Origin of the sequence: Roseateles koreensis, from assembly GCF_028595305.1 — a bacterium.
GTDB lineage: Bacteria > Pseudomonadota > Gammaproteobacteria > Burkholderiales > Burkholderiaceae_C > Paucibacter_A > Paucibacter_A koreensis.
In genome coordinates, this window is record NZ_JAQQXS010000008.1 from 1 (window position 1) to 115,343 (window position 115,343).

At 62.6% G+C, this 115,343-nt stretch carries 88 protein-coding genes and 3 pseudogenes (1 of these 91 running past the window's edge); 54 read left to right on the top strand and 37 right to left on the bottom strand.

The window, feature by feature from the left end:
* Positions 1 to 267: 267 nt before the first annotated feature.
* The 4 genes from queE to PRZ01_RS10095 all read right to left on the bottom strand — a co-directional run bounded on the left by queE (position 268) and on the right by PRZ01_RS10095 (position 5,485).
* Positions 268 to 903: a 7-carboxy-7-deazaguanine synthase gene (gene queE, locus PRZ01_RS10080; RefSeq protein ID WP_273596661.1), complete on the bottom strand. Its 636-nt coding sequence runs from the start codon at positions 901 to 903 to the stop codon at positions 268 to 270.
* Complete coding sequence (locus PRZ01_RS10085; RefSeq protein WP_273596662.1) at positions 900 to 2,015, bottom strand: 6-carboxytetrahydropterin synthase; 1,116 nt, start codon at positions 2,013 to 2,015, stop codon at positions 900 to 902. The genes queE and PRZ01_RS10085 overlap by 4 nt, the downstream gene beginning before the upstream one ends.
* A gap of 441 nt (positions 2,016 to 2,456) precedes the next feature.
* Positions 2,457 to 3,143 carry a class I SAM-dependent methyltransferase gene (locus PRZ01_RS10090; RefSeq protein WP_273596663.1) on the bottom strand — a complete coding sequence of 229 codons (687 nt, stop codon included), beginning with the start codon at positions 3,141 to 3,143 and terminating at the stop codon, positions 2,457 to 2,459.
* Positions 3,144 to 3,202: 59 nt separating this feature from the next.
* Positions 3,203 to 5,485, bottom strand: a complete 2,283-nt coding sequence (locus PRZ01_RS10095; protein ID WP_273596664.1) for a helicase-related protein — start codon at positions 5,483 to 5,485, stop codon at positions 3,203 to 3,205.
* 80 nt (positions 5,486 to 5,565) lie between these two features.
* On the opposite strand from PRZ01_RS10095, the gene PRZ01_RS10100 reads away from it, so the two are divergent.
* Positions 5,566 to 5,937, top strand: a complete 372-nt coding sequence (locus PRZ01_RS10100; protein WP_273596665.1) for a VOC family protein — start codon at positions 5,566 to 5,568, stop codon at positions 5,935 to 5,937.
* Between the two features lie 12 nt (positions 5,938 to 5,949).
* On the opposite strand, the gene PRZ01_RS10105 is transcribed toward PRZ01_RS10100, so the two are convergent.
* A complete protein-coding gene (locus tag PRZ01_RS10105; RefSeq protein WP_273596666.1) occupies positions 5,950 to 6,525 on the bottom strand; it encodes a DUF2242 domain-containing protein in 576 nt (191 codons plus the stop codon).
* Positions 6,526 to 6,741: 216 nt separating this feature from the next.
* Between PRZ01_RS10105 and PRZ01_RS10110 the strand changes: the two genes are divergently transcribed.
* From PRZ01_RS10110 to PRZ01_RS10135, 6 genes are all read left to right on the top strand, one after another.
* Positions 6,742 to 7,902: an ABC transporter substrate-binding protein gene (locus tag PRZ01_RS10110; RefSeq protein WP_273596848.1), complete on the top strand. Its 1,161-nt coding sequence runs from the start codon at positions 6,742 to 6,744 to the stop codon at positions 7,900 to 7,902.
* Between the two features lie 79 nt (positions 7,903 to 7,981).
* Positions 7,982 to 9,391, top strand: a complete 1,410-nt coding sequence (locus PRZ01_RS10115) for a cache domain-containing protein (protein WP_273596667.1) — start codon at positions 7,982 to 7,984, stop codon at positions 9,389 to 9,391.
* Positions 9,392 to 9,401: 10 nt separating this feature from the next.
* Positions 9,402 to 10,082 carry a response regulator transcription factor gene (locus PRZ01_RS10120; protein ID WP_273596668.1) on the top strand — a complete coding sequence of 227 codons (681 nt, stop codon included), beginning with the start codon at positions 9,402 to 9,404 and terminating at the stop codon, positions 10,080 to 10,082.
* Between the two features lie 187 nt (positions 10,083 to 10,269).
* Positions 10,270 to 10,914: a PEP-CTERM sorting domain-containing protein gene (locus PRZ01_RS10125; RefSeq protein ID WP_273596669.1), complete on the top strand. Its 645-nt coding sequence runs from the start codon at positions 10,270 to 10,272 to the stop codon at positions 10,912 to 10,914.
* A gap of 295 nt (positions 10,915 to 11,209) precedes the next feature.
* Positions 11,210 to 13,282, top strand: a complete 2,073-nt coding sequence (locus PRZ01_RS10130; protein WP_273596670.1) for a carbon starvation CstA family protein — start codon at positions 11,210 to 11,212, stop codon at positions 13,280 to 13,282.
* Position 13,283: 1 nt separating this feature from the next.
* Positions 13,284 to 13,490 (top strand): YbdD/YjiX family protein, encoded by a 207-nt coding sequence (locus tag PRZ01_RS10135; protein ID WP_409993835.1) that lies wholly within the window; start codon positions 13,284 to 13,286, stop codon positions 13,488 to 13,490.
* 73 nt (positions 13,491 to 13,563) lie between these two features.
* On the opposite strand, the gene PRZ01_RS10140 is transcribed toward PRZ01_RS10135, so the two are convergent.
* Both PRZ01_RS10140 and PRZ01_RS10145 read right to left on the bottom strand, forming a co-directional pair.
* The gene (locus PRZ01_RS10140) at positions 13,564 to 13,980 is read right to left on the bottom strand and encodes a pilin (RefSeq protein ID WP_273596671.1); all 417 of its coding nucleotides are present in this window, start codon (positions 13,978 to 13,980) and stop codon (positions 13,564 to 13,566) included.
* A gap of 303 nt (positions 13,981 to 14,283) precedes the next feature.
* Positions 14,284 to 15,069: an MBL fold metallo-hydrolase gene (locus PRZ01_RS10145; RefSeq protein WP_273596672.1), complete on the bottom strand. Its 786-nt coding sequence runs from the start codon at positions 15,067 to 15,069 to the stop codon at positions 14,284 to 14,286.
* Between the two features lie 261 nt (positions 15,070 to 15,330).
* On the opposite strand from PRZ01_RS10145, the gene PRZ01_RS10150 reads away from it, so the two are divergent.
* Positions 15,331 to 19,764 carry a DEAD/DEAH box helicase gene (locus tag PRZ01_RS10150; protein WP_273596673.1) on the top strand — a complete coding sequence of 1,478 codons (4,434 nt, stop codon included), beginning with the start codon at positions 15,331 to 15,333 and terminating at the stop codon, positions 19,762 to 19,764.
* Positions 19,765 to 19,790: 26 nt separating this feature from the next.
* On the opposite strand, the gene PRZ01_RS10155 is transcribed toward PRZ01_RS10150, so the two are convergent.
* The 4 genes from PRZ01_RS10155 to trhO all read right to left on the bottom strand — a co-directional run bounded on the left by PRZ01_RS10155 (position 19,791) and on the right by trhO (position 24,078).
* Entirely contained in the window at positions 19,791 to 20,741 is a 951-nt protein-coding gene (locus tag PRZ01_RS10155; protein ID WP_273596674.1) for a pseudouridine synthase, read from the bottom strand.
* 77 nt (positions 20,742 to 20,818) lie between these two features.
* Positions 20,819 to 21,829, bottom strand: a complete 1,011-nt coding sequence (locus tag PRZ01_RS10160) for a hypothetical protein (protein ID WP_273596675.1) — start codon at positions 21,827 to 21,829, stop codon at positions 20,819 to 20,821.
* Between the two features lie 3 nt (positions 21,830 to 21,832).
* Positions 21,833 to 23,134 (bottom strand): UDP-N-acetylglucosamine 1-carboxyvinyltransferase, encoded by a 1,302-nt coding sequence (locus tag PRZ01_RS10165; RefSeq protein ID WP_273596676.1) that lies wholly within the window; start codon positions 23,132 to 23,134, stop codon positions 21,833 to 21,835.
* Positions 23,135 to 23,244: 110 nt separating this feature from the next.
* Positions 23,245 to 24,078 (bottom strand): oxygen-dependent tRNA uridine(34) hydroxylase TrhO, encoded by an 834-nt coding sequence (gene trhO, locus PRZ01_RS10170; protein WP_273596677.1) that lies wholly within the window; start codon positions 24,076 to 24,078, stop codon positions 23,245 to 23,247.
* 214 nt (positions 24,079 to 24,292) lie between these two features.
* Between trhO and asd the strand changes: the two genes are divergently transcribed.
* On the top strand, positions 24,293 to 25,135 hold the full coding sequence (asd, locus tag PRZ01_RS10175; protein WP_273596850.1) for an archaetidylserine decarboxylase: 843 nt from the start codon (positions 24,293 to 24,295) through the stop codon (positions 25,133 to 25,135).
* 282 nt (positions 25,136 to 25,417) lie between these two features.
* Here asd and PRZ01_RS10180 read toward each other — a convergent pair.
* Positions 25,418 to 25,894: pseudogene (locus PRZ01_RS10180) on the bottom strand (T6SS effector amidase Tae4 family protein); the annotation flags it as partial.
* 79 nt (positions 25,895 to 25,973) lie between these two features.
* A complete protein-coding gene (locus PRZ01_RS10185; RefSeq protein ID WP_273596678.1) occupies positions 25,974 to 26,270 on the bottom strand; it encodes a PAAR domain-containing protein in 297 nt (98 codons plus the stop codon).
* 162 nt (positions 26,271 to 26,432) lie between these two features.
* On the opposite strand from PRZ01_RS10185, the gene PRZ01_RS10190 reads away from it, so the two are divergent.
* Positions 26,433 to 26,753 carry an aldo/keto reductase gene (locus tag PRZ01_RS10190; RefSeq protein ID WP_273596679.1) on the top strand — a complete coding sequence of 107 codons (321 nt, stop codon included), beginning with the start codon at positions 26,433 to 26,435 and terminating at the stop codon, positions 26,751 to 26,753.
* Here the strand turns inward: PRZ01_RS10190 and PRZ01_RS10195 are convergent.
* Complete coding sequence (locus PRZ01_RS10195) at positions 26,645 to 28,957, bottom strand: putative bifunctional diguanylate cyclase/phosphodiesterase (RefSeq protein WP_273596680.1); 2,313 nt, start codon at positions 28,955 to 28,957, stop codon at positions 26,645 to 26,647. The genes PRZ01_RS10190 and PRZ01_RS10195 overlap by 109 nt on opposite strands.
* Positions 28,958 to 29,100: 143 nt before the next feature.
* On the opposite strand from PRZ01_RS10195, the gene PRZ01_RS10200 reads away from it, so the two are divergent.
* Both PRZ01_RS10200 and PRZ01_RS10205 read left to right on the top strand, forming a co-directional pair.
* Complete coding sequence (locus tag PRZ01_RS10200; protein ID WP_273596681.1) at positions 29,101 to 30,414, top strand: tryptophan--tRNA ligase; 1,314 nt, start codon at positions 29,101 to 29,103, stop codon at positions 30,412 to 30,414.
* A 185-nt stretch (positions 30,415 to 30,599) separates the two neighbouring features.
* Positions 30,600 to 32,294: an AMP-binding protein gene (locus tag PRZ01_RS10205; protein WP_273596682.1), complete on the top strand. Its 1,695-nt coding sequence runs from the start codon at positions 30,600 to 30,602 to the stop codon at positions 32,292 to 32,294.
* Here the strand turns inward: PRZ01_RS10205 and PRZ01_RS10210 are convergent.
* Positions 32,284 to 34,122, bottom strand: a complete 1,839-nt coding sequence (locus PRZ01_RS10210) for a sensor domain-containing diguanylate cyclase (protein ID WP_273596683.1) — start codon at positions 34,120 to 34,122, stop codon at positions 32,284 to 32,286. The two genes, PRZ01_RS10205 and PRZ01_RS10210, sit on opposite strands and share 11 nt — an antisense overlap.
* A complete protein-coding gene (locus tag PRZ01_RS10215) occupies positions 34,119 to 35,150 on the bottom strand; it encodes an ABC transporter substrate-binding protein (protein ID WP_273596684.1) in 1,032 nt (343 codons plus the stop codon). The genes PRZ01_RS10210 and PRZ01_RS10215 overlap by 4 nt, the downstream gene beginning before the upstream one ends.
* A gap of 425 nt (positions 35,151 to 35,575) precedes the next feature.
* On the opposite strand from PRZ01_RS10215, the gene PRZ01_RS10220 reads away from it, so the two are divergent.
* Positions 35,576 to 36,685, top strand: a complete 1,110-nt coding sequence (locus PRZ01_RS10220) for a patatin-like phospholipase family protein (protein WP_273596685.1) — start codon at positions 35,576 to 35,578, stop codon at positions 36,683 to 36,685.
* Positions 36,686 to 36,712: 27 nt separating this feature from the next.
* Here the strand turns inward: PRZ01_RS10220 and PRZ01_RS10225 are convergent, their stop codons facing one another.
* The gene (locus PRZ01_RS10225; protein WP_273596686.1) at positions 36,713 to 39,772 is read right to left on the bottom strand and encodes an HD domain-containing phosphohydrolase; all 3,060 of its coding nucleotides are present in this window, start codon (positions 39,770 to 39,772) and stop codon (positions 36,713 to 36,715) included.
* Between the two features lie 294 nt (positions 39,773 to 40,066).
* On the opposite strand from PRZ01_RS10225, the gene PRZ01_RS10230 reads away from it, so the two are divergent.
* The 9 genes from PRZ01_RS10230 to PRZ01_RS10270 all read left to right on the top strand — a co-directional run bounded on the left by PRZ01_RS10230 (position 40,067) and on the right by PRZ01_RS10270 (position 48,491).
* Positions 40,067 to 40,438: a response regulator gene (locus tag PRZ01_RS10230; RefSeq protein ID WP_273596687.1), complete on the top strand. Its 372-nt coding sequence runs from the start codon at positions 40,067 to 40,069 to the stop codon at positions 40,436 to 40,438.
* Between the two features lie 54 nt (positions 40,439 to 40,492).
* The gene (locus tag PRZ01_RS10235; protein ID WP_273596688.1) at positions 40,493 to 40,834 is read left to right on the top strand and encodes an STAS domain-containing protein; all 342 of its coding nucleotides are present in this window, start codon (positions 40,493 to 40,495) and stop codon (positions 40,832 to 40,834) included.
* Complete coding sequence (locus tag PRZ01_RS19240) at positions 40,831 to 43,035, top strand: chemotaxis protein CheA (protein WP_273596689.1); 2,205 nt, start codon at positions 40,831 to 40,833, stop codon at positions 43,033 to 43,035. The genes PRZ01_RS10235 and PRZ01_RS19240 overlap by 4 nt, the downstream gene beginning before the upstream one ends.
* Positions 43,032 to 44,729 carry a methyl-accepting chemotaxis protein gene (locus PRZ01_RS10245; protein WP_273596690.1) on the top strand — a complete coding sequence of 566 codons (1,698 nt, stop codon included), beginning with the start codon at positions 43,032 to 43,034 and terminating at the stop codon, positions 44,727 to 44,729. The genes PRZ01_RS19240 and PRZ01_RS10245 overlap by 4 nt, the downstream gene beginning before the upstream one ends.
* 9 nt (positions 44,730 to 44,738) lie before the next feature.
* Complete coding sequence (locus PRZ01_RS10250) at positions 44,739 to 45,296, top strand: chemotaxis protein CheW (protein ID WP_273596691.1); 558 nt, start codon at positions 44,739 to 44,741, stop codon at positions 45,294 to 45,296.
* 1 nt (position 45,297) lies between these two features.
* On the top strand, positions 45,298 to 46,164 hold the full coding sequence (locus PRZ01_RS10255; RefSeq protein WP_273596692.1) for a CheR family methyltransferase: 867 nt from the start codon (positions 45,298 to 45,300) through the stop codon (positions 46,162 to 46,164).
* The gene (locus PRZ01_RS10260) at positions 46,161 to 47,417 is read left to right on the top strand and encodes an EAL domain-containing response regulator (protein ID WP_273596693.1); all 1,257 of its coding nucleotides are present in this window, start codon (positions 46,161 to 46,163) and stop codon (positions 47,415 to 47,417) included. Before PRZ01_RS10255 ends, PRZ01_RS10260 begins: the two co-directional genes overlap by 4 nt.
* 97 nt (positions 47,418 to 47,514) lie before the next feature.
* Entirely contained in the window at positions 47,515 to 47,868 is a 354-nt protein-coding gene (locus tag PRZ01_RS10265; RefSeq protein ID WP_273596694.1) for a hypothetical protein, read from the top strand.
* Between the two features lie 110 nt (positions 47,869 to 47,978).
* The gene (locus PRZ01_RS10270) at positions 47,979 to 48,491 is read left to right on the top strand and encodes a DUF2939 domain-containing protein (RefSeq protein WP_273596695.1); all 513 of its coding nucleotides are present in this window, start codon (positions 47,979 to 47,981) and stop codon (positions 48,489 to 48,491) included.
* A gap of 16 nt (positions 48,492 to 48,507) precedes the next feature.
* Here PRZ01_RS10270 and gshA read toward each other — a convergent pair whose 3' ends face one another.
* Entirely contained in the window at positions 48,508 to 50,040 is a 1,533-nt protein-coding gene (gshA, locus tag PRZ01_RS10275) for a glutamate--cysteine ligase (RefSeq protein ID WP_273596696.1), read from the bottom strand.
* Between the two features lie 206 nt (positions 50,041 to 50,246).
* On the opposite strand from gshA, the gene PRZ01_RS10280 reads away from it, so the two are divergent.
* The 3 genes from PRZ01_RS10280 (at position 50,247) to PRZ01_RS10290 (ending at position 52,415) form a co-directional block, all read left to right on the top strand.
* On the top strand, positions 50,247 to 51,509 hold the full coding sequence (locus PRZ01_RS10280) for an acyl-CoA dehydrogenase family protein (RefSeq protein ID WP_273596697.1): 1,263 nt from the start codon (positions 50,247 to 50,249) through the stop codon (positions 51,507 to 51,509).
* A gap of 66 nt (positions 51,510 to 51,575) precedes the next feature.
* On the top strand, positions 51,576 to 52,118 hold the full coding sequence (locus PRZ01_RS10285; RefSeq protein ID WP_273596698.1) for an adenine phosphoribosyltransferase: 543 nt from the start codon (positions 51,576 to 51,578) through the stop codon (positions 52,116 to 52,118).
* 63 nt (positions 52,119 to 52,181) lie between these two features.
* Positions 52,182 to 52,415: a DUF2805 domain-containing protein gene (locus PRZ01_RS10290; protein ID WP_273596699.1), complete on the top strand. Its 234-nt coding sequence runs from the start codon at positions 52,182 to 52,184 to the stop codon at positions 52,413 to 52,415.
* A gap of 28 nt (positions 52,416 to 52,443) precedes the next feature.
* Here PRZ01_RS10290 and PRZ01_RS10295 read toward each other — a convergent pair whose 3' ends face one another.
* Complete coding sequence (locus PRZ01_RS10295; RefSeq protein ID WP_273596700.1) at positions 52,444 to 53,859, bottom strand: aminotransferase-like domain-containing protein; 1,416 nt, start codon at positions 53,857 to 53,859, stop codon at positions 52,444 to 52,446.
* A gap of 142 nt (positions 53,860 to 54,001) precedes the next feature.
* On the opposite strand from PRZ01_RS10295, the gene gabT reads away from it, so the two are divergent.
* From gabT to PRZ01_RS10310, 3 genes and pseudogenes are all read left to right on the top strand, one after another.
* Positions 54,002 to 55,327: a 4-aminobutyrate--2-oxoglutarate transaminase gene (gabT, locus tag PRZ01_RS10300; RefSeq protein WP_273596701.1), complete on the top strand. Its 1,326-nt coding sequence runs from the start codon at positions 54,002 to 54,004 to the stop codon at positions 55,325 to 55,327.
* Between the two features lie 14 nt (positions 55,328 to 55,341).
* Entirely contained in the window at positions 55,342 to 56,814 is a 1,473-nt protein-coding gene (locus PRZ01_RS10305) for an NAD-dependent succinate-semialdehyde dehydrogenase (protein ID WP_273596702.1), read from the top strand.
* A 193-nt stretch (positions 56,815 to 57,007) separates the two neighbouring features.
* A pseudogene (locus PRZ01_RS10310) lies at positions 57,008 to 57,115 on the top strand (4-oxalocrotonate tautomerase); the annotation flags it as partial.
* Positions 57,116 to 57,159: 44 nt separating this feature from the next.
* Here PRZ01_RS10310 and mnmE read toward each other — a convergent pair.
* On the bottom strand, positions 57,160 to 58,551 hold the full coding sequence (gene mnmE, locus PRZ01_RS10315; RefSeq protein ID WP_273596703.1) for a tRNA uridine-5-carboxymethylaminomethyl(34) synthesis GTPase MnmE: 1,392 nt from the start codon (positions 58,549 to 58,551) through the stop codon (positions 57,160 to 57,162).
* A 373-nt stretch (positions 58,552 to 58,924) separates the two neighbouring features.
* Here mnmE and PRZ01_RS10320 point away from each other — a divergent pair, with 373 nt between their 5' ends.
* The 3 genes from PRZ01_RS10320 to PRZ01_RS10330 all read left to right on the top strand — a co-directional run bounded on the left by PRZ01_RS10320 (position 58,925) and on the right by PRZ01_RS10330 (position 63,482).
* A complete protein-coding gene (locus PRZ01_RS10320; protein WP_273596704.1) occupies positions 58,925 to 59,443 on the top strand; it encodes an ECF-type sigma factor in 519 nt (172 codons plus the stop codon).
* Positions 59,440 to 62,133 (top strand): serine/threonine-protein kinase, encoded by a 2,694-nt coding sequence (locus PRZ01_RS10325; protein WP_273596705.1) that lies wholly within the window; start codon positions 59,440 to 59,442, stop codon positions 62,131 to 62,133. Before PRZ01_RS10320 ends, PRZ01_RS10325 begins: the two co-directional genes overlap by 4 nt.
* 419 nt (positions 62,134 to 62,552) lie before the next feature.
* Positions 62,553 to 63,482, top strand: a complete 930-nt coding sequence (locus tag PRZ01_RS10330) for a hypothetical protein (protein ID WP_273596706.1) — start codon at positions 62,553 to 62,555, stop codon at positions 63,480 to 63,482.
* Positions 63,483 to 63,568: 86 nt separating this feature from the next.
* Here the strand turns inward: PRZ01_RS10330 and yidC are convergent, their stop codons facing one another.
* Genes yidC through rpmH form a run of 4 tightly spaced genes read right to left on the bottom strand, consistent with a single transcriptional unit; the run spans position 63,569 to position 66,257 of the window.
* Positions 63,569 to 65,296 carry a membrane protein insertase YidC gene (yidC, locus tag PRZ01_RS10335; RefSeq protein ID WP_273596707.1) on the bottom strand — a complete coding sequence of 576 codons (1,728 nt, stop codon included), beginning with the start codon at positions 65,294 to 65,296 and terminating at the stop codon, positions 63,569 to 63,571.
* Positions 65,289 to 65,621, bottom strand: a complete 333-nt coding sequence (gene yidD / locus PRZ01_RS10340) for a membrane protein insertion efficiency factor YidD (protein WP_273596708.1) — start codon at positions 65,619 to 65,621, stop codon at positions 65,289 to 65,291. The genes yidC and yidD overlap by 8 nt, the downstream gene beginning before the upstream one ends.
* Positions 65,622 to 65,640: 19 nt before the next feature.
* The gene (locus tag PRZ01_RS10345) at positions 65,641 to 66,105 is read right to left on the bottom strand and encodes a ribonuclease P protein component (protein ID WP_273596709.1); all 465 of its coding nucleotides are present in this window, start codon (positions 66,103 to 66,105) and stop codon (positions 65,641 to 65,643) included.
* A gap of 17 nt (positions 66,106 to 66,122) precedes the next feature.
* Complete coding sequence (rpmH, locus tag PRZ01_RS10350) at positions 66,123 to 66,257, bottom strand: 50S ribosomal protein L34 (RefSeq protein WP_054021782.1); 135 nt, start codon at positions 66,255 to 66,257, stop codon at positions 66,123 to 66,125.
* Positions 66,258 to 66,915: 658 nt separating this feature from the next.
* On the opposite strand from rpmH, the gene dnaA reads away from it, so the two are divergent.
* From dnaA to PRZ01_RS10375, 4 genes and pseudogenes are all read left to right on the top strand, one after another.
* Entirely contained in the window at positions 66,916 to 68,406 is a 1,491-nt protein-coding gene (dnaA, locus tag PRZ01_RS10355; RefSeq protein ID WP_409993836.1) for a chromosomal replication initiator protein DnaA, read from the top strand.
* 138 nt (positions 68,407 to 68,544) lie between these two features.
* Complete coding sequence (gene dnaN / locus PRZ01_RS10360) at positions 68,545 to 69,666, top strand: DNA polymerase III subunit beta (RefSeq protein WP_273596710.1); 1,122 nt, start codon at positions 68,545 to 68,547, stop codon at positions 69,664 to 69,666.
* A gap of 121 nt (positions 69,667 to 69,787) precedes the next feature.
* Positions 69,788 to 72,349, top strand: a complete 2,562-nt coding sequence (gene gyrB / locus PRZ01_RS10365; protein WP_273596711.1) for a DNA topoisomerase (ATP-hydrolyzing) subunit B — start codon at positions 69,788 to 69,790, stop codon at positions 72,347 to 72,349.
* Between the two features lie 497 nt (positions 72,350 to 72,846).
* Positions 72,847 to 73,026 (top strand): annotated as a pseudogene (locus PRZ01_RS10375) (polyketide cyclase); the annotation flags it as partial.
* Between the two features lie 386 nt (positions 73,027 to 73,412).
* On the opposite strand, the gene PRZ01_RS10380 reads toward PRZ01_RS10375, so the two are convergent.
* From PRZ01_RS10380 to PRZ01_RS10395, 4 genes are all read right to left on the bottom strand, one after another.
* Complete coding sequence (locus PRZ01_RS10380; protein ID WP_273596712.1) at positions 73,413 to 74,240, bottom strand: esterase/lipase family protein; 828 nt, start codon at positions 74,238 to 74,240, stop codon at positions 73,413 to 73,415.
* Between the two features lie 192 nt (positions 74,241 to 74,432).
* Complete coding sequence (locus tag PRZ01_RS10385; RefSeq protein ID WP_338111463.1) at positions 74,433 to 76,283, bottom strand: ABC transporter substrate-binding protein; 1,851 nt, start codon at positions 76,281 to 76,283, stop codon at positions 74,433 to 74,435.
* Positions 76,284 to 76,357: 74 nt separating this feature from the next.
* The gene (locus PRZ01_RS10390; protein ID WP_273596714.1) at positions 76,358 to 78,184 is read right to left on the bottom strand and encodes an ABC transporter substrate-binding protein; all 1,827 of its coding nucleotides are present in this window, start codon (positions 78,182 to 78,184) and stop codon (positions 76,358 to 76,360) included.
* On the bottom strand, positions 78,181 to 80,076 hold the full coding sequence (locus PRZ01_RS10395) for an ABC transporter substrate-binding protein (RefSeq protein ID WP_273596715.1): 1,896 nt from the start codon (positions 80,074 to 80,076) through the stop codon (positions 78,181 to 78,183). Before PRZ01_RS10395 ends, PRZ01_RS10390 begins: the two co-directional genes overlap by 4 nt.
* 283 nt (positions 80,077 to 80,359) lie before the next feature.
* On the opposite strand from PRZ01_RS10395, the gene PRZ01_RS10400 reads away from it, so the two are divergent.
* The 6 genes from PRZ01_RS10400 to PRZ01_RS10425 all read left to right on the top strand — a co-directional run bounded on the left by PRZ01_RS10400 (position 80,360) and on the right by PRZ01_RS10425 (position 90,208).
* Positions 80,360 to 81,298, top strand: coding sequence for an ABC transporter permease (locus tag PRZ01_RS10400; protein ID WP_273596716.1), 939 nt, complete (start codon positions 80,360 to 80,362; stop codon positions 81,296 to 81,298).
* Between the two features lie 8 nt (positions 81,299 to 81,306).
* Complete coding sequence (locus tag PRZ01_RS10405) at positions 81,307 to 82,350, top strand: ABC transporter permease (protein WP_273596717.1); 1,044 nt, start codon at positions 81,307 to 81,309, stop codon at positions 82,348 to 82,350.
* Positions 82,351 to 82,354: 4 nt separating this feature from the next.
* Positions 82,355 to 84,052 (top strand): ABC transporter ATP-binding protein, encoded by a 1,698-nt coding sequence (locus tag PRZ01_RS10410; RefSeq protein WP_273596718.1) that lies wholly within the window; start codon positions 82,355 to 82,357, stop codon positions 84,050 to 84,052.
* A 356-nt stretch (positions 84,053 to 84,408) separates the two neighbouring features.
* Positions 84,409 to 86,394: a GGDEF domain-containing protein gene (locus tag PRZ01_RS19245; protein WP_273596719.1), complete on the top strand. Its 1,986-nt coding sequence runs from the start codon at positions 84,409 to 84,411 to the stop codon at positions 86,392 to 86,394.
* Positions 86,391 to 88,460 (top strand): GGDEF domain-containing protein, encoded by a 2,070-nt coding sequence (locus tag PRZ01_RS10420; protein ID WP_273596720.1) that lies wholly within the window; start codon positions 86,391 to 86,393, stop codon positions 88,458 to 88,460. The genes PRZ01_RS19245 and PRZ01_RS10420 overlap by 4 nt, the downstream gene beginning before the upstream one ends.
* 59 nt (positions 88,461 to 88,519) lie before the next feature.
* Positions 88,520 to 90,208 carry a SulP family inorganic anion transporter gene (locus PRZ01_RS10425; protein ID WP_273596721.1) on the top strand — a complete coding sequence of 563 codons (1,689 nt, stop codon included), beginning with the start codon at positions 88,520 to 88,522 and terminating at the stop codon, positions 90,206 to 90,208.
* A gap of 411 nt (positions 90,209 to 90,619) precedes the next feature.
* Here the strand turns inward: PRZ01_RS10425 and PRZ01_RS10430 are convergent, their stop codons facing one another.
* The 3 genes from PRZ01_RS10430 to PRZ01_RS10440 all read right to left on the bottom strand — a co-directional run bounded on the left by PRZ01_RS10430 (position 90,620) and on the right by PRZ01_RS10440 (position 95,328).
* Complete coding sequence (locus tag PRZ01_RS10430; protein ID WP_273596722.1) at positions 90,620 to 92,617, bottom strand: cation:proton antiporter domain-containing protein; 1,998 nt, start codon at positions 92,615 to 92,617, stop codon at positions 90,620 to 90,622.
* Positions 92,618 to 92,749: 132 nt separating this feature from the next.
* Entirely contained in the window at positions 92,750 to 93,298 is a 549-nt protein-coding gene (locus tag PRZ01_RS10435) for a GNAT family N-acetyltransferase (RefSeq protein ID WP_273596723.1), read from the bottom strand.
* A gap of 38 nt (positions 93,299 to 93,336) precedes the next feature.
* On the bottom strand, positions 93,337 to 95,328 hold the full coding sequence (locus PRZ01_RS10440) for an AI-2E family transporter (protein WP_273596724.1): 1,992 nt from the start codon (positions 95,326 to 95,328) through the stop codon (positions 93,337 to 93,339).
* Between the two features lie 232 nt (positions 95,329 to 95,560).
* On the opposite strand from PRZ01_RS10440, the gene PRZ01_RS10445 reads away from it, so the two are divergent.
* Positions 95,561 to 96,832 carry a Glu/Leu/Phe/Val family dehydrogenase gene (locus PRZ01_RS10445; protein WP_273596725.1) on the top strand — a complete coding sequence of 424 codons (1,272 nt, stop codon included), beginning with the start codon at positions 95,561 to 95,563 and terminating at the stop codon, positions 96,830 to 96,832.
* Between the two features lie 3 nt (positions 96,833 to 96,835).
* Here PRZ01_RS10445 and PRZ01_RS10450 read toward each other — a convergent pair whose 3' ends face one another.
* Positions 96,836 to 97,210, bottom strand: a complete 375-nt coding sequence (locus PRZ01_RS10450; protein ID WP_273596726.1) for a ribbon-helix-helix domain-containing protein — start codon at positions 97,208 to 97,210, stop codon at positions 96,836 to 96,838.
* 71 nt (positions 97,211 to 97,281) lie between these two features.
* Complete coding sequence (locus tag PRZ01_RS10455) at positions 97,282 to 97,848, bottom strand: DJ-1/PfpI family protein (protein WP_273596727.1); 567 nt, start codon at positions 97,846 to 97,848, stop codon at positions 97,282 to 97,284.
* Positions 97,849 to 98,006: 158 nt separating this feature from the next.
* Here PRZ01_RS10455 and PRZ01_RS10460 point away from each other — a divergent pair, with 158 nt between their 5' ends.
* The 5 genes from PRZ01_RS10460 (at position 98,007) to PRZ01_RS10480 (ending at position 103,708) form a co-directional block, all read left to right on the top strand.
* A complete protein-coding gene (locus tag PRZ01_RS10460) occupies positions 98,007 to 98,996 on the top strand; it encodes a KpsF/GutQ family sugar-phosphate isomerase (RefSeq protein ID WP_273596728.1) in 990 nt (329 codons plus the stop codon).
* Positions 98,997 to 99,001: 5 nt separating this feature from the next.
* Entirely contained in the window at positions 99,002 to 99,589 is a 588-nt protein-coding gene (locus PRZ01_RS10465) for a KdsC family phosphatase (RefSeq protein WP_273596852.1), read from the top strand.
* Positions 99,589 to 100,323 (top strand): LPS export ABC transporter periplasmic protein LptC, encoded by a 735-nt coding sequence (lptC, locus tag PRZ01_RS10470; RefSeq protein WP_273596729.1) that lies wholly within the window; start codon positions 99,589 to 99,591, stop codon positions 100,321 to 100,323. Before PRZ01_RS10465 ends, lptC begins: the two co-directional genes overlap by 1 nt.
* Positions 100,320 to 101,126, top strand: a complete 807-nt coding sequence (locus PRZ01_RS10475) for an SDR family oxidoreductase (protein ID WP_273596730.1) — start codon at positions 100,320 to 100,322, stop codon at positions 101,124 to 101,126. Before lptC ends, PRZ01_RS10475 begins: the two co-directional genes overlap by 4 nt.
* Before the next feature lie 242 nt (positions 101,127 to 101,368).
* Positions 101,369 to 103,708 carry a carbohydrate binding family 9 domain-containing protein gene (locus tag PRZ01_RS10480; RefSeq protein ID WP_273596731.1) on the top strand — a complete coding sequence of 780 codons (2,340 nt, stop codon included), beginning with the start codon at positions 101,369 to 101,371 and terminating at the stop codon, positions 103,706 to 103,708.
* Positions 103,709 to 103,867: 159 nt separating this feature from the next.
* On the opposite strand, the gene PRZ01_RS10485 is transcribed toward PRZ01_RS10480, so the two are convergent.
* The gene (locus PRZ01_RS10485; RefSeq protein WP_273596732.1) at positions 103,868 to 104,353 is read right to left on the bottom strand and encodes an RNA recognition motif domain-containing protein; all 486 of its coding nucleotides are present in this window, start codon (positions 104,351 to 104,353) and stop codon (positions 103,868 to 103,870) included.
* A gap of 274 nt (positions 104,354 to 104,627) precedes the next feature.
* On the opposite strand from PRZ01_RS10485, the gene PRZ01_RS10490 reads away from it, so the two are divergent.
* The 4 genes from PRZ01_RS10490 to PRZ01_RS10505 all read left to right on the top strand — a co-directional run bounded on the left by PRZ01_RS10490 (position 104,628) and on the right by PRZ01_RS10505 (position 108,837).
* Positions 104,628 to 105,575: a hypothetical protein gene (locus PRZ01_RS10490; RefSeq protein WP_273596733.1), complete on the top strand. Its 948-nt coding sequence runs from the start codon at positions 104,628 to 104,630 to the stop codon at positions 105,573 to 105,575.
* A gap of 38 nt (positions 105,576 to 105,613) precedes the next feature.
* Positions 105,614 to 106,387 (top strand): helical backbone metal receptor, encoded by a 774-nt coding sequence (locus tag PRZ01_RS10495; RefSeq protein WP_273596734.1) that lies wholly within the window; start codon positions 105,614 to 105,616, stop codon positions 106,385 to 106,387.
* A 70-nt stretch (positions 106,388 to 106,457) separates the two neighbouring features.
* Positions 106,458 to 107,099 (top strand): MarC family protein, encoded by a 642-nt coding sequence (locus PRZ01_RS10500; RefSeq protein ID WP_273596735.1) that lies wholly within the window; start codon positions 106,458 to 106,460, stop codon positions 107,097 to 107,099.
* An 82-nt stretch (positions 107,100 to 107,181) separates the two neighbouring features.
* Positions 107,182 to 108,837, top strand: coding sequence for a GMC family oxidoreductase (locus PRZ01_RS10505; protein WP_273596736.1), 1,656 nt, complete (start codon positions 107,182 to 107,184; stop codon positions 108,835 to 108,837).
* A gap of 59 nt (positions 108,838 to 108,896) precedes the next feature.
* Here PRZ01_RS10505 and PRZ01_RS10510 read toward each other — a convergent pair whose 3' ends face one another.
* Together PRZ01_RS10510 and PRZ01_RS10515 are read right to left on the bottom strand one after the other, a co-directional pair.
* The gene (locus PRZ01_RS10510; protein WP_273596737.1) at positions 108,897 to 110,288 is read right to left on the bottom strand and encodes a leucyl aminopeptidase family protein; all 1,392 of its coding nucleotides are present in this window, start codon (positions 110,286 to 110,288) and stop codon (positions 108,897 to 108,899) included.
* 100 nt (positions 110,289 to 110,388) lie between these two features.
* Entirely contained in the window at positions 110,389 to 110,769 is a 381-nt protein-coding gene (locus tag PRZ01_RS10515) for a thioredoxin family protein (RefSeq protein WP_273596738.1), read from the bottom strand.
* 176 nt (positions 110,770 to 110,945) lie between these two features.
* On the opposite strand from PRZ01_RS10515, the gene PRZ01_RS10520 reads away from it, so the two are divergent.
* Positions 110,946 to 111,113, top strand: a complete 168-nt coding sequence (locus tag PRZ01_RS10520; RefSeq protein ID WP_273596739.1) for a hypothetical protein — start codon at positions 110,946 to 110,948, stop codon at positions 111,111 to 111,113.
* 30 nt (positions 111,114 to 111,143) lie between these two features.
* Here PRZ01_RS10520 and PRZ01_RS10525 read toward each other — a convergent pair whose 3' ends face one another.
* Entirely contained in the window at positions 111,144 to 113,990 is a 2,847-nt protein-coding gene (locus PRZ01_RS10525; protein WP_273596740.1) for a DEAD/DEAH box helicase, read from the bottom strand.
* 46 nt (positions 113,991 to 114,036) lie between these two features.
* Here PRZ01_RS10525 and PRZ01_RS10530 point away from each other — a divergent pair, with 46 nt between their 5' ends.
* A complete protein-coding gene (locus PRZ01_RS10530; RefSeq protein ID WP_273596741.1) occupies positions 114,037 to 115,311 on the top strand; it encodes a hypothetical protein in 1,275 nt (424 codons plus the stop codon).
* Positions 115,299 to 115,343, top strand: partial view of a tRNA-uridine aminocarboxypropyltransferase gene (locus PRZ01_RS10535; protein WP_273596742.1) — the beginning only. Its footprint extends 591 nt past the window's final position; only the first 45 of its 636 coding nucleotides appear in the window; its start codon is at positions 115,299 to 115,301; its stop codon lies beyond the right edge, outside the window. The genes PRZ01_RS10530 and PRZ01_RS10535 overlap by 13 nt, the downstream gene beginning before the upstream one ends.

The window sequence follows — 115,343 nt, forward strand, 5'->3', positions numbered from 1 at the left end:
ATGCTCAACGGCGCCATGGCCCACCAGAATGTCCGTCGCATTCAACTCGCTCCCTAACGGCGCAGACAGAGACGACCTCGTTCAGCCACACGCTGGGAAAAACGAATTTTGCAGGTCCGACGACGTAAAGCCACCGTCGGCTGAGACAGTGCTGCTCTTGCTGGGGTCAAGGGACATAAATCCAGCGGGGGGCACGATTAATGCCCCATCCTTGATGCAAGGGGCAGGCGTTGTGGATGACCGTTGGGTACGATCTAGCGCCAAAGACTATTCGATGCCAATCACCTTGTGCATCTGCACCGACAAACGCCATTGCGGGTGACTCATGCAATAAGCCACCGCCTCCCGGGTGTGCTGGCATTTCAGCACCGAATCCATCGGCTGCAGAAAAAAGTGCTGAAAGTCCAGGGCTTCAAACTGCTCGGGCCGGGCCAGAGGCTGCGGAAACACCAGTTTGAGCTCATCACCCCGGGTCAGGACAAGTGCGGCATCGGCCTTGGGGCTGACACAAATCCAGTCCAACCCTTGCGGCGCGGCCTGCGTGCCATTGGTCTCGACGGCAATCTCAAAGCCTTTGGCGTGAAAAGCCTCGATCAAAGCCTCATCCAGCTGCAGCAGGGGCTCCCCCCCTGTGCACACCACATACGGCTTGCCTGAGGTCGCTTGAGGCCATTGGCGGGCCACAGCTTCGGCCAAGTCAAGGGCGGTGCTGAACTTGCCACCGTTCTGCCCGTCAGTGCCGATGAAATCGGTGTCGCAGAAACTGCAGACCGCGCTGGTGCGGTCCTGCTCGCGGCCTGTCCACAGATTGCAACCTGCAAATCGGCAGAACACGGCGGCACGACCGGCCTGGGCGCCCTCGCCTTGCAAGGTGTAGAAAATTTCTTTGACGGCGTATGTCATACCGGAATCAAGGTGTCGTCGCGGCTGGCGCTGACGATGGCGCCACAGCCGCGGGTTTCGTACATGTCGATTCGATCGATCTGCGGCAGCACGGCGCGGCCCTTGTCCAGCACCCAGGCGGCCAGGCTGGCCGTATCGCCATCGGGCAGGTCGGCAATTTCGAACAAGGGGCGGTGGTCAATGGCTTTGAAAATGGGATCGAACAAGGTCTTCACATCGCCAAAGTCCACGGTCCAGCCCATTACTTCATCCAAGGCCGCACTCAGGTGCAAGCGCAAAGTGTAGGTGTGGCCATGAATGCCGCGCAAAGGACTGTCAGTGGGCGCTCGCTTCAACTGAATGGCGCTGTCCAAGGTCAGCTCTTTCCAAATGCGGTAATTGCTGCCGTCGAAATTGGCGCCACAGGAGCCGGTTTCATACACGGTGATCCACGACAGTTCGGGCAATAAGGGCTTGATTCTTTCCCACAGCCAGGCCGAAATAACCTCGCTTGTGGGGTTGGACAAGCCATCGATCTGGTTCAGGCATTGATAGTTCAACAGCATGTGGAAAGGCGCCCAAACCTCGTCCAGATGGTCGTAATCGATGCTGATGGCTCGGCCCGTTGCACCAGCCAAGTCTTGGTTGGCATGCATGATGACTTCAAAACCGTGGCCGTGCATGCGGCCGCATTTGTGTCCGGCAGGCACATTGGGCAGCTGATGCGCGGCCTGAAAACGGTAGCGGCGCCAGACATGGGCCATGCCCTGCACATCGAGATCAACACCCGCGTGCTGCATGCTTTGAATGCCGACTTGCTGGATGCCAGGCACGTGAAATTCGGTTTCAAGGCGCTCCCGAATCCACCGGGCGATGTTTTCGTCGGTCGGCTCTTCAATGCAACGGTTCAGCAGCGCGTGGTCCAGGGGTTGCACACAGGCTTCCAAGCGCTGGCGGAGTTCTTCAACCTCGCCGCCGGGAAAAGGCGCCCAGCCCGCTGGCAGATCGGCACGCACCGTTGCGAAATAGCTGTGACCATGCAAGCCATGGCTCCGATGCCCCATGGGCAAAGTGGTGAGCTGGCAGGCGGATTCGAAGCCGCTGGAAGCGGAATAAAGCGTCAGGGTTTTCATCGGGGTCGCAAGTGTGACATGTTGAGCGCGTCTTGCACAAAGCCGGCGAAAGAATCCTTCAAAAAACGCAGTCGCGCTGGTTTCAACCTTCAGATGTTCTTCAATAACAGTATTGAATATCTTATTGGTAGTCTTAGTAGGTGTTGGCCCAACTTGTGGACAAAGCCATTTTTCCAAGCACTGACAAAGACTTGCTTCACCTCAAACCTTGTGGGCCAGTGCACCTGAACTTTGTGTCGAGGTGATAACAACTTTTAAATGTCGGGTCGGGCTGTGGACAAGCCGGGACTTGTTCCACCGGGATCAACAAGCTTGTGCACAAGGTAAAGCTGGGTTTTTGAGCACTTCAGCATTTCAGCTTGGCCCAGACCACCGCATCGGCAATCTTCATTTGCCCACTTTTGTCGATGAACTGCAGGCGCAAGCCGTCGTTTGTGCCCCTCAGTCGCGTTGGTAGCGCAGCAACCGGCCTTTGTAGAGCTCGGTGCCTGGCAGCGAATGAAGCTTTACTTCTTCCAATTGAAACCCCATCGAGTGCATGCGTTTGCTGAAGGCTGAGCGATTGCCTCGATTGGGGTCGACGATGATTACCTCGCAATGGGGCAAGGCGTGTAGCTCGATGAAGCGCGGCAAAGCACCGTTGCCGTCCCGCTCATACAGCACATCGCTGCCCATGATCAGGTCAAAACGGCCCTGCACTTGCGGAACCCGCAGGCGGCTTGGCGCGTGATCCCCGGGGGGGTTCCAGTTGCCATGGCAATAGCGCAGGGGCGGTAGGTTATTGAGCCGCAGGTTTTCCAGCATGAAGCTGCCGGCCAAGGGGTGGCAATCGCTGGCCGTCACCAGGGCGCCACGCCGGTGTGCCACCAGGCTGGCCAAGCCCAGCCCGCAGCCGATCTCCAAAATGCTCTCGTTGCTCCCGAGCTGGCGCTGACCGATGGCCTCCGCGAGGTGCAGGCCCGAGGGCCATAAGAGACCGAACAAGGGCCAAAAGGCCGATGAAATACCCAAGGCTTGCGCCTCACCCTCGGGATCAGAAAACTGCTGGCGGTCCAGCAAGGAGCGGATCTGCAGGGACTCCACACCGGCGATCTGTATGCATTCTTGCTTGAAGAGATAGCCGGGCATGGTCGCAATCTGTAGGGGAGAGGGGTGTAGCGACTGGCAGAAGCTGCGTTCGGCTGTTGTCAGTTGCGGGGGCGCTGGCCGCCGGGCCGGCCGCCGCGTGTTTGCCACAGCGGCTTTTTGCCCTTGAGATGACGTTCAATCCCATCATTGAGTCGGCTGCGCAAGTCCACCACGGCCTCAACGTGTCCGTAGATGCCTGGAAAACGCAGGTCCAGCCACAGCCACAGCGTGCAGGCCCGCAGGGCGGTTTCCATGCGATCGAGCCGGCTGTGTTCATCCACATCGTCCAGGAACCAGGGTGAACCCGCCGCCCCGGTCAGGGCATGGCGATGCGTCCATTCCAGAAATTCCTGAACTTGTGACTCTGTGCGTGTATCCACCGGGGCCTGGGCGTAGATGAAGCGCGACTTCAAGGGCAAGCTGCCCGCGGTTTGGTCCAGTTGCCCGGCCAAATCCAGCATCTGCTCCAGTTCAGCCACCTGAAAATGCGCGTCGTCCAGGCGCAACTGCGCCATGAAGACGTCCAGCACGGCGCGCAATTGGTTCAAATCCAGACGCGACGCGATGGTGCTGATGTGCCACCAGTTGGGTGCAACTGAGGCCTTGAAGTCGCGCGGTGCGCGGGGAGACTTGGGCAGCAACTCCTTGAGGGTTCGTGCGGCACTGTTTTCAGCCTCACGCAAGACACCGCAAAAGCCTTCATCGTGCATGCCATAACGTCCAGCTCGACCTGCAATCTGATGGACTTCAGAAACAGTCAAGGCGCGGTCGCCCTGGCCGTCAAACTTGCTCATCGTGCTGAACAGCACGCGGCGGATCGGCAGATTCAGGCCCATGCCAATGGCATCGGTGGCCACCAGAATGTGGGTGGCGCCTTGTGCAAAGCGTTCAGCCTCGCGCCGGCGTACCTCGGGTGGCAGCGCACCGTAGATCACAGACACCGGGTGGCCGGACGCCGCAATCTGGTCGCGCAGCATCAGCACCTCGCGGCGGCTGAACGCCACCACGGCGTCGCCCTTTTTCAAGGCCGCGATGGGAACCGCTGCCGGGAGCAATTGCACCTCTTGCTTGCGCTCGAAATGCCGCACTGTGCAGCGCTCGCCGCACAGGCCCAGCAGATTTTCAATGGCCGGCACTGCGTAGGCCGAGCAGATGATGATCAACTCATTGGCTGGCACCGCGGCGATGGCCTGCGTCCAGGCCCAACCGCGGTAGGTGTCGAAAAGCATTTGGGCTTCGTCGATCACCGCGACATCGATGGCTTGGCTGGTATTCACCATTTCGATGGTGCTGGACACCACGCGGGCATTTTCGGCCGGCATGTTTTCTTCGCCCGTCAGCAGTGAGCAGGGCACGCCCCGCGCCACCAGGCGGTCCCGGCCTTCAAGCGCCAAGAGACGCAGGGGCGCCAGATAGGCGCCCCGGTGGGCCTGTGCCAGGCGCTCGAACGCTGCGTGTGTCTTGCCGCTATTGGGTGGCCCGACAAACAGCGTGACCGAGCGTTGCAAACGCCGAGCTGCCTCAAAGGTGTCGGGGTAGCCCTGAAACGCCAGTTCATTGTTCAAATGCGCCAGCGTAGTGAGTTCAGCCACCCGACGCTCCCACCGATCCTGAGCTCGGGTGCAGGCCGCTTTCAACTGCGGCAAGGCCTGAGGCGTGCCGCATTCGGCCTGCAGCCGTGGCAGCAGCGAGTCGAGGTGCTCGGCCGAGCCTGACTGGCTGCGCGCCAGCAGGGCCTCCAGGTGGGCCTGGAGTTCGGCACTGCCTTCAAAGGCAGGGGCATCGCCCAGGGCGTTCTGCAGGGCTTGAAGATCGCCCTCGCGGTAAAAGTCCCAGATGGGCGAGGTCTCGGGTAAATTGATCCGGTAAACCACCGGAATGCGCCAGCCCGGTTCGCTGAGCGTCAGCGTCGTGCTGCATAGGCGGGTCCAGCTGGAGGGCGTATCTTTGGAAACGTGCCGGCTCAGCCCCAATTTGTCGAGTGCCAAGGTGCGTTGCTGCATCAGCGCGCGCACGGTGGGCGCGGTGCCGACAATGTCCAGGTGCCGCAGTGCTCCATGAATCAACTCCGGGGCGATCCAGCGGCTGGGGCGAGCACCCGCTACAGCCTTTTGCAGCAGAATCAGACCGGCTTGGTCCAGCAGTTCTTCACTGGCAGGGTCGGCGTCAAGGTCGGCCGGCGCAACAACCTGGGGCAATTGGTAGGCGGCCTGCCGAAGGCGTTGAAGGTCGTCCGGTGTGATGTCGGGCGGCAGGCGTTTGACGTGTCGGGCGTGGGGCAGTTTGAATGCCGGGGCGAGCGCTTTGGCGCCAGGGGATTGGGGTTCTTGAATATCTTGCACCCCGGCAGTTGAACACAGCTGGTGGGAACCCTCTCAGATTTGCATAATCAGCTTTCCCAGAAACGAACTTGGAGATTGTTGTGAACAACAACGTGGTGTGGGTGGACATTCCGGTGACTGACTTGGACCGGGCGATGGTGTTTTACAGTGCCGTGCTGGGCCGGGAGGTTACCAAGGCGGGCGGGCCAGGCTTTGTCTTTGGCCTGCTGGCGCATGAGGACATGGAGGTGGGTGGATGCCTCGCCGAGATGAGCGATAACGCACCGTCCCAACAGGGGCCGTTGATCTATTTGAACGCCAATGGGCGCATGCGTCTGGCGGTCGAAGCGGCCCAGGCCAAGGGCGGCCGGGTGCTGAATGATGTCCATCAAATCGGACCTCACGGTTACCGCGCGGTCCTGCTGGACAGCGAAGGCAACCGCGTCGCGCTTCACGCCATGGCCTTGGATTGAATCCCAGCCCTACTACTTGTCGCCCGCGCGCTCCACCGCCATCTTTTGCATCAGACTGAAGAAGCGGTCGTAGAACTCCCCGGCCGGGATGGTCTCCGACGCAACCTTCACCAGCGAGTCATCGGACGCTGACAATGGGACCGAGATCGAGCCCAGCGCGCTGACACCCAGGCTGGCTGAGTTGGGACTTTTCTTCAAGGCGTAGCGGTCTTGTTGGGCCGATACATAGGCGGTGGTGATCTTGTCGTTGCGGCCGTCTGGTACGCAAACCACATTGAAATTAATCTCCACATGCACCTCGCCGTCAGGCTGGAAGCGCTTCAGCCCATTGACGCTGCCGCCCGGCGCATTGGTGATCACATAGCCCTGGCTCAGCAAGGTGCGGCGTGCCGCTTCGCAAGTGTCATCCACCGACGCATCAAACAAACGCGAGAACGTCTCGTCGGATTGAAAGCGTTCATTTTGATAGACCGAACCACGCGGCGCCGCGGGTGATTTGCTGCCCCAACTGCCGCACCCTGAACAAAGGAAGGCAATGCTGGCGCCGCACAGCGCGCGGGTCATGAATTTCGTGGGGCGAATGAACATGGGGGCATTATCTCGCGACCGCAAAGCTGACCCGAGTCGGCTGCTCCACGACCTGTTGTACGCAGGTCTCTTCGTATCAGACTGGATGGTCATGGCGGCTGAGAAGGCTCATACTTGGGGCGGAGATGTGGAGGCTCGCCAAGGGGTTTGGTGTCCGCCGTGTTTGCGCGTTAGAGCGCGTCAGAACAAGGGTCAAAAATGGTGTTGGACAGGGTGATGTCCGTCTTGCCAGAACTATCTCGGCGCCACTTGCTGTCCTTGGCATCTTGGCTGTCGCTGATATCGGCAACTCGGGTGGCTGGGGCCGCCGGGGATATCGCGGCGACAGAACCTTCGAAGCACGAGATTCACATCGGTAGTTCGGCCGCGCTCAGTGGCCCTGCCGCAGTGCTGGGCCAGCGTTTTCATAGAGGTGCGCGAGCTTGTCTGAAGCAGGTGAACGACAGTGGTGGTGTTGGCGGCATGTCTGTGGTGATGACCGCACTCGACGACGCCTATGAGCCTGGCCGTACGGAGGTTAATACCCGCCAATTGGTTGAAGATGCGCGTATTGTGGTCTTGTTCGGCTATGTGGGCACACCCACCAGCTATGCGGCTATGGCCTATGTGAAGCGCTGGAAAATACCGTTCGTGGCGCCCTTCACCGGGGCTGATGAGTTGCGCGAATTCAATCCGCTGATTTACAACGTTCGGACCAGCTACCGTGTTGAAGCGAAAGCCTTGGTCACAGCCATGAAGTCTGCAGGTGTGCGCCGTTTGGGCATCTTGTATCAAGCCGATCTGTTTGGACGCACGGGCATGGAGGTGATGCGCAATGCGTGTGCAGCACAAGGCATAACCATCGGCGCAACGGCCCAGGTCCAGCGCAACAGCATGCCCACGCCGGCCAGCGTTTCAGCATTTTTTGAGGCGCCAAATTCCGATAGGCCGGATGCCATTTTTCTCGTCAGCACCTATGCCAGCAGCGCAGCATTCATCAAGAAGGCGCGGGACAGGGGGTTTCAAGGCCATTTTTACAGCCTTTCATTTATCGGTTTGGAGCCTTTGCGCGAGGCCCTGAACAATGATTTTCGCAAGCTCACGGTCGCCCAGGTGGTGCCTGACCCGGATGACGCTTCAGTCGCGGTGGTTGCTGCCTATCAAAAAGCCATGCGCGCCGCCGGGCACCGGCAATTTGATTCCATCAGCCTGGAGGGTTATATCGCCGCACGGGTGCTGGTGGAAGGCCTACGCCGGACCCAAAAGCCCTTCACTCGGGATTCAATTGCAGCGAGTTTGAACAGCCTGGGACAGTTGGATCTGGGCGGCTTTCAGGTGAACTACACGCAGCAACTGCATCAAAGCTCCACCTTTGTGAGCTTGCGGAGCGACAAGTAGCTGGGGGTGTGTTGATGTGTGTTGCCTCGGAGTTGCCGCGCTTTCCTTGAGCGGCTCGCCAGCGCCGACAATGCGGCCCATGCGACTTCGAACCAAGATCATTTTGCTCGCAGTTCTGCCTTTGGTGGCCTCTCTGGCCCTGCTGGCGGTGGCCGTTCGCATGCAAGAAAGCCGTTTGGCCCGTCGCGAGCACGATTTGGTGGAGCGTGCGTATATGGAGGCCCGTCGCACCGAGTTGCGCAACTACGTGGCCTTAGCCATCAGCACTGTGCAGCCCTTGTACGACCAGCATGGCACTGAAAAGTACGCCGGGCCTGACGACGAATTAAACCGGCAACATGCGCTGAAATTGCTGGCTTCGCTGGACTACGGCCCCGACGGTTACTTTTTCGTCTACGACTTGAAGGGCAATGTGCTGATGCATTCGCGCCAGCCTGAGCTGTTGGGCCGCAACCTATGGGAATTGCGTGATGCGCAGGGGCGGCCGACGATTCAGCAATTGATCGCGCGGGCTCGCGCCGGTGGTGGCTATGTGGACTACTCGTGGCGCAAACCGAGTAGCGGGCAAGCCGCCGCCAAGCTGGGTTATGTGGTGGCGCTTGAGCGCTGGCAATGGATGGTAGGCACCGGCTTGTACCTGGACGACATCCAGTCGACCATGGCTCAGCTGGACCGTGACGCCAGTGCCAATATCGGCATCACCTTGCTGTGGATCGTGGGCATTGCAGTGTTCGGCGTCGCCTTGATCAGCGTAACCGGCATGGCACTGAACTTCAGCGAATACCGCCTGGCCGAGACCAAGCTGCGGCGCCTGGCCCATCAAGTAGTGCAGTCGCAGGAAGATGAGCGCGCCCATCTTGCGCGTGAATTGCACGACGGCGTCAGCCAAACCCTGGTGTCGACCAAGCTGCTGGTTGAGGCCGCGATAGAAAACCCGGTGCGTGGCGCCATGCTGGCCTCGCTCAACAAGGCGCTGTCGCGTTTGAATGGTTGCTTGACCGAGGTACGGCGCATCTCTCACCGCCTGAGACCCGCGCTCTTGGATACCCTGGGTTTGCCCGCTGCGCTGCAGCATCTGGGGCATGAGTTTGACGAAGCCGGCCCGACGCGCGCCGTGGTGCACACCGACGGGGCGCCACAGGATTTGCCCGAGGTGGTGAAGACGGTGCTATTTCGCGTGGCGCAGGAAAGCCTGACCAATGTTGCCAAGCACGCGGGCGCCACGCAGCTGGTGTTGAACCTCGGTCTCCTCGATGACGGCACACTGTGCATGGCCATCAGCGACGATGGCCGGGGCTTTGACTCCACGGCCATGCAGGTGAATCCGGAGTTAGGCATTGGCCTGCGCAATATGCGTGAACGCATGGCCTCGATTGACGGCACGCTGCAGGTGACGGCCGTGCTAGGGCATGGCACCCTCATTGAAGCGCGGCTGCCGGCCGCAGTACTGGCCCGGTGGACAGCGGGAACAACCGGCATGGCGAAGTAAGCTTGCGCACATGGGCATGGAATTGATACGAATTTTGTTGGTTGACGATCACCCGATGGTGCGTGAAGGCCTGCGCTCGCGCCTGGACAGCGTGCCCCATCTGCAGGTGGTGGGTGAAGCCGGCGATGCATCCGAAGCCATGGCCCAACTGGCCCGCGCTACGCCAGCGGTGGTGTTGATGGATGTCGGCCTGAAGGCCTTGCAACCCCTGGTTGCAGGCGTCAATGGCAATGTCAACGCCACGGTCAACGCAAGCAATGGCATCGAGCTCACCCAAGCCATGCTGGCGTTGAACCCCGGCTTGCGCGTGCTGATGTTCAGCATGTATGACAACCCCGAATATGTGCAACGCGCCCTGCAGGCAGGTGCTCGGGGCTATGTGCTTAAAGACGCGCCTGCCAGCGAAATTGTGGCCGCCATCGACGCTGTGGCGGCAGGCGGCATGTATCTGAGCGAGGCCTTGTCCAAGCGTTTGTTTCGCAATCAGCAGCCGCGCCCCGTGCTGTCGCCCCGTGAGAGTGAAATTCTCTCCGCCTTGGCGCGAGGAGAGTCCAGCAAGCAAATCGCCCGCAGCCTGGACCTGAGTGTGCGCACCGTTGAAACGCACCGCCAGAGCATCAAGCGCAAACTCGGCCTGGCCGGGCAGGCCGAGCTCATCAAATACGCGGTGGAGCATGCGCGCACCGGTTGAGCCGCCGCTGGCGTGCACAAGCGCTGGGGTCGACTGAATGGGCGAGGTCGAGTTGTCGGAAAATTTTACAAACTAAACCTCAATGAATGAGTGACTTAAATATGTCATTGATTTGTAACGAATTTTTCATATGGCCCCGTTTTTGCTTCATGGCTGTCAATCTTCAATTTTTGAAAAACAGCCAACAATGAACACTCACACTTTTGCCAAGATGACCCGTACCGCCGTTGCTGCCGCAGCGATTGCGGTCTCGGCCTTGCCTTTGTCCGCATCGGCTGGCATCGTGTTTCAATCGGTGAGCGATCTCTCCGATACGAGCCAATTCACATTGGCTTGGTGCTCAAGTTGCAGCAATCAGTACCGCATCTTTGATCAATTCACGCTGAGCAGCGCAGCGACCATCACCGGGTTCAGCGTCGATTTGTACAGCCTGTACGGGTACTGGGGTTCGGGTCTGAACTTCTCGATCTGGAGTCTCAATGGCAATCTGCCGGGCACCCAGTTGTTCAGCCAAAACTTGGCTAATGCCGATTTCAGCACCACCACACTGAGCAGCAATGCGCTGTTGGCCAGCACCAACAACGTCAGCGGATTGACGCTGGCAGCGGGCACTTACGAGGTCAGCTTTTACAACAAAAACCTGGCTGTTTGGGGATATACCGGCGGTGGCGGCAATCTCTACCAACAGGGCAACCAGTTTCACACCGGCACCAGCGCAGCTTTCACGCTGACCGGCGCTGAAAGCACCTCGGTGCCTGAGCCCACGGCGCTGGCCCTGACCGCCCTGGCACTGGTTTGCGCAGCTGGCGCCCTGCGCCGTCGCGGAGCCTGATTGCCTGACCTGCTATGGCAGGTCATAAAGCAGCCTGGGCTAGAAAACTTGGGTCAACACAAAGCGTCGGGCTGCCCGACGCTTTTTTTTGGGGTGATGAGCTCTGCAAGGGCCTTACCACTGGCGGCGCCGATATTTCGGGTTTTCACCTAAGTATTGCCGCGCGGCCTGACCGCGCAGCCTGACGGATGCGCGCCGGGCGCGGGATACCGACACTGGCGCTCCAAGCTGGCGCGTCATTGCAAGTCATTCGTCTTGTGCCTGATGCCGTTGGCAAATTCAGGAGACAAGTTTCATGCAAATCGATATTCGCCGCCACCTGGTGTGGCTGGGCGTGGCTGTGCTGGGCGCCTTTGCGCTCGCCACCGTGGCCCTCGGGCGCGGTGAGTCCGTCAGTGCCTTGTGGGTGGTGATTGCCGCCCTTTGCGTTTACCTCATCGCCTACCGTTACTACAGCCTCTTTCTTGCCACCCGGGTGCTGGAGTTGGACCCCCGGCGCATGACGCCGGCCTGGCGCCACAATGACGGGCTGGACTATGTGCCCACCCACAAGGGCGTGCTCTTTGGCCATCACTTTGCGGCCATTGCCGGTGCGGGCCCGCTGGTTGGGCCGGTGCTGGCGGCGCAGATGGGCTATTTGCCGGGCCTGCTGTGGATTTTGGCTGGCGTGGTGTTTGCGGGGGCGGTGCAGGACTTCATCGTGTTGTTCATCAGCACCCGGCGCGATGGCCGCTCGCTGGGCGACCTCATCAAGCAGGAGATGGGCTTGGTGCCCGGCGTGATCGCGCTGTTCGGCGCCTTCATGATCATGATCATCATCCTGGCCGTGCTGGCGCTGATTGTGGTGAAGGCGCTGGCGCATTCGCCCTGGGGCACCTTCACCGTGGCGGCGACGATTCCGGTGGCCCTGTTCATGGGCATCTACACCCGCTTCATTCGTCCGGGCCGCATCGGCGAGGTTTCGCTCATTGGCTTTGTGCTGTTGATGGCGGCCATCGTGGGTGGCCAGTGGGTGCATGAAAGCACTGCACTCGCGCCGTTGTTTGACTTCGACGGCAAAGCGCTCACGTGGATGCTGATCGGCTACGGCTTTGTGGCCGCCTGCATCCCCGTGTGGCTGTTGCTGGCGCCGCGCGACTATCTCTCCACCTTCTTGAAGATCGGCACCATCATGGCGTTGGCCGTGGGCATCGTGGTCGTCGGGCCCGAACTGCGTATGCCGGCGTTCACGCAGTTTGCGGCAGGCAACGGGCCGGTCTGGTCGGGCAGCCTGTTCCCCTTCTTGTTCATCACCATCGCTTGTGGTGCGGTGTCGGGCTTTCACGCGCTGATTTCGTCGGGCACCACGCCCAAGATGCTGGACAACGAGGTGAACGCCCGGTTCATCGGTTACGGCGGCATGCTGGCTGAATCGTTCGTCGCCGTAATGGCCCTGGTGGCCGCCTCCTGCATCGAGCCAGGGGTCTACTTCGCCATGAACAGCCCGGCCGCCTTGGTGGGCAGCGACGTGAACGCGGTGGCGCAGACCCTGTCAACCTGGGGCTTTGTCGTCACGCCCGAGATGCTGACGCAAACTGCCAAAGACGTGGGTGAAAGCACCATCCTGGCGCGCGCCGGTGGCGCCCCCACCTTGGCGGTGGGTATGGCGCACATCCTGCACCAAGTGGTGGGTGGCAAGGCCATGATGGCCTTCTGGTACCACTTTGCCATTCTCTTCGAGGCGCTGTTCATCCTCACGGCGGTGGATGCTGGCACCCGCGCCGGTCGCTTCATGCTGCAAGACCTGCTGGGTACTTTTGTGCCCGCCTTGAAGAAGACCGAGTCACTGCCCGCCAATCTCATTGCCACCGGCCTGTGCGTGGCGGCTTGGGGTTACTTCCTGTACCAGGGCGTGGTGGACCCGCTGGGTGGCATCAATACCTTGTGGCCGCTGTTTGGCATCTCCAACCAAATGTTGGCAGCCGTGGCGCTGATGCTGGGCACCGTGGTCTTGTTCAAGATGAAAAAGGGCCGCTACGCCTGGACCACCATGGCACCTGCAGCCTGGCTACTGGCCTGCACGCTGACCGCTGGCGGGCTGAAGATCTTTTCGGCCGACCCCAAGGTTGGATTTTTGGCGCATGCCGACAAATACGCCAACGCAGTGGCCGAGGGCAAGGTACTCGCTCCCGCCAAGTCCCTGGAAGCCATGCAGCGCGTGGTCTTCAACGACCGCTTGGATGCAGCGTTATGCGCGCTGTTCATCTTCGTCGTGCTGAGCGTGCTGGCCTACAGCGTCAAGGCCGTGATGGCCGCCCGTGAATCTCGCAAACCCACGGTGCAGGAGACACCCTATCAGCCCCTGCCCGCCGGAGCTGTCGGTGGTTAAGTTGGCCGATCTGGCCGCCGACGTCGGCTCAGCCGGTCGCGGCCTCGCCCAAAGCCTGCGCCTGATGGTGGGCTTGCCCGACTACGGCGGCTACCTCAAGCACTTTCAAGCCAATCACCCCGACCAAACCCCGATGAGTTTTGAGGCCTTCTTCAGGGAAAGGCAGCAGGCCAGGTATGGGTCGGGGCGGGGGAAGATGTGTTGTTGAGGGTGCGTGGGCTGATGTTGTAGGGACGAAAAAATAGCGGCCGAGGCCGCTATTTTTCAAATTGAATCAGCGATTACTTGCAAAGATTTGCGGCGACGCAGGTGCCACCCGTCGTCCAAGCCACCTTGCCGGCGGTCAAAACGGGGGTGAGAGTGTAGGTCTCACTACTCAAACCATTGGTTTTGATGGCCGTGGCAGTGATGACACCATCTTTGGTGGCCAATGTTTCCAGATTTCCGGAAGCAGTTGCGATGTCAGCAGGAATGCCATTGCTACCACCGGTGCAGCCTGTGATGGTATCCAAATCCTGAGCGCAAAGTTCCACTGCCACCTTGGCGGCCGAAGTGCTCAAAACAACCTCAGTGAACTTCGCCTTCTTCGTGTAATTCTGGTAAGCCGGCAAGGCCACGGCAGCCAAGATACCAATGATCGCCACGACGATCATCAATTCGATCAGGGTGAAACCTTGTTGGACGCGCTTCATGTTCATGGTGGGACTCCTGGGGGTGTTCAGCAAAAAAGCTGTTGAGGGGTGGGGGACACCCCCCTTGAATGCAGGGGTCGTGCCAGCTTGATTTTGTTGAAATTTTGTGCGTTTTTGCACGTCCTGGCGCGAAGAGGCCGCCAATATGACAATTTTTGTCAGTCGACCCCCTGCATTTTTCTGTCGACTCGCCGTCAGGAGTGACAATTTTTGGCAGCCAGCGCCTGGAAATAAAACTGGGGTCAGAGTCGATTTAAATTAAATCGACTCTGACCCCAATTAAAGAGAGGTGGTTTGTTTCGCTCGGCGTCAAAGCACCATCACTTGCCCCGCTTGCAGTGCGCTCAGGCGGTGGCGGGTGTCCAGGGCGCTGATTTCGGTCATCACGGCGTCGATCTCGCCGGGTTTGATGTGGGTGATGTGCACTTGAACCTCACCTTGCAGATGGGTCAGCTCTTGGGCCAGAGCGGCGGGGCACAGGTGTTGGCTGACGGCGGCGAGTTCGTGTTCTTCGTCGCTGAAGGCGGTTTCGATCACGAGGTGCGAGACCTTGATTTCGGCCAAGCGTTGCCACAGCGCGGGGTTGGGGCCGGTGTCGCCAGTGAACACCCAGTGGGTGTGGCCGCCGGCCGGCCCTGCGTCCACCGCAAAGCCGACGGCGGGCACGGTGTGGGCGGCGCTCAAGACTTCGATCTGGCGCTCACCCAGTTGCAGGCGGTCGCCGATGTTGAAGGGGTGCAGGCTCAGTACCGGATGCGCGGCATTGGGCAAGCGGGTGAAGTCGGGCCAGATCACGCCGTTGAAGATGTGCTGGCGCAGCGCGGCCAGCGTCTGCGGCAGGGCGTGAACCTGGATGGGTGGGCGTTTTGCGGCGGCGCGCAGGCGCAACACCGCGTCTGCCAGCAAGGGAATGGACAGAATGTGGTCCAGGTGCGAGTGGCTGACCAAAATATGGTCGATGCGCGCCAGTGCTGCCAGCGGTAGGTCGCCCACGCCAGTGCCGGCGTCGATCAACACATCGTCGTCCAGCAGGAACGCGGTGGTCTTGAATCCGGCAGAGATGGCGCCAGAACAACCGAGAACGCGAATATTCATGAAAAAGGGCTTGCAAGCGGGGGAGGTGGGCCTGTTGCCGCCTGTGTTGAGTCTTTGTTCAATGAAGCTTCAACCTGGCGGCGTTCAAGTGTGTGAATGTACGCAGCCCAGCGCAACTCACAAGTGCGCATTACCGCCTTTTCACGTGTCCGGCGTCGCCCCGCCCACCCTCTCGTCCGGAGCGTGATTTCATGCACAGCTTGCGGCCGGGCCCCGTTGCCGCCAGGGCTTGGCATACTTCGTCTTTGACCCCGCGCCGCCATGAGTAACAACGACAGCAACCAAGACAAGAAGTCCAGCCGTCCCCAAGACGCCGACAAGCGCACCGGCCTGAGCTTCACCACGCCGGGTGGCAAGGTGAGTTTGACGCTGGAGCAATTGCTGGAGCAGGCGCGTGCACTCAAAGCCTCGGGCGAGTTGGCCCGCCTAACGGCCTCCCTGCGCGGAGCTGCACAGCCCATGCAGGATGAAGCGGGCACATCAGCGCACGCTGCAGAAGACGTTGAAGGTGACGCTACGCTGAGCAGCGAGCCCTCCGCCGAAGAACAAGCCGTGTTGGACGCCTTGCTGCTGATGGGCGGTAGCCGGGGTGCCGAAGGCTTGCGGCTGTGGCTGCTGGCCGCTGATGCGCGGCGCGCCCCTTCAGGCCGCCCTTTTGCGCCTGCCGATATCAGCAAATGTTTGAAGTCCTTGCACCGCAGGGGCTGGGTGCGGCTGCAGGCCGGGCAAGGCTACGCGGCGGATCTGTTTGAACATCAGCCGCGGCTGCAAGCCCTGCTCCTGCGCCCCGAGGCACGCGACTACTGGCGTTGGATGGCGTGGGTGCTGAATGGCGGACAAGGTGATGTGCAGCGCCCCAGTCCGTGGCTGATGTTTCGCAGCGGCGAAGAAGGCGTCAGGCTCCTGCGCTTGTTGGTGTTTGCGGGCCTGTCACAGGCCGATTTCGAGAGCCGCCTGGTGTATTGGCATGAATTGCAGGACCTGGAGATGCTGGCCAACGTGCTGGCCAGGCCGCTGATGCCCGCTGCGCTGGACACCATCGCTGCCGACTTGCAAGACAACCTGCTCACCCAAATCTTCAACGCCCTGCCCGCCGACGATGTGCGGGTACATCAGTTGCAGCAGTGCTTGCAGGCCCGCTTCAGGGCGACGCCCTCCCAGGTGCCGCCGGGTCAGCGCATACGCTTGGCTGAAGTGCAGGGGCTGGCGCTCAACTTCGACGGCATGCGTGAAATTCTGGCGGGCCTGCCCACCGGCGGCTCATCCAGCTTTGAAGGGCTGGAAGCCGCGGCCCAAGGCCAGTGGCTGCAAGCTGCCCAGGTGTTTGAGGGCGCTTTGAAAGACCTCCGCAAGACGCTCAAACAGCGGCGCGGCGTGGTTAGCGATGCTTTGTCACGCATCTATGTGTGCAGTTTGCTGGCGCTGGATGACCCGCGGCAATGGGACGCGGCACGCAAATACTGCGTGGCGGAGTCGGGTTCCCGCAGCCCCTCGCCGCATGAGATGTGGGGGCGCTGGGCGCACGTCATTGGCGCGCGGCTGGGTGAGTTGGCCTTTGACCCCGCCAGCCTGCAATACCTGCCAGCGCTGGAAGAACGGGAGCACGGCCTGACTCAGGCCGCCGACCGCCTGCTGCTGGCCGCCTGGTTGGGCAAGCAGGCGCCGGGGTGGACCCCAGCGGCAGTGCAGCGGCTGTTGCACAAGCTGCATGCCGCGGGCCAAACTTGGATGGCGGCCTGGGTGTTTCAAGCGGCGCCGCGCCTGCACCTGGACGCCGTGACCCTGCCGGATGAACTCAGGGGGCGCACCCTACCGCCCCTCTTCATCGGCGCCCCCCGCGAGGCGTGGCGCGATGCACTGGCGGCCATCACCGCCCTGGCGGGTGAGCCCGACGGCAAGGCCGCCACCGACACCAGTGATCTGGCCTGGGCTTTGACCCTGGACGAGCAAGGCCGCGTGCTGAATCTCGAACCCCTGGAGCGCAGCGTGAGTGCCCGGGGGGTCGAGAAGCTCAAGCCCGTGACGCTCGCCAAGCTCAAGAAAAGCGCCTCGATCCATGTGCGTGACAACGCTGTGCTGCGCCATATTGAGCGCATTCCCTACGGCGGCGCCAACAGCTTCCAGTTGGACGTCAGCCAGGCCACGGTGGCCTTGCTGGGTCACCCCGCCGTGATGTTGACTGAAGCCCCCGGGCAGTGGCTGGAATTGGTTGAAGCCCTGCCCGAGTTGGAGGTGCTGAAAAAGCGCGCCCCGGACGTATCCGCCGCCGAGCATTTTGAATTTCACATCCACCCCGACCTGAGTGCGCGTGTCCCCGTTCGACTGGGCGTTTGGGCGGGTGCGAATGTTGAGCTTGAAGCCGCCAAGCGTGAGGCATTGCGCGTGGTGCGCGACGGCCCGCAGCGCGCCCGCCTGATCCGCATCAACCCGGCGCAGCGCCGCGTGGCTGAATTGGTGGCGCAAGGCTGGACCGTGCCGGTCACCGCCAATGCGGAGTTAGGTGCCGCGCTGCAAGTGCTCAGCGCTCACTTTCAGCTGCACAGCGATGCGGCTGCCGGTCAGTCGGTGCCGGGCGACAGTCGCCTGCATGCGCAGCTCAAGCCCCTGGGTGACGGGTTGCAGCTGCAGTTGGTGGCACAGCCCTTTGGCCACTTCGGCCCCGCGGTGACACCGGGCCAGGGCCGGGCGCGACTGATGTGCATGCACGAGGGCGTGAGCCTGGCGACCGAGCGCGATCTCGCGGCAGAAGAAGCCGCCCGCCAGCAGGTGCTTGAAGCCCTGCCCTTTCTCGACCCCGCGCTGGAGCCGGCCTCTCCCTGGCTGCTGGCCGACGCGGAAGAAGCCCTGCGCGCCGTGGAGGTGCTGCCCAGCTTGGCCGGCATTGCGGCCCTGGACTGGCCCAAGGGCAAGCCCTTGCGCGTCAGCCCCTTGGCCAGCGCGGCCTTGACGGTGCAAGTCAACAGCGGGCGAGACTGGCTGGGCCTGCAAGGCGAGGCGAAGCTGGATGAACAGCGCGTGCTCAGCCTGCAAGAGTTGATGGCGCTGGCGCGCGCTTCGCGCAGCCGCTTTGTACGCCTGGCCGAGGGCGACTACCTCGCCTTGAGCGAGCAACTGCGCCAACAGCTGCGCGATCTTGACGCGCTGGGTCAGGCGAAGAAAGACCAGCTTCAACTGCCGCAGGCCAGCGCCTCGTGGCTGGAAGAAACTTTGGCTGACATGCAGGTCGAGGGCGACGCCCGCTGGCAGACCCGCATGGACGCGCTGGCCGATGCCGCCGCCCTGCAACCCCGCCTGCCGCCTGGGCTGTGCGCTGAGTTGCGAAGTTATCAACAGGAGGGCTTTACCTGGATGGTGCGGTTGGCGCAGGCGGGCCTGGGCGCTTGTCTGGCCGATGACATGGGGCTGGGCAAAACGGTGCAGACCCTGGCCCTGCTCCTGACGCGGGCAGATCAAGGCCCGGCGCTGGTGCTGGCGCCCACCTCGGTGTGCGGCAATTGGCTGAGCGAAACGCTCAGTTTTGCGCCGGGCCTCAGTTGCAAGATCTACGGTGATGATGCCGACCGTGCGGCCGTCATTGCCAATGCTGGCCCAGGCGACGTGCTTGTGGCCTCTTATGCGCTGGCGCAGATCGATGGCGATTTGTTTGCCGACAAAGCCTGGGCCACCTTGGTGATGGACGAAGCGCAGGCGCTGAAAAACGCCGCCACCAAACGCGCCCGCTCCGTGGCGGAATTCAAGGCCGACTTCCGGCTGGCCTTGTCGGGCACGCCGGTGGAGAACCGCCTGTCTGACCTGTGGTCCATCATGAACCTCATCAACCCGGGCTTGCTGGGCTCGGCGGCGCAATTTTCCGAGCGCTTTGCCACGCCCATTGAAAAGCATCAAGACCCGGCCGTGCGGCAGCGCCTGCGGCGGCTGGTGTCGCCCTTTTTGCTGCGGCGAACCAAGTCGCAGGTGCTGCAAGACCTGCCGCCCCGTACCGAGATTGTTCATCTTGTGCAGCCCGGCAGCGAAGAGCGCAGTTTTCTCGAAGCCCTGCGGCGCAATGCCCAAGAGGCTGTGGCCGCAAGTGCCGCCGCCACCCAGCAAGGCCAAGCTGCGCCCATGCAGGTGCTGGCCGAGCTGATGCGGCTGCGGCGCGCGGCCTGTGACCCGCGGCTGGTGGCGCCTGAGTTGGGGCTGGTCGGCGCCAAAATGACGGAGTTCGAGCGCGTGGTGCGCGAACTGGTGGATGGCTCGCACAAGGCTTTGGTGTTCAGCCAATTCACCGACTATCTGAAGCTCCTGGCCGAGCGGCTTGAGCAGATGGGCGTCAGTTACCAATACCTTGACGGCAGCACGCCGTCGGCGGAGCGTACGCGACGCGTGGCGGCCTTCCAGCGCGGTGAGGGCGAGGTGTTTTTGATCAGCCTGAAGGCGGGCGGCTTCGGCCTGAACCTGACCATGGCCGACTACGTGTTGATCGTCGACCCCTGGTGGAACCCCGCCGCCGAAGACCAAGCCACCGGCCGCGCCCACCGCATGGGCCAAAAGCGCCCCGTGACGGTCTACCGCCTGGTGACTGCCGGTTCGGTGGAAGAGCGCATCATCGACCTGCATCGCGACAAGCGTGGCCTGGCCGATGGCATCCTGGAAGGGCAAGACGACGCGGCGGTGCTGGATGCCAAGGCGCTGGCGGCGCTGCTGCGCGGATGAATTCTGGCGTGCGGTCCAGTCCGTGCTCAGGTCGGTAGCTTTGAATGCAAGCGCAGTTCGCTTCGAAAGAATCGCGCAGTGCCGGTGATGGGGTCGGTGAAGCGCAGCTCGCGTGCCAGCAGTTGCAAGGGGTTGCTGAAGTCCGGTGTCACTTGCTCCGGCAACAGGCGTGGGTAGATGCGGTCGCCCAGAATGGGCAGGCCCAGGGCGTTCATGTGGGCGCGCAACTGGTGCTTCTGGCCCGTGCTGGGGTGCAATTCATAACGGGCCATTCCAGCATACTCCGGGGCGTCGCCGGCAGGTGATGGCAGGCGCTCAAGTAAACGGATTTCGGTTTCCGCGTTCACCGCACCGGCCACTTCTTCCATTTGCATGAAAGCATCCGCCCGTTCTGCCAGGCGGCTACGGTGCCAACGGGGCAGCGACAGCGTGGGCTTGAAGGGTGCGATCGCCTCGTAGACTTTGCTGACTGCCCGGTCGCGAAACAGGTTTTGATAGGCGCTGCGCGTCTGTGGCTGGATGCTGAACAGCACCAGGCCGGCCGTTTCACGGTCAATGCGGTGTGCCGGCGTCAGGGTGGCCAGGCCCGTGGCTTGGCGCAGTCGGGTCAGCAGGGTTTGCTGCACATAACGGCCTGCGGGCACGACCGGCAAAAAGTGCGGCTTGTCGGCCACCAGCAGCCATTCGTCTTGAAACAGAATGCTCGCCTCGAAAGGAATCTCTGGTTCGTGCGCCAACTGGCGCCAGTAATACACGCGGCTGGCGCCTCGGTAGGGCGCATCGGGCGTCAGCGACTGCCCTTCAGCGTTCAGGACATCGCCCGCCTGCAGCCGTCCTTGCCAGCTGGCGCGGCTGACCAGCGGCAGGCGCTCACAAAGAAAATCAAGCACGGTGGACCAGGGGCCGGCCGGGCAAGCCAGGGCGCTGGCGGCCACACCCGCGCGCAGCGGCAGTTCGAGCTTGGGGGGGCGGCTCACGGTGGGTGTTTCAGGGTGGGGATGGCTTCAAGGACGATTCACGGGCCCGCCAGATCGGTGCGTTGGCGGGCCGGTGATCATTCGATCTGTGGTCCGCTCCGGGCGCGTTCATCCATATAGCGCTTGATGTTGGCGCGGTCTTGCTCGTCCAGATGGGGGCCACGCCAGGCGCGTATCCAGACGTCCCTCTGAGGGTCTTGAGCCAGCTTGCGAACAGCGGCATCAATTGCCGAGATGGCCTTGAGTCCCTCAGGCGAGCGAGTACAGCTTGCGGTGGCGATGGCGGTGCTGCGGCCTTCGGAAATCGGCAACGGCACGAGCTCTGCCCCGGCCTCGTCGTTTTTTACGAACTCATCCACCACCGAGGGATATTCGAGTGTGTAGTCCATGCGCTGTGCCCGCAGCATGGCCAGCAGGTGGTTGCCGCGCCCCGTGGGTAGTGCCTTGGGCGCCAGATCGCTCTGCGCCAATAGCAGGGCATCGATCTTGGGCCCGAAAGAGCGGCCTTTTGGCACCAGGCCCACCAGATCGGTGCGGTGCAGGATGTCGGTCAGGCTGAGCATTTGGTCCGGTGCATTCAGCTGGGCGAACTGCGCCAGTTTGTCGCGCCGCACGATGACATGGATCTGGCGCGAAAACTGGGCCGGATACAGATAGGTGAAATAGAGCCAGCTCAGGCGCTCAGGCGTGCGCAGGTAGAGCATTGAGCACAGGGGCTTGCCCTGGCGGGCCAGCGCCTCGAAGCGCGGAAAACTGCCATCCACAAAGTCATGCCGGGACTGCGGCATGCGCTCGATCAGCAGGCGCAAAAAGCCGTCAATCTCACCGTGACCGAGGTCTTTGACAGACTGCGGCGGCTTGCCGGTCACGTAGCTGAAGTGCGGCGGAATGTCCTGGACGAACCAATGCAGGGTGTCTGTATTTGTCGCATTTGCAGCCTTCTCGCTGTCCGCGGCGGCAGCAGGGGGCGCCAAGCTCAAGCCGAGCAGCAGACCTGCCACCCCAAGTGCCCTCAACGCCGCTTGCCCGCTGAGGTGCAGGCTGCGGGCATACCCAGTGCGCAGTACAAGTGCGGGCAGGCGGCTCAAGATTCAATCACCTTCGACCCACTCGATGCGTGCGCCCAGGCCGCAAATATTCTCGACAAAATGCGGGTGCGCACGCCGTATGGGCGTGGCGTTACGGATGACGGAGCGGCCGGGAATGCTGGCGGCCACCATCAGCAGCGCAATGGCCACGCGGATGATGTAGGGGCTCTCCACCTCCGCCGCGTGCAAGGGCTTGCCGCCAAAGGTGACCATGCGGTGCGGGTCCGACAAAAAGGCGTGCGCGCCAAATTTGGAGAGCTCTGACGTCCAGCCCATGGCACCGTCGTAAATTTTGTTCCAGAACATCACGCTGCCTTCTGCCTTGACGCCCAGCGCCACGAAGATGGGCAGCAGGTCCACCGGCAGATAGGGCCAGGGTGCCGCCTCGACCTTTTGCAGGATGTTGCGGGTGAAGGGTTCTTTGACCTTCAGCGGGCCATCGGTCACCGCGCGGGACCAGCCGTTCTCGTGCACGATCTGCACGCCGAACTTGGCAAAGGTGCGGTCGATCAGCGGAAATTGTTCAGGCGTGGAATTGCGCACCTCAACCTTGCCGCCGGTGATGGCACCCAAGGCCAAAAAGGTGACGATCTCGTGGAAGTCTTCGGCAAAACTGAACTCGCCGCCTTGCAGCTGATCCACCCCGGTGATACTCAGGCGCGAGGTGCCCAGGCCATCGATGTGGGCGCCGATCTTCTGCAGAAAACAGCAAAACTCCTGCACATGCGGCTCCGACGCTGCATTCATCAAGGTGGAGCGGCCTTGCGCCAGCGCGGCGCACAGCACGAAGTTTTCGGTCGTGGTGACCGAGGCGTAGTCGGTCCAATGGTCGTTGGCTTGTAGGCGGCCGTTCACATGCAGCACCAATCCGTCTGACTGGCGGGTTACGTCAGCGCCAAAACGCTGGAACACCTCGACATGGGGATCGATCTCACGCACGCCCAGGGTGCAGCCTGTCACATCGTCTTCAATGCGTGCCGCGCCAAAGCGGGCCATCAAGCCGGGCACCAGCATGATGGAGCTGCGCATTTCTTCGGGCAGGCGGTCAACGGCCGGATCGAAGTGGGTGTCCCGGTGATGCACGTCCAGCACGCCGGTCGCGTAGTCCATGGACACCACGCTGCCCAAGCTGCGGAAGACGTCCAGAATCTTCTTGACGTCGGTGATCTCCGGCACGCCCCGCAGGCGCACAGGCTCGCGCGTCAGCAGGGTGGCGCAAAGGATCGGCAGCACGGCATTCTTGTTGGCCGAAGGAATGATGCGGCCCGCCAGAGGGGTGCCGCCGTGGACGATCAGATTGGACATGGACAAAAAGAGGCGTGAAGTGAGAGATGCGAAGACTTTGCAGCATCGCGCGGTGCGAACCAGCGTCAGCAGGTGTTCACGCGCGCCCGGGGATTATCAGCGTTGCGCGCTCACCCGGCCGGATCCAGCCGCTTTGCCCTTGCCAAACGCCACGCTTCATCGGGCAAGCCGGCATACACATCTTCTGCGGTGGTAGGGGTTTCTTGAAGGTGGGTGTCGATGGCGATGCGCTTGTCGAACACAAACAACTCGCCCTCCCAGTCACGTTGGGCGTCGGGCATGGTTTCAAAGTAGTTGACGACACCGCCGTCGAGTTGGTAGACCGTCAAGCCCTGGTCCTGCATCCAGGCGCTGGTTTTTTCGCAGCGGATGCCGCCAGTGCAGTACATGGCGATGCGCTTGCCCTGCGTCTTCCAGGCCTCGGCGTGCTCCGCCACATAGGCCGGAAAGTCACGAAAATGCGCCACCTCGGGGTCGATGGCGTTGGCAAAACGGCCTAGGCGAAACTCGAAACTGTTGCGGTTGTCCAGCACCACCACATCGGGCTCATGAATCAGTTCGCGCCAGCGTTCAGGCGGCACATGGGTGTCCGGCTTGGCGGGATCGGCGTGCTCTCGCAGGCCACTGACTCCAGGCACGCCAAAGGCCACGATTTCGGGTTTGGTGTGCACCTTGATCAAGGTGAACGGCCGGGTGGTGCAGGCGCTGTGCTTGAACCACATGCCCTGAAAGGCGCCGTCAAAGGCGGGGTCCTGCTGCAAGGCTTGCTCAAAGTCGGCCAAGGCCAGGGCAGGCCCGGCGATGGCGGCGCTGATGCCCTCCGGTGCAACCAAGATGTTGCCGCCCAAGGCCGTGCTGATCTCGCGCAGGCGCTGCGCCACGCGCTCAGGCTCGGGCAAGGTGACAAAGCGGTAGAAAGAACTGTGGGTATGAGCTTCAGACATGGCAGCCAAGGGAGGACGAGAACATCGGGACAGGAAGCCTGAATTAGACCGGACATTGCGGGGCAGCGTAGCCGAGCGCCCCCTAGGGTAAGCGGGGAGGCCGTCGTCGCGCTTGCCTGGCGCCTCGAATCTACAATCGCCCACCTTTGAAAACTCAGCGCCCAACGTGACCACAGCCTCCAAAGACCGCCTTGCCGTCTTGCCCCAGTACCTCATGCCCAAGCAGGCGATGACCTGGCTGGCGGGCAAGATTGCCTCGGCCCACATGGGCGGGCTGACCACAGCCCTCATCCGCGACTTTGTGGCGCGCTATGAGGTGAATATGGCGGAGGCGGCGCAGGGCGACCCTGCCACCTATGCGAGTTTCAACGAATTTTTCACACGTGCGCTCAAACCAGGCGCCAGGCCTTTGGCCGCTGCACCTTTGATCTGTCCGGTGGACGGGCGCATCAGCCAGTTCGGGGTGATTGAAGGCGAGAACATTTTTCAAGCCAAAGGGCACACCTTTTCCACCACCGCGCTGCTGGGCGGCGATGCGCAGTTGGCTGCGCAGTTTCAGGACGGCTTGTTCGCCAATCTGTACTTGAGCCCTAAGGACTATCACCGCATCCACATGCCATGCGAAGGGCGCTTGCTGCGCATGATCCATGTACCGGGTGCGCTGTTTTCGGTCAACCCCGTGACCGCGCGCGGCGTGCCGGGCCTGTTTGCCCGCAACGAGCGGGTGGTCTGTGTGTTCGATGGACCACACGGCCCCTGGGTGATCGTGCTGGTGGGCGCCACCATCGTGGGCAGCATGGCCACGGTGTGGCATGGGGTGGTGAATCCGCCGCGCCCGGGGCATGTGCGGGATTGGCGTTATGACGACCAGCGCATCGTGCTGCAGCAAGGGGATGAGTTGGGCCGCTTTTTGTTGGGCTCCACCGTCGTGATGCTGTTCCCCAAGGCTTGGCGGGCGCAAATGGCTTTCAATCCGGCGTGGCAGGCGGCGGGCCCGGTGCGGCTGGGGGAGGCGATGGCCTTGCCGGTGCCGTTGACGTCAGCAGCGCCGGGCTGATTGGCTGCGGGTGTTCAAGCCTTGATAACTAGGTCGATCCAAGATGTCCAATCACCTCACTTCTTTTTCGATGAAGTGTGACCAACATAGCCGCCAATCACGGCGCCCACAACTGAGATGGACAGCCAAGATAAGAAAAAGGTGTTGGCAGCAGTTGGGTTAGCGTCGAACAAGCTGCCGTTTCCTTGAAGAACGAGTGCCCCGAAAAGTACAGACCTCCCCATGAACAAACGGTCATGGCTATTGCGCCTAAAACAGCGCAGGTGGATATGCGCTGAGTGTTCATTTGATCGGGAAAAACAGAATTGTTTTTGGATTTACGAAAATCGGACCAGATGCCAGGTATGACAATGTTCCAGCCGACTCTAAGTCCGGTGCCTAAGCCAGTTACTTTTCTCCGTTCCACAAGTCGATATGGCCACCGCTGGCGTTCGCGGCGGTCTGGCCTTCGTGCGTCCAGTAAGCATGAAACATGATGATTCCGGTAAGCCCCTTGACCTTCGACACCCAATCCTTGCCGGTGATATTCTCGGGCTGCATTGGCAAGCCACAGAACGGCTGTAACTTGAGCCATTCGCCAAGCTCGTAGGCGCGCACAGCCGCGGGCAGACCGCCAATCATGGCCCGCCCTAGCGCCTGCGCTCCTGGCATTGGTTTGACGGTCTTTTGCGAGAAGGATTTCATCTGAATACCCACCTTGTGAAGGGTCGCGCTCATGCGCAAGGCGCACTGGTTGCTGTAGTCCCCTTTGTCGTCAGGCGCCGGCTTATCACAAAGCCCAAATGGCTGTCCGCGCTGAGGTTGTGCGCCGCAGCCAACCCGGATGCAATCTTTGTAGCTATAGCGAAGTCCTCGCCACCCGTCGACTCAACACCGCACCGCAATCCGTGAAATCACCTTCGCGGGCCACATCAAGTCCATCCATCTTGTGTATGTTGATTCCTGATGTGATGACCGTGTACCCCCGCTTTTTGCAATGGTTGCATCCGCATGTTGCACGATCACCGACACGGGCTATCGCCTTCTTCGCAATCGATCCAATAGACGAGCCCGTGAACACGATTCCGCCTTTGCTCGTCTTGTCGCCAACCACGATATAAGGCCGTGTTTGGCCAGATTTCTCATAAGCAATCATGATGTAGGTGGCGGTTGCGTGTCGAATGATGACAAGCCATGGAGCAATTGCAAACGGTTAATTGATTGCAATCAGTTAACCGTTGGGATGTCCACTACGCTGGTCAAGGTAAGAAAGTCTCATTTGAGGCCATGGTGCATCGCTTGTCCCTTGAATCGGATAATGATTGCCGCCGAGGCCTGGCAACTACCCCAGGCCTCACAGCTGGCGCTGGCCTGGGTGCTGCACAAGTATCCGCATGTGTATGTGATTCCGGGCACACGACGGCGGACGCATCTCGCCAGCAACTGGGGCGCCGCTTCGCTGGTGCTCGCCCCACAGCAGGTGCAGGCGCTGGATGATTTGTTCGTGCCGGGCCGTGTGCAGGGAGCGCGCTATACCGAGGGGGGCTGGGTCGGCATTGAGTCGCCGCGGGGCGTGCCGGTGCTGGCGGACAGCAAGGCGCCAGCCGCATCGGCAGACAGCGGCTTGCCGAGCAAGTAACCTTGCAGCTGCGTGCAGCCCAGCGCCTCGGCGGACTGGGCCTGTGCTTCGGTTTCAACCCCTTCGGCCACGATGTTCAGCTGCAGCGCTTGGCCCAGGGCGGCGGCCACTTTGACCACTGCTGCGGCCTGGTGCTCGGGCAGGGGCTCAATCATGCTGCGGTCCAGCTTCATGGTGCTGATGGGCAGATTGCGCAGCAGCGTCAGCGAGGACTGGCCGGTGCCGAAGTCGTCTAACGCCGACAGCACGCCGGCCGTACGCAGGTGTTGCAGCTGGGGCAAAACCTGGTCGAGGTGGGCGATGGCGGCGGTCTCGGTGATCTCGATTTCCAGCGCCTCGGCAGGCAGCTTGCGCGACTTCAACTCGCCCAGCAGCCCGGCAGCAAAGGCGGCGTCTTCGAATTGCAGGGGCGACACATTCACAGCGACAGGCACCAGGCGACCGTGGCTGAGTTGCCACTCGGTGAGCTGTCGCATGGCCAGGTCCAGAATCAAGCCGCCCAGCGCCTTGATCTGCCCAGTGCGCTCGGCCGCGGGGACGAAATCGGCCGGGCTGATGCGGCCCATGCCAGGGCGCTCCCAGCGCACCAGCGCCTCGAAGCCGCAAAGCACACGGCTATGGGCCTGAAATTTGGGTTGAAACTCCAGCACGAATTCATGCAGGGCGATGGCACGGCCAATCGCTTGTTCGGACTCCAGGCGGGCGCGTGAATCGGTGCGCATGGCCGACTCGAAAAACACGCAGGCTGCGCCCGCCCTGCTCTTGGCTCGGTGCATCGCCGCGTCGGCCGCCCGCAGCAGCGTGGGGGCGTCCAGCCCGTCGCGGGGGAACAGGGCCACCCCGATCGACATGTGCGCATACAACTCGGCGCCCGCCAGCGAGAACGGGGCTTGCAGCGTGTCCAGCAGGTGTTGAACGTGGTGCTGCACTTCGGCTGGTTCGCCAATGCCTTCCAGCAGCACCAGGAATTGATCTTCACCCAGCCTGCACACGGTGGCGGTAACCGGCAGCTCCTGGGTCAGGCGCCGTGCGACGGCGCGCAGCAAGGCGTCACCCATGTCGTGGCCGAGGTTTTCGTTGACGAGTTGGAAGCGGTCCAGATCCGCCGAAATCAAAGCAAAGGGGTGGGCGCCTCGTGGGGTGATCTGACGCAGCCGCTCGACGGCGTAGTTGCGGTTGGGCAGATCGGTCAGCTCGTCGTGCAGGGCCTGCCGCTTGAGCTCGTCGACGGCGCGCTGGCGCGAGCTGTCGTCCAACATCACCATCAACTCGGCCGGTGCACCGTCCCATTCGATATGGCTGGACAGGCCGCGCACATAGATATGCCGGCCATCCATGGTCAGCCGCGGCCCTTCCCATTCGATGCGGGCCAGCGGATCGGACACCACGTGTTGATGGCGTTGTTCAAGCGCCGCACGCTCGTCCTCGGGGACGATTCGTTCAACCAGGCTCGAGTGTGCAGCCAGGGGCATGTGATTGGTGACGCCGTAGATGGCCAGTGCCGCCGGATTGGCGTATTTCAGGCGACCGTTCTGGATCACCAACTGGCCTTGCAGGGAGTGTTCGGCCAAGCGAAAGAAACGTTCGGCTTGCTGGCGCGTCTCTTGATGGGCACGGATGACGGACAAGAGGATCAGCCCCAGCGACAGTGCGGTTTGAGTCGACAAGCCCAGGAGATGGGCTTCCACAGAGCGGCCAAACGGGTCGAAAAATGGGGTCATGAAATTGGCCAGGCCTGCCGTCATGAAGCCGATGGCGACCCATTTGTCGGCCTTGCTGCCGCCGCGCCACAAGCAACGTGCGCACCACAGCGCACCCAAGCCAAGCAGAACTGCGGCCAACACGATGCCGTAGCTATGGTCCAGCTTGGCCAGCCCGACAATCAACATCATGGCGCCGAAAAACCAGTGCAGGCCGGTGCGCCACTGCCATGGCAACTCGCGATAGCTGCGTGCGCCGACGATGCGCAGCAGCGTGGAGGCCATGGCGCAGAGTGCGGCGAGAAAGACCTGCGTGTCGTGCACCAGGCTACCGTCGGGTTCAGGCGGTAGGCCCAGCCCCAGGATCAAGGCGCCGGACAGAAAAATCCAGCTCAGGCCCCAATATTTGGCATGCTGTTGCCGAGGAGATTGACGCCACAGCAGCAGCAGTGCAACGCCCAGCATGGCATTGAGGACGGCCCCGAGGATGATGAATGTGGTCACCGGATTCCCGGACACGACACGTCCTTTCAGACTTCATTGTTGAAGCCAGCTGTGTTGCTGCCTTTTGTCGCTTCCTCTGCTGAGACAATGGCGCATTGCGTATCCTCGCATGGATTGACGAATTTTCGACCTTCGCACACATCATGACCCAACGTGTTCTGACCGGCATCACCACCACTGGCACCCTGCATCTCGGCAACTATGTCGGCGCGATCCGGCCCGCCATTGCGGCGAGCCAGGAGGCGGGGGTTGAGAGCTTTTTCTTCATGGCTGACTATCACGCCTTGATCAAGTGCGACGAACCTGAGCGCATTGCGCGCTCCCGCCTGGAGATTGCGGCCACCTGGCTGGCGGCGGGACTGGACACGTCGAGAGTGACGTTTTATCGCCAGAGCGATATTCCTGAAATTCCTGAGCTGACCTGGCTGTTGACCTGCATCACCTCCAAGGGGCAGATGAACCGAGCACATGCTTACAAGGCCGCCGTGGACGCCAATGTGGCGGGCGGTGAAGACCCCGACGCCGGCATTACCATGGGCCTGTACAGCTATCCGATTTTGATGGCGGCTGACATCCTCATCTTCAACGCCCACCGCGTGCCGGTGGGCCGGGACCAAGTGCAGCACATCGAAATGGCGCGGGACGTGGCCCAGCGCTTCAACCATCAGTTTGGCCAAGGCAGTGACTTTTTCGTCTTGCCCGAGGCCAATGTGGAAGAAGACGTGGCCTTGTTGCCCGGGCTGGATGGCCGCAAGATGAGCAAGAGTTACGACAACAGCATCCCGCTGTTTGAAGGCGGTGCCAAGGCGCTGAAAGAGGCGATCGCCCGCATCGTGACCGACTCCCGTTTGCCCGGCGAGCCCAAAGAGCCCGAAGGCCAGGCCTTGGTGACCATCTATGACGCCTTCGCCACGCCGGCGCAGCGTACCGAGTTCCGCGCCGCCTTGCGCGGGGGGCTGGCCTGGGGTGAGGCCAAGCAGCAGTTGTTTGATCGCATCGAGGCGCAGATTGGCCCGATGCGGGCCCGCTATGCCGAGTTGATGGCCCATCCCGAGCGCATTGAAGCCGTTTTGCAAGAAGGTGCCGCTAAAGCCCGCAAACTGGCCGGTCCCTTGCTGGCGCAAGCCCGGGAGGCGGTGGGCCTGCGTAGCTTTGTCGCCGTGGCGCCGCTGCCGGCCAAGGGCAACGCCGGCAAGGCGGCCAAACACGCCCTGCCGGTTGTCAAGCAGTACCGCGAGGCGGACGGGCAGTTCTACTTCAAGCTCAACGCGGCCGATGGCACGCTGCTGTTGCAAAGCCTGGGGTTTGCCGAAGGCCGTGAGGCCGGCCAATGGGTGGCGCGCCTCAAGCGCGACGGGCTGGACGCTCTGGCGGACTTGCCCTTGGCTGCCGAGCCGGCCATTGATCGCCCCGCTTTGGACGCCGCACTGGCTGCCCTGCGCGACGCGCAAACCTGAGCGGATTCCGCCCCCGTTCAGCGCGCCCGTTGCCTTGATCTAACTCGGGGATTCCCGCTCTTGGAGTCCGGGCTCTAATCGATTTTTGGGCGCTAATTTATCCGCTACGCTCTTAAAGTGGCCCTTGGCAGTTTTGCCGAGGGCGTTTGACGTTCAAAAAAGCATATCGAGTCTGGAGACAAGAAATGACCCCCATTGCCGCCGACAGCTTGGCGCTGCAACGCTTCTACCATTGGGAGAGCAGCCAGCCCTCACGCATCATCCTGACCCAGCCCATGGGCGATGGCACGGTCAAGACGTTCAGCTGGGCCGAGGTGGGCGACCAAGTGCGGCGCATGGCCAGCCATTTGCAGGCGCTGGGCGCGGCGCAAGGGTGGGAGGCTGGGGCCAAGGTGGCCATTCTGTCCAAGAACTGCGCGTGGTGGATGATGAGCGACTTGGCCATCTGGATGGCAGGTTATGTCTCGGTGCCGCTCTACCCCAATCTGGCGGCTGAGACGGTTCGTCAGATCCTCGAGCACAGCGGCGCGCGCGCCTGCTTCATCGGCAAGCTGGACGGCTGGGCGGGCATGAAGCCAGGCATCCCGGAGGGCTTGACCTGTTTCAGCTACCCGCTGTCGCCAGCGGATGCGCGTCAGACCTGGGAGGGCTGGGACGCCTTGTGTGCCCGCCATCAGCCCCTGCAAGGGCAGCCCGTGCGCCAAGCCGACGAACTGGCCACGCTGATCTACACCTCGGGCACCACCGGCGCGCCCAAGGGGGTGATGCATAGTTTCGGCGCCTTTGCCTGGGCCATGGACTCAGCCCTGGAGCGTTTGCCGCTCAACGAGCAGGACCGCATGCTGTCCTACCTGCCGCTGGCCCACGTGGTGGAGCGGGTGCTGGTGGAGCACAGCTGGCTGGTGGTGGGGGTGTCGGTGTATTTTGCGGACACACTGGAGAGCTTTGCCGCCGATCTGCAGCGCGCTCAGCCGACGGTGTTCTTCTCGGTGCCGCGTCTGTGGGTTAAGTTCCAACAGGGCATCCATGCCAAGATGCCCGAGAAGAAATTGGCACTGCTGCTGTCCCTCCCGATTGTGGGCGGCTTGGTGCGCAAGAAAATCAAGAAGGCCCTGGGCCTGGACCAGTGCCGCATTGCGGCCGGTGGCGCGGCCCCCATGCCGGTGTCGCTGTTGAACTGGTACCGCCGCCTGGGCCTGCCCATCAATGAGGGTTACGGCATGACCGAAAACCTGGCGGTCTCTAACATCACTGTGCCCGGCTTGAACCAGACCGGCACGGTCGGCCCGGCCTACCGCGGCGTGCAGATCCGCATCTCGCCCGACAACGGTGAACTCCAGATGCGCAGCCCCGCCGTCATGCAGGGTTACTACAAAGAGCCGCGCATGACAGATGAGGTGATGACAGATGACGGCTGGTTCCGCACCGGCGACAAGGGCGTGATCGAGAAAGAAGGTTGCCTGCGCATCACCGGCCGCGTGAAAGATCTGTTCAAAACCAGCAAAGGCAAATATGTGGCGCCCGCGCCCATTGAAGACCGGCTGGGTGAACACCCAGCGGTGGAGGCCTGCGTGGTGGCCGGCGCCAATATGGGCCAGCCGGTGGGCTTGGTGATGTTGTCGGCTGACGCCGCCAAGGGCGACGCGGCGCAGCGTCAGCAATTGGCCAAGGAGCTGGGTGAGCACCTGCACAAGATCAACGCCCAACTCGACCCGCACGAACAACTGGATTGCGTGGTGGCCGTCACCACGCCCTGGACTGTGGAGAACGGTTTCATCACGCCGACCTTCAAGGTCAAACGCAACCGGATCGACGAGGTGTATGGCCCCCGCCTGGAGGGCTGGGTGGCCACGCACAAGCCGGTGATCTTCAGCGACTGAGGGGCTCGGGCGGCGCGGTGCTTGTCGTGACGGCCGTGGTTGCTGGGGTACCCGCGGAATCGGGGGACGAGGCGAAGCGGAACCCGCTCGTCCCCAGCGCCTTGGCCTCATACATCGCCTTGTCGGCCTTGGCCATCAACTCGGTGCGGTATTGCCCGTCTTGCGGTGAACGGGCGATGCCGATGCTCGCCCCGATCTGCAGCGCATGACCTTCAAACTGCACGGGCTGAGTTAAGCCGACGATCAACTTTTCGGCAATCGTCATCACCGCCTCAGTATTCGCATTTGCGCCGAGCAAGACCACGAATTCGTCGCCCCCTAAACGGGCCACCGTATCGCCCTCGCGCACCATGGACAGCAGCCGCTCCGCCACTGCCTTGAGCATGACATCACCTGCATCGTGACCGTACTGGTCGTTGACGGCTTTGAACTTGTCCAGGTCGATGAAGAGCACGCACACCCCGCCGCCATAACGTTTGGCATAAGCGCAGGCCTTGTCCAGTTGCTGCTCCAGAAGGCGTCGATTGGGCAAACCGGTCAGGATGTCGCATTGCGACAGATGGGCCAGCTCTTGCTGGCGCAGCTGCAACTCGCTCATCTGTTGGGCCAGTTGCGTCTGCAGGGCCTGGAAATTGCGCGCCAAGCCACCAATTTCGTCCTGCCGGTGGGTAGGCAGGGGCCCGATGGCATGGCCCGATGAAAAACGGCGTGCCTCTTCGGTGATGGCATTGATCGGGCGGGTCAGGGCCCGGGCAACAAACACCGCCAGTAGGCCGAAAGCCGCACTCAGGCTCAACACGATCTGGATAATGGCGTGCCTGACGGGTTGCGTGCGGCTCAGCACATCGCCCAGCGGCTGCGCCAGGCCGAGCAGCAAAAACTTCTCCGAAGAGGCCGCAGCAATAGCGGGGCGGATGAAGGCCACCACCAAGCTCTCGTTTTCTTTGCCCTTTTCGTTATTTTCGCCCGAGCCACTCTCTTCGTTCGACTCGGCATCCCACTGCGTCAAGACATGATCCTGGCGGCCCGCGACCAAGGCCGCCGTGTCGGTGAATTCATCCTGAATCAACACGCGACGCCCACGGTCGAAGCCAAAGGTTTTGTCGATGTTGGGGTGAATCAAGACATCGCCCGATTCGTTGGCGAGATAGAGTCGAAAAGACGGCGGCAAATCCGCGGCCAGCAGGTCGAACATGCCCTTCAAGTCCACATTCACCACGACGACGCCCGCCGCCGCCGCGGACCTGGCAAAGTGCACCGGCATGGCCAGCTGTAGCGTAGGCTGGTTCAGCCCGGCATGGTGGCCGCTCTCGTGATTGATGGCAATGCGGGATTGGTACAGCGAGCCGGCCGGCAATTTCAGGCTGTCAGCAACGTAGCTGTAATGCCCTTTTTCCTGGAGGTCGTCGCGGTCGATCCTGAGCAGTTGCTCGCCCTGCCGATCGACGCGCACCAACTCCTGGCCGTGATCGGCTGCTGCAATCAGGCGCATCTGGAAATAGGCCGGATTGGCACGCATCATTTCTTGAAATAGCGTCGCCAGCTGGGTTTGTGCCTGCACCCGTACATCGTCGTTTTGACTGGCGGCCCGCAGGCTTGCCACGGTAGCGGGGTGGGACGACAACACCTGCAGATTGCGGGCGATTTCATCGCGGTTCAAGGAGATGCGCCGTGCCAGTACACGGGTTGAGGTGAGCAACTCCAGCTTTGCGGAATCTACCAACAAGGCGCGGCTGGACTGGTAGGCGTAGTAGCCCGATAAGCCCGCCGCGAGTACCGCCACCCACATCAGCAGCAGCGCCAATTTGAAGGCGATGCCCAGCTTCATTGCGCCAACACCTTGCTGGCACGGTCGCCGGAGACGATGCGGTTCCACAAGCGGTTGCGGCGCTCTTCGCTCTCTGCGGGTTCGAGCCAAATCAGCTTGTCTTTTTCGCTGTAGTCAGGCGAGACGGTCGTGGTGCTGCCCAGGCCTTGCTGCGTCACAAGGGCCCGGCCAGCTTGTTCCCCCAGCATGTGGTTGATCCAAGCCTGCGCCAAGGCCGGATCGCGCGCGCCGCGCGTCATGGCCCAGCAGTCCAACCAGGCCAGCGCACCCTCCTTGGGAATCACATAATGGGCATCCACACCGGCTGCCTTGAGCAATTGCAACTGCTGCCGACCGTAATTGGCAAACATCAAGACGGCACCGCGGTTCTTGAACAAGGCCACCGATTCTTCAGGCTGGGTGTAGAAGCCCGCAGCGTTGCGACGCAGCGCGATCAGGTGATCGACGGCGGCGGGCCATTGCCGGTCGGTCAAGTGAAAGGGGGTGGGCCACCCGAGATTGATGGCCGCCAGGGAAAAGCAATGGGTGCCGCCGTCGTACATCAGCACCCTGCCCTGCCAGCGGCTGTCCCACAAGGCGGCATAGCTGGTGGGGGACTGCGCCAGTTGCTGGCCGTCGTAGATCAAGCCCATTTCTGCGTAGGCATAGGGCAGGGCCATTAAATCGCCCTTGTGAAAAAGGCCCGGAATGGCTTTCAGATTTTGAAAGCGCGGTAGCAGTCGCTGCATGTGGGGCAAGGCCTTCACATCAATCGGCCGAACCAGATTGGCATGCAGGTAACGTTGTATCTCTGCGGTGTTGGCCGCGAATACGTCAAAGTCCTGGGCCTGGTGGCGCTGTAGGTTTTCCCAAAGGTCTTCGTCGGATGCGATCAAGGTTAGCTCAACGCGGCAGCCATGTTCGGTTTCAAAACTTTGCACCACGGCCGGTTCGGCATAACCAGGCCAGGCCAGCACGCGCAGCACCGGCTTGGCGCCCCAGGCGGGCCGAGTCAGGCCGGTGGCCAGCAAGCCCAGGCTCAGATTCAAGCAAAAATGCCGCCTTTCGTGCATCAAAAACAAACCTTTTTGCGCTCGGGGCCCCTGTGCTTTGGACCGGTGCCCCAAGTTTTTGAAAATTCCAGGCCTCAGCGGCCACCCTGACGACACTGTTTCCCAAGTGGTTTGGGCTTCTGCCAGCGACGTGGTGGAGTCGGCCCGTCATTGGCGTCGATTTTTGCATGCCGTCGGCCACTCGGTGTGAACGCGGCGCATGGATTGGGAATTTGTACGCACAGGCTATACCTGCCTGCTGTATCTGCCTGTGATGCCCACCTGTTGTAGGGCGGACGCTTGCGGGCATTGTCAAAAACCGCGGCGCACAATGGCTCGTCTTGTTTTAGAGAGTGACCGTGATGACCCATGCCGCCAGCCCGTCCTTGCCTTCGCCGGCGTCAACCTCGAGCGCGGCATTGATGACGCCCCTCCCCCAAACTCCAAACGGGGCCACGAGTATCAACCTGGCCCTGCAAGGCGGTGGTTCGCACGGCGCCTTCACCTGGGGCGTGCTGGACGCTTTGTTGGAAGATGGGCGCCTCGGCTTCGAGGGCATCAGTGGCACCAGTGCGGGGGCCATGAATGCGGTGGCGCTTGCGCACGGATTTGCGCAGGCCGAGCACAGGGCCCGGAGTGACGCCCGTGAAGCCGCCCGTGAGTCCTTGAAAGCCTTCTGGGACGGCATTGTGGCGATGGGTGCCTTGGGGAGCACGCTCAGCGAGGCGCAGCGGGCGCCGTTTTCATTTTTGTTCGGGCCCTGCATGGCGGACAACTCGCCCGCTGCGGTGTGGATGAATGCTATGAGCAGCTTTTGGTCGAGCACGGTGTCGCCCTACCAGGCCAACCCCTTCGACATCAACCCGCTGCGCAATTTTGTCGAACGCAACATCGACTTCGAAGCCATTGCGCGGGCCCACGGGCCCAAGGTGTTTGTTGTTGCCACCCGGGTGCGCAGCGGCAAGGCGGAGGTGTTCTCCGGCCATCGCCTGACCGTGGACGCCGTGATGGCCTCGGCCTGCCTGCCCACTTTGTTCAAGGCGGTTGAAATCGAGGGTGATCACTTCTGGGATGGGGGCTATTCCGGTAACCCTGCCATCCACCCGTTGATCTATGAATGCCAGGGGCGTGACATCGTGCTGGTGCAGATCAACCCGATCCGCCGCGACGAGCTACCCACGACCAGCGCGCAGATCATGGACCGGGTCAATGAAGTGACGTTCAACGCCGGGCTGGTGGCCGAGATGCGCGCCATCGACTTCGTGAAGCGCCTGATTGCCGATGGCAAGCTGGATCCGGCGCATTACAAAGACGTGCTGATGCACCGCATTGACGGCGGCGCCGCGCTGGATGCGTTTGCGGCCTCCACCAAAAGCTCCACCGATGCCAGCCTGATTCAGTCACTTCACCAACTGGGGCGTGAGCATGCCAAGCAATGGCTGCATCGTCATTTTGATCTGCTGGGCGTGCGCAGCAGCATCAACATCAAGCAAGACTATCTGGACGATATGCGGGTGCCGGTGAAGGGTTAGGACAGCACCCGTCGATCGGTTGCATGTTCACAAATAATGCGTGATGTCGATGTCATCGAGCTGCTCCGGCTGGAGGTGCTCCTGGGCGTAGCGCAGGTAGACGCCTGAGCGCAGGAACAGGGCGAACAGCTCGGCGTCGATGTGCTGGTCTTTTCGCATGTAGGCCATGATTTGCAAGGCCTCCGATAGGCGCTTGCCCTTTTTGTAAGGGCGGTCGTTCGCAGTCAGGGCTTCGAAGATGTCGGCAATCGCCATCATCCGCGCCACCGGGCTCATCGCCTCGCCCTTGAGGCCGCGCGGGTAGCCGGTACCGTCCATCTTTTCGTGATGACCGCCGGCCAGCTCGGGCACGCTGCGCAGATGGCGCGGCAGCGGCAAGGCGCTTAACATCTTGATCGTTTGCACGATGTGGTCATTGATTTTGTAGCGCTCTTCTTCGGTCAGGGTGCCTCGGCGGATGCTGAGGTTGTGCAATTCACCGCGGTTGTAGAGGTGCTCGGGCTGGTGCATGTTGAAGCCCCAGGCATTGTTGTCATCCAGCAGGTCGTTGGCGGCGCGGGGCACGATGTGCTCGGGGCGGTCGGCCAGGAGGGGCTCCTGCACCGGCAGGGCCTGCGGCGTTTGCCCGGCCACGCGCTGATGCTCTTCGATGGACAGGCCCAGGCGGTCATCCAGCGTGCGCGTCCAGCGGCGTTGCGCGATCTGGTTCAGGCGCTCCACTTTGTCAGGCGCCATGAATTCACCGCCCACATTGCACTGGGCGACAAAGGCGAAATCATCGTCGACGCGTGCAAGTTCGGGGGCCAGGTCTTGCAGGGCCTGTTCAGCGTCCACACCGTGCGCCCGCAGCAGCTGTGCGCAATGGGCCAATTCCAGCTCACGCTTGATCAGCTCAAAGCGCAGGCGCACTTCATGGATGCGGTTGTGTACCGTTTCGAGTTTGGTGGCTTTGTCCACCACATATTCAGGCGTGGTGACCTTGCCGCAATCGTGCAGCCAGGCGGCGATGTGCAGGGCCTCCCACTCCTCCGCATCGAGCCGAAAGTTCGCGTAGGGGCCGCTGCTGGCCTCGCATGCCGCCTGCGCCAACAGCTTGGTCAAGGCCGGCACGCGTTGGCAGTGGGCGCCGGTGTAGGGGCTTTTGGCATCGATGGCGCCGGCCACCATTTGAATGAAGCTTTCCAGTAAGTCCTTGCGCGCGCGCATCAGCAGTTGGTTGTCGATGGCCACCGCCGCCGTACCGGACAAAGCCTCGATGAAGGCCGTGTGCGCCGCTGACAGCGCGGGCGCGGCATTCAGCTTGTCATTGGCTGGCGAGGTGACGAAGCACAGGGACAAGGTGCCCACCATCTCGTCCTGGCGGTTTTTCAGTGGCAGGGCGACGATGCGCAGGCTTTGGCATTGAAGCTGCTTGAAGAGAAAACCGTACTGGCTTGCATGGTCGGGCCGGTCGGCGCTGAACTCTTCGCTCACGAGGCGTCCCTCGCGCCAGGCGCGCCAGGGCGGCGATGCGCTGAGGTCTCTCTGCATCAGCCAGTCTTGCAACGCGGGCTTGTTTGCGCTGCCCGCGGTGGTGTCGGTGCTGGGTGCTACGGCGTTGTGCAGGCGGGCCGCAGCGGGTTCCAGGCTTTGTTCATCAGCGCTGAGCAGGTGCAGCGTACCGCCGTTGGCCTCTGCCACCGAGATGGTCTCAGCCAGCAAGCGGTCCAGCAGGGTGTCGAAGTCCCGCTCGGCTGACAGCGCACTGGAAATCTCCAGAAAGCGTTGCAAGGTCTGCTTCATGCCCTCCATGGCCTCCGCCAGTTGATTCACCTCCAGGATCAGCTGGTTTTTGGGGGCCGGGGTCGAAAAATCAAAGCGCCGGATGGCTTCAGCCACCTGCGCCAAGCGCTTCAGCGGCCTCGACACCAGTTGGGCCGATGCGTGGACCAGGGGCAGCATCAGCAAGGCGATACCGGCCGTGATCAACAGCGCGATGCGCTGTTCCCGAAGGGCATCCGCTTGCAACTCGTCGCGGGGCGCAGCCAAGGTCAGGCTGAGCTTTTCGCCCACCGAGTTGGGCAACAAGGCTGATTGCATCACCCACTCCCTGCCTTCGACAGTGCTCAAGAGATCGGCGTTTGATGAAGCGTTGTCTTGCCTGCGTTGCCACTGGGCGCGCAGGGGCGGCGCGGGCAAATCGCCCACTGTTGTGAGCTGGAGTGTGCCAGCGGGATCGGTGCCGACATGCGGGGTACCCGCTTGTGCATCGGCCGCCGCCTTGTCGATGGGTGCGCCTGGTACATGGTGTGCAAGCACCGTGCCCTTCAAGGTGGTGAGCATCAGTTGGGACGAGGGGGTGATGTGTTGCTCGTCCAACAGTTTCGTCAGCGATTGCAGGCTCAGGTCCATGCCGACCACCCCGCCAAATCCTGCCTCTCCCGGCTTCGCAGGCGTGGCGCTGGCAAAGGTCACGCCAACGTCATGGTTGGTGTAGAAGCGATAGGGATCAGTCCGAATCACGGCTTCAGCGGCTTGTTGCCCTGCTGCGGCGAGCGCTTCGGTGGCCCAGATCCGCCCACGCGGGTCGAAGGTGTAGTCGGGCATGTTGCGTGCTTCGAGCAACTGCAGGGCTGCGTCATAGAAGCGGAATTCGCCCACCGGGCGCAGTCCGTCCCGATTGACCGTTTGGATCAGAAATGCAGCTTCGGTGGGTGCGTGCAGCGGCAGCTTTTGCGCGGGCGTGTTCAGCCGCCGCATCAAGATGAAAGAGCCGTTGTGGGCCCCGGCATAGACTGCGCACACCGCGGGATTGGCGCGCAGGGCCTCTGCCATCAGGGGTGCGCGGCTCAGGCGCTCGGCTTGCGTGGTGCCGCTGAGCAAGGAGGTTCGGGCCAGCAGGCGGACCGTCACGCGTGCCGGCTGGAACTCGGCTTCGACCGCGGCAACCGCTTCACGGGCTACCCGCGCGAAGGTTTCATTCGCGTTGCGCAGCATTTGTTGCTTGCTTGCATGCAACTCGAAGGCCGCCAGTGCACCATACAGTAGGACGATCATCCCGATCATCAGGGTCGACAAGGTGATGTAGATCGACCTGGCGTGGGTCATGAATCGCCGCATCTTTGTTTGCCTTTCCGTCGCCCGGCTTGGCCTAGGCTATTGCATCCGTTTCGCGGATATCCGTGTAAGTATTGTGCTAGTTAAGCGTGTCTCTCCTTTGAATGTTTCAGAATTTTCCTAGGGAGTACGCGCGTCTTGGGTACGGCGGATTAACATGTGGAGGACGCTGACATTCCCGGTTTGATGACTTGGGCCAGAGTTTGATTCGTTGGTTCGAGTCGCTTTGAGACGTAGCGAGGGCTGAGCCGGGCGAGTCGGGAAAATCGTTGGAGTTTTCGTTGAATGTCGAATAAAACCATCCTCGTCGTGGACGACTCGGACAGCATCCGCCTCAACATGGCTGAAGTCCTCACCGAGGCCGGGTACGGCGTGATCGTGGCAGAAGACGGACTTGATGGCCTGGCCAAGCTGGCGCAGGAAAAGGTGAGTCTCGTGGTGAGTGACCTGAACATGCCGCACATGGACGGCATCACCATGGTTCAGCAAATGCGGGCGCAAACGGCGAGCCAGTACTTGCCGGTCATCATGGTCAGCACCGAAGAGCGGCCTGAAATTCAAGCGCGCGCCCGAGCCGCTGGGGTCACGGTGTGGCAGACCAAGCCGGTTGACCCCGTTAAGTTGCTGGTGACTATTGCCCGGTTGATTCGGCGTTAGCCCTGGGTGGTGTCAGGGCGCTAGCAAAAGTGAGCGAAAACTTAAAGCGAACGCATGACACTCCATATTGCCCCCCCTGATCAGACGGTGCGCCCACTCATGGAGACGCTGCCGCTCACGGCCCGGCTGGATGATGAGTTATGCATTGCAGGTATCGCTGAACTGCAGGATGATTTGTTGGGGCTGCTCAATCATGCCCATGTGCTGCTGGACTTGCGGGCCATACCCGGTTGGGATGCCTGTGGCGTGCAATTTCTTTTGATACTTTGGCAAGAGTTTCAACGCCGGCGCGGGACGCTTACCTTGCTGGCGGACGATCCGCCTTTGCGTCAAAGCCTGCGGTGGCTGGGCCTGCCGGCACAGGCTTTGGTGGGCTCCGATGAGGAGGCGCCGTGAGCAACGCCGACGCGTCGAAAGCCCGAGCGATATTTTTCGCCGAGGCGCGCGAACAATGTGAGCGGCTGGAGGCTATTTTGCTGGCCAAACCAGGCGCCGGCGATGCTGAAATCTGCCAGCGGCTGTTCCGCACTGCGCACACCATCAAAGGCTCGGCGGGACTGTTCGGCTTGCAGACCTTGCAGCAGTTTGCGCACGAGATGGAGAGCGTTTTGGAGCGTTTGCGCCAAGGGCAGATTGTTCTGGACCAGGCCTTGGTGAGCTTGCTGCTGCGTTGCAAAGATCATTTGCGCAGCTTGATTGATTCAGGTGAATGGGCTCAAACGCCCGACGTTGTGGAGCAGGTGCAAGCCCGGGTGTTGAGCGAGGCATTGCACGCGTTGTGTGCGGAGGGGTCGGGCGCAGCAGCGGCGGTTGTGGGCGTGCTTGAAGCTGAGAGCGGGGGGCGTCTGATCTGTAGCGCCAATCCGTATTGGCAAGTGGGGCTGCGCTTTGACCCCGCGCTGTTTCGCAAAGGCTTTGATCCGTTGCTGCTGTTGAATGATTTGAGCGAGTTGGGTGAGTTGCGTCAGGTACAAGTGGTTTGGCGTGACTGGCCAGCCTTGCCTGTTTTGGATGCCACGGAATGTTTTTTTGGGTTGAATTTGAGCCTGGCTTCTCAGGCTGACGCGACGAGTCTTGGCGAGGTTTTCGAGTTGATTCAGCACGATGCCTGCGTGGCCTTGCTGCCGCCCCGGGCGCCGTTGCGCGACTACCGGTTGTGGGCAGAGCGCCTGCAGGCTCGCGCACCGACACAAGCCGGTGAGAGCGTTGCCGCGCAGGTTCAGCGCTGGCAGGACTGCGGCGCGCTGACGGCGCAGGAGGCGGCCCGGGTGATGGCCAATGAAGTTCAGGCCGACACCGTCATGCTAAACGAGGACATCAGGACAGAGGCGCAGCTGACGCAACCCGCCTTGCCGCTGAAGGCCGAAGCGGCGTATGTGCGCGTCGAGGCCGGGAAGCTGGACCGTTTGATCGACCGTGTGGGTGAGTTGGTGCTGGCTTTGGCGGGCACGGATTTGCTGGCTCGGCGCGAAGGCGACCCCTTACTTCTTCAATCGGTGGGAACCTTGCAAGGGCTGGTCGAGTCTTTGCGTGAAGACGCGCTGACCTTGCGCATGGTGCCTTTGGATGAAGTGTTTGGCCGATTCCCGCGTCTGGTCCGGGAGGTGGCTTTGCAGTTGGGCAAGAATATTCGCTTGGAACTGGCGGGCGCGCAGACCGAGATCGACAAGACCCTGGTGGAGCCGCTCACCGAAGCTTTGACGCACCTGGTGCGCAATGCGTTGGACCATGGCCTGGAGTTGCCGGCCGAGCGCCTGGGCAGTGGCAAGCCGGCACAGGGCGTGTTGCGCATCGCGGCCTGGCAGGAGGCGCAATCGGTTTGGGTGGAGGTGCTGGATGACGGGCGCGGCATCGCGCACGACAAGGTGCTGGCCCGGGCACGGTCCCTCGGATTGGTGGCGGGCGACGTTGCTGAACTGCCGGAAGGGGCCGCCAGCGACGCGGCGCTGATGCAGTGGATCTTTCGCCCCGGTTTTTCAACCGCCACGCAGCTCAGCGCGCTGTCGGGACGTGGGGTGGGGTTGGACGTGGTCAAACGCAATATCGAAGCCCTGCGCGGCGAGATCGATGTGAGCTCCCGGCCGAAGCAGGGGAGCTGTTTTCGCCTGCGTCTGCCGCTCACACTCAGCTTGATCGAAGGGTTTCAGGTCGAGGTCAGCGGGGCCAGCTATGTGTTGCCTTTGAGCGCGGTGTTGGCGTGTGATAGCTATTCCGTGCAGGCCGCAGCAGGTGCCCGCGGGCACCTGCTGGTGCGCGATGAATGGCTCCCCTGCGTGCACTTGCGGGAGCTGTTCGGACAGGCGGATACGGGGCCATCGGCCTATGCGGTGATTGTGCGTTTTGGTGCGCGGCGCGTGGTCTTGGTGGTGGACCGGCTGGTCGGCCAGATGCAGGCCGTCATCAAACCTTTGGGGCCCTTGTTTCGTGCCCTGCGCGGCATCAGCGGCACGACCATTCTGGCCAATGGCCAGGCGGCGCTGGTGCTGGACGTGGGGCAACTCATTCAGTGGGTCGAGCAGCGGGAGGCTCGGGCGGGCGGTGTGCCATTCGGTACATTGGCCCCGGCCTCCTCACCCTTTCGAGGAGAATATTCATGATGTGGTTCCATCGGCTCCTGGTGCGCAGCAAGCTGGCGCTGGTGTTTCTGGTCTTGTTGAGTTTTTGTCTGATTTTGGGCTGGACTGGCTACACCGCCACCGCGCGGATCAATTTGCTGGTGAAAGACATGTATGCCGATCAGCTATTGCCCATCCGCGATGTGGGGGACGCAGCCAAACAAGCGGTGCTGCACGATCGCGCGTTGAACCGTGATGTGCTGGAAACTGACGTCAAGGTTCTGGCGGAATTGTCCAGGCACATGAAGTTGCGCAGTGGCTTGGTCGAGCAGCAGGTGCAGGCGTATCGGGAGACGAATCTGACGCCCCCCGAGGTGGCCGCGCTGAAGGCGTTCGACCAACGGTGGCGCGACTATCAGGACATCAGCCAGCAGATTCGGGTTTTGGTGGATCACGGCGACCGTGCCGCAGCGGTGCAGTTGATGAGCGAGCGTGGGCGGCACGCGTTTGATCAGGTGGACGATGTGCTCACTGAAATTGTGGCCATCAACAAAAAGCTGAGTGATGAGTCCTTGCAAAGCAGCGGGGACATCTTTCGCACGACCCAGCAGGAGTTGTTCACGATCACCCTGCTGACGGTGTTGGTCGGCGCGGCCCTGGCCTACTTCGTGATGCGCAGCATCTTGCGGCAACTGGGCGGCGACCCGAGTGACGCCGTGCAAATCATGGGTCGTGTGGCCCAGGGCGACTTGAGCACCCAGATTGCGCTGAAGGAGACGGACCGCAGCAGCCTCTTGTTCGCACTCCAGCGCATGAACCAGCGATTGGCCCAGGTGCTGAGCGAAGTGGTGATGATGGCGGAGGCCTTGAGCTCGGCCTCCGAGCAAGTGGCGTCGACGGCCAATGCGGTGGCGCAATCTTCGGCAGAGTTGTCCACCAGTGTGGAGCAGAGCAGCGTGTCGGTGGAGCAAATGGCAATCACCGTGAGTCAAAACGCGGACAACGCCAAACGTACCGAGGGTATTGCCGGGAAGGCGGCCATCAGCGCTGCAGCGGGTGCCGAAGCGGTGCTTGAAATGGTGTCGGCCATGAAGGCCATTTCCGGGCGGGTAGGCGCCATCCATGAGATTGCCAACAAGACCGATTTGCTGGCCATCAATGCGGCCATCGAGGCAGCGCGTGCGGGCGAACATGGCAGGGGTTTTGCGACGGTGGCCACTGAGGTGCGCAAGCTGGCCGAGCGCACGCAGGCCGCGGCGCGGGAGATCGGCGAGCTCGCTGCCCGCTCGGTGGGGGTGGCCGAACATGCGGGGAGATTGCTGACCGACATGCAACCAGGGATTCAAAAGACCGCTGACCTGGTGCAGGAGATTGCCGCCGCGTCACGCGAGCAGCGCATGGGCATCGGCGACATGAAGTCGGCGGTGGCGCAAGTGAGCGACGGCATGCAGGCCTCAGCGGCCTCGGCGGAGGAACTCAGCACCACCGCAGAAGAGCTCAGCACCATGGCGCAGCAGTTGCAGACACTGATGGGGCAATTTCTGCTGCCCGGGCATGCGCAGTTCTCACACCCATCTCACCCCTCTCAACCGATGGGCGAGCTGGGGCGCCATGGGCGCTATCCCGCGGCTGGCATGGGGCGGCGCAGCGTGGGCGCGGGGGTCGCTTCAGCGCCGGCGGGGCGGCCGGCTGCAGACAATGATTTCGACGCCAAGTTCAGCAACTACCCAGAGTGAGGGGCGCACATGCAAGCCTTTGTTGCCCCCCACTTTGCAGACGAACCGGCTGCACCAGAGCGTCCGAAGCTGCAGTGCGTCACGTTCAACCTGGGCGGTGAGCTTTTCGGGATTGAGATTCGGCATGTGCGCGAGATTGTGGAACTGGACACCCTCACCGCAGTCCCCATGATGCCGCCCTTTGTGCGCGGCATCATCAACTTGCGCGGGCGGATCGTGCCGGTGATTGATCTGGCGCTGCGCTTTGGCCAGGAGGCCACCGCCTTGCAGGCGTCGACCTGTGTGGCCGTGTTGCGGATGCTTGATGCGACAGGCGCTTGCGAGTTGGGGGTCTTGCTGGATTCGGTGGGCGAGGTGTTGGACATCCCCTTGGATGAGCTGGATCCCGCACCGAGTTTTGGGGCGCGGATTCGCGCCGAGTTCATCCAGGGCATCGCCACGCTGGGGCAACGCCCTGCGGTGATTTTGGACGCCGAGCGCGCTTTGTCCCTCGCCGAGTTAGCCGCTCTGGCGGAAGCCTTGCTGGATTCACCCCCCGCACCTCAGTCGCCGCGGTATGAGCGGTGACATGCCGCGCTGGCCCGGACGTCATGGGGCGCCGACCCTGTCCGCGGAAGAGTTCGACGGTTTCCGGCGCTTTTTGTATGACGAGGCCGGCATCGCTCTGGCCGATTCCAAGAAGGCCCTGGTGCAGTCTCGTCTGGCCAAGCGGTTGCGCCAGCTGGGTTTGACGGACTTCGCCAGCTATTGGCAATTGCTGCATGACGCAAATGACGAGGATGAACGCCAGCAGGCCGTCAACGCGCTGTCCACTCACGAAACTTATTTTTTTCGGGAGCCGCAACCCTTCGCTTGGTTGCAAGCCCATGTCAGCGCCGTGGCCGCTCATGGCCGGCGCCCCTTGCGTTTGTGGTCGGCTGCCTGCGCCACTGGTGAGGAGGCCTACACCCTGGCCATGCTTGTGGCGGACTGTCTGGGCGTGGGCGGGGACTGGGAAGTTTGGGGTACGGACATCAACACCCAAGTGCTGGCACACGCACGTCTTGGCGTCTACGACCTGGCGCGAGTACAGCGAACGCCAAAGCATTTGTGGCGGCGCTATTTTCAGTATGGACGGGACGACTATCAGGGCAAGGTCCGGGTGCGGCCGGAGCTGGCCAAACATCTGCGCTGGCAACAAGTCAATCTGCTAAATTGCAATGGATTGATGACGTTTGATTTCGACGTTATTTTTCTGCGCAATGTCATGATCTACTTCAACGCTGAATCCAGAGCCCTGGCGCTGAACCAGGTCTGCCAACATCTGCGGCCAGAGGGATATCTGTTGATCGGTCAATCTGAAAATCTGCATGCACCGGGCACTCACCTGCAATTGGAAGCGCCCAAGCGCCTGCGCAAGGTTCAGCAGTTGAACGAAGCTGGGCGGCTGACATGAATCGCGGTGGCACCGCAACCAGCCCCTCGGAGGCCCTGGAGAAATGGCGTGGGCGTCGCGTTTTGGTGGTGGACGACTCAAGCAGCAGCCGATATGCGGCAGTGCAGCTGTTGGAGAGCCTCGGATTCAGCCTGATTCATGAGGTGGAAAACGGCCGTGACGCGCTGGAAGCCCTGAAAGACGCCGAGCATCGCTTTGATCTGCTCTTGACTGATCTCAATATGCCGGACATGGACGGCATCGAGTTGCTCACCTGTTTGGCTAAATCACCAGTCAAGCAGGCCTTGTTTGTTGCGGTCATGAGCGGCGTGCACCGTGATGTGCTGGACACCGTGCAAGGCATTGCCGAGGCCTCGTTGCTGGAGCTGTTGGCGGTTTTACCCAAACCACTGATGGCCGAGGATCTGCGGCAGATGTTGGCGCAGTGCGATCCGGACAAGCACATGGCCGGCGTGGAAGGCCTGAGCCTGGAGGTTTGCGAGCCCGATATTGCGTTGGCTCTGGACGCCGGGCAGTTGCAGCCCTACTTTCAGCCCAAGGTGTCGCTGGTGGACCACAAGCTCAAAGGCTTTGAGGCCTTGGTGCGCTGGATTCATCCGGTGCACGGTGTGGTGCCGCCGCTCTTGTTTGTTCAATACCTGGAGTCGGGCGAACTGGCGGAGCGCTTCTTTTTCAATTTTGTTGAACAAGTCGCCGCAGTGATGGCCGGTTTGCACGGGGGCTTGTCAGGCCAGGACGTCCTGGATTTTGAACACGTGCATTGTTCGGTCAATCTGCCGGTGCCTCTGCTGGAGACACCCGCCTTGGTTGAGCGTCTGGAGGCCGTGATGCGCCACCACCACTTGCCCAATAGCGCCTTGGTGGTGGAGTTGACCGAGACCACCTTGATGTCTCATCTGGGGTCGACTTTGGGCACCCTGGCCCGCTTGCGCATGAAGGGCTTTGGTGTGGCCATGGATGACTACGGCACCGGCTACTCGTCCATGAAGCAGCTGTCGCGCTGCCCTTTCTCGGAGTTGAAGATTGACCGCGAGTTTGTTCACGATGCCAGCAGCAGCCCGAAAAGGCTGGCCATCCTGACCGGCGCGATTGCCATGTGCCAGCGCCTGAAGATGGTGTGCGTCGCTGAAGGGGTGGAAGTCCAGAGCGATTGGGACCAACTGGCCGCCCTGGGGTGCGAGCTGGCGCAGGGCTATTTCATCAGCCGCCCCATGCCGGCCAGTGAGTTGTTGGCCTGGGTGCTGGCCCCCTAGTTCAAAGGCGAAGTCCGGACATTTGTGTCACCGAATTGGCGAGGTGTCAGCGCAGAATGAAGCGGGGTCATCCCTGGTCAAACTGAAGGAAGCTGAAATGTCGGACCTCTGGAACAAAGTCAAGCAAGTCGCCCAGGACGTGGCGCATGAAGCGGGTGAAGCGGTGTCGGAGGCCAGCAAGGCGGTGGCTGGCAGCGCAGAAGCCTTGGGCGACAAGGCGGCCACGGCTGCCAGCAGCGCCTGGGCCAGCACCAAGGTGGCGACGCACGACGCGCTTGAAGGTGCCGGTGAGTTGGCGAAAAAAGCCGGTACCTTGGCCGCTGATGCCGCAGACAAGACGGTTGAAGCCGCCGGCCACGCTGCCGACAAGACCGCTGAGCTGGCCAAACAAGCCGCTGACAAAACCCGCGACTTGGCCCATCAGGCCTTGGACAAAAAGGACCCAAGCTGAGCCCAACCTCGCCAGGGCTACTTAAGTCCAGCCCCTTATGATGGCCGACGCCGTGCTTGCCTTGGCGTCTTCCATCGACTGATTTGGGCGCGTGGCGCCGCATTCCTCCCATGCTGGGTACTCAAAAGCTAAGCCTTTTCGCCGCTGCCGGCCTGTTGCTGCTGGCGGCCTGCAGCCCCTGGTGGGCGGTGCGGCAACTGCGCGAAGCGGCTGATGCGAACGATCTTGCGCGCCTGAGTGATCAAGTCGATTGGCCTGCGATGCGAAGCCAGCTCAAATTGAGCGTGCAAGACCGATGGGCGCATCGCGCGCTGACGGAGTCGGGGCAGCCCACGCGGGCAGCCAGCTTGGGTGCCGAGGTGGCTGCCGCTTTGCTGGGCCCGATGGTGGATGAGCGGGTGAGCCCCGAGGGTTTGAGCCGCATGCTGCAAGGCCATGCGCTTGATGTGCATCAGCACGCCGAGACTGAGGCCGCCTACGAGAGCCTAAACCGCTTTGTGATGAACATCCGGCACCCGGCCGACGAAGGCAATGCGGGCGCCGCTGCCGAAGACACGATTCAGCTGGTGTTGCACCGGCGCGGCCTGTTCGGCTGGAAGTTGGCCGAACTGCGCCTGCCCTGAGATCACTAACTCGGGCTTACACCACCGTCATGCGCTCCGGCGCAAGGTATTGTTGGCGATAGGCTTCAAAAGACAGCGTGTCTGCCGCTTCGATGCGGGCTTGTTCTTCCAGGGATCGAAGAGCCAGCGCGTCGAAGCGAGCCGCCATGTCGGCGCCGTAGGGCAAGCGCAGCAAGGTTTGCCGCGTCATTTCAGAGCGCTCACGCAAGAAGGCCACGTAGGAGTTGCCGTGCGACTGCTTCATGGTCGCCAGCAAACGGGCTGACGGTGTGCTGTCGGGTTGGGCCAGCGTGCGCCGTGCGGCGTTCAGGGCTTCGGTGTAGTCGCTCGACGCGTGGGCGGTGTCGAGTGCGGCGGCCATGGCCTGGCATTGGTCCAGCAATTCTTGCCCCCACTCGGTCAGTGAGCGGGTGCCGTTGCCGTACTGAAGACGCAAGCTGGGGTCGCGCCCGTGCGAGGCCACGAGGTGTTGGTTGCGCGCCAGGGCCTTGATTTCTTCGGGGGTGTCCGGCGGGCTGGCATGGGTCAGGCAGTGCAGCAGAAACACATCGAGAAAGCACACCGTCTGCGCCGCGATCCCGACCGGCACAAAGGGGTCGAGGTCCATACAGCGCACTTCCACATACTCCACGCCGCGTTCACGCAGGGCGTGCAGCGGGCGCTCGCCAGATTGGATGACGCGTTTGGGGCGGATGGTGCCGTAGAACTCGTTCTCGATCTGGAGCAGGCTGGTGCTGAGCTGGTTGTAGTCGCCACCGGGGTTTTGCACGCCAATGGCTTCGTAGGCCGGATAGGGCCGGGTCAGCGCGTCCTGCAGCGAGGCGGCATAACTCTCCAAACTGTTGTAACTGACGGCCAGCGAGCTTTGCGCATCGCTCTGGTAGCCCAGTCGCCCCATGCGCAGCGACGTGCCGTAGGGCATGTGCAGAGAGCCTTCGCCAATGGGTTGCAGTTCGTGCTGACGCCCCGCCACAAAGCTGGAGCACAGCGCTGGCGAAGCGCCGAAGAGATACAGCAGCAAGAACGAATGGCGGCGAAAGTTGCGGATCAGGCTGAAATACTGCTCGCTGCTCACTCCCGGCAGCGACCAGTTGTAGTGGATGCCCGAAATGGTCTGCATGCGCCGGCCATAGCGCTGGCCCAGGCCCATGCGGTAGACGCTCTTGGAGCGTCCCACATTGGACTTGCCATAACGGCCCAAAGGGATGGTCTCGTCGGTGGGCAGCCCGCAGGGCATGGAGCCGACCCAGAGACGCTCGGCCGCCGGGCCCGTGCCCAGGGTTTGGTAGACCGCCTGATGCACTTCGGTGAGCTCTTGCAGGCAGGCTTGCACCCCGGTATGCACGCCGGTGATCAACTCCAGCTGGGATTCGCTGAAATCGGTGGTGATGTGCGGGTGCGTCAGCGCCGAACCCAGGGCGACCGGATGCGGAGTAAGTGCCAACATGCCGTTCGCTTGCGCCCGCAGGCTTTCTTTTTCGATGCCGCGGCGCAGCCCCAACAAATCCGCTGTGGTGATGGCGCCCAGGCGCTTGAATTCATCGCTCATGGCTAGAGCCTCCAGTCCCAAATCTACTCGCAGGCCGCACGGTAACAGAGCCCGACATTTTCTGCCGTGACACAGGACACTGTGTTTTCTGCTAGCAAGATTGCCGCTTGTGAGCGGCTTGGGTGCCGCCTGGGTGACAGGCAAGTGGGGCGCCTTGCGCCAAACTGCGTCCATCCCAGCCCAGCCCGATCGTCAGGAAGCCCGCCATGAACTTCGACTACAGCCCCAAAGTCCAGGAGATGCAAGCCCGTCTGCTGGCATTTTTCGATGCGCACATCTACCCCAACGAGGCCCGTTTCCACGAAGAGGTGGAAGCCAATCGCCGCAACGGTAACGCCTGGGTGCCCACCACTGTGATCGAGGAGCTCAAGCCCCTGGCGCGCAAAGCCGGCTTGTGGAATCTGTTTTTGCCCAAGTCCAGCCGGGCGCCTGAAGGCTTGTCCAATCTTGAATATGCGCCGCTCTGCGAGATCATGGGCCGTGTGACATGGGCGGCCGAGGTGTTCAACTGTTCGGCACCTGACACCGGCAATATGGAAACCATCGAGCGCTACGGCAGCGAGGCGCAAAAGACCGAGTGGCTGGAGCCGCTGTTGCGGGGCGACTTTCGCTCGGCCTTTTTGATGACCGAACCCGCCGTGGCTTCCAGCGATGCCACCAATATCGAATGCCGCATCGAGCGGGTGGGCGATGAATACGTCATCAACGGCACCAAATGGTGGTCATCAGGTGCCGGTGACCCGCGCTGCGCCATCTATGTGGTGATGGGCAAGACCAACCCCGAGGCGGGCCGGCATGAGCAGCAATCGATGGTGCTGGTGCCCGCCAACACGCCCGGCGTGCGGGTGATTCGCCCCCTGACCGTCTATGGCTACGACGATGCGCCACACGGTCATATGGAGGTCGAGTTGAAGAATGTGCGGGTGCCTGTCGGCAATATCTTGCTGGGCGAAGGCCGTGGTTTCGAGATCGCCCAAGGTCGGCTTGGCCCCGGGCGCATCCATCATTGCATGCGCTCCATCGGCGCGGCCGAGCGGGCGCTGGAGTTGATGTGCGAGCGTGCTATCGCCCGCACTGCGTTTGGCAAAACTCTGGCGCAGCAGACCGTCACTCAGGAGCGCATTGCCGAGGCGCGCTGCATGATCGAGCAGGCGCGTCTACTGACGCTCAAAGCCGCCTACATGATGGACACCGTGGGCAACAAGGTGGCCAAGGCCGAAATTGCCATGATCAAGATTGTGGCGCCGAACATGGCGCTGCAGGTGATTGACTGGGCCGTGCAGGTCTTTGGCGGCATGGGCGTCAGCGGCGACACGCCTTTGGCGATCATGTGGGCCCATCAGCGCACGCTGCGCCTGGCCGACGGCCCCGATGAGGTTCACCGTAACTCCCTGGCCAAGCTGGAGTTGGCCAAGCACATGAGGTTGCCTGGCGGGGAAGTGCGCATGCCCATCACACGCGGCAGCTGAGATACATCGCCCGGAGTGAAATCAGTCGCCCCGGATGGGCCTTTGGCGACAGATAATCCGGTCACCATGCCGACACCTACCGACTACATTCGACGTCATATCCGCACCGTGCCGGACTGGCCCAGCCCGGGCGTCCAGTTTCGTGACATCACGCCGCTGTTGTCGAATCCGCGGGTGTTTCGGGTGCTGATTGACCAATTTGTTCATCGCTATTTCGACGCCCATCCCACCGCGATTGCCGGGCTCGACGCGCGGGGCTTCATCATCGGCTCGGTGCTTGCTTACGAATTGGGCGTGGGCTTTATTCCCATCCGCAAGAAGGGCAAGCTGCCCTTCACCACGGTGGAAGAGAGCTATGAGCTGGAGTACGGCAGTGCCACGGTGGAGATGCACACCGACGCCGTCAAGCCCGGCGACCGGGTGGTGTTGATCGACGACCTGATCGCCACCGGCGGCACCTTGATGGCCGGCGCCAAGCTCCTGGAGCGCCTGGGCGCTGAGGTGATCGAAGGCGCCGTCATTGTGGACTTGCCTGAGCTGGGCGGCTCCGCCAAGGTTCGTGCCTCCGGCTTGCCGCTGTTCACCCTGGTGGAATTTGACGGGCATTGAGCCCGCCGCCTAGCCTGGGCCGGGCGCCTTCACCTGCACCACGCTTTGCCCGACAATAGCGCCATGGCCAAACCCATTCCCCGACTCACCCGTGAACAGATCCAGGCCGTCATCAAGACCGCCTGGGAAGATCAGCCGCCCTACAACAAGGTGCTGATGGCGCACCAGCTCGGCCAAGGCGAACTGGTGCAGCTGATGAAGCGCGAACTGACCTCCACCGCCTACAAGATGTGGGCTGCCCAAGGCAAGGGCGTGAAGGCGCCGACGAAAAAGCCGGTCTGGCCGCACGGTCGTTGAGCCTTGCACGGACGGTGCCAAGCCATGCTCAACCCGCCCTATTGGCCGCTGCAATTTCTTCCAGTAAAAACTCGCGCAGCCGGGCTTCATCGCTGAAGGCGACGTTGAAGCGCAGCCAGCCGGTCTGGCGCGGTTCCGGGGAGAACAAATGCCCGGGGCCGAGCATGATGCCCTGGAGTGCCGCGCGCTGCGACAGCAAGGCGGCGTCGGGCAAGTCGGGGTGGCGGGCCCAGAGGTACATGCCGGCCTCGATTTGGCTGTGCAGCTCGAAACCCAGGCTGTGCAGTTGATCGGCGACTGTCCGCTGCGCCTCGGCCAAGCGGCTGCGCAGGCGGGTGAGGTGCTTGCGCCAGCGGCCTTCGGTCAGGGCGCGCAAGACCAGCCGTTCGTTAAGGTCTGACGAGGTCAGGCCCGAGACCATCTTGCGCAGGGCCAGTTCTTCCAGCAGCGCTGGCGCTGCGGCGACATAGCCCACACGCAGATTGGGAGAAATGGTTTTGGAGAAGCTGCCCAGATACGCCACCCGCTGCAGTTGGTCCAGGCTGGCCAGGCTGGGGTGCCATTCGGGGTCGAGATCGGCGTAGATGTCGTTTTCGACAATGGCGAATTGATGGCGGTACGCCAATTGCAGCAAGTGCAGCAACTGATGCAGCGGCGCGCTGGAATTGGTTGGGCTTTGCAGCCGGGGTTGGGTGAAGAACACCTTGGGCTGGTGCACCGCCAGCAGTGCCTCCAGCGCCTTCAAATCGTAGCCTTCAGGGGTACGCGGCACTGGCAGCACGGTGGCACCCAGAAAGCGCAGGATGTAGAGGATGTTGGGGTAGCCGGGCGAATCCACCAGCACCACGTCGCCGGGCTGCACCCAGTAGCGCGCCAGCAGGTCCAGCGCCTGGCTGGAGCCTTGGGTGAGTAGCAGCTGATCGGCGCTCAGTTTGATCTGCCGCTCGGCCAGCAGCTCAACCAACAAGGCGCGCAGTTCGGCATGGCCATACGGCGAGCCATAACCGCCCAACTCAGCGCCTTCTTGCGCCATCTGCCGAAAGGCGCGCCGTACGCCTTCTTCAAACAACCAGTCTTGGGGCAGCCAGCCGCAACCGGCGCGGATGTCCAGATTGCGGCTTTCGAAAATCTGCCGTAAATACCATTTGGCGTCGAATTGCAGTTCCGCCACGCGATCCGCCGGGTCCGCCGAGGCCGGCGCCGTGGCCCGCGCCCGCACGAAGAAACCTGCGTTCGGCCGGGAGTGCACCAGGCCGAGCGCGACCAGCCGGTCATAGGCTTCAACCACAGTGAAGACGCTAACGCCTTGCGCCGCAGCGAACTGGCGGATCGAGGGCAGCTTGCCGCCGGGTTTTAGCGTTAGCTCGTCGATTTGCTGCTGAAAACCCGCCACGATCTGGGCGACCAGCGGTGTCGGGGCATCGTGATTGAGCGCGGGAAACATGGGGGCCTGTGGTGAGACGTGCCGCGCTGTACAGGTTGGCGTCCCTGTACAGCGCGGCACTGTGCGTTGCCAACTGTACCTGTTGCGCTGACGCCTGAATGTTCAGAATCGCCAGATCTTCCCATTCTTCAGGAGTTCCTCCATGTCGGCATCCACCCGCTCTTCGTCCGCCCGCCCCAGCAATGCCCAGTTGATGGACCGGCGCCGTGCCGCCGTGGCGCGCGGCGTGGGGCAGGCACTGGAGGTTTTCATCGACCACGCCAACAACGCTGAGCTGTGGGACGTGGAAGGTAAGCGTTACATCGACTTCGCCGGCGGCATTGCGGTGCTCAACACCGGGCATTGCCACGCCGAGGTGGTGGCTGCCGTGCAACAGCAGTTGACGCAGTACACCCACACCTGCTTCCAAGTGGTGGCCTATGAGCCCTATGTGGAGCTGGCAGAACAGCTGAACCGCCTGGCACCGGGCAACTTCGCCAAGAAAGCGCTGCTGCTGACCAGCGGTGCCGAGGCGGTTGAGAACGCGGTGAAGATCGCCCGCGCCGCCACCAAGCGTTCGGGCATCATCGCCTTCACCGGCGGCTACCATGGCCGCACCATGATGACATTGGGCCTGACGGGCAAGGTGCAGCCGTACAAGACCGGTTTCGGCCCCTACCCAGCGGAAATTTTCCACGCGCAATTCCCTAACGAATTGCATGGTGTGAGCATCGACGACGCCATGGCTTCGGTCGAGCAGATCTTCAAGAACGACATCGAAGCCGAGCGCGTGGCTGCTTTTATCGTTGAGCCGGTGCAAGGCGAAGGCGGCTTCTACGTCGCCCCGAATGAATTCATCCGCCGCTTGCGTGAGCTGGCTGACCGCCACGGCATTTTGCTGATTGCCGACGAAGTGCAAACCGGCGCCGGCCGCACAGGCACCTGGTTCGCCAGCGAGCAATGGCCCGTGGCGCCTGACCTGATCACCACGGCCAAGTCCATGGCCGGTGGCTTTCCCATCTCTGCCGTGGTCGGCCGAGCCGAGGTGATGGACGCCCCCGCCCCTGGCGGCTTGGGTGGCACCTACGCGGGTAGCCCGGTGGCCTGCGCCGCTGCGCTGGCCGTGCTGGAGGTGTTCGAGAAGGAACAGCTGCTGGCTCGCAGCCAAGCCTTGGGGGAGCGCATCAAGGCCCGTCTGAAGACGATGGCTGGCGTGGTGTCCGCCATCGGCGATGTGCGCGGCTTGGGCGCCATGGTGGCGCTGGAGTTGTTTGCGGTGGAAGGCGGCAAGGCGCAGCTGGCCAAACCCGACGCCGACCTCACCAAGCGCGTGGTGCAGCTCGCCGCCCAGCGTGGCCTGGTGCTGCTGTCCTGCGGTACTTACGGCAATGTGGTGCGTATTTTGGTGCCTTTGACCGCGTCTGACGCTATCGTGGATGAAGGCCTGGACATTCTGCAAGCCAGCCTGCAAGCCGCATCGCAAGCCTGAAAGGACGCCGCCCCATGACCACTCCCTTGAATGAACTGCGCGACCCCGCCCTGCTGAAAAACCAGGCCTATGTGGACGGCGCCTGGGTGGACGCTGCTTCGCACTTTGCGGTAAACGACCCGGCCACCGGCCAGACCCTGGCCCAAGTGCCCAATCTGGACGGCGCCGCTGCCGAGGCCGCCATTGCCGCTGCCAACCAGGCATGGCCGGCTTGGCGCGACAAAACTGCCAAAGAGCGCGCCGCCGTGCTGCTGCGCTGGCACCGCCTGATCCTGGATCACACCGAAGATCTGGCCCGTCTGATGACTGCTGAGCAGGGCAAGCCCCTGGGTGAAGCGCGCGGCGAGGTGGCCTACGCCGCCAGCTTTGTCGATTGGTTTGCCGAAGAAGGCCGCCGCGTTTACGGAGAAACCATTCCCACCCATGACCGCAGCAAGCGTCTGATGGTGCTCAAGCAGCCCATCGGCGTGTGTGCGGCCATCACGCCGTGGAACTTTCCGCTCGCCATGATCACCCGCAAGGTGGCTCCGGCCCTGGCCGCCGGTTGCCCGGTGGTGATCAAGCCGGCAGAGCAGACACCGCTGTCCGCCCTGGCCTTGGCTGAGTTGGCGGCGCGCGCCGGTTTTCCGGCCGGCATCTTCAATGTGCTGACGGCCGACGGCGCCAACTCCATCGCCATCGGCAAGGTGCTGTGCGACAGCCCGGTGGTGCGTCATCTCTCATTCACCGGCTCCACCGAAGTGGGCCGCATCCTGATGCGCCAATGTGCGCCCAGCATCAAGAAGTTGTCGCTGGAGCTGGGTGGCAACGCGCCCTTCATCGTCTTTAACGACGCCGATGTGGACGCCGCCGTGGAAGGCGCCCTGGCCGCCAAGTACCGTAACGCCGGCCAGACTTGCGTCTGTGTCAACCGTTTTTATGTGCAAGACGGCGTGTACGAGACCTTCGTCACCCGCTTGGCGCAAAAGGTGGCGGCGCTCAAGGTGGGCAACGGCTTCGAGCCCGAGGTGCAAGTGGCCACCTTGATTGACGACCAAGCCGTGGCCAAGGTTGCCGAGCATGTGCAAGACGCGCTTGCCAAGGGTGGCCGCCTGCTGACCGGCGGTGAATTGCTGAAGGGCCGCCTGTACGCGCCCACCGTCATCGCCGATGCCACTCCCGACATGCGCTGCGCCCGTGAAGAAACCTTTGGCCCGGTGGCGCCGGTGTTCCGCTTCCACACCGAGGCTGAAGCCATCGCCCTGGCCAACGACACCGAGTTCGGCCTGGCCAGCTACTTCTACAGCCGCGACATGGGCCGCATCTTCCGCGTCGGCGAAGCGCTGGAATACGGCATGGTGGGCGTCAACACCGGCCTGATCTCCACGGCTGAAGCCCCCTTCGGTGGCGTCAAGCAATCCGGCCTTGGCCGCGAAGGCTCGCACCATGGCATCGACGATTACCTGGAAGTCAAATACCTCTGCCTGGGGGGGATTCAGGCGGCTTGAGCCTCGTGGGCAGCTCAGAATGCGCGTTCCATGACCCGCCAGCCCGCATGAAATTCGGAGGGACTTCAACCCCTTCGTAGGGCGGGCGGTCCATGAAGCCCATCTGCTCGTAGACCCGGTGCGCAGGCTGCTGGGGGCTCCGTGTCGAGGCACGCCCGCGTGTAGCCAAACGCCCTTGCGTCCATATGCCAGCTTCCAATCGCTACTGGGTGCTTTACACGAAGAAAGCTACATCGATGTTCAGGATGTGCGTGCCGCTGCCTACGGCTACGGTGGTCAGAGGCAGGAATATCGCTTTCAGCGCCCCGCACAAATTCTTGAGCGTGGGGGTGAAAGGCTGGGCTGTCACTTGCCGATACAAAACTTGCTGAAAATCTCTCCCAGCAATTCATCGGCGCTAAAAGTACCGGTGATTTCGCCCAGGGCGTCGTGGGAGAGGCGAAGCTCTTCGGCCAATAGGTCCAGCGCGGGGGGCGCTTGGGTGGCCACGGCCATGGCCAGGGCCAGGTGCTCGCGGGTGCGGCCCAGCGCTTGCACATGGCGTTCGCGGGCGATGAACAGACCTTCGGGTGTGGACTGCCAGCCCACATGCTGCAGCAGGCTTTGGCGCAGTTCATTCAGGCCAAGGCCGGTCTTGGCGGAGAGCTTCAGCGCCTCGTCGGGCAAGACTTGACCCTCAGGCACAGCGGTGCTGTCGGCCTTGTTGAAAACCTGCACGATGCGGGCGGGGTCGACGGTGCTCAGGCGGGCGCGGATATCGGCATCCTCCGCCTCGTATTCGGGCAGGCCGACGCGGGTCAGGTCGTGCAGGAAGAGCACCACATCGGCTTCTTCAATGGCGTCCCAGCTGCGTGCCACGCCGATGCGCTCCACCTCGTCAGTCGCCTCGCGCAGGCCGGCGGTGTCACTGATGTGCAGGGGAACGCCTTCGATCTGGATGGTCTGGCTGACTTTGTCGCGGGTGGTGCCGGGAATGGGGGTGACGATGGCCAGTTCGGCGCCGGCCAGCGCGTTCAGCAGCGAGCTTTTGCCCACATTGGGCTGGCCGGCCAGCACCACCTTGATGCCCTCACGTAACAAGGCACCTTGACGGGTACGGGCGAGCACGGCGTCCAGGCGTTCGCGCAGACGCGCGAGTCGGCCCAGGGCGTCGGCTTGCTGCAGAAAATCGATTTCTTCTTCCGGAAAGTCCAGGGTGGCTTCCACCAGCATGCGCAGCTTGATCAGCGCGTCGCGCAACTCGCCCACCTCGGTGGACAAGGCGCCGGCGAGGGCGCGGCTGGCGCTGCGGGCGGCGGCTTCGGTGCTGGCGTCGATGAGGTCGCTGACGGCTTCGGCCTGGGCCAGATCCAGCTTGCCATTCAAAAAAGCGCGTTGTGTGAATTCACCCGGCTCCGCCAGCCGCAGGCGCAGCTTCAGCGTGGCACCCAGCGCCATGCAACGCGCCAGCAGCAGTTGCAGAACCACCGGGCCGCCATGGGCCTGCAACTCAAGCACATGCTCGCCGGTGTAAGAGTGGGGCGCTGGAAACAGCAGGGCCAAGCCGTGGTCAATAGGATCGCCGCCCTCTGCGCGAAAGGGCAGGTAGCTTGCCTCACGCGGCTTCAGAGTACGTCCGCACAACGCCTGTACCAAAGGGGTCATGTCTTGCGGTGAGGACACCCGCACGATGCCAACGGCCCCGCGTCCTGGGGCGGTGGCGATGGCAACGATGGGGTCTTGGTGGCGGGACAACATCCCGCGATTTTAGGGGCTGCGTCAGGCGGTGATTGGCGCGGGGGAGGCTGGGCGCAGTACTCTCGTGAGCCTGCGCCTCATGCCACGTTGCGAACCGACGTTACTGCCGTCTTCTGGCTTGCGACTGTCTGCCCCGCATGCCTTGATTTAAGTCCTGTTCTCGTGCAAAGAAAAGCCCTCAAATATGGGGCTGAGGTATCAGCCTTGCGGTGACTGTGAATTTATGCCGTGTTTGTCGCCGCTGTTTCCCGCGGCGCGGCCGCCGGGCTCTCCTTGACCCATCAGGTATGCTGCCGCGCAACATATGGTGCACCATGCTTTGCGAGTGTTGGCCTTGCATGGTTGGGGCGGTGTGTTCTGAAATGGGTACCGCGTGACACAACAAGTACAGCAAGATGTTCCGTCCTTGGGTGAGGAACTTTATCGAGATCTCAAGACGTTGGCTCGTCAACGTTTGCGTCGCAGCGGCCCCATGACGCTGTTGGACACTACGTCGCTGGTGCATGAAAGTTGGTTCCGTTTGTCGCGACGCGCTGATTGGGCTGCGATGGGGCGCGAGCATTTCATGGCGTATGCCGCTTCGGCGATGCGCTCTTTGGTGGTTGACTATGCTCGGGCTCGGCAGGCCGCCATGCGCGGCGGGCAGGCCACCCATCTGGAGTTTGACGAATTGCCCACCCTCGCGCACCGAGACGACGAGTACCTGGCTTTGCACGACGCGCTGACCGATCTGGGGCGCAGTGACCCCGGTTTGGCCCGCTTGGTGGAGTTGCGGTTTTTTGTGGGCCTGGAAGAAACCGAATGTGCGGAACTGCTGGGCGTTGCGCGGCGCACCGTGCAACGCGATTGGCAAAAAGCACGTGCCGTCCTTTGGACCTTGTTGGCCCCATGAACGTTGCCTTGTTGCAAAACTGGGCGGACATCGAGCCCTTGTTGAATGCGCTTTTGACCCTGCCTTCGGAGGAACAGGTGGCGTATCTGGACCGCCTGCCGCCGGCCCAGCAAGTCTGGCGTGCCACCTTGGAGCAATTGATGCGGGCCGACTCAGCCGCTAACGCGGCCGGCTTTTTGGACTGGGCCGCGAGCTTGCCTCTGAGTGACTCAACCCCAGCGCGCAAAGGTGGTGATTGGCGGGCCGAGCAGGTGTTGGGGCCGTGGCAGTTGGTTCGGGAGTTGGGTCGCGGCGGCATGGCCAGCGTCTGGCTGGCCCGCCCGGCCGACGGCGAGTTTCAGCGCGAGGTGGCGCTCAAATTGCCGCACAGCCCAACGCCCCAACTGGCCGAGCGCTTTCGCCGTGAACGTGATGTGCTGGCGCGGCTGAATCATCCCGGCATTGCACGCCTGTTTGACGCGGGTGTCACCCCCGATGGCTTGTCGTGGCTGGCGATGGAGTGGGTGGATGGTCAGGATCTGATCAGTTGGAGCCAGGCTGAGCACCGTACTGTGAAGCAAGACCTGGCCCTGTTGCTGCAGATTTGCGATGCCCTCCAGTACGCCCATGGCCAATTGGTGATCCACCGCGATATCAAGCCCGCCAATGTGCTGGTGCAGGCCGATGGGCAAACCAAACTCTTGGACTTTGGCATTGCGCGCCTTTTGGAAGATCCCGCCGAGCCGCAGCAAACCGCGTTGACTCAACTGGGCCAACGACCCATGACGCCGGAATATGCCTCGCCCGAGCAGGTGCGTGGCGAGGTGCCGGGTGTAGCGTCTGACGTCTACACCCTGGGCGTGCTGGCCTATCGTCTGCTCAGTGGGCAAAGCCCGTATGCTGGCGCTACTGCCCAACACCGCCATGCCCTGGAACAGGCCATCCTTGAGTTTCGTCCACCGTCACCGTCGCAGCAGGCGCAGGATCCGGCCCGCCGCAAGGCCTTGCGCGGCGACCTGGACACGATTGTTCTCAAAGCACTGTCCAAGGATGCAGAAGATCGCTACGCCACAGTGGAAGCGCTGGCGGCTGATCTGCGCCGCCATCTGGACGGTGAACCGGTGCTGGCACGAGCGCCGTCTTGGCGCTATGTGGCGGACCGGTTTGTGCGGCGGCATCGGATCGGTGTGTCGGCCACTGCTCTTGCCGCAATGATTCTCCTGGGCAGTACGGGCTGGGCCTTGATGTCCTCACATCAGGCCCGGAGCGAAGCCAGACGGGCCGAGGCGATGTATGACTTTGTGCTCGGTCTGTTCAACCCCGATCACGACACAGTCGCCAACGTCAAACTGCCTGATTTACCACTTAAAGAGGTGATCGAGCGTGGGGCGCGGCGCGCCCTGACCGAGTTAAAGGACCAGCCCGAGGTCCGGGCAAAACTGCTTCACGATTTGGCCCCCATGGTGGAACAACTGGGGCTGGTCGACCTCGCCACCACTTTGGCCCAAACCCGCGTGGAAGATACTCTGCGGGCCTATGGCTCCGACAGTCTTCCCTATGCGGATGCCTTGCTCGGTCGCTCACACATCCGCGAAGCGACCGGCGAGTTTAAGGAAGGCCTCAAGGAAGCCAAGCAGGCCCAGGCGATCTATGAAGCCCACCACGTCCAAGACCCCTATCGACTGGTGCCGCTGTACGAGAAGTTGGGAGGATTCGGATTCCGTTCTCATCCCAATGCTGAGCCCGAAGATGCCTTCTACTTGGACCGCGCCGTTGCGCTGGCGGCCTCATTGAAAGACGTCAATGCCAGCCAATCCAGTATCTTGCTAGGGATTCTGCGTCTGTATCTTGGCGAGATTCCGAAAGCGTACACGGCGGTCAAACAAGGCTTGGAGGCCAATCAGAGAGACTACGGTGCTGACTCGTGGCAGGCCTCAACACTGGAAGCTTTTCTCGGCGTCTTGGCCGAACATGGCCAGCGCCCTGCCGAGGCCGAAGCCTTGCTGCGCCAAAGCGTGACCACCATGCACAAGGCCATGGGCGCCGACTACATCGGCCTGGCTCGCAACAAGATTGGCCTTGCCGGCGCACTTTTTGCCGGCCAGCAGCGCGAAGAGGCCCGCCAACTGATGGCCGACGCCTTGCGCATTGTTGAACTGCCCATCAACGCAGGCTACGGCGGCGTGCGGGATCAAGTGCAGGTGCTCGCGCTTGGCATGGCTTGGCGCGGGGGTGACTGGAATTCCGTCAAGCCAGTTTGCCAAAGCTACCAAAAACAGTCATTCAAAGCGACAACGCCTTATTACACGACCCATTTGGCTCAGGTCTGCGCTGCCAATTCCCTACGGGAGGGCGATCTGGCGCTCGCGGGCCAATGGCTGGACGCAGCCAAACCCAGTTACACCTATTTCACCAAAGCGCCATCCTGGACCATGGGCCTGGATTTGCGCCGCGGTGAATTGGCATGGGCTCAGGGTGATAAGGACGAAGCCTTGCGCTTGTGGCGCCACGCGCTGTCTGTGAGTAACACGACGCAATTGGCATGGCAGTCGCAGGCATGGCGCTTGATTGCCCAAAATGTCCATATGGATGCGGCCGAGTTGGGCCGCTTGCAGGCCTTCAAGCGGCAATTGGAACAAGCAGGCGGGGAGCGTTATTACGCGGAATTCTTGAAGTTGTTACGCGAGGCAATCAAGTCTCAAATGTCGTGAGCGGGGTGGTGGTGGGGGATGCCTGCCCCGACAGCCTTGTTTTGGGCTATTAACCGCATCGGCATATTCAGCACCTCTTTCAGATTGAAAGTTGCCCGTTGTGCATGTGCAAGCTGTGCCTGCCGTCAGTAAGCGGGGGAGCTTCCCACCACAGACTCTGAATCGCCTACATGGTTGGCCCAAGGAGAACAAGCTTTTGCGTCGTGATGGTTTGAAGGGTTGGCAGCCGTACATCCGGGCTGTTGGTGCGGTGGCTGTTGCTGCCCATGATGGCTATTCGCAGTTGGGGTTCCTCTGAACTGCTGCGGCTGAAATATTTGCAATGAGGGGCTGAATCCTGGCGCTTAGGCGGCCATTCTTCCGTTAAGCAGTCTGAAGCTGGCTCCTTTTTGAGCCAGCACCTTTGAAAAGGACTTGCGATGAACGGAAAGCGGAATTGGACGGCGCTCCTGAGTGCCTTGGTTTTGGCCTCGCTGCTGAGCGCCTGTGGCGGTGGCAGTGGCAGTGGCAGTGGCAGTGGTGGCGGTGATACGAGCGGTGGCAGCGCCAGCGGCTCTGGCAGCGCAGGCGGCACCAGCACGACTTTCTCCTACACCCGCTATGACGTCTATGGCCTCTACAGCGCGACCCTCAACAGCAATAGCGGCCCGGTCGCCTCGATTTCGGCCAGCAAGGGCGTGCTTTCGGGGGGGAACTCGTTTGCCTTTCGCGGTGCCCTGGCAGGTGGTGACACCACTATCACCTTGGGCACGGGCAGTGTGAGCTTGTCCAGCCCCATCTTGACTGCTTCCGACTTGAGTTGGTTGGCCCCGGGTGCAGACGGTCAATTGATTCAGCAATGCGCTGTGGTGCGCATGGACGCTACGGGCGCCGCCACCACGGCCTACCCCAAAAGCATGCTGGTGATGGTGGCCAACACAGCCACGGCACTTACCCGCTTGAGCAGCATCCCGGCTGGCACTGATCTGTACGCGGCCGAAGACTGCAAGTTCACGGGCTCTGCCCCGACCAGCGACATCGCCGCCGTGACCGCAGCGTCCAATGACCGTGTGACGGTGAACGGCGATGGCACTTTGAGCGCGATGCCTGTCGGCAGCGCGGCCTTCATGGTATCGGCAGCAAATGTCAGCGCGGCGCTGGCGGCTGGCGGCACGGGGCTGGACAGCAGCAGCGGCGTGCCGGTGCCCAGTACCGCAGGCCTTGCCAATGGCAGCTACGCGATGCATGCCTACAGTCTGCCTCGCGCCGGCACGGCACCGCGCTATGTGGTGATCATTCAGGCCACCCCCACGGGCGGCAGTGCGCCGGTCGGCAGCCGAGGTGTGGCATCGATGTGGGTCAGCAAGTAAAGCCGAACCAGCTGGCCCGGTGCGCCCACAAAAAAGCCCCCGCATCTGCATGCGGGGGCTTTTTCACGAGACCGATTGTGCGGGCGTCAGTTCTGCACACCCAACTGCTTGTTGATCATCCACTGCTGGGCGATGGACAAGATGTTGTTGGTCAACCAGTACAGCACCAGACCCGACGGGAAAACGAAGAACATGAAGCTGAAAGCCAGCGGCATGAACCACATCATCTTGGCTTGCACGGGGTCAGGCGATTTGGGGTTCAAGGCGACTTGAGCCAAGCTGGACAGCGTCATCAAGATGGGCAGGATGAAGTACGGGTCTTTGGCCGACAGGTCGGTGATCCAGCCCAGCCAAGGCGCACCGCGCATTTCAACCGTAGACAGCAGAACCCAGTACAAGCCCATGAAGAAGGGCATTTGCAGGAAGATGGGCAAGCAGCCGCCGACGGGGTTGACCTTCTCTTCCTTGTAGATGCGCATCATCTCTTGCTGCATCTCTTGGGGCTTGTCTTTCAGGCGCTCGCGCATGGCCTGGATCTTCGGGCCCACGGCCTTCATCTTGGCCATGCTGCGGTAGGCGCTGGCATTGAGCCAGTAGAACGCCGCCTTGAGCAGCACCACCAGGGCGATGATGGCCCAGCCCCAGTTGCCCAGATAGTTGTGCAGCTTTTCAAGCAGCCAGAACAGCGGCTTGGCCAGGATGGCGAAGATGCCGTAGTCCTTCACCAACTCCAGGCCAGGGGCCAGGGCGGCGAGCTTCTTTTCTTCCTGCGGGCCGACGAAGAGCTGGTCGTCGCGAATTTGCGAGGCGCCGGGTGCCAGGGTCGGCATGGTGAAGACCATGCCCACAGCGTACTGGTCGGGCGCAGCGCCCTTGACCTTGTTCACGAAGAACTCACGCTGGCCGGCTTCGTCATGCAACCAGGCGCTGGCGAAGTAATGCTGCACCATGGCCACCCAGCCATTGGCGGCGGTCTTTTCGACGTCGACCTTGTCTTTGTCGATGTCTTTGAACTCGACCTTGTGGAACTTGGCCGTGTCGCTGTACACCGCTGGGCCGGTGAAGGTCGAGGAGAAGCCCGAACCCTTGGAGGCCGAGACGCCGTCGCGCACCAGTTGCACATAAACCTGCGGCGTGACCGCTGCGGCGCCTGCGTTGATCACCTCATGGCGCACGCCGATCACGTAGTCGCCTCGCTTGAAGGTGAAGGTCTTGACCAGCTTGACGCCACCCACCTCGGGCGACTCCATGCGCACGGTCAACTCGGCCATGCCGTCTTTCAGCGTGCGCTCGCCAGGCACCACCGTCATCAGCGTGTTGTGTGTAGGCAGTTGCTCACCCTTGCTACCCAGCAGGCCCGACTGCGCCTTGTAACTGCGCGTGGCGGCGTCTAGCAACACGATGGGTTGTTGCTGCACGGCGTGCTTTTGCTTGAGGCCCACCAACTCCATCAGCGGGTCGAACAAGCCGGGCTCGGGTGCGTCGAGGTAATTCAGCAGCTCGACGCGGCTGACATCGCCGCCCAGGCTGTCCAGCGTGACGTTCAACACGTCGGTCTTGACCAGCACTTTCTCGGCTTGCAGCGTGGGCGCCGCGCCAGTGGCGATGGCCGCAGGCGTTGTTGCGCCATTGGCCATGGGCGTTGGCAGGCCCGTGGCGGTGTTGCCATTGCCCGAGGCGGCCACTGCGGCGGCCTTGGGGGCGGCCGGGCTGAACATGGACGGATGCCCATTGTGTTTTTGCCAACCGTCCCACAACAGGACGAGAGACATGGTGAACACCACCCACAGCACGGTGCGGCGTATATCAGTCATGGGGAAGCTTCTGAAGTAGAGGGGTGGAGGGGCAGGGACCAGGCGCCTTGCTCAAGCCGAGGTGGGCAAACAGCGAGGGCGCTTGTTCGGGCACGCCATCATGGCCGCCCGCGCAAAAAGGATTGCAACGCAAAATTCGGGCTGCAGCCAAGTAAGTGCCCGCTGCGGCGCCGTGGCGCTGCAGGGCTTCAATGGCGTAGACCGAACAGGTCGGGGCAAATCGGCATGACGCCCCCAGCCAGGGACTCAGCAGGAGGCGATACCCACGCACCAAACCGACCAAAGCACGCTCGGCCAGGGTCGGAGGGACAGGGGTGTCGCTCATGGGGAGATTGCCTGAGGCCTCAGGCCTTGGGGCGGGCGCTTAACACGCGGCCCACCAACTGCGCCAGTTCGGTGCGCGCAGCCAAGCGCAGCGCATCAGACGAGGCGCTGGGAAATTGTTTGCGATCAAACGGCGAACGCAGCCGCACCACCCAGAGACCGGGTGGCAGCAAAGGCTGCTGGTCGAAAGCCGCACGGATTTGTCGCTTCAGCAAAGAACGCGTGACCGAGCGCTTGGCATGCCGCTTAGGCACCACCACGCCCAGCCAGGCGGCCTCGGGCGGCAACTCATCCACAGGGTTGTGGGTGAATTGTGGGTCACCTGTTGATAACTCGCCATCTGCTGTGGACAAAGCCCGTGTGAGCTTGGCAGGCAGAGAGGGCGACGCTGCCAGATGGTGCACCGCAAAATGAGCACTGCGCGCACGGCTGGGCTTGCCCAGCACGCGTTCAAAGTCGGCCGATCGCACGATGCGGCCGATCATGGGTCGGGTGTCTGGGCTCAGACAGCCAGACGCTTGCGGCCCTTGGCGCGGCGTGCGGCGATGACGGCGCGGCCACCGCGGGTCTTCATGCGGACGAGGAAGCCGTGAGTGCGGGCGCGACGGGTCTTGGATGCTTGGTAAGTGCGTTTCATGATGGAGGCCTCTTGAGAAGGTCTAAGGACGTCGGATGACGCGTTAGCGGTTGGGCGAAATCGCCGGATGCAAATCGATTGACGCTCTGCGGTACTTTAGCGCCGTGTTCTACGGCGCTTTTGCAGCGCTGTTTTGCGGCGCTGTTTTACGGCGCATTTCTCCGGCCTGGGCCTTCGAGACGTACCGCGCCAGAGCGCTGTCAATGCTGTGGCCCGCCGCACTTGCAAACCTTGAGGGCCCTGACTTGATCAAGCTTGTGAACAAGTCGGCGGCGGATTCAAGATGCGCAGGTGCGAAAAGGCGGCAGAGTTTGGACCCTTGACGGAATAAGCCGGCCTGACTTTGAAAGTCCTCCCTAGAGTGCATTGGCTTGCGCTCCCCGGGAGTAGGTCGTACCTATCCAACATCGTCCAACGCTTCGCTTAACTTATCCAGCGTCCGGAAAACCCGCGATTACACCAAAGTTTTTTGATCAGGTCAATCCCTGAGCGCCCGGGCTTTGGATTTGTCAGGTCTTTCCCTTGGTAAAAATTCTGTGGATAACCTCGTCCCCGGCGGCCTTGAACCCGTACAATCTGGCCGCTCTAGAACAAGTTTTCCACAATGAGCGTAGATATGCATCAGGTGCAGAGTGCAGGCACGCCGAACGCGGACACGCTGGGCGCCGACCTTTGGCAACGCGGTTGCGAGCGTTTGGCCACCGAACTCCCTGAACAACAATTCAACACCTGGATTCGACCCCTGCCCCCAGCCGTGGTGGCTGATGGTGCGGGCGCAGACGGCCTGGTTTTTTCCTTGCGTGTGCCCAACCGCTTCAAGCTGGACTGGATTCGCAATCAGTACGCCGGCCGTATCGAGTCCATTTTGACGGAACTCGCCGGCAAACCGGCGCGCCTGGAATTGGCCTTGGCCGCCCGTGAGCCCCTGGCGCGTGCCCTGCCTTTGGCGCCCGCGAGTCAGCCGATGCCGGTTGGCCAGGTTTTGCACAACGGTTTGCGGCCGGTGTCCGCCAAGCCTGAAGGCGCCCCGCTCGAGGCCGCGCTGCCCGGGGCTACGCAGGGTCAGCCGGTGGCGCAAGCCAGTCTTCAGGCTGCGCCGGCGGGGCAGAACTTGCCGCCCAGTGCCAGCCGTCACCGCATCAACAGCGCCCTCACCTTTGACAACCTGGTGCCTGGCCGCGCCAACCAGATGGCGCGTACGGCGGCATTGCATGTGGCCGGTGCGCCGGGTCAGATGTACAACCCGCTGTTCATCTACGGTGGCGTTGGCCTGGGCAAGACGCATTTGATCCACGCCGTGGGCAATGCCTTGCTCAAAGACAAGCCCGACGCCCGGGTGTTGTACCTGCATGCCGAGCAGTTCATCTCCGACGTGGTGAAGAACTACCAGCGCAAGACCTTTGACGAGTTGAAGGCCAAGTACCACTCGCTCGATTTGCTGTTGATCGACGATGTGCAGTTCTTCGCTGGCAAGGAGCGCACGCAAGAAGAGTTTTTCAACGCCTTCGAGGCCTTGTTGGCCAAGCGCGCCCACATCATCATGACCAGCGACACCTACCCCAAGGGCCTGGCTGACATTGATGAGCGCCTAACCTCCCGCTTCGACGCCGGCTTGACGGTGGCCATTGAGCCGCCCGAGTTGGAAATGCGCGTGGCGATCCTGATCAAGAAGGCCGAGGCTGAACAAACGCCCATGCCCGAGGATGTGGCCTTCTTCATCGCCAAAAACGTGCGCGCCAACGTGCGCGAGCTGGAAGGCGCGCTGCGCAAGGTGCTGGCCTACAGCCGCTTCTCGCACAAGGAAATCAATATCCAGTTGGCCCGAGAGGCGCTGAAAGACCTGCTCTCGATCCAGAACCGGCAAGTGTCTGTGGAAAACATCCAAAAGACGGTGGCCGACTTCTACAAGATCAAGATCGCCGACATGTACAGCAAGAAGCGCCCAGCCAGCATCGCCCGGCCGCGTCAGATTGCCATGTATCTGGCCAAGGAAATGACGCAGAAGAGCCTGCCCGAGATTGGTGAGCTGTTCGGCGGGCGCGACCACACGACCGTGCTGCACGCCGTGCGCAAGATCGGCGGCGAGCGCCAGAAAAACACCGAGCTGAACCAGCAACTGCATGTGTTGGAGCAAACGCTCAAGGGTTGAGCGGGCCGGAAAGCGCGGTCGCACGCAAAGACATGGCCCCAGTGCGGCGGAAACAGCGCATATCTGGGTCAAAATGCGAGTTGTTGTTTCCGCGCGCGCGGATCAAGCGCGTATCAAAACAAGTGAAAAGAGGTTGACATGATTGTGTTGAAAGCCACCCAGGACAAGGTGCTTGCAGCCCTGCAGGCCGTTGCCGGCATCGTCGAGCGGCGCCATACCCTGCCCATCCTGGCCAATGTGCTGATACGCAAGTCCGGTGGCTCGCTGGAGCTGACCACCAGCGACCTGGAAATCCAGGTCCGCACCACCGCCGAGCTGGGTGGCGACGCTGGCGACTTCAGCACCACCGTGGGCGCCCGCAAGCTGATCGACATTTTGCGCTCCATGCCTTCGGACCAAACGGTTTCGTTGACCGTCAACGGCTCCAAGCTGAATCTGCAGGGCGGCAAGAGCCGCTTCACCCTGCAGACCCTGCCCTCTGAAGACTTCCCCCTGGTGCAAGAGGCGGCCGATTTCGGCCCCGCCTTCAGCGTGCCGCAAAAGACCCTCAAGGCCCTGATCAACCAGGTGCACTTCTCGATGGCGGTGCATGACATCCGCTACTACCTGAACGGCATCCTTTTCGTGGCCGAAGGCAAGAACCTGACCCTGGTCGCCACCGACGGCCACCGCCTTGCCCTGGCCCAGGCTGAACTGGAAACCGAAATCCCCAAACAAGAAGTGATCTTGCCGCGCAAGACCGTGCTGGAGCTGATGCGCTTGCTCAAAGATGGCAAGGGCGACGAAGAAAACCAACCCATCGAGATGCGCTTTGCCGGCAACCAGGCCAAGTTCAGCTTCTCGGGCATGGAGTTCGTCACCAAGCTGGTCGAGGGCAAGTTCCCTGACTACAACCGCGTCATCCCCAAGAACCACAAATTCAATGTGACCCTGGGCCGCACGACGCTGCTGTCCTCGCTGCAGCGCGCCGCCATCCTGACCAGCGAGAAGTTCAAGGCCGTGCGCCTGAGCTTCGAGCCCGGCCTGCTCTCCATCGCCTCCAGCAATGCCGAGCAAGAAGAAGCCAAGGAAGAAATCGAAATCGACTACGGCGGCGACCTGATCGAGACCGGCTTCAACGTGACCTATCTGATGGACGTGTTGCAGAACATGAGCCAGGACATGGTCAGCATCGACCTGAACGACAGCTCGGCCAGTGCCCTGATCACCATCCCTGAGCAAAGCGGCTTCAAGTACGTCGTCATGCCAATGAGGATCTAAGCCTCCGGCACAGATCCTCATTGGCTGTGCCACAACATGCGCACCCCCCTGCCCCCCGCCAAGCGGGGGTGTTCTAGCTAGACAGACAATGCGGCCGCTTCGCGGCCTTGAGTACCTTCCCATGAGCGACGCCCAAACTCCCGACAGCAATCCCGAAGGCCTGACCGACAAGCAACAGGCCGCCGTCACGGCAGAAGCCTCCTCGGGCGCGGTCTACGGCGCCGATTCCATCCAGATCCTCGAAGGCCTGGAAGCCGTGCGCAAGCGCCCCGGCATGTACATCGGCGACACCTCGGACGGCACCGGCCTGCACCATCTGGTGTTTGAGGTGGTGGACAACTCCATTGACGAGTCGCTCGCCGGTCATTGCGACGACATCATCGTCACCATCCACACCGACAACTCCATCAGCGTCAGCGACAACGGCCGGGGAATCCCCACCGACGTCAAGATGGACGACAAGCACGAGCCCAAGCGCAGTGCCGCCGAAATTGCACTGACCGAGCTGCACGCCGGTGGCAAGTTCAATCAGAACAGCTACAAAGTGTCGGGCGGTCTGCACGGCGTGGGCGTTAGCTGCGTGAATGCGCTCTCCAAGCACCTGCGACTCACGGTCCGCCGTGACGGCAAGATTCATCAGATCGAGTTCAAGAAGGGCTTCCCGCAAGACCGCTTGCTGGAAATGCGTGACGGCTTTGAAGTCAGCCCCATGCGCATCATCGGCGACACCGACAAGCGCGGCACTGAGGTCCACTTCCTGCCCGACGACGAGATCTTCACCAACGTCGATTTCCACTACGAAATCCTGGCCAAGCGCCTGCGTGAACTCTCCTTCTTGAACAACGGCGTGAAGATCCGCCTGGTCGATGAGCGCAACAACAAGGAAGACAACTTCGCCTACGCCGGCGGCGTGAAGGGCTTTGTCGAGTTCATCAACAAGGGCAAGAACACCCTGCACCCCACCATCTTCCACGCCCAGGGCGACAAGATCAGCGAGCAGGGCACCAACGTCGGCGTCGAGGTCTCGATGCAGTGGAACGAGAGCTACAACGAAAACGTGCTCTGCTTCACTAACAACATCCCTCAGCGGGATGGCGGTACCCACCTGACCGGCCTGCGCGCCGCCATGACCCGGGTGCTCAACAAATACATCGTCGACAACGATCTGGCCAAGAAGGCCAAGGTCGAGGTGGCCGGCGACGACATGCGCGAAGGCCTGGCCTGCGTGGTGAGCGTCAAGGTGCCCGAGCCCAAGTTCAGCTCGCAGACCAAGGACAAGCTGGTCTCCAGCGAAGTGCGCGCCCCGGTGGAAGACATCGTCGGCCGCCTGCTGACCGACTTCTTGCTCGAAAACCCCATCGACGCCAAGATGATCTGCGGCAAGATCCTGGACGCCGCCCGCGCCCGTGAAGCCGCCCGTAAAGCGCGTGAAATGACCCGCCGCAAAGGCGTGCTGGACGGCCTGGGTCTGCCCGGCAAGCTGGCCGATTGCCAGGAAAAGGACCCCGCGCTGTGCGAAATCTACATCGTGGAGGGCGACTCTGCCGGTGGCTCCGCCAAGCAGGGGCGCGACCGCAAGTTCCAGGCCATCCTGCCGCTGCGCGGCAAGATCTTGAACGTCGAAAAAGCGCGTTATGAAAAGCTGCTGACCAGCAATGAAATCATCACACTGATCACAGCGTTAGGCACCGGCATCGGCCGCGGCGCTGGCAGCGATGACTTCAACCCCGACAAGCTGCGCTACCACCGCATCATCATCATGACCGATGCGGACGTTGACGGCGCCCACATCCGCACCCTGCTGCTGACCTTCTTCTACCGCCAGATGCCCGAGTTGTGCGAGCGCGGCCACATCTACATCGCCCAACCGCCGCTCTACAAGGTCAAGGTCGGCAAGCACGAGCAGTATCTGAAAGACGGCAGCGAGCTCGACAGCTTTTTGCTCAAAGTGGCCTTGCAAGACGCTTCCCTGCACACCGGTCGAATTGGCGACAACGGTGACGCCGTGTTGAACGGCGAAGCCTTTGAAGCCCTGGCCCGCCAATACGTGCTGGCCGAGAGCGTCATCACCCGCCTGTCCAACTGGATGGACTTCGAAGCATTGCGCGTGCTGGCCAGCGGCCTGGCCATCAACCTCGACACCAAGGAAGCTGCCGAGGCCGCCGCCACGGCCATGCAAGCCGCGCTGCATCAAGCCGAAGTGAGCAGTGAATACGACGCCCGCACCGACAAACTGCTGCTGCGCATCAGCCGCAAACAGCACGGCAACACCCGCTCTTCCATCATCAACGCCGACTTCTGCCATAGCGCCGACTACGAAGTGCTGGCCGGTGCTGGCATCACCTTCAAGGGCCTGATCGGCGAGAACGCCATCGTCCGCAAGGGTGAGGGCGAAAAGGCCAAGGAAAGCAAAGTCACCGACTTCCGCGCCGCCATGGACTGGCTGATGGGCCAAGCCGAAAACGCCGTCGGCCGCCAGCGCTACAAAGGCCTGGGCGAAATGAACCCCAGCCAACTCTGGGAAACTACCATGGACCCAACAGTCCGCCGCCTGCTCCGCGTGCAAATCGACGACGCCATCGAAGCCGACCGCGTGTTCACCATGCTGATGGGCGACGAAGTGGAACCACGGCGTGATTTCATTGAGACGAATGCGTTGAGGGCGGGGAATATCGACGTCTGATTTGTCGGGCGACAGAGAAAGTGAGATCTGTGCCAGGTATGTGAAAAGGTACTGCCAGAGAAAGTGACAAGGCCCAGCATTGCTGGGCCTTCGCTTTTCTTTCTAGCTTTGCAGCGTTTGGCGCTATTCGATCCCTAGATGACCTATTGCGCCGACCCGTTGATGAGCGCCAGCGCGTGCCGTAGGTCATCCGCCACCAGGCGTGAGAGTTCGTCCAATCTGGCCAGCCCAGGCTGCCGGGCGCTCCCGTCATCCTCAGTCACAGCCAAATCCCACAAGCATTCCTCGGTGGCAAGGATCTCCTGTATGCGGTAGGACAGAGACGATGATCCCCCTGCGGTGACCTTCCCTGCCGCGTCGCGTCGAGCCTTGCCGCTCTTGTAGAGTTTCAAGAACTCGTCAAGGTCCTCGCGCTGAAGCGGGTTCGTCTTTAGGGAATAGCGCTTCGCGGTGCGCAACTCGTAGATCCGCAGGTGCTCAGTTCGCTGAGGCTTCTCGCCCGCTTGACGTCGGTCGAAGAAGAGTACGTTGGCCTTGACCCCTTGGGCATAGAACTGGACTTCATCGCGTTTCTTCGCGAGAAGTACCCCCAGTCGCACAGCGATATAAAGCAATCATTTGTGGATGGGGATTTTGTGATCCTCCATGTCCAAGCAGTCCGAGAGCCGGGCACTCGGGAACCCGGCGCCCCAACAACCGTCAATTCAACAACCGCCAATTGATCCTGCTTGAGCGCTTAAGGGCTGATCACCCGGGGCCGGCCCCCAGTCCACGCCCGCTTCTACTTCGGTCAACAGCAAGCCGCTGCGAAGCTCATGGCTTGAATTGAACCAACCGCAGCTGTCTTGCGGCGCGGCCCGCTCAGGTGGGTTGGTGCACTGAAAAGGCCCGACCATTGCCGCGACGCGTTGGAGGGACGCGGGGCGTCGCAAGAAGATTGAAATAGACATGGTGGGCGTTTGAGCAAGACGGTGGACCTAGCACACCTTGCATCCTCGCCGCACGTGTCAGCGCCTACCATCACCCCTGCGGGGGAGGTCTCATGGAAATTTTGCCAAGCCGTTCAGTCTTGGGTCTTGAAAAACCACTTCCGAACCCCGCTCACCTCGAACGGGCGCCAGTCTTCGGGGTGCTGGGCCAGCCGGTCCGCCAGCGCGTACAGCGCCAGCGGGTTCATCCCCAGGCCCAGGTGGCTGGCCGGGACTTCAATGTTTTCGCTCAAGGGCCCCACCTCATTGAGGCTGCAGCGCCAGGAGACGATGCCGTCGCTGCGCGAATAGATCGAGGTGGTGGGCACGGGCGGTGTTTCGCGGATCTGCGCCATCAGCCTGGGGTCGTCCACCTTGTGGCCGCTCACCCATTCGAAAAAGCGCCAGGCATTGGTGGCGCGCGGGTGCCCGGTGAAAGGCGTGCCCAGGGTCACCACGCTGCGCACATGGTCGGGCAGCTCCTTGGCCAGCTCACGGGCGTAGATGCCGCCCAGGCTCCAGCCGACCAGGCTGACCGGTTCAGCATGGTGCTTGAACAGGCGCCGCACATTGCTCGAGCATTGTTCCAAAACACCGTGCCGAGGGCCGAAGTTGAAGCCTTGGTGCCAGGGATAAGTGACGTAGCCCAAGGCTTCCAAGAAATTCCGCAGCGGCCAGGTGCTGAGGTCATTCGCACCCAGGCCCGGGAACACGATCACCGGATGCCCATCCCCGTGCGGCAAGCGACGCAGCCAAGGCGTAGCGGCCAGCAGCGCGGCAGCCTCCCAGGGCATGCGGCCCTCCAGCATCAGCAACAGGGCGTTGGGCGCCGTCATTTCATCGGCATGCACCTCAGCAGGGGGCTGCGGCGTGGCCAATGACGATGATTTGCGCGGTTTGGACTTCGGACGTGGTGCGGTCATGCAATGGCGATCAATGGCAAAAACTGTGCGCGCCGAATTGCGTGCACCGATCGACATGGTTGCAGATCGTGGCTTGCGTGATCCTTGCAAGAACGGCGTTTAGAGGAGCAAACCAAAATGGTGAGGCCGCCCTAAATCAATCTCAATCGCCAAATAAATCGACTCTGACCCCAGTTATTTTTCTGACCCCAGTTATTTTTTCTCGATGTCGACGAAGTGCCAGAACTCGCTGCGGAAGACCGGGCGGCGGTAGCCGATCAGCCAGGGCTGGGTGAGGTCGTTGCGGTAGCGGTGCACATGCGTCTTGATGGGCATGTAGGCGGCTTGCAGGCGCTTGGCTTGCAGGAATAGGGCGTCGCGCTCGGGGCTGTCAGGGATCACCTGCATGCGCTCGTACAAGTTGTCGAATTCTTTCAGGCGAAAGCGCGAGATGTTCTGGTTGCCGGCTTGCGGGCCGTACAGGTATTGCAGCGCTTCTTGGCCGTCGGAGGAGTTGGCGGCATTGCCCATCATCCACAGCATCAGCTTGCCGGCGCGCGCGGCCTTCATTTGCTCGGGCCATTTGCCGGGGAAGAACCTGACCTTGATTTTCAGCGCATTGAAAGACCGTTGCCATAACTCGTCATATTGGCGGGAGAGCGAATCTGGCTGCGTTGCCACCTCCAGCACCAGGGGCGAGCCATCGGGCATGTCGCGCCAGCCGTCGCCGTCGCGGTCGACGTAGCCATAGGTGTCGAGCAAGGCGTTGGCGCGAGCGGGGTCGTACAAGCTCATCTCCGAGCGGTAGGCCGGGTCGTAGCCGGAGGTGTGTGGCACCACATGGCTTTGCGCCAGCACGGCCTGGCCGCGCCGCACCTGGCGGATCTCACGTTCAACGTCCAGGCCGAGCGAGATGGCGCGGCGCAACGCCACCTTGTCGGGCGTGTAACCGCCCACCACTGGATCTTCCATATTGAAGAAGGTGAAGGCTTCGTCCGGCGTCAGCGTGCGCTGCAACTTCATGCCGCGCTGTGCCAGATTGGGCGCCAGCTTGTTGCCCGGCAGGGCGATGTTGATGAACTCCGGCGGCACGATGAAGCTCAGGTCGTGCTCGCTATTGAGAAAGCTCAGCCAGCGCGGTTGCGACTCTTCGATGATGGAGATTTCCACCCGATCGATCATGGGGATGCGCCGGCCCTTGAAGTGCGCCAGCATGGCTTGGCCCTCGGCATCGCCCGGGGCGGGATCGGCCTCGTAATAACGTTCTCGGTAGGCGGGGTTTTTCTCCAGCACGATGAAGCTGGAGCGCCGCCATTGGCTCAGCACAAAAGGCCCCGTACCGACCGGGTGCTCCATGATGCGGTCGCCGTAGAACTCCACCACCTCGCGGGCCACGGCGCCATATAGATCGCTGGCCGCCAAGGTTTCCAGCAGGCGTGGGCGCGGTTGATTCAGTTTGATCTGCAGGGTGTAACGGTCCAGCGCCTTGAGGCCTTCAATCGGGGTGTCGTAGTTCAGCGCGCGCTTGGCCGCCATGGCCTGCTTGCGCAGGGCGAGCAGGCCTTGGATGCCCAGCTCTTCCACATTGGCGTACAGCGGCGCGTTGATCGTCGGGTCGGCAAAGCGCTTGAGCGAATAGACGTAATCTTCGGCAGTCAGCTCGCGCCGCTCGCCGGGTTTGAGGCGACGGGCGCTGTTGGTGCTGTTGGTGTCATGGGCGGCATGAAACGCCGGGTCGTCCACGAAGTAGATGCCGGGCTTGAGATGGATGGTCCAGGTCTTGAAATCATTGGCGATCTCCGGCAGGCCGGCGGCCGTCAGGGGTATCACCTTCACCGGCATCGCCAGGTAGTCGTAGGCGTACAGCGCCTCAAAGATATGCGGCGTGATGGTGCGGGAATAGTCGTCGCTGATCTGCGCAGGGTCGAAGCCAGTTTCAGCGATCTGAAAGGCATAACGCAAAACCTTGGCGGATTGCGCTGAGTGATTGTTCGCCCCCACGCCGGCGCTGGAAGCCGCCGGCTCCGCTGCAAACGCCCAACTCGCTGAAGCCAGTGCGCTCACCAGCACCCAGGCCTTAGCGAGGGATCGAAAAGGTGTGGCGCGTATCGCGCCGGGTCCGCACATTTGCATACCGATCAGGGCCTCTTGCTGCTGTCGATGTCCACATACTGCCACCAGTCCAGCGCAAATTCGGGGCGCCGGTAGCCAATCAGCCAGGGCTGGGCCAGGTCGGTGATCAGGCGGTGGCCGCGGGCCTTGTAGGGCGCATAGGCCACACCCAGGCGCTTGGCCTCCCGGTACACGGCGTCCCGCTCGGGCCCGTCTGCCATGCCATTGGCTTGTTCGTAGAGCGTGTCCATGGCGGGCAGCTTGAAGCGTGCGTAGTTCTGCCCGCCAATGCGCGGGCTGTAGTAAAAGCCCAGGGCGTCCTGCCCGTCGGGCGAGGAGGCCGAACTGCCGAGCGACCAGATCTGAAATTTTCCGGCCCGCAGGCTTTTGAGGTTCTCCGGCCATTGGGCGGGTTTGAACTTGACCCGCAGACCCACGCTGGCCAGGCTTTTGCGCCAGATCTCGTCCACCTGGCGCTGGAAGTTGTCGGGTGTGGTGAGGCTTTCCAGCAGCAACGGGCTGCCATCGGGCTGCTCGCGCCAGCCGTCGCCGTCGCGGTCGACATAACCGTACAGGTCCAGCAGGGCGCGGGCGCGGTCGGGGTCGAAGTCGCCGTTCTCGCTCTTGAATAGCGGGTCGTAGCCGGAGGTGTGTGGCAGCAGGATGGATTGCGCGCTGATGGCCTGCCCGCGCCGGGCGATCTGCATTTCACGCGGCGCATTGGTGGCCAGCGAGATGGCGCGGCGCAGCGCAATGCGGGCCGGCTCGAAACCACCCACCACCGGGTCTTCCATATTGAAGACGGTGAACAGCACATCCGAGGCCACCACGCGGTAGAACTGAATGCCACTTTTGGCGAGATTCGGTGCCAGCTTGCCACCCGGGATGGCCTGGTTGGTGAAGTCCTCGGGCAAGGTGTAGAGCAGGTCGAACTGGCCGTTCAGAAAAGACAGCCAGCGCGGCTGGTTCTCTTCGATGATGGCCACCTCCACGCGGTCCACCATGGGCAGGCGCCGGCCTTTGAAGCGCGCCAGCAAGGCGTGGCCTTCGGCGTCGTCGGCATTCGGCTCAGCGTCGTAGTAACGCTCACGATAAGCGGTGTTTCGACGGAGTTCGATCAGGCTGCTGCGGCGCCAGTCGCCCAGCACAAAAGGCCCCGTGCCGACCGGATGTTCATTGCTCTTGTCGCCATAGGCTTCGATCACCTCACGCGCTACCGCGCCGAACAGGCTGCCGTCGGCCAAGGTCTGGGGCAGGCGCGGGCGTGGCTCGGCGAGCTTGAGTTGCAGGGTGTAGCGGTCGAGCGCGCGCAGGCCGTCAAGCGGCTTGTCGTAGTTGAAGGGCTTTTGGTTCTTCTCGACCTCGGCCCGGTACTCGTTGAGCCCGAGCATGTGCAACTCTTCCAGGCCGTCCCAGGTGGGGCTGTTGGTCAGCGGGTCGGCAAAACGCTTGAAGCTGTAGACAAAGTCTTGCGCCGTCAGTTCGCGCCGCTGGCCCTTGAAGGCGGGGTCAGCGGCGAAGTAAATGCCCGGCTGCACGCGGATCGTCCAGGTCTTGTAATCGGCACTGTGCTCGGGTAGCGCGGCAGCGGTCAGCGGCTTGAGCTTGAAGGGGCGCGCCAGGTAGTCGTAGGTGAACAGGCCTTCAAACAAGTGCTGGACGATGATGCGCGAGTACATGTCGCTGACCTTGGCGGGGTCGAAACCGGTTTCAGCCACCTTGAAGGCATAACGCAAAACCTTCTCGGGCTCCGGGGCGCCGTTGGCCGGGTAGGCCAGCGTGGGCAGCAGCAGGCTGCCACCGGCCAGCAGGCCTTGCAGCAGCAGGCGGCGGGTGGGTATTGGGGTGCTCATGGCTGGGCCGCCTTTAGGGCGTCGGTGTCGATGTCCACATACTTCCAAAAGTCTTTCTGGAACACATGGCGGTTGTAGCCCTTGACCCAGGGCTGCGCCAAGTCGGTGAAGATGCGATGCACCTCCATCTTGTAGGGCATGTAGGCGATCAGCAGGCGCTGGGCTTCGCGCATCACGGCGATGCGCTCGGGGCCGTCGGGCATGGCGCGTTGCTGTCGATACAGCGCGTTGAAGGCCGGCAGGTCGAAGCGGGCCTTGTTGGATTTGCCCTTGGCTGCCCCGTCGCCCAGGGCCAAAAAGGTGTCGCTGTCGGGGGTGGTTGCCACCCAGGACACGCCCCACATCTGCAGCTTGGCGGCATTGGCGGATTTAAGGTTTTCAGGAAATTTGGCGATTTTGAAGCGAATGCGAACCTTCAGCGCATCCATACCTTTTTGCCACAGTTCAATCAATTGCCGGCTTGTGCTGTCGGGTTGGCTGGCGTATTCAAGCTGCAGTGGTGAGCCGTCGGGCATGTCCCGCCAGCCGTCGCCGTCTGCGTCAACATAACCGTACAGGTCCAGCAAGGCCTGTGCCTTGGCAAGATTGAATTCGCTCATTTCTGATTTGTAGGCGGGGTCGTAGCCATAGGTGCCCGGGGCGATGGGCCCCTGCGCAGCCACGGCTTGGCCCCGCCGCGCCAGGCGAATCTGTTTGCCAATGTCTGTGGCCAACGAGATGGCGCGGCGCAGCGCCACCTTGTCGGGCGTATAGCCGCCTACCGTTGGGTCGTCCATATTGAAGTACGAAAACGCCACTTCCGGGTAGGTGAATCGTGTCATCTGCACCCCACGCTTGGCGAGGTTGGGGGCCAAGTGATTGTTGGGTGTGGCGATGCCGGCGAAGTCAAAGGGCAGCTCCAGAATCAGCTCGGTCTCCAGGCCCACAAAAGACAGCCAGCGCGGCTGGTTCTCTTCGATGATGGAGATCTCCACCCGGTCCACCATGGGCAGGCGTCGCCCTTGCAGGGCCTGTACCTGGGCGGCCAGCACGGGATTGTCGGTGGGCGGCGACTCGTCGTAGTGTTCTTCCCGGTAGTTGGGGTTTTTGTCGAGCAGGATGCGCGAACTGCGCCGCCAGTCGGCCAGGCGCCAGGCGTTGGTGCCGACGGGGTGCTCCATCACCCGGTCGCCATAAAACTCGACCACTTCACGGGCCACGGCGCCCAGAAAACCGGCATCAGCAAATTGGTACACAAAGCGCGGGTCGCCCAGGCCTAACTTGACCTGAAAGCGGTAACGGTCGAGTTGTTGCAGGCCCTCCACCGGGCGGTCGTAGGTGAAGGGCTTTTTGGCCTTCATCACCTCCGCGCGCAACTCGCTCAAGCCCAGGATCTTGACGTTCTCCAGCAGGTAGAGGTTGGGGCTTTTCCACTGCGGGTCGTAGTGGCGCTTGATCGAGTAGATGTAGTCGGCCGCGGTCAGCTCGCGCTTTTTGCCCTTGAAGGCTTCGTCGTCGGCAAAGTAAATACCGGGCTTGAGCTCGAAGGTGAGAGTCTTGAAATCGGCCGACACCTCGGGCATGGCCACCAGCACATTGGGCCGCAGCTTGGCAGGGTGGGTGTGGTACTCATAACGCAGTGGTGCGTCGAAGATGCCGGCGGCCACAGTCTTGGAATAAACGTCGGAAATCTGCGCTGGATCAAAGCCTGTTTCAGCCGCACGAAAGGCGTAGCGCAGGATTTTGGGCGTTGCTGTAGTTTCGCCGGCGGGCACGCCTTGAGCCCCCGCCGGGGCGCTTGCCAAGGCACAGGCCATCGACAGTAGGGCGGCCAGGCCGCGCAGGAGAAAGCGCGTGGGGCTGCGGCGGGCTGGGTGGGCAGCAGGAAGGGCAGCGGGAATCAAGGGTTTCATTTCCTGGATCGGCAAGAGAGGCCGGCGCAGGCTCTTTTGAAGCCAGCCGCCGTTGAACAGTCGCGCAGTCTAGACCGCCCGCGCGCGCCTTGCGGGCGAAATCCGCCCGTCTTGTCCGTTATTTGCCCAGCACCGGATAAATGCCAAGTCGGCAAATGCTTCCCTTCGACTAGACTCGCGCCACATTTCTTTCCTGACGCCTGAACGAACGACAGAGCCTTTCACAAGGGGGCTCTAACGCCGGGCGTCATCAGAACGACCCCGTCCTTGGAGACCCTTCTCAATGGTGGCCTATCTGTTCAGGCGCCTGTGGCAAATGATTCCGACCCTGCTGGGCGTGGTGCTGCTGGTGTTTTTTCTTTTCAAGTTTTTCGGCGGTGACCCGGCCGAAATCATGGGCGGTTTGAACGCCAGCCCGGAACAGATCAACGCCATCCGCGAGCAGCTTGGCCTCAACAAGCCGGTGTGGGAGCAACTGCTGATCTTCATCAAGCAGATCGTTACCTTTGACTGGGGCAAGAGTTGGGCAACCAATGAGCCGGTGTCGGCCCTGTTTGCCAGCCGCCTGCCGGCCACGCTCACCGTGATGCTGCCTATCCTGGTGCTGGAGGTGGTGCTGGCGATTCCGTTTGCCCTGGCCGTAGCCTATGTGCGCGGCAGCACCACCGACCGCGTGGTGATGATCTTGAGCACCGTCGCGGTGTCGATCTCGCTGCTGGTCTATGTGATCGTGGGGCAATACCTCTTTGCGTTTCGCCTGGGCTGGTTCCCGGTGCAGGGCTGGACCGACAGCGTCTGGACCAATCTCACCACCTATGCGCCGCTTCCCGTGCTGGTGGCTGTGGCGGTGTCCATCGCGCCTTACACGCGGCTTTACCGCACCTTCTTTCTGGATGAAATCGGGCACGACTATGTGCGCACCGCCCGCGCCAAGGGTCTGACGGAGCGCACCATCCTGCTCAAGCATGTGCTGCGCAACGCGATGATTCCCATCATGACCAATATCTCGGTGGCGCTGCCGGGCGTGTTTGTGGGCAGCTTTTTGCTGGAGGTGTTTTTCTCCATCCCCGGGCTGGGGCGTGAGATTTTGCTGGCGGTGAACCGCAGCGACTATCCGGTGATTCAGGCGTTTGCCATCTACATCGCCTTCTTGACCATGGTGGTGAACCTGATCACCGACTTGCTCTACAAGCTGGTGGACCCGCGGGTGGTGTTGAAATGAGTGCGGTGATGACGAACAAGAGCGCGGCGTCCAAGGCTGTTCAACGGTCTGAGGGCGTGTGGTTGGCCGCTTGGCGGCGTTTGCGCAGTGACAAGGTGGGCATGGTGTCCATGGTCATCGTGGGCCTCTTTTTGTTGCTGGTGCTTGCTTCGGCTGCCGGCTTGGTGGCCAAAAATTGGCAGAAGGAAGTGGGCGTGCCCAATGCGCCGCCGACCTTCATGGGCCCGGCGCCGGCCGAGGCGCAAGGCGCGCTGAACATGCCCGCCGGCCCCAACGTGGACCTGAGCGACATCGACCCGCTGGCGCCCAAATACGCCGAGTGGAACGAGCGCGCCAAGGCCTACAAGACGGAGGTGACGGTGAAGGCCGAGACCCTGCCTTGGGGCGGCGACCGCCTGGGTCGCGATGTGCTGTCCAAGGTTATCAAGGGCGCCGAGGTGTCGATCCTGGTGGGCGTGCTGGCTGCGGTGGTGGCCACCTTCATTGGCACCGTGCTGGGCGCCCTGGCGGGATTTTTCGGCGGCAAGGTGGGCGACGTTCTGGAGTGGGTTTACAACGTCTTCACCGCCATCCCGAGCATTTTGCTGATCTTCGCCTTCGCGGTGATCTTTGGGCGTGGCGTGTTGTCGGTGGTGATGATTCTGGGCCTGGCGGGCTGGACCGGCATCTACCGCCTGATCCGTGCGGAGTTCATGAAGCACTCGGTGCGCGAGTACGTGCGCTCGGCGGAGGCCATCGGCGCCAGCAAGTTCTCGCGCATGTTCAAGCACATCTTGCCCAACGTCTCGCATGTGGCGCTGGTGCAGCTAAGTCTGCACGTGGTGGCCTTCATCAAGAGTGAGGTGATCCTTTCTTACCTGGGCCTGGGCGTGGGGGTGGACCAAGTGTCCTGGGGCACCATGCTGAGCGAATCGCAAAGCGAGCTGATCCTGGGCTATTGGTGGCAGCTGGCCGGCGTGACGGCGGTGATGGCGGTGTTTGTGACCGCCTTCGCCTTGTTTACCGATGCCTTGCGTGATGCGCTGGATCCCAAATTGAGAGGCTTGGAGTAAAGCCATGCTGTTGCGTATTCAAGATCTAAAAGTCGCCTTCCGCATGGGTCGCCATAACGGCGAAATGCAGCGCACGCTCGCCGTCAAGGGCGTGAGCTTTGATGTGCCGGAAAATTCGACGGTCGCCCTGGTGGGTGAATCAGGCTCGGGCAAGAGCGTGACCGCCATGTCCATCCTCAATCTGCTGCCCGAGAATGCCGAGCGCAGTGGCCGGATCGAGTTCCAGGGGCGTGACCTGCTGCAGACCAGCCTGCGCGATCTGCAAGCCATTCGCGGGCGTGAGATTGCCTGCGTGTTTCAAGACCCCATGAGTTCGCTCAACCCGGTGTTTACCGTGGCGGATCAGATCATGGAGCCGTTGATCAAGCACATGGGCATGAGCCGCCGCCAGGCGCTGGTGCGTGCCGAGGAGTTGCTGAACGAGGTGGGCATTCCCGACCCCAAGCGGAGGCTGAAGGCTTATCCGCATGAGATGTCGGGTGGCCAGCAGCAGCGCGTGATGATTGCGGTGGCGCTGGCCTGCAGCCCGAAGTTGCTCATCGCCGACGAGCCGACCACCGCGTTGGACGTGACCATCCAGCGCCAGGTGATGGACTTGATGGCGCGGCTGAAGGAGTCGCACAAGATGAGCCTGTTGTTCATCTCGCACGACTTGGGTGTGGTGGGTGAGATTTCCGACCAGGTGGTGGTGATGCGCCACGGCGAAATCCGTGAGAAGGCTCCGGTGGCGAAAATCTTCAAGAACCCCCAAGACCGCTATACCAAGGCCTTGTTGGCATGCCGCCCTTCCCTGACCGAGAACCCCGACCGCCTGATGGTGATCGACGATCACATGGCGGGCCGTGAGTCGCAAGCGCATGTGAATCGCAAAGACCCCGCAGCACCGGTGATTCTGGAAGTTCGGGGCCTGAAGAAAAGCTTTTTCTTCAAGAAGGGCCTGTTCGGCCAGCAAGAGTTTGTGGCGGTCAAAGACGTCAACTTCAAGCTCCGCAAGGGCTACACCTTGGGTGTGGTGGGTGAGTCGGGCTCGGGCAAGACCACCATGGGCCTGACCCTGCTGCGCCTGCACGAGCCTACGGGGGGCGAGGTGCTGTTTGAGGGCCAGGACTTGCTCAAGATGAGCGGCCCCGATTGGCAGAAGATGCGCCGCCGCATCCAGGTCGTGTTCCAGAACCCCTACGCCTCGCTGAACCCGCGCTTCACCATTGCCCAGACCCTGGTCGAGCCGATGGAGATTCACGGCATTGGCCAAGACCACGCCGACCGCCTGGCGCGTGCCAGCGCCCTACTGACCAAAGTGGGGCTGGATGACACAGTGCTGGGCAAGTACCCGCATGAGTTCTCGGGCGGCCAGCGCCAGCGCATTGCCATCGCGCGCTGCCTGACGCTCAACCCCGAGGTGTTGGTGCTGGACGAGTCGGTGTCGGCGCTGGACGTGTCGGTGCAGGCCCAGGTGCTCAATCTGCTGAAGGATTTGCAGGACGAGTTCGGCCTGTCCTACATCTTCATCAGCCACGATCTGGCGGTGGTGAAATTCATCTCCGACGAGGTGCTGGTGATGCAGAACGGCGATGTGGTGGAGCAAAACGAAACCCAGGCCTTGTTGAAACAACCGCGTCAGGACTACACCCGACGCCTTCTGGGTGCCGTGCCGCGGGGGTATCAAGCACCCGCTGACGAGGCTGTGGCCTTGGTTTCATAGCGAGAGCTAGCTTTACGGCACGTTTGCGGCCCCGCCGTCCTTGCTGCCGCCTTGGCCTACGATCGCACGATGCAATCCGGAAATTTTGCACATCCCTGCGTGCAACAGTGTTCAAGCTGATGGATTTGTTGCCGATAGACCGACGAATGACCATGGTTTTCAGCGCACCCACTTTCAGGCTGGGGCACCCCGGAGCGTTGAGCCCTGCGGGGGGCCGTTTGGTCATGCGCGGATGGTCAGTGGAATTCGGGCGTTGGGCTCGATGCAGGCTGCCGGGAGGGATGGGATCGCTGTTGTTGCTAACGCTGTTCCTGTGCGCAGGCTGTGGGCCGCAGCCAGGCGGGGGGAGTCCCCCCGTGGAGCCCCCCGGCGCGGCCACTGCTCAAGTTGAAGTACGCGATGAGTCGGTGTTGCGGGATCTGGAAGCCATCGAACGCAGGGGTGACAGCGGCGATCTCGCCAAAAGAGAACAAGCCTTGCGCGAGTTGCAGGCGCGCGCTGCGCCGGGCAGCTGGGAGCGCTTGCATATCCTGACTTTGCGCGGCGAGATTGCGGTGGCACTGGAAGATTCGTCGCTGAACGATCAAGTCATGGACGAGTTACTGGCTTGGCCGGAAGGCTCCAAGCAGGCCATCAGTCAATTTGCCCAGGCCTACCTCAGCGCACAAGCCCTGGCCAAAAAGGGCAGCCGGCGGGCGGCCATTCAGGCCATGTCGGGCTTGCCGGCTTTGCTGGAGGGCCCCACGCCCAAGCCCTTGCTGTTGCGCTTCTATCGGTTCTGGGCCACGCAGAAGTCCGATTTTGGCGACGTGGATGGCGCCATCGCTGCCAATCTCCAGGCCTTGAAGTTGACCGATCAAATCGGACAACCCTGGCGCCGTGCCCTGTGTCTGGGGGCACTGTCCTATGTTTATGTGCGGGCCCAGCAACCGGAGCGGGCCCAGGAGGCGGCGGACGAGGCCTTGAAAGAGGCCATGAAGAGCCCAGATCCAATGACGCTGTTTGCCGTCAACAATGCCCGGGCGATTATTTTCGGTGAGTTGAATCAACCCGAGCAGGCCCGCGAAGCCTCCGATCTGACGGTCGGTTATGCCCGGGCCTTGGGCTCCACCAAACTGCTGGCGCTGGCCTTGGCCAATAGCGCTGACCTTTTGTTGCGCAATGGTTTGTATGCCCAGGCCCTGGCGATTTCGCAGGAATCGCTGCCCCTGGCTTTGTCCAGCAAAGACGACAGCGCGGAGTCTGTGGCGCGCGCCAATATCGGGCTCGCCAAAATCGCCATGAAGCGGGTTGAAGAAGGCAAGCGCGAGGTGTTGCAGGTGATCGCTCAGGATGAGCGCATGGGCAATGTGGGTGAAGTCGCGGCGGGTTGGCTGGAACTGGGGACCTATCTGGAGCGGGCTGGTGACATCTCTGGCGCGATCCATGCCTATCACCAGCATCGGCGTTGGGCCGACGAGGCTTTGCGCGCGGAGACGCGGCGGGCGATTCTCGGCGCGCAGGCGCTCTACGACGATGAGCGCCGCGCGCGCGAGCACGACTTGCTGAGCCGCGACAACAGCCTCAAGGCCGAGCAGTTGCGTGCCCGTGACCTGCAGATCAAATTGTGGGCAGCGGTGGGCGGCTGCGTGGTGGCGTCGTCCGTTTTGCTGGGTTTGGCGTATCAGCGCATTCGCAAGACCAACAAGGCGCTGGCGCAAAGCAATGCCGCGCTGAAGGTGCAAAGCGAGCGCGACCCGCTCACCGGCCTGGCCAACCGCCGACACTTCCAGGCGGTCATCAAGTCGGCGGGGGCGTCAGAATTCAATGGCACCTTGTTCCTGATCGACATCGATCACTTCAAGCGCGTCAACGACCAGTTCGGCCATGCGGCTGGCGACGCTGTGCTGATCGAAGTGGCTCGCCGTCTGAAACAGGCGTTACGGGACGCCGATCTGGTGGTCCGCTGGGGGGGCGAGGAGTTTCTCATCGTGGTGTCATCTCACGACGCGGCCGATGCCCGGCAACTCGCCCAGCGGCTGCTGGACCAGATCGCCATCGTGCCCGTCAGGCATGGTCGGGAAGCGATCCCGGTGACGGCTTCGATCGGCTTTGCCCGCTTTCCTGTCTTGCCACATGGGTGGATGCCAACTTGGGAGCGCGCCATCGATCTGGTCGACACCGCCATGTACATGGCCAAGGCGCATGGCCGCAACAAGGCCTTCGGGATTGACAGCATCGAGGCACGCGACGAGCCGGAGCTTCAGGCTGTGGCCGCTGAAATGGAGGCCGCATGGCAGGCCGGCCGGGTCCATTTACAGACCTTGCAGGGGCCGACCCCGCCGCAGGGGCTTGCCGCATGAAGTGGCTTTGCACCCTTGCGCTGGCGTGGTCCGGGCTGTGCGGGCCAACCGCGGCTGCGGCGACGGCATCTGCAGCCCCCGCCGCCTCGGTGGCTGGCGCGTCGCAGCCCCTGGCGCTTGAACGTGTGCCGGACCCTGCGCTGGACAGCAAGTTGAACGCCTTGCTGTGGCGCGCCTTCGATCGCCCGGACGACGCCTTGAAGAGCCTGCGGCAGTTGCAGCGGGAGTCTTCCTCCGTCAGCCAGGCTTGGCAGTTGCAGCTCGCCGAGGCGCGGATTGCCGTGCGTGCGGGCGACTTTGCGCACGCCCGGGCTTTGGCGGATGCACTGTCGGGTACCCCAGAGTTGGCTGGCCATGTGGCTGTGTTGCGGGCCGAGTTGGCCGATCGCCAGAACGAACTCGCGGCTGCGGAGCGTGAGTCGGGCCTCGCCATCCAGATTTTGTCTCAGCATTGCGACAAAAATGATCCGGGTGTGGGCATGGTCCGTGGTTGCGATTTTCGGGCGCTTTGGTCGGCGCTGCGAACGCTGACGCGACTGCAAGCCATCCAGGGGCTGGACCCGCTGGTGGAGGCCAACGAGCGCTGGGCCCTGGCCCTGGCCGAGGCTGGAAAAGACTCCTTGTTGAGCGCCATCTCCATGGCCCAGCTCTCACGCGTAAGCGATCGCCAGCAACAACCCGAGGCGGCGCGCCGCTGGATGGTGCAGGCCTTGCAAACGGCGCAAGGCGATGCCCTGGCCATGGCCTATGTGAAGAATTCTGAAAGCGTGCTGGCGGGCCGGCGAGGTGATGTGCCGGGGCAGCTCAAAATCCTGGAAGACGGCCGGGAGTTCGCCACGCAGGCTGACGCAGTCTGGGTGTTGGCGCTCAACCGAACCTTTCTCTCCAACCTCTACCTGCACAACGGCAAACCCGATCTGGTTGTTGCTGCCGCCTTGGAAGCCTTGCCGGTGGTGCTGAACAAGAAGGACTTTTATACCGAACGCATCCTGCGGCACAACCTGTCCGTGGCCTACATTTTGCGGCACGAGTACGCCAAGGCCCGGCAAGAAATGGCCCGGGTGGACGCCCTGCGCGAAGGGCTGCCGGATCAAAGCATGCGCATGGGCGAACTGCGCGAATTGAGTGAGGCCTGGGAGAAGGTGGGCCAAGCCAAAGAGGCGATTCAGCTCTATCACGCGGAGCGGGCGCTCAACGCGCAGGTGCATGCGGGCAACCGGGAGGCTTCCCTCAAACAGCTGCAAGTCAAGTACGACAGCGAGCGCAAGCAGCGTGAGCTGGACTTGCTGACGCGGGACAACCGCCTTAAAGACCGGCAACTGAGCAATCGCCAATTGATGACGGAGGTGGGCCTGGCGGTGGCCGCCTTGTTGGTGTTGTCGCTGCTGCTTACCGCCGTGATGGTCCGCCGGGTTCGCGCTGCCAACAAGCGTCTGAAAGCCAACGAGGCCTTGCTGCGCGCCCAGAGCGAGCGTGACCCGCTGACCGATCTGGCCAATCGGCGTCATTTTCTGGGCGTGATGGAGCTGCAGGCGCAGGCCTATTTCACAGGTGCGCTGTTGATGATCGACATCGACCATTTCAAGCGGGTGAATGACCAGCACGGGCATGCCGCTGGCGATGTGGTCATTTGCGAAGTGGCCCGCCGCATCAGTCAGACGGTGCGCCAGAACGACCTGGTGGTGCGTTGGGGTGGCGAAGAATTTCTGGTGTTTGCCGCTGAAGTCTCGCAGGAGCAGCTCACGCAGCTGGCCCAGCGCATCTTGCATGCCATCGGGGGCCAGCCGGTGATCGCGGAAGACGGCCCGCTGCGTGTGACCGCGTCCATCGGGTTTGCGCACTTCCCCTTGCCGCCTGCCCGTTTGAACGTGCGCTGGGAGCAGGCGGTCAACTGGGCCGACATGGCGCTGTATTCCGCCAAGGCCAAAGGCCGTAACTGCGCCGTGGGCATCGCCACCGTCAATGCGCAAGACACCCATGCGCTCCTGCAGATCGAAGCCGACTTCGACGCGGCTTGCTCCGCCGACCGGGTTCGTCTATTCGAAGTGGCAGGCCCTGTCGTCTGATGTGCAAGCCCAGCGGGGACCGGTGCTGAGAAGCATCGACAAGTGTCGACAATAGGCATATGAAATTCGATGCCCTGCGCCACGCGATGTGGCAGCGCCTGACACAGTCACCCCACCTGCGGGCTGACCTGCTGGCGGCGTTCGTGGTCAGCGTGCTGCTGATTCCGCAAAGCCTGGCCTACGCCATGTTGGCGGGCTTGTCACCCCAGGTGGGCCTGTATGCCAGCTTGCTGCCCTTGTTGGCCTATGCCGCGCTGGGCAGCAGCCCGGTGCTGGCTGTTGGGCCGGTGGCGGTGCTGGCGCTGATGATCGCGCAGACCCTGGGCGGCTTGCCGCCCGGCATCGGCGCCGAAGCCGGTGCCTTGGTGCTGGCGGCCGAAATGGGCCTGATTCTGCTGCTGGCCGCGGCGCTTCGGCTGCACGCTTTGGCCGCGTTGCTGTCGGTGCCGGTGCTGCAGGGCTTCGAGATAGGCGCCACCCTGAGCATCGCCTTGAGCCAGCTGCCGGTGCTGGTGGGCTCGCAGGTGCAAGGGGTTGAGTTGGGTACCTTGGTTCAAGAGACTTGGCGCCACGGCCTCAGCTGGCATACGGCGACACTGGTCTTTGGTGCGGGTGCATGCGGGTTGTTGTTGCTGTCGCGGCGTTTGTTGCCCCCGACGCTGGCGCGGCTGGCCCCGCTCATCGTTTTGTTGGGCGCCGTGTTGCTGTCCTGGCTGTTGAACGCCGGCAATTTGGGCATCAAGCTGCTCGGGAGCTTGCCCCAGATGCAGCTACGTTTCACGTTGCCCTTGCTGAACCCGTCGGTGTGGCTGGCCTTGTTGCCGAATGCCCTGCTGCTCGCGCTCATGGCCTATGTGAGCAGCTTGGTGGTGGCGGAGTCCCTGGCCCGCAAGCGCGGTGAGCGGGTCAATGAGGCGGCGGAACTGTGCGGTCTGGGCCTCGCCAATTGGGTGTCGGCCTTTAGCGGCGGCATGCCGGTGGCCGGCAGTTTTTCGCGCAGCGTGTTGCTGCACGACGCCGGCAGCCGCACTCGTTTGAGCGGCGCCGTGGTGGCCTTGTTCATGTACCTGGCCATGTTGCTGCTGGCAGCGCCGCTGGCCTGGTTGCCCAAGTCGGTGCTGTCGGCGACGATTTTGGTGGCGGTGCTGTCAGGGCTGCGGCTGTCGCATTTCACCGAGGCCTGGGCGTACTCCCGGCGTGAGGCCTTGTTGATGGGGTTGGTGATGGTGACTGTGCTGTGCGTGAATCTCGCACTCGGCTTGGGGCTGGGCGTGCTGGGCTCCATCGCGTTGCTGCTGCAGCGCAGCGCGCGCCCGCATGTGGCCTTGCTGGGGCGCGTACCCGGCACCGAGCATTACCGCAACGTCGACCGCCATGCGGTGGAATTGCAGGCCGATGTGCTGGGTCTGCGCATCGACGAAAGCCTGCTCTTCACCAATGCGCGCACCCTGAGCGACGTGGTGCAGGGCTTTCTTGTTGTGCAGCCCCAGGCGCGCCGTGTCTTGCTGATGATGTCGCCAGTCAATAGCATCGATTTCAGCGGTCTGGAGGCCTTGAAAGACTTGCATGATGCGCTCAAGGTCCAGGGCCTGCGCCTGGACCTCTCCGAGGTGAAGGGCCCGGTTCTTGACCGCCTGCGCGCTGGCCACTGGGAGCGTTGGTTTGAAGGCCAGCTGTTCTTGAGCTACCACCAAGGCATCACCGCTGGGGAGCGGCCTTTGCGGGATGACCCGGTGCCGGTGATTTAGAACTTCCTGATTTGAAGCGAAGTGAAGCTTGGATCACCCGATGAGTTTGCCCAGCAAGCCATAAACAACGAACGCTTTGAACTACTGGGGCAATTTGTATATGACAAGGAAACTGATTTGAGTTGGACCCGATGCAGCGTGGGACAAAGATGGGTTCAACCCAATTGATGCATCGGGACGCCCAAAGGATTCATTTTCTCGCAGGCGCAGTTCAAATCAAACAATGAATGGCGAGTTCTATCTAAATCGGAAATTAGGACGCTAATCAACGAGAAAAGAAGTTCATTAAATTTTGATCTCGATGTCCTTCCAGGCATGGATAAAGAACAACTCCTTTACTGGACAAATGATCAGACCAATAGCACGAGCACTGATCAGAAGGTGATCAATAAGTTATTTTTTGGGCGTGACTCAGCCGCGCAGCAATTTTTCTTCAGCCAGGGCCAGGGCTTCGGGCACGCCTGAGAGCACCAGCGTGTCGCCACCGTGCAGCAGCAACTGGTCGTCAGCCGACACGACGGCGCCATTGGCGCGGCGCACGGACACCACCTGCACTCCGGTGGCATGCAGGGCGAGCAAGCCCAGGTTTTGTTGTGCATAGGCGCTGGCGGCCGGCAGGGTGACGGAGCGCAGGCGGGCGTGCTGGCGCTCTTCCATCGTGTCGTCATCGGCACCGTGGAAGTAGCCGCGCAACAAGCCGTAACGAGCATCCCGAGCGTCACGCGTGAGGCGGATCACGCGCCGCATGGGCACCCCCACCAGGGCCAGCGCGTGGCTGGCGAGCATGAGGGAACCCTCGATGGCTTCAGGCACCACCTCGGTGGCCCCAGCGGCGCGCAGCCGCTCCAGATCGCTGTCGTCGATGGTGCGCACCACCACCGGCACTTGCGGCGCGTGCTGTTGCACCAAGTGCAGGATTTTCAAGGCCGAGGGTGTATCGGGGTAGCTCACCACCACGGCGCTGGCACGTGCCAGGCCGGCAGCCATCAGGCTAGGCAGGCGCGCGGCGTCACCAAACACCACGCTCTGGCCCGCCGCAGCGGCCTGGCGCACCCGGTCGGGGTCGAGGTCCAGCGCCATATAGGGGATGTGCTCACCGTCGAGCAGACGCGCCAGATTCTGGCCACTGCGCCCGTAGCCGCAGATGATGACGTGGGCATCGGCCTTGATGGCTTTTTTGGCGATGGTGGTGAGTTGCAGCGACTGCATCATCCAGTCGCTGCTGGAGAGCTTCATGACGATGCGATTGCTGTACATGATCAAGAAGGGCGTGGCCAGCATCGACAGCACCATGCTCGCCAGTACCGGGCTCAAATAGTGCGCCGGGATCAAGGCATGCTGGCTGGCCAGGGTCAGCACCACGAAGCCGAATTCACCCGCCTGCGCCAGGTACAGGCCGGTGCGCAAGGCCACGCCGGTGGGTGCCTTGAACAGCTTGGCCAGCCCGGTGATGAGGCCGAACTTGGCAAGAATCGGCAGCACGCTGAGGATCAGCACCAGCGGCCATTGTTCAAGCAGCATGCGCCAGTCCAGCTTCATGCCGATGGTGATGAAGAACAAGCCCAGCAGCACATCGTGGAAGGGCCGTATGTCGGTTTCCACCTGGTGCTTGTATTCGGTTTCAGCAATCAGCATGCCGGCCACAAAGGCGCCCAGTGCGAGTGACAAACCGGCATGCTCGGTCAGCCAGGCCAGGCCCAGCGTCACCAGCAACACATTGAGCATGAACAGTTCTTCGCTCTTGTGGCGTGCCAACAGGGTGAGCCACCAGCGCATCACCTTTTGCCCCCCCATCAACAGCAGCGTAAGCAGCAAGGCGGCCTTCACACTCGCCCAGATCAAGGACTGCGCCATTTCGGCGCCACTGCTGTTCAGGGCCGGCACCATCACCAGCAAAGGCACCACGGCCAGGTCTTGGAACAGCAAGACGCCGATCACGCGGCGGCCGTGTTCGCTTTCAAGCTCCAGCCGCTCGGACATCAGCTTGACGACAATGGCCGTGCTGCTCATGGCCATGGCGGCGCCCAGCACCAGGGCGCCCTTCCACCCCAGCTCCCAGGGCCAGCCGAAAAAGGCGAACAGGGCTTGCAAACCCGCATTGCCCAGCACGGCGCCCACCATTGTGAGCAGCACCTGCGTCAGGCCCAGGCCAAACACCAAAGTGCGCATGCTGCGCAGCTTGGGCAGATTGAACTCCAGCCCGATCACGAACATCAGAAACACCACGCCAAATTCAGCCAGGTAGCTGATGTTGGCGTTGTCGCCCGCCAAGGCCAGGGCGTTGGGCCCGATCACCACGCCCACCGCCAAGTAGCCCAGCATGGGCGGCAATTTGAGGCTCCGGCAGGCGACCACGCCCAGCACCGCAGCGGCCAGGTACAACAGGGTCAGGTCAAGCGAGGTCAGCATTGGCCGATATTAAACGGCAGGTGGGCATGCTGAAGGAATCGCCCGGCAACTGTTGCACAGAGGAGTTGATTCGATGAGTTGAACAAACGCCGTGAATTTGCTGGCGCTTTGCGTCTCGCCTGCCGAACTTCCCTAACGCACAGTCCCGACGCGCAATTTGCGCGCGGCCAGCCAGTCGTCCCGGCTCATGTCGTGGCGCGCCAGGTCTTTGTCGTACCAGTGTTCGATGCCGGTGTAGTGCATGCCCAGGCGGTCCATCACCTTGCCGGAAGCCAGATTCTCGGCCACGCGAACGGCGCAAAGTTGCACGGCCTGGAGGTCTTCAAAAGCAAAGTCGGCCATGCGCTGTGCGGCCTCCGACGCAAAGCCCTGGTGCCAGCGGTCCAGACGCAGGCGCCAGCCAATTTCCAGCGGGCCGCTGCGCACGCGCCCCAGGTGCTGGATGCAACCCGCGCCAATGAGCTCGCCGGTGGCCAGTTCGATAAAGGCCCACCAGGAGTAGCCCCATTCCGCCCATTTCTCCTTGACCCGGTCAATCATCAACTGGGTGTCCTCCGGCGTGTCTGGCTTGCCGGTGATGTAACGCATCACTTCGGGGTCATTGTTGAGCCGGTGCAAGCCGTCGAAATGCGCCTCGGTGAGGGGCTCCAGGCGCAGGCGGGGGGTTAGCAGAATGGTCATGCAGGGCCTCTGGATCGGTGGACGGTGATTGTGCGCTCTCAGGCCGGGGCAGGCCCGGCGCCAGCGTCAGTGCCAGAGTTCGCGGGCTGGTTCAGCGCGCCACAGCACAGGCTCAAGGCTTCTTGGTAGTTGGCGGCCAGGCGACCCCTTGCGTCCAGCGCCACCTCGCATTGCGCCATGTCCAGAAAAGGACTGTTCAAAAGCACGGCCAGCAGGCGCGCGTGGCTGAATTTTTGCTGCATCACGGGCATTTGCAGCGCAAGTGCGGGGCCCTCTTTCTCGGGCTCGGTGCTGACCATGCAGATGATGGCCACGGCATTGAGCGTGAGGTCGGGCGGTGCGGGTGCATGCAGTTCGGCCAATTCGACGTGGCGTGCGTCCAGCCCTTCGCGGCGCAGCAGGCGCACCAAAATCTCGGTGGCCACCTCGCTGAAGGGACCGCCCAGGCCGACGCAAAGAATCACGCTGCCGTCGGGCACACCCAGCGGGCCTTGCCAGGGCCCCATCTGCTGCTCCCGCCGGGCGCGCAGTTGCCGGCCGAGGGACACATCTTCCAGCAGCGAGGCGGGCTGGGCCTTGTCGCGCGGTGTGGGGCGGAATGGGCGACGACCATTTTTGCCATTTCCGCCATGGGCCTTTGCCGGCGGGACCTGTGTATCGCCCGCCAACGTTTCGATCACCGAGGCCACCAGATTGCGCAGTTTGACGCCGTCTTGCTGGCTGATCCGCCCTTCGTCGAAATCGTGGCGCGCCAAGTGCAGCCCCGGCAGCAGCACGTTGTCGCAATAGGCCGAAAACGGTTGCCGCTTCAGGTAGGTGCGTGCGCTGGCAAGAATCTCGTGGGCATCGCCCGACAAGGCACGCTGGTAAAAATTTTGGGCCAGTGTGAGGGCCCGGACTTCTCCGAACAGAAGCTCCAGCGCGCTCAGCGCCGGCACATAACGCCCCGCCACCACGAGACATAGCGTGAGCGGGGTGGACACCACCAGGCCCACCGGCCCCCAGATCCAACTCCAGAACAAGGCGGCGACGACCACCGAGATGGGCGACAGACCGGTCGAGTGCGCGTACAAGCGTGGCTCGATCCACTGGCCGGCGAGGGTCTCTACGACGATGAACAGGCCGGCCGTGCTGAGCGTGAGCGACCAGCACGGGTCGATGGCCGCCGCCAGCAACGTTGCACAGATCGCGGCGATCCAAAACCCCACATAGGGCACGAAGCGCAACACCGCCACCATGCAGGCCCATAGCACCGCGTGCGGCAGGCCGATCACCAGCAGGCCGACCCACAAGACCGCACCCACGGACAGATTCAGGGCGAATTGCGCCACGAAAAATCGCGCCAGGCGTTCGGCGGCGTCATTCACCGCCTGCGTGGTGGCGCGCAAATCCTTGCTGCCAACGAGGCGGATCAGCCGGTCGCGCAGGGCTTCGTGATCCAGCAAGACAAACACCAGCACGACAAACACGATGCCGGCCGTGACCAGTGGCGACCACACGCGGTTGAGCACGCCGCTGATCAGCTCCGCCGCACGCGGCGCGGGTTGGCGAATCACCACAGGAACCGGCTCGTTGCCATTGAGCAGCCGCGTGGCGCCATCGGGCGCGGTCGCGGAGGGGGCTTCTGCCGCAAAGGGGCTCAACACACGGTCGGCTTGACCTGCGAAGCTGCCCATTTTGTCCAGCGTCATTTCGCTGATCGTGATCAGCTTGTGGCGGATGGTTTTTTCGTACTGCGGCAGTTCTGCAGCGATGTGAAACACCTGGGTGCCGATGACGGCCGCCACCACCCCGGCTGACACCGTGAGCGCCAGGGTGGCCAGCCACACTGACAAGGTGGTGCCCACGCCCAGGCGCCGCAGGCCTTGCACCCAGGGCCAGACAAACACGCCCATCAGAACCGCCAGGGTGATGGGGACCAAGACTTCCCGGCCCAAATACAGAAGCGCCAACACCACGGCAGTCCCGAGCATGCCGGCGAGTTTGTTGTTCACCGGGACCGGGCTGGCGTTCTCTGGGTTGGTGGGCATGGCAGCTTGGTGGGAGTGTGAGTGAAATGGCGAAACGATGTTAGGGCGCAAAGGCCGTTGCATAACTGCATGCACGCGCGGCATGACGGGTCGGAAGAATGTCAAATTGTGCCGTGCCGCGCGACCCTATGCACAAGGTGCATGGGCGCATGTGCACAAGGTTGGGGTGAGGGGCTTGGGGACGCATCAAGTCTTGATACCGTTCGGGCCACCAAAAGTTACGGAGCATTACATGCCCAATCTGTCCTTTGTTTCGCCCACCCGCAACAGCCCCTGGGGGACGTATCTGTCGCAGATCGATGCCGTGGAGCCCTACCTGGGCAAGCTCGCGCGCTGGGTCGAAACCTTGCGCCGCCCCAAAAGGGCGCTGATCGTCGACATCCCCATCGAGCTCGACAACGGCAGCATCGCCCACTTCGAGGGCTACCGTGTTCAGCACAGCCTGACCCGCGGCCCGGGCAAGGGTGGCGTGCGTTACCACCCCGACGTGACGTTGGAAGAAGTGATGGCGCTGTCCGCGTGGATGACCATCAAGAACGCGGCGGTCAACCTGCCTTACGGCGGCGCCAAGGGTGGCATTCGCCTCGATCCCAAGGCCTTGTCGCTCAAGGAGCTGGAAAAAGTAACGCGCCGTTACACCAGCGAGATTGGCATCATCATCGGCCCGCAGCAAGACATTCCGGCTCCTGACGTCAACACCAATGGCCAGATCATGGCCTGGATGATGGACACCTATTCGATGAACACCGGCGCCACCGCCACCGGGGTCGTAACGGGCAAACCCATCGCACTGGGCGGTTCGCTGGGCCGCGTGCAGGCCACCGGCCGCGGTGTGTTTGTGATCGGGCGTGAAGCCATGCGCCGGCTGCACATCGACATGGAAGGTGCGCGCATCGCGGTGCAAGGTTTTGGCAATGTGGGCTCCATTGCTGCCAAGCTGTTTGCCGCCAACGGCGCCAAGGTGGTGGCCGTGCAAGACCACACCGGCACCATCTTGAACGAGTCGGGTTTTGACATGCAGAACCTGCTGGACCACGTGGCCGCGACGGGCGGCGTGGGCGGCTTCAAGGGTGGCGATGCGATTGCCAATGATGATTTCTGGAAGGTCAAGAGCGATGTGCTGATCCCCGCTGCGCTGGAAGGCCAGATCAACAAAGAGCGCGCCGAGGGCCTGCAGACCCGCCTGGTGCTGGAAGGCGCCAACGGCCCGACCACGCCCGATGGCGACGCCGTGCTGGCCGACCGCGGCATCGTGGTGGTACCCGATGTGATCGCCAATTCAGGCGGCGTCACGGTGTCTTACTTCGAGTGGGTGCAGGACTTCAGCAGCTTCTTCTGGACCGAGGACGAGATCAACGTGCGCCTGGACAAAATCATCACCGGCGCCTTCAAGCACATCTGGGACACCTCTGAAATCCACCGCACCAGCCTGCGCACCGCCGCCTTTGTGGTGGCCTGCACGCGGGTGCTGGAAGCGCGGGTGGAGCGCGGTCTTTATCCCTGAGCTTTACAAGCTGAGCCGGCGTGTCGGGCTCGCCCAGCTGGCGGGCAGGTCTTGCAAGACCTGCCCCGCCGACAGGGAGCGAATCGGAACGCCCAGGTCCGACGGAATGCGCTGGCGGGCCTGTAAGGCCATGTAGCGCAAGGCACTCACGCGCAAGAAGGAGGCGAAGTTGCCCACCGCGCCACGCGCCTGCACTAACTCGTCGTGCAGCTTTTCGATCAGCTGGGTGACGCTCATGCCGTCGCGGGCGCCGATTTCCTCCAGCACCTCCCAGTGCAGGTTTTCCAGCCGGATGCTGGTGATCACCCCATGCAGACGAACCGAGCGCGTGCGCGATTCGTAGGATTCCGGGTTGGCGCTGATGAACACTTCGCACATGAGGACGCTCCTGACGGGCCAATGGCTGGCGGATAGCCGGTAAGTTCAGCGCATTCTGAACCGTTCTGCGCTCAATGGCTGATGCGTGTACCCAGCAGCGCCAGGAACTGTGCCATCCAGGCTGGGTGGGCCGGCCAAGCGGGCGCGGTAACGAATTGGCCGTCCGTGACGGCTTGGTCCACCGGTATCTCCGCGTAGCTGGCACCTGCCAATTCAACTTCAGCCGCGCAGGCTGGGTAAGCCGAAATGCGCTTGCCGCGAATCACGCCTGCAGCTGCCAGCAGTTGCGCGCCATGGCAGACGGCGGCAATCGGCTTGCCCTTTTGGGCGAAATGCTGCACCAGGCTCAACACGCCGGGCATGGTGCGCAGGTATTCGGGCGCCCGGCCGCCGGGAATCACCAGGGCGGCGTAGTCGTCGGCCTGGATGTTGGCAAAGGTGGCGTTCAGGGTGAAGCGATGCCCTGGCTTTTCAGAATAAGTCTGAGCGCCCTCGAAGTCGTGGATGGCGGTGAGGATGTAGTCCCCCGCCGCCTTGCCAGGGCACACCGCATCTACCGAATGGCCCACTGCCAGAAGGGTCTGGAAGGGCACCATGGTTTCGTAGTCTTCGGCATAGTCGCCGACCAGCATCAGCATTTTTTCCGCTCATCTCAAGTCTCCTGTTGATTGGGCCAAGACCTTGTGCCCGGCCTGAGTTGATTGTCTGGATGCGGGTGGCCGAAGGGGTAATAGCGGGTTGTTAGAACCTGCCCGTGGCCTGCACCGGTCGGGACCCCCTCGATATACTTGGCACCATGAACAATGCCCCAACTTTTGACGCTGCCCGTGCTATCCGCATGGGGCAGGAAGCGCTGCACATCGAGGCCGCTGCCTTGACCGCCATGGCGCCACGCCTGGGTGACGCCTTTGCGGCGGCCGTGCAAGCGGTGTTGAACTGCAAGGGCCGGGTGGCCGTGATGGGCATGGGCAAGAGCGGCCATGTGGGGCGCAAGATCGCGGCCACGCTGGCTTCCACCGGCACGCCGGCGCTGTTTGTGCACCCGGCCGAAGCCAGCCATGGCGATCTGGGGATGGTCACGCCGGGCGATGTGGTGGTTGCGCTGTCGAATTCGGGTGAAAGCGATGAGCTCAATGCCATCTTGCCGGTGCTCAAGCGTCTGGGTGTCACCATTCTGGCGATGACGGGCCGGGCTGAATCCAGCCTGGCGCGGCATGCCCACATCGTGCTGGACAGCGCGGTGGCGGAAGAGGCCTGCCCGTTGAACCTGGCGCCTACCGCCAGCACCACCGCGCAGATGGCGCTGGGTGATGCGCTGGCGGTGGCGCTGCTCGATGCTCGGGGTTTTCGCCCTGAAGATTTCGCGCGCTCGCACCCCGGCGGGGCGCTGGGCCGCAAGCTGTTGACCCATGTGCGTGACCTGATGCGCAGCGGTGTCGATTTGCCGCGTGTGCTGCCTGAGCTGCCCTTCACCGAGATGATGCGTGAGATGTCGGCCAAGGCGCTGGGTGTGGCCATCGTGGTGGACGCGCAGGATCAAGTGCTGGGCATCTTCACCGACGGCGATTTGCGCCGCTTGGTTGAAAAAGGCCAAGACCTGCGTGAACTGACCGCTGCCCAAGTTGCGCACAAGAACCCGCGCAGCATCGGTGCCGACGCCCTGGCGGTGGACGCTGCGGTGCTGATGGAGTCCGCCCGCATCACGCTGGTGCTGGTGGTCGACGAGCAGCAGCGCCTGCAAGGCGCCATCACCATCAACGATTTGATGCGCGCCAAGGTGATCTGATGGGCATGCACACACTGCAAGCCGCGCTGCGGTTTCCGCCGGAGTTGTTGGTCAAGGCCCAAGGCACGGGCCTGGGTTTGAAGGCTGCGATTTTCGATGTAGACGGCGTACTCACCGACGGGCGCATCTACATTGGCGAGCAAGGCGAGCTGTTCAAAGCCTTCTCCACCCTGGACGGTCACGGCCTCAAGCTGCTGGACCAAGCAGGCATCACGCCCATCGTCATCACCGGGCGTGATTCACCGGCGGTGCGCCGCCGTGTTGCCGATTTGGGGTTGCGCCACGCCGTTTACGGCGCCAAAGACAAGCTGGCCGTGGCCCTGCCGCTGTTGAACAGCCTGGGGCTCGCCTGGGGCGAGGTGGCCGCCATGGGCGATGACTGGCCGGATCTGCCGCTGATGACCCGTGCGGGCTTTGCTTGCGCGCCGGCCCAGGCCCATGCCGAAGTCAAGGCCATTGCCCACTATGTCACCCAGGCCGCAGGCGGCCACGGCGCCGCACGCGAATGCTGTGACGTGATCCTGCAGGCCTGCGGGCGTTACCAGACCCTGCTCAATGGCCATCTGGACACCTTGGACGGGGGCGTGGCCTGATGGCCGCTGCCCCGCTGCCGCAGGCGCCCCTGGCCTCTGCAATATCCGCTGCATCGCCCCTGGTGCCCCCCCGGCCGGCGCTCACGCCGCGCGTGGTGCAACCCTTGGCTTGGCGCATTCAGGCGGTGCTCACCGCTTATTTGCCTTTGATCTTGATGGCGCTGCTCGCGGCGGGCAGCTGGTGGCTTTTGAAAAACACCCCACGGCCCGATGAGCCCTCCGAAGCTCGGGCGGTTCGGCATGAGCTGGATTACCGGATGCGCAACTTCGATCTGCAGAAGGTCGGTGCTGACGGCAAACTGCGGGTGCGCATCGAGGGCGACGAGATGCGGCATTACCCGGACACCGACACGCTGGAGATCGACGGCATCCACCTGCGCGCCACCGGGACCGATGGCAGCCTGACCCTCGCCCGTGCCGCCCGGGCCATCAGTAAGGCCGATGGCAGTGAGGTGCAATTGATGGGCTCTGTACACGTAGAGCGTTATGACCCTGTCGCGCAGGGGGCGCCGATGGGCATGCCGAAGTTGCAGATGGCGGGAGAATTCCTGCATGTCTTCGTCAACACCGAGACCTTGCGCTCGCACGTGCCGGTGCGCATCAGCTACGCCAGTGGCGAGATTCAGGCACAGAGCTTCGAGTACGACAACCTCACAGGCCAGCTCAGCTTTGCCGGCCAGACGCGCGGGCAATTTACGGCACCAGCCAAAGTCAAACAGAATCGCAAACCATGAGCCTTGCTTCTTTGGCCCCACTGGAGTCTCCCGCCCCGCTGGTCTACATCACCGGTGCGTCAAGCGGCATCGGGCAGGCGCTGGCCTTGCGTTACTACCAGGCCGGTTGGCGCCTCGCGCTGGTGGCGCGCCGTGCGGCCGAGATGCAGCAGTGGGCACAGGCTGAGGGCCTGAGTGCCGACCGCTGGGCAGTTTACGGTGCCGATGTCAGCGAGATCGATTCCATCACAGCGGCGGGCCGCCAATGCATGGCCGCGCAAGGCCTGCCCGATGTGGTGATCGCCAATGCGGGCATCAGCATCGGCATTGACACCGCCATCTTCAGCGACCTGGCAGTGATGCAGCGCTTGTACGCCACCAACAATATCGGCATGGCGGCGACGTTTCATCCCTTCCTCGCCGCCATGAATCAACGTGGCCGGGGCTGCCTGGTGGGGGTGGCCAGCGTGGCCGGCATTCGCGGTTTGCCCGGGCACGCCGCCTATTGCTCCAGCAAGGCCGCGGTGATCAGCTATTGCGAAAGCCTGCGCGGCGAATGCCGTCCTCATGGCGTCCATGTGCTGACGCTTGTACCTGGCTATATCGATACGCCTTTGACGCAAAAAAATCGTTACGGCATGCCTTTTTTGATGTCGCCCGAGCGTTTTGCCGACAAGGCATTCGAGGCGATTGCGCAGCGGGCCCGTTTTCAGGTCATCCCCTGGCAGATGGGCTGGGTTGCCCGGCTCTTGCGCTTGCTGCCTGACGCGCTGTTTGACCGCTTGTTGGCCGGGCGCCCGCGCAAACATCGCCAGGACGAATAGCGCGGCGACTGCACTGTCAAGACACCCCCTTTGGGGGAGTTGCAGGGGGCTGACAACCTGCAAGAGTTGACAGGCACTGTGCCCTTGCACCCTCCGTAGACTGCCTGCAGGGATTTTGCATACCGCCGCTGTGAGACGGTCGGATGCAGCACAAGGCCCCAAGTGCTATTGCGCCTATGCGCGCTTGTACTTTTCGCGTTTTCGTGCCTCCGCGCTTTCGCGCCTTCGCAGGACAGTGATTGATGAATGATAGAGATGGGGTTCGTGCGTGGGCCTTGGTCCTGGCCTTGGCTTTTGCTTTGTGCGGGGCCGCGCCCAGTGTTGCTGCAGAAGGGCCTCGGGCGCTTCGGCTGGCTCCCGGGGCCAGCACGCCGGTTGTGGACGGGCGCTTGGACGAGCCGGCTTGGGCCGAGGCGCCGCTGTTCGATCAATTCGTGCAGTTTCAGCCCGAAGACAAAAAGCCTGCTGCTTGGCGCACCACCGTTCAAGTGTTGGTCACCGCGGATGCGCTGATTTTCGGCATTCGGGCCTACGACCCCGCGCCGGCCCTGATCCGGGCGCCGCTGGCACGCCGGGACCGCATCGGTCGTGACCAGGACTTTGTCTCCGTCGTGATCGACCCGGTCGGCCTGCGCAGGTCGGCACAGTTTGTGCGCATCAGCGCGGCCGGTGTGGTGAGCGACGGGGTCTTCACTGCGGACGACGACACCGAAGACTTTTCCCCCGATTTCGATGTGCAAGCTGCGGCCCAGCGTCTGCCCGATGGCTACAGCGTGGAGTTGCGCTGGCCCTTGGCCGCCTTGCGCTTTCCGCACGCCGGGGGTGCCCCGTGGCGCTTGATGATCGTGCGCAACATCCCTCGGGACGAAGCCAACACGCTGGTGTTGAGTGCCCCCTTGACCAAGGAGGCGCTCAACTTCATTGCTGAATTGCAGCCCTTGGGCGGCCTGGACGATTTGGTGGAGCAGGTGCGTGAGCGCAGCTTTCTGAGCGTGCGGCCTGAGTTGACGGCGCGCCGCCAACAGCAGACGGCGCCGGGCTTGCCCACCGCCCGCCAGCAAACCTTGAATCTCGGCGGTGAGTTGAAATGGCGCCCTCGTGCGGATTGGGTCATCGACGCCACGCTGAATCCGGACTTCTCACAAGTGGAGCTTGACGCCCCCCAGATGGCCGGCAACACGCGCTTTGCCCTGAGCGTGCCCGAGAAGCGTCCGTTTTTCCTGGAAAGCAGCGATATCGTCGGGCAAACGCAGGCGGATGAAGAGGGGTTGAATCACGGCTTGGTGGCGTTCTACTCGCGCGCCATCACCGACCCTGACTGGGGGCTGCGCGCCACTTGGCGCGGGGCCAGCGCTGAGGCCACGGCGCTGAGCCTGCGTGACGCTGGCGGGGGGCAGATCTTGCGCGCTCACGCCTACAACACTGACAGCCATGCGCAGGCGCTTGCTTCGCAGGCCAGCTTCGCACGTGGCCGCATGCAGCTTGGTGGCGCCAGCGTGGGCCTGCTGGGCGCCTTGCGCGACTACGGCCAGGGGCTGAATACCCGCCTGCTGGGCAGCGACTTTGCCTGGGCTGCGAGCGATGTTGATCTGTGGCGGGGCCATGCGCTTTTGTCGGCCGAAAATTTGGGCTTTGACGCGCAAGATCAGGCGCTGCGCGGGCCGACGGAGACGGGCCATCACCTGTGGCTGGCATGGCGCCGCCGCACCGAGGCGTGGAACACGCAGGTGCACCTTGAAGAGGTGTCGCCCCACTTTGTCAATGACAACGGCTTTGTCGACCAGGCGGGGTTTCAGCGCGTCACTTTGAACGTGCATCGGCGCCTGCCCTCGCAAACCTTGGCACCATTGGGCGAGTGGTCACGGTTTCCGACTTATGAGTTGGAGTGGCAGCTCAAACTGCTGCAAACACAGACGCTGGCCGACGCCAGTCAGGCGGTGCCGGCGGGCGAGGTGATCGAGCGGCGGGTGCAGCCTGGCTTTTGGCTGAGCAGTGTGCGCAACACCGGCGTGTGGGGGCATCTGGGCCTGGACCAACAACGGGCGCACAGCGGCGGCCCCTTGCATGCGCCGCGCACCGTGACGCTGGGGTTTGAGTCCAACCCCAATGACTGGCTGAGTTTTGTCAGTGCCGAAGGGGAGTGGGGGCGTCGCCTGGATGTGGATGCTGACCGCCTGGGCTTGGGCGCCAGTTTTTGGGTGCAGGCGCGGCTGCGCTTTCCCATACCATGGGGAATGGGGCTGGATGTAGAGCCCCAGTGGAGCGAAGGCTATGTGAATGGCCCCGACGGGCGTCGCAGCTTCACCGAGCGAACCCACCAGTTGCTGGTGGTATTGCACATGGGCCCACTCGACTCGCTGCGCGTCATCACGCAGGCCAAGGACTTTCAACGTCGCGGTGAAGCGGTGCCCGTCAGCTTGAGTGCCGACAAATTCGGCAATGACAATGTCTCAGTGGTGTATCAGCACCGGGATGGTTTGTCGCGCGTGTTCAGCCTGGGTTTGAGCGAGGCTCAAGCCACGCCCGGCCGCCAGCGCAATATTGAACTCTTTGCCAAGGCTGTCTGGGGCTGGTCACGTTGAAGAGGCGTTCGTAGTGTCATACGGCGAGCATTGCGTATTCAAAGAGGCGGGCCCAATAAGCAGTTTGAATGCAGCAATGCTAATTCTCAATTCAGACGCACCATGAATAAAGGCGCCCGAAGGCGCCTTTGATCGCAGTGTGCGAGAGGTCAGGGCTGCTTAGTAGCCGCCGCCACCCGAACGGCCACCGCCGTAGCCGCCGCCACCGCCGGAGCGGCCACCGCCGCCACCGCCGTAGCCGCCACCACCGCCGAAGCCGCCGCCACCGGAACGGCCGCCGCCACCGCCGCCAAAGCCGCCGCCGCCACCACCGTAGCCGCCGCCACCGGAACGGCCACCGCCGCCGAAGCCACCGCCACCGGAACGGCCACCGCCGCCGAAGCCGCCCGGACGCTCTTCACGAGGACGAGCCTCGTTCACCACGATGGCGCGGCCGTCGAGGTCTTGACCGTTCATGCCGTTGATGGCGGATTGCGCTTCGGCATCAGAACCCATTTCCACAAAGCCGAAGCCCTTGGAACGACCTGTGTCACGGTCCATCATGACCTTTGCGGAGGTCACCGAACCAAATTGCGAGAACGCTTCATGCAGCGATTCGTCACGCACGCTATAGGCAAGATTGCCGACATACAGCTTGTTTCCCATGGGGAAGCCCTTTCAATACCAAGAAAAACCATGTGGAGCTTCAGCCCATCGTGAACCATTCAAGCGAAGGTGCGGCTTCCAAACACAGGTAAAACATTATGGGCGAAGGGTCCAGTTGAAAGTCATACCCAGGGGGTAAGTGTTGTTTTTCAGCCGATAGCAAAAACCCGGAGGGATTTGTCTATGTAAATGGTGAATTAGGTCACATTGGGCTTGCATTCACGCTCAACTTCGGTCGAGTGGCCGTGCAAAAGGTGCTGGCTATGATCCGCATATGTCAAGAAAACTCAGTCTGCAGGATTTGAATCGGGTGCTGGCCAGCTTGGACGCGCCGCGCAATGGCCAGGCGCTTTACGCACTGATGAGCGGTTTTTGTCTGGCGGGCCTGATGCTGGCCTCGGCAGAGTCGGCCCTGGCCAAGGCTGACAATCTATGGGGTGTCATCTGGGGGGTGATGGCGTTGTTGACGGCGCTTTTGTGTGTCAACACCACGGGCTTGCTGTTGATGGACCAGGCGCGCGGCCAACCGGTGCGCGACGTGGCCGATGCTTTTTCTGCCGCCTGGCGAACCACGCCGCGCATGCTGCTCGTGATTGTGTCGATGCTGTTGCTGGCCAGCGTGGGCGTGGGGCTGTTGCTGCTGTGCTTGAGAGCTGTTCGGCTGCCCTGGGTAGGCGCGCCGTTTTTTGCGCTGCTGGTTCCACTGGGCGTGGTGTTGCTGGGCGCCGTTGCATTCAGCGGCGTGGTCTTGGTGGGCCCCTTGACGGGCCCTTCCGTCTGGACGGGCCACGGCGTGGCGGACACCGTGCGCATGCAGCTGCGTCAATTGCGGCACGGGCCGCTGGAAGCCGCCGCCCTGATGGCTGCAGCCCTGTTGATTTCGGGCCTGGTCAGCGCCGTCGTCAGCCTGATCGTGGTCAGCGGAGGCCGGGCTTGGGCGTTCGTGGTGGTGTGGTGGACGGGGATTGACGTCCCCGCGCAGCAGCTGATGGCGGGCTTGTTCGGTTACGGTTTGCGCAGCCTGGGGGCCGCCGGGGCGCCGGTGTCTGTCACGCCCTTGGGCATGTCGGCCTTGGTGGGCGGTGGCGTGGTGTTTGCGGTTGCGCTGGTGCTGCCAACCCTCGTTTATCTGCGGGCTTGCTGCGCCGTTTATCTGGTGCTTCAGGACGCCGCGCAGGCCGAAATGCGGGCGGCGGGTGCGGCTGAAAGCCGCTGGGTCTGACCGTCAGCATTCGCCCGGGTTCGCCGCTGATGCCGCCTATGTCACCCACGCCCCGCATTGCCAGCCTGGTGCCCAGCATCACCGAGTTGCTGGTCGCCCTGGGCCTGAGGCCGTACCTGGTGGCCCGCACCGGCTTTTGCATTCATCCGGCTGGGTCCTTGCGGGATGTGCCCAAGGTGGGCGGCACCAAAGATGTGAATCTTGCGAAATTGAAGCAGCTGCGCCCGAGCCATGTGATCGTCAATATCGACGAGAACCGGCTCGAAACAGCCGATGCCCTGCGCGAGTTTGTGCCGCATCTCATCACCACCCACCCCCAGGCACCCGAAGACAACCTGGCCTTGCTCGCACAGCTGTTGGCGGCTTTTGGCGAGCTGCCCGGCGTGCGGCGGCGGAGCGAAGCCCTCGCCGCTGGGCTCAGGCAGGCGCTGGCCCGCTGCCGCGAGCAAAGCTGGCCGGCCCAGCGGGTGCTGTATTTGATTTGGCGCGAGCCCTGGATGACCGTGGCGCGCGACACCTACATCGCCCGCATGCTGGCCGAAGTGGGTTGGCAGACCTGGCCGGATGTTCAGGGCGGCGCCGCTGGTGCTGGCCGTTATCCTCCACTGACCGGTGAAGAACCCTGGCTCCAGCAGGTGGACCGTGTGCTGCTCAGCTCCGAGCCCTACCGTTTCGGGCCCGAGCACTTGGCACTGGCCCAAACGCTGTGCCACCAGGCGCGGGTTGAACTGGTTGATGGCGAGTTGCTGAGCTGGTACGGCCCGCGCGCTGCCGCCGGCCTGGACTATTTGCGTGCCCTGGCGACGGCCTGAGCGCAGAAATCGCTCGCAAATGCGGGTTTTGCGCTGACACGGATGCAGGGTGCGCGGCACACAATAGCGCATGGATATTTACAAACCTTTGGTCGCCTTGATGACCATCGTCAACCCCGTCGGCGTGGTGCCCTTCTTCATCCACTTCACCAGTCACCTGACCCGGGAGCAGCGCAAGCACACGATTGTTGTCAGCTCATGCACGGCGTTTGTGGTGATCGCGCTGAGCTCTTTATTGGGCTTGAAGCTGCTGGAGTTTTTCAATATCTCGCTGGCCTCGTTTCAGGTGGGGGGTGGCACGCTGCTGCTGATCAGCTCGATCCAGATGCTCAATGCCAAACCGGCGGAGTCCCGAACCGAGGTGGTTAACGCGGCCGAGAACAAGGCCGACGCTGGCGCCAGCATCGCGGTCGTACCCTTGACCATCCCGCTGCTGACAGGGCCCGCCACCATCTCCACCATGGTGATCTACGCCGACAAAACCCGCCACTGGTGGGAGTTGGCTGTGCTGGTCGGCTATGGCGTGGTGGTGGCCATCGTCACCTTCTTTGTGTTCTCTGCGGCTGGGCGCATTGCCAAGGTGTTGGGACAGACCGGCATCAATATCATGACGCGCTTGATGGGCTTGATTCTGGCGGCGCTGGCCGTCGAGCTGCTGGCGGACGGCTTGATGAAATTGTTCCCGGTGCTGGCGTCGAACCTGGGCAACTGAGATTGCGCGCCGCTTGGGCGGGGTGACGGCCGGTTTCAAGGGCGCCCGGGCCCTTGTAAGCTTGGTGCGTCAGCATAGGCTTATGAGCTATGACTACATCATCGTGGGTGCCGGCACGGCCGGCTGTCTGCTGGCCAATCGCCTCAGCGCCGATTCGGCCAAGCGCGTGCTGTTGCTGGAGGCGGGCGGCAAGGACGACTACCACTGGATTCACATCCCGGTGGGTTACCTCTACTGCATCGGCAACCCGCGCACCGATTGGCTGTACCAGACCGAGCCCGATGCGGGGCTGAACGGCCGCAGCCTACGGTATCCGCGGGGCAAAGTGCTGGGCGGCTGCTCCAGCATCAACGGCATGATCTATATGCGCGGGCAGTCGCGTGACTATGACGACTGGGCGCAGGCCACCGGGGACAGCGCCTGGCGCTGGGACCAGATCCTGCCCTATTTCAAGCAGCACGAAAGTCATTGGCGCCTGGACAAGCCGCAAGAATCCGGGGCGGGCGAGGGTTTCAAGGCGCTGCATGGTCACGGCGGTGAATGGCGGGTGGAGCGCCAGCGACTGCGCTGGGAGGTGCTGGACGCTTTTGCCAGGGCCGCCGTTCAGGCGGGCATTCCGGCTTGCGACGATTTCAACCGTGGTACCAACGAGGGTGTGGGTTATTTTGAAGTCAACCAGCGCTCAGGCTGGCGTTGGAATACGGCCAAGGCCTTTTTGCGCCCGATCTGCTACGGCCGCCCGAACTTCGAGTTATGGACTGGCGCGCAGGTACAGCGCCTGACCCTGACATCGGCAGAGGGCGGCGGCTTGCGCTGCGAGGGCGCGGAGGTCTTGACCCCCCGCGGCGTGCAACGCGTTACCTTGAATCCCGGCGGCGAGCTGTTGCTGGCGGCGGGCGCCATCGGCTCACCGCAGATCCTGCAATTGTCGGGCCTGGGGCCCGCTGAGTTGTTGCGCCAGCACGGCATTGAAGTTCAGCAAGACCTGCCCGGAGTTGGCGTCAATTTGCAAGACCATCTGCAGATTCGCGCGGTGTTCAAGGTTGCGGGTACCAAAACGCTCAACACCGTGGCGGGCAGCCTTTGGGGCAAGGCCATGATTGGGCTTGAATACGTGCTCAAGCGCAGTGGCCCCATGAGCATGGCGCCTTCGCAGCTGGGGGCGTTTGCCCGCAGCTCGGCCGACAAGGTTTGGCCTGATCTGGAGTTTCATGTGCAGCCGCTGTCGCTGGAGGCCTTTGGCGAGCCCCTGCACGCCTTCGATGCAATCACGGCCAGCGTGTGCAATCTCAACCCCAGCAGCCGGGGCAGCGTGACGATCCGCTCCAACGATCCGCTGGTCGCGCCCGCCATCGCCCCCAACTACCTCAGCACCGACGAGGATCGCCGCATCGCCGCCGAGAGTTTGCGCCTGACACGCCGCATCGTGGCCCAGCCCGACTTGGCGGCCTATCGCCCGGAAGAATACAAACCCGGCCTGCAATTCCAGAGCGACGCGGAACTCGCGCGCCTGGCCGGCGACATCGCCACCACCATCTTTCACCCTGCGGGGACGTGCAAGATGGGCCGCGCCGACGACCCCACCGCCGTGGTGGACAGCCACCTGCGGGTACGTGGTGTGAGCGCCTTGCGGGTGGTGGATGCCAGCGTGATGCCCACCATCACCAGCGGCAACACCAACTCGCCCACGTTGATGATTGCCGAGCGGGCGGCGGCCTGGATTTTGGCGGGTGAATAAGTGCTGAGTTTCGAGCCGCGAGGGGCGTATTTCAAGCCCTCGCGGCGACTCCAAACGCGTCAACCCGCGTAGCGCTGCTCCAGGAAGGCCAGCAGGGCGCGAATGGTTTGCGCTTCACCGCCGATGGGGCGGCCCGGCCGCGCGGTGTCATTCCAGGCAAACAGATCGATGTGCAGCCAGTCTTGGTGCTCGCTGACGAAGTACTCCAGGAACAAGGCGGCATTGATGGCGCCGGCCAGGGCGCTCTTGCCCGTGTTGACGATGTCGCCAATGCTGCTTTCGATGCCGGCCTTGTACGGTGCCCACAGCGGCATGTGCCACAGCGGGTCGTCCAGCTTCATGCCCAGGTCCATCAGCTCGCGGGCAGTGTCGAAATGCTTGCTGAACAGGGCCGGCAACTGCGCGCCCAGCGCCACGCGCGCAGCGCCAGTGAGGGTGGCCAAGTCAATGATCAGATCGGGCTGGCTCTCCGAGGCGTAGGCCAGGGCATCGCTCAGCACCACGCGCCCTTCGGCGTCGGTGTTGCCGATTTCGATATGCAGTCCCTTGCGGGTCTTGATCACATCGCCCGGCCGGTAGGCATTGCCGGCAATGGCGTTCTCTACTGCCGGGATCAGCACTTGCAAGCGCACGGGCAGCTTGCACGCCATCACCAGGGCGGCCAGGCCCAGGGCGTTGGCGGCGCCGCCCATGTCCTTCTTCATCTGGCGCATGCCGTCGGCGCCCTTGATGTCCAGGCCGCCGGTGTCGAAACAAACACCCTTGCCCACGATGCTGAGCAGCGGTGCTTTGGCGGATTTTTTGACGCCGGACCAGTTCAATTCAATCAAACGTGGTGCCCGGGTGGCGGCACGGCCCACGGCGTGAATGGCGGGAAAATTCTGCTTTAGCAGCGCATCACCTACGATCTGCTTGAATTTGGCGCCATGTTGCTTGGCAATGAGCTCGGCGGCCTGCGCCAATTCTTCAGGCCCCATGTGTTCGGCAGGGGTGTTGACCAAGTCGCGGGTGGCCATCATGGCGGCGGCCAGCGCCAAGCCGCGCTGCGCCTCAGGGCTGGGCGGCAGCACCAGCGTGGCGGGTGCGCGCTTGCGCGGTTTGTAGAGATCGAATTGGTACGCGCCCAACTCCCACGACAGCGCGGCTTGCTCGGGCGAGACGGTCACCCCTGTTTCGCTGAGTTGGTAGACCCCTTCGGGCAAAGCCTGAGGCAGTGCCGCGAGTGCGAAGGGGTGGTTGCCATGCGCCACGCCGGCAAGCACTTCGCTCAAAGTGCCGTTAGCGTCGGGCAGCAGGGCAAAGGTATCGGCGGCGCCGGTGAAGCCCACGGTGGCCAGCCAGTTGCGGGTGCGCGCCGGCAATTTGGGCGCCATGGCCTGGAATGCTGCACGGTCGACCACGGTGATGGCAACGGCGCCTGCAGGAATGCTTTTCTTGAGTTGAACAGTCATATTGCGGCCTCGGGCTTGTGTGCCCCGCTTCAGAAAAAAGAGAGATTGTCTCCCCAGGGGCTCGATTTCGGGCGGCGGATTGCGCCCGGCCTTTGAAATCTCAGCAGCTACTTTGCAGGCGCACCAGCAGGGCCTGGGCGGCCGGGCTGGCCTGGGTCACCGCCCGGGTGGTCTGGGCGGTTGACTCCAGCAAGCGCTGGGCGGTGCTGAGTTGCGGCGTCACCGGGCCGATGAAGCGCAACTGCTCGCCCACGCCGATCAACAGGGTGGGAAAGGTTTCGACATCCAGATCCCCCACCAACTCTTCGTCGTCTTCGATGTCCACCCAAATGAAGCGGTAGCCCGGAAATTGCTGCCGCAACTCGGCAAAGGTGTCGTGATAGCTGTCGCAGGTGCGGCACCAGGCGGCGCACAGGCAGGCCACCAGGGTGGTGCCGGCGTGGCGGGCGTGGGCGTCAGTCGGGGGGACGGTGGCATTCATGGCACGCTAGCTTAGCGCGCCCTCTTTGCGATGGTGAAATACCTTGTTACAAAGCCGCAAAAAATTGTCGCGTTGATGTCAACCTGACTTCGAAAGTCAGCGTTGATATCCGCAGACGGTGAAAAAGGCCCATGTGGATGGGCTCCAACAACCGTCAGGAGCAAAGGCACAAGGCCATGAAAACGCAACAGCATCCCGAACAGCAACAACGTCGCATTCCCAGCCCCGAGTGGCAATTGGGCGCCATCGACAAGGGCCGCAAGCACGAGGCTTTTGAAGCTGGTTTCGCCGGCAGCGATCGCCGCAGCTTGGCGCGTGCCATCCGCTTCGACCGCAAGCGTTGACAGGCCAGCCGCTGGTTCTTCAGTTGAAGATCAAGCCAGCGGCGCCAACAGCAAGTCCAAATCCTGGGCCGTGAATTTGACGGCGTCCGCCGCGTCGCTGCCCAGCACTCCTTCCGCCAACAGCAGTTTGCGCGCCTGCAAATCCAGCATGCGCTCCTCAATGCTGCCGGCCACCACCAGCTTGTAGACAAACACTGGCTTGTCCTGCCCGATGCGGTGCGCGCGCGCGCTGGCCTGGGCTTCCACCGCCGGGTTCCACCACGGGTCGACATGAATCACGGTGTCGGCCGCCGTCAGGTTCAGCCCCACGCCGCCGGCCTTCAGGCTGACCAGCATCAGCGCCACTTCTTGGGCCTGAAAACGCCGCACGATCTCGCCCCGCGCCGCCACCGGCGTGGCGCCAGTGAGACTTAAATAGGGCAGATCCAGGCGCGTCAATTCGGTTTCAATCAAGCCCAGCATCTCGGCAAACTGCGAGAACACCAGCACCCGCCGGCCCTCGGCCAGCAGCTCGGGCAGCATCTCACCCAGCAGCTCCAGCTTGGCCCGCTCCATGCCCGGCGCGATCTCGCAGCCCTTGACCAGCATGGGGTCGCAGCAAACCTGGCGCAGCTTGAGCAAGGCATCCAGCACCGAGATCAGCGCGCCGCCAAAGCCGCTTTTTTCCAGCACCTTGCGCACCTGCTTGTCGGCGGCCACCCGCACGCTTTCGTAAAGATCGCGCTGGGCGCCGTACAGCTGCACCCGCCGGGTCACCGTGCTCAGCGCAGGTAACTCCTTAGCCACCTCCTCCTTGCGCCGCCGCAAGATGAAGGGCCGCACACGCTGCGCCAGCAGCTGGGCGCGCAAGCTCTCACCGCCCACCTCGATGGGCTTGCGCCACAGCCGCTGAAAGCTGCGCGAGTCGCCCAGAAAACCCGGCATCAAAAAGTCAAACTGCGCCCACAACTCGCCCAAATGGTTTTCCAGCGGTGTGCCGGTGAGGCACAGGCGATGCCGTGCATTTAACTTGCGAACCGAGCGGGCCGCGCGGCTGCTGGCGTTCTTGACGGTTTGCGCCTCGTCCAGAATCAGCACATGCCAGGGCTGGGCGGCCAAGGGCGTGATGTCGCGCCACAAGAGCGGGTAGGTGCTCAGCACCAGGTCGTAATCGCCTAGCTGCTTGAAGTAGCGGGCTCGGTCTGGGCCTTGCAGCAGCAGCACACGCAGCCCAGGCGCGATGCGCCGGGCCTCGGCCTGCCAGTTGAACAGCAAGGAGGTTGGCAGCACGGCCAGGGCCGGGCGGTCCAGACGCCCGGCCTGTTTCTCGACCAGCAAATGAGCCAGGGCCTGGGCCGTTTTGCCCAAACCCATATCGTCGGCCAAGATGCCGGCCAGGCCTTGTTCGCGCAGATATTGCAGCCAGGCTAGGCCACTCAGCTGGTAGGGCCGCAGCGTCAGGCCCAGGCCTGCAGGTGCCGCCACTGGTTGGGGTGAGCCGGCTGCCTGCAGCTTGTGGGCCACGGCGCGCAGGCCGGCATCGCCCTGGATCTGCCAGCGCCCCCGGCCGTCCATATCGATCAGCGCAAGGCGCGTGGCATCCCAGTCGCTGAGTTGGATGGGACCTTCGGCGCGCTTGGGGTCGGTGAGCAGGTCCACCATGGCGCCGACGATGGCTTTTAGCGTCAGCGCTGGCGCCTCGATGCGGCGGCCACCTGGCGCGTGCAGCACGACCAGCGCGTCGTCCTCGATCTCGGCCAACTCCTCGCGTTGCAGCCAGCGCGCGTTACGCTTGATCAGGTCGGCAATCATGGGCGCCAGATCCAGCGACTCGCCCTCCACCTCGACGCCCAGACTCAACAGCCAGGAGCCCTCGCGGGCCGATAGGCTCAGGCGCTCGATCTTCACCGTCCAGGCTTGCGCCTGCACCGGTCGGTGCGCAAAGCCAGGTAGCGTGAGTACCCACCAACCTCGGGCTTCCAGCCTGGGCACTTGCTCCAACCAGAAGGCGGCGAAAAATTCTTCCTGCGCCAGGGTCCAGAAGGCGCCTGCAATGGCCGCCGCCGGGTCACGCCACTGCAGGCGTTTGGCGTCCAGCGGGATCAGGTCTAACGCCCACAATTGATCACGTGCTTCGGCTTCGGCAATCAAGTCGCGTTGTAACAGCTGACTGCCAATCTGTACGGTGGCGGCCGGCCGCTGGCCCAGCAGGGTGCGTGGTGCGGGCGTGTCCCAGCGCAGGCCCTGGCCGTTGTCATACGTCCAATCCACCGTGGCCACGGTCACCGCATCACCACGCGGCCCCAGCCGGCCGCTGGGGGCCAGGCCTAACAGGCCGTCCCCACGGCTCAAGGTCCGCAGGGTCAGGCGCGGGCGAAAGCGGGCCGGCGGGCGGTCTGGCAGGCTTGCGGGCAAAGGCGTTGGATCTGACGTTGCGGTGGTGGGTGCGCCGTCGTTCATCAGCAAATCCATCAGCTTGGCGGCGTCCGCCTCCGGCAGGCGCGGCAGGGCCTTTAGCTCGTCCCGGCCGGCGCGGCGGCGCAGGGCCTCCACCCAGTCTTGCAGCAAGGCATTGCGTTGCGGCAGGTCGGCTTGCGCTCGCAGCTTGAGCAGGAGGGCGGCCGCATGCTCGCAAAAACGTTGGGCCTTGCAGGTGCACAGGGCGTTGTAGTGGGGCCGGCCCTGTGCGTCGAGCAGGCCTTGTACGCTCAGCTCAAATACCGTTTCGCCGCCGGCGGAAAAACGCGCCGTGGCGCCGCCGGGCTCCTGCTGCAGATCAAAGATCTGCGCTTGCAAGCTGCGGCCGCGCTGCAGGCGTTGGCGTTCAAACAAGCGAGCCAGGGCCGGCTCGGTGGGCGGCCACAGGCGGTCAGGGTCGAAGGACGGGGAGTCAGGCATGCGGGGCATTGTCTCTGCGCCACCAATTGCTGGCAGACTGCGCGCCATGAAATGGACAAAACGAATTCTGCTGAGCCTCTTGTCTTTGCTGGCGCTGCTGATCTTGGCCGTGGCGTTGGTCTTGCAAGGCCAAGCCCTGGTGCCGACCGCCGCTGCGGTCAAGGACAGCGATGTGCGGCGGGCTAAGGAATTCTTGAAGCTCAACGACCCGCGCGGCGTGGAGGGCGGCCCGCAGCGCCTGGTGACGATCAGCGAGGCCGATTTGAATCTGCTGCTGGGCCAGGCGGCGCTGTACTCAAAAAGTGGCGGGGCCCAGGTTCGCCTGCATGCCGGCCAGGCGCATTTGCAAGTCAGCTTGACGCTACCTCTGCCGCAGTTCTTGCCGTTGACACAGCGGAGCGCCTGGTTGAATATCGACGCCCAACTGCACGAGACTCCGCGCCTGCCCGAGTTCGACCAAGTGCGCATCGGCCGCTTGCCCGTGCCGGCCTGGGCCGCCAACGCCCTGCTGCGCTATATGTTGCATCACGTTCCACCCCAGCAAGACGTGCAACTGGCGAAAGACTTGATTCGCCAAATCGGCTTTGGTGAGCAATACGCCCAGCTGCACTACCAATGGCAGGCCGACAGCATGGAGCGGGTGATGGCCCGGGTCTGGCCCGCGCCGGAGCAGCAGCGGGCCAAGGCCTATCACCAACAACTGGTCAAGCTGACGGCCGCCTACCCGGCCAATTCAGCGGTATCGCTGGCCCGCTTGTTGCCGCCCCTGTTTGATTTGGCCCGCCAGCGCAGCCAGGGTGATGTGGCCCTGATGGCTGCTGAAAACCGCGCCGCCATTTTGACCCTGGCCCTGCATGCCGTTGGCAAAAACTGGGCCTTGTTGTTGCCCGTGGCGCGCACTTGGCCACCTGCCACACCCCTGGTGGTGACGTTGGCGGGGCGGGATGATTTTCCTCAGCACTTCTTGATCTCGGCGGCCCTGGCTATCGAGGGCGGCGGGCCGTTGAGCGATGCCATCGGGGTCTACAAAGAAGTGGCCGATTCGCGCGGCGGCAGCGGCTTCAGCTTCAACGACATCGCTGCTGATCGTGCCGGCACCCGCCTCGGCCTGTTGGCCGCAAACAACCCCGCCAAGCTGCAACAGGCCATGGGCGCCGGCCTGCAAGAGCGCGACTTCATGCCCGAAGTGGCCGACCTGCCCGAGTTCCTCAGCGAGGCTGAGTTCGCGCGCCGCTACGGCAGCGTGGACTCCGCCGCCTACAAAGCGCAGATGAGCGATATCGAAGCCCGGCTGGACCAACTCAAGCTGTGGCAACCCTAAGGTCCCGCCCGCTCTGCCCCGGCTGCGCCCTG

Coding starts and splice junctions, on each gene's coding strand:
- PRZ01_RS10280 (WP_273596697.1), top strand. CDS start 50,247: ATGAACTTCGACTACAGCCCCAAAGTCCAGGAGATGCAAGCCCGTCTG.
- PRZ01_RS10285 (WP_273596698.1), top strand. CDS start 51,576: ATGCCGACACCTACCGACTACATTCGACGTCATATCCGCACCGTGCCG.
- dnaN (WP_273596710.1), top strand. CDS start 68,545: ATGATTGTGTTGAAAGCCACCCAGGACAAGGTGCTTGCAGCCCTGCAG.
- PRZ01_RS10205 (WP_273596682.1), top strand. CDS start 30,600: ATGACCCCCATTGCCGCCGACAGCTTGGCGCTGCAACGCTTCTACCAT.
- PRZ01_RS10110 (WP_273596848.1), top strand. CDS start 6,742: ATGTCCGTCTTGCCAGAACTATCTCGGCGCCACTTGCTGTCCTTGGCA.
- PRZ01_RS10475 (WP_273596730.1), top strand. CDS start 100,320: ATGAGCCTTGCTTCTTTGGCCCCACTGGAGTCTCCCGCCCCGCTGGTC.
- rpmH (WP_054021782.1), bottom strand. CDS start 66,257: ATGAAACGCACTTACCAAGCATCCAAGACCCGTCGCGCCCGCACTCAC.
- PRZ01_RS10520 (WP_273596739.1), top strand. CDS start 110,946: ATGAAAACGCAACAGCATCCCGAACAGCAACAACGTCGCATTCCCAGC.
- PRZ01_RS10440 (WP_273596724.1), bottom strand. CDS start 95,328: ATGCCCACCAACCCAGAGAACGCCAGCCCGGTCCCGGTGAACAACAAA.
- PRZ01_RS10410 (WP_273596718.1), top strand. CDS start 82,355: ATGCTGTTGCGTATTCAAGATCTAAAAGTCGCCTTCCGCATGGGTCGC.
- lptC (WP_273596729.1), top strand. CDS start 99,589: ATGGCCGCTGCCCCGCTGCCGCAGGCGCCCCTGGCCTCTGCAATATCC.
- PRZ01_RS10510 (WP_273596737.1), bottom strand. CDS start 110,288: ATGACTGTTCAACTCAAGAAAAGCATTCCTGCAGGCGCCGTTGCCATC.
- PRZ01_RS10450 (WP_273596726.1), bottom strand. CDS start 97,210: ATGTGCGAAGTGTTCATCAGCGCCAACCCGGAATCCTACGAATCGCGC.
- PRZ01_RS10140 (WP_273596671.1), bottom strand. CDS start 13,980: ATGAACATGAAGCGCGTCCAACAAGGTTTCACCCTGATCGAATTGATG.
- PRZ01_RS10325 (WP_273596705.1), top strand. CDS start 59,440: ATGAACGTTGCCTTGTTGCAAAACTGGGCGGACATCGAGCCCTTGTTG.
- PRZ01_RS10400 (WP_273596716.1), top strand. CDS start 80,360: ATGGTGGCCTATCTGTTCAGGCGCCTGTGGCAAATGATTCCGACCCTG.
- PRZ01_RS10530 (WP_273596741.1), top strand. CDS start 114,037: ATGAAATGGACAAAACGAATTCTGCTGAGCCTCTTGTCTTTGCTGGCG.
- PRZ01_RS10130 (WP_273596670.1), top strand. CDS start 11,210: ATGCAAATCGATATTCGCCGCCACCTGGTGTGGCTGGGCGTGGCTGTG.
- PRZ01_RS10245 (WP_273596690.1), top strand. CDS start 43,032: ATGATGTGGTTCCATCGGCTCCTGGTGCGCAGCAAGCTGGCGCTGGTG.
- mnmE (WP_273596703.1), bottom strand. CDS start 58,551: ATGTTGTCCCGCCACCAAGACCCCATCGTTGCCATCGCCACCGCCCCA.
- PRZ01_RS10380 (WP_273596712.1), bottom strand. CDS start 74,240: ATGACCGCACCACGTCCGAAGTCCAAACCGCGCAAATCATCGTCATTG.
- PRZ01_RS10465 (WP_273596852.1), top strand. CDS start 99,002: ATGCACACACTGCAAGCCGCGCTGCGGTTTCCGCCGGAGTTGTTGGTC.
- PRZ01_RS10505 (WP_273596736.1), top strand. CDS start 107,182: ATGAGCTATGACTACATCATCGTGGGTGCCGGCACGGCCGGCTGTCTG.
- PRZ01_RS10525 (WP_273596740.1), bottom strand. CDS start 113,990: ATGCCTGACTCCCCGTCCTTCGACCCTGACCGCCTGTGGCCGCCCACC.
- PRZ01_RS10495 (WP_273596734.1), top strand. CDS start 105,614: ATGTCACCCACGCCCCGCATTGCCAGCCTGGTGCCCAGCATCACCGAG.
- PRZ01_RS10150 (WP_273596673.1), top strand. CDS start 15,331: ATGAGTAACAACGACAGCAACCAAGACAAGAAGTCCAGCCGTCCCCAA.
- asd (WP_273596850.1), top strand. CDS start 24,293: ATGCCCAAGCAGGCGATGACCTGGCTGGCGGGCAAGATTGCCTCGGCC.
- PRZ01_RS10455 (WP_273596727.1), bottom strand. CDS start 97,848: ATGCTGATGCTGGTCGGCGACTATGCCGAAGACTACGAAACCATGGTG.
- PRZ01_RS10090 (WP_273596663.1), bottom strand. CDS start 3,143: ATGCCCGGCTATCTCTTCAAGCAAGAATGCATACAGATCGCCGGTGTG.
- PRZ01_RS10220 (WP_273596685.1), top strand. CDS start 35,576: ATGACGCCCCTCCCCCAAACTCCAAACGGGGCCACGAGTATCAACCTG.
- PRZ01_RS10230 (WP_273596687.1), top strand. CDS start 40,067: ATGTCGAATAAAACCATCCTCGTCGTGGACGACTCGGACAGCATCCGC.
- PRZ01_RS10295 (WP_273596700.1), bottom strand. CDS start 53,859: ATGTTTCCCGCGCTCAATCACGATGCCCCGACACCGCTGGTCGCCCAG.
- PRZ01_RS10260 (WP_273596693.1), top strand. CDS start 46,161: ATGAATCGCGGTGGCACCGCAACCAGCCCCTCGGAGGCCCTGGAGAAA.
- yidD (WP_273596708.1), bottom strand. CDS start 65,621: ATGAGCGACACCCCTGTCCCTCCGACCCTGGCCGAGCGTGCTTTGGTC.
- PRZ01_RS10270 (WP_273596695.1), top strand. CDS start 47,979: ATGCTGGGTACTCAAAAGCTAAGCCTTTTCGCCGCTGCCGGCCTGTTG.
- PRZ01_RS10490 (WP_273596733.1), top strand. CDS start 104,628: ATGTCAAGAAAACTCAGTCTGCAGGATTTGAATCGGGTGCTGGCCAGC.
- PRZ01_RS10485 (WP_273596732.1), bottom strand. CDS start 104,353: ATGGGAAACAAGCTGTATGTCGGCAATCTTGCCTATAGCGTGCGTGAC.
- PRZ01_RS10125 (WP_273596669.1), top strand. CDS start 10,270: ATGAACACTCACACTTTTGCCAAGATGACCCGTACCGCCGTTGCTGCC.
- PRZ01_RS10085 (WP_273596662.1), bottom strand. CDS start 2,015: ATGAAAACCCTGACGCTTTATTCCGCTTCCAGCGGCTTCGAATCCGCC.
- PRZ01_RS10105 (WP_273596666.1), bottom strand. CDS start 6,525: ATGTTCATTCGCCCCACGAAATTCATGACCCGCGCGCTGTGCGGCGCC.
- PRZ01_RS10145 (WP_273596672.1), bottom strand. CDS start 15,069: ATGAATATTCGCGTTCTCGGTTGTTCTGGCGCCATCTCTGCCGGATTC.
- PRZ01_RS10460 (WP_273596728.1), top strand. CDS start 98,007: ATGAACAATGCCCCAACTTTTGACGCTGCCCGTGCTATCCGCATGGGG.
- PRZ01_RS10200 (WP_273596681.1), top strand. CDS start 29,101: ATGACCCAACGTGTTCTGACCGGCATCACCACCACTGGCACCCTGCAT.
- gyrB (WP_273596711.1), top strand. CDS start 69,788: ATGAGCGACGCCCAAACTCCCGACAGCAATCCCGAAGGCCTGACCGAC.
- PRZ01_RS10395 (WP_273596715.1), bottom strand. CDS start 80,076: ATGAAACCCTTGATTCCCGCTGCCCTTCCTGCTGCCCACCCAGCCCGC.
- PRZ01_RS10210 (WP_273596683.1), bottom strand. CDS start 34,122: ATGAAGCTGGGCATCGCCTTCAAATTGGCGCTGCTGCTGATGTGGGTG.
- gshA (WP_273596696.1), bottom strand. CDS start 50,040: ATGAGCGATGAATTCAAGCGCCTGGGCGCCATCACCACAGCGGATTTG.
- PRZ01_RS10405 (WP_273596717.1), top strand. CDS start 81,307: ATGACGAACAAGAGCGCGGCGTCCAAGGCTGTTCAACGGTCTGAGGGC.
- PRZ01_RS10430 (WP_273596722.1), bottom strand. CDS start 92,617: ATGCTGACCTCGCTTGACCTGACCCTGTTGTACCTGGCCGCTGCGGTG.
- PRZ01_RS10120 (WP_273596668.1), top strand. CDS start 9,402: ATGGGCATGGAATTGATACGAATTTTGTTGGTTGACGATCACCCGATG.
- PRZ01_RS10445 (WP_273596725.1), top strand. CDS start 95,561: ATGCCCAATCTGTCCTTTGTTTCGCCCACCCGCAACAGCCCCTGGGGG.
- PRZ01_RS10480 (WP_273596731.1), top strand. CDS start 101,369: ATGAATGATAGAGATGGGGTTCGTGCGTGGGCCTTGGTCCTGGCCTTG.
- PRZ01_RS10190 (WP_273596679.1), top strand. CDS start 26,433: ATGATTGCCGCCGAGGCCTGGCAACTACCCCAGGCCTCACAGCTGGCG.
- PRZ01_RS10165 (WP_273596676.1), bottom strand. CDS start 23,134: ATGTCCAATCTGATCGTCCACGGCGGCACCCCTCTGGCGGGCCGCATC.
- PRZ01_RS10425 (WP_273596721.1), top strand. CDS start 88,520: ATGAAATTCGATGCCCTGCGCCACGCGATGTGGCAGCGCCTGACACAG.
- PRZ01_RS10345 (WP_273596709.1), bottom strand. CDS start 66,105: ATGATCGGCCGCATCGTGCGATCGGCCGACTTTGAACGCGTGCTGGGC.
- PRZ01_RS10435 (WP_273596723.1), bottom strand. CDS start 93,298: ATGACCATTCTGCTAACCCCCCGCCTGCGCCTGGAGCCCCTCACCGAG.
- PRZ01_RS10250 (WP_273596691.1), top strand. CDS start 44,739: ATGCAAGCCTTTGTTGCCCCCCACTTTGCAGACGAACCGGCTGCACCA.
- PRZ01_RS10115 (WP_273596667.1), top strand. CDS start 7,982: ATGCGACTTCGAACCAAGATCATTTTGCTCGCAGTTCTGCCTTTGGTG.
- PRZ01_RS10225 (WP_273596686.1), bottom strand. CDS start 39,772: ATGACCCACGCCAGGTCGATCTACATCACCTTGTCGACCCTGATGATC.
- PRZ01_RS10305 (WP_273596702.1), top strand. CDS start 55,342: ATGACCACTCCCTTGAATGAACTGCGCGACCCCGCCCTGCTGAAAAAC.
- trhO (WP_273596677.1), bottom strand. CDS start 24,078: ATGTCTGAAGCTCATACCCACAGTTCTTTCTACCGCTTTGTCACCTTG.
- PRZ01_RS10390 (WP_273596714.1), bottom strand. CDS start 78,184: ATGAGCACCCCAATACCCACCCGCCGCCTGCTGCTGCAAGGCCTGCTG.
- PRZ01_RS10500 (WP_273596735.1), top strand. CDS start 106,458: ATGGATATTTACAAACCTTTGGTCGCCTTGATGACCATCGTCAACCCC.
- PRZ01_RS10330 (WP_273596706.1), top strand. CDS start 62,553: ATGAACGGAAAGCGGAATTGGACGGCGCTCCTGAGTGCCTTGGTTTTG.
- queE (WP_273596661.1), bottom strand. CDS start 903: ATGACATACGCCGTCAAAGAAATTTTCTACACCTTGCAAGGCGAGGGC.
- yidC (WP_273596707.1), bottom strand. CDS start 65,296: ATGACTGATATACGCCGCACCGTGCTGTGGGTGGTGTTCACCATGTCT.
- PRZ01_RS10235 (WP_273596688.1), top strand. CDS start 40,493: ATGACACTCCATATTGCCCCCCCTGATCAGACGGTGCGCCCACTCATG.
- PRZ01_RS10255 (WP_273596692.1), top strand. CDS start 45,298: ATGCCGCGCTGGCCCGGACGTCATGGGGCGCCGACCCTGTCCGCGGAA.
- PRZ01_RS10265 (WP_273596694.1), top strand. CDS start 47,515: ATGTCGGACCTCTGGAACAAAGTCAAGCAAGTCGCCCAGGACGTGGCG.
- PRZ01_RS10515 (WP_273596738.1), bottom strand. CDS start 110,769: ATGAATGCCACCGTCCCCCCGACTGACGCCCACGCCCGCCACGCCGGC.
- PRZ01_RS10420 (WP_273596720.1), top strand. CDS start 86,391: ATGAAGTGGCTTTGCACCCTTGCGCTGGCGTGGTCCGGGCTGTGCGGG.
- PRZ01_RS10290 (WP_273596699.1), top strand. CDS start 52,182: ATGGCCAAACCCATTCCCCGACTCACCCGTGAACAGATCCAGGCCGTC.
- gabT (WP_273596701.1), top strand. CDS start 54,002: ATGTCGGCATCCACCCGCTCTTCGTCCGCCCGCCCCAGCAATGCCCAG.
- PRZ01_RS10185 (WP_273596678.1), bottom strand. CDS start 26,270: ATGATTGCTTATGAGAAATCTGGCCAAACACGGCCTTATATCGTGGTT.